The following is a 115,343-nucleotide window of genomic DNA, read 5'->3' as shown; positions in this document are numbered from 1 at the left end:
CTTCCGCGATGCCGGCATCCAGGTCGCCATCGACGATTTCGGGACGGGCTATTCGGCGCTGTCCTATCTCAAGCGCTTCGATATCGACTACCTGAAGATCGACCAATCGTTCATCAGCAACCTCGAAACCGAGCCCAACGATCTCGCCTTGTCGGAAGCCATCGTCATCATGGCGCACAAACTCGGGCTTGAGGTCATCGCCGAAGGCGTCGAAACGGAAGCGCAGTGCCGGCGGTTGAGGGAGATCGGCTGCGACTATGGCCAGGGTTATCTGTTTTCCAGGCCGCTGCCCCCCGAATCATTCGAACGTCTGCTGCGCCAGGGCTGATCTGCCCGAAGGCACGCACGGCCAGCGGTGCGCCACGGCTCCCCGCAGCACACCGCCGCCGCAAACTGGCACTCAAACGTAACCGAGGATCGCGCCGAGCAGCGGCATCGCACTGCCGATACCGCGCAACTCTCCCAGGTGCCGCGCCACGGGCATATCGATCACATTGGTCAGATAGCCGATAGCCGCAATGACGGCGACAAGGATCACGAAAACCTGCGTGTTGCCGGCACCGCGAACTTGTCTCGATGCCGTCGGGTGTTCCGTCTGGCCGTGGTTCGGGGCTGCAGTCATATTGTGACCTCCCGATAGGTGTGTGGTTGCCCCCTACAGGTGGCGCCGGATACATAGCCTGCCCGACATGCGTGGCGAATAACGGCGCCTGTCTACCATGCGACTCCAGCGCCAGCGCACGGTTCCCCGGCGGCCCCGCCCCGGCACACCCTCGATTGATGTCGATCAAGGTTGCGCGAAAACACAGGCGAAGTGGTGCCTCGGCATGCCGAATCAATCGCCGACGCTGAAGGCCTCGACCAAGGCGGCATGGTGTCCATCCAGATTCGCATCGATGAGAGGGTACAGGACGCCCTCTTCCTTGAAATTGTGTCGTTCGAGCTGGTCGCGCAATCCGGCCAGCGTTTCGACATCCGCAGGAGCGCCCGCCAGCCGCCCCAAGCGCTTCTCGATGTCGACATGCTCGTCCCGCATCACCCGCGTCGGCGCCGCTGTCCCGCCGCTTGCCACGAACAGCGGAAACAGGCGCTGTTCTTCGAAGGCCATATGCCGGCGCAGACCCCAGATCAGATCGCCGAGGGCGTCGCCGCCCCCCTCTCCCGACTCCGCACGCGCTGTGGCGGCATCGAGCAATGCGTCGAGACGGGCATGATCGGCCTGCAGCACCTCTCCGATGCGCGCCGCATGCCGGGCTTCGCGGCGACACACGCTGACCACCCTTCGCGCCGGTGAATCCGCCTGCATCAACCATAACAAAGCCAGCCGTCGCGGCGGCACGAAGCGCTCGAATAGTGCGCGCAGGTCACGGTCGTCGACGACGGTGAGCGCCTGCCCTGACAGCAGCACGTCGAACACGTCGGACAAGGCGCGATCGCGCAGACGCATCGGCAGCCGGCGCAGATCCAGGGTTTGACGCGGCGGATCGCGATCGGCTTGCGATGCGGGCGCGACGTCCTTGCGGTACAGCCGCAGATAAAAACGTGTGTCTTCGCTGGCCGGCGTCACGCGATGCGGCAGACCCGCCGGAATCACGCCGATCTCGCCGGCAACAAGCTGCCAGCATCTGCCCGAACCATCCAGCCAACGATATTCCAGCGCGCCGCGCTCGATCACGATCTCGACCCACACGCCATGCGTCGTATGATGTGATTCGCACAGCCCCGGCGGCATGTGTCCACCGTCAAAGACCGGCGTACGGCTGAACCGCACGTAACTTGCCGGCAACGGCATCGCCGGCTTGCGCACGACTGGCCTCTCCTCACGCAGCGTCTCCATGCTAGGGCCCGTCCCGAGAATCATGCTCGCGCCGTCTCGCCATGGCGCGTCCGAGCGCCGTCAGGTCTTGTGCCGTAAGCAGTGTTCGCGCCAGCGGCAATACCGTCTCGTCCTCGAAGCGGTAATGCGCCCGTGTCATGTCGACAAACATTCCGGCATCCGGCGCCTGCACGCCATCCCCGCGACTCAATGCCTGCAGCGCGGCACGCACACCGTGCCAGGCAGCCGACTGGGCGCGATGATCCTCATCGATGCGGACGCTCCATGCCGCCACCGCCGCCCGTGCCTTGGGGGCGCATGCGCGACGACACATCATCGGCAGCAAATCTGTCTCCTCGTCGGCATGGTGCAGGGGCGCGGCATGCTCGAAATAGGCCACGATACCGGCCGCCGCCCTGCGTGCCGTCTCATCGGAACCGTGTGTATCCAGGTGTGCCGGCATAAGCTCGAGCCGGCCACAGAATATTTCCATGCGCCGGTGGCAATCCGCGAGCAAACCCAAAGGATCCTCAAAACCGGCAGATGGTGTCGGTAACAACATGATGTTCGGCCCTCCTCCTCACGCACCTTGGCCACGCCAGCCATCAGTCCGCGATACGCGGCGGAGCCGGCTCTTCGGCGCTCTGGTCATCGCCTGGATGCAGAGCATGGCGCCAGACGCGGATCGACGGCCTTGATCCAGGTCAAGCCTGAGCGGCCGGATCCGAACGGGAGGATACGGGCATGCAACGTGCGATGCGTTAGACTGATCGCTCCTTGTCTGCACGCCTGTTCGCGCCCACTCGCTGAAGCGCCCGCCCATGATCGAAACCCTGCAGGACATCGGTCTTTTCGCCAGCCTGGACCAACACCAGCTCGACAGCCTGGCACGCCACATCGGACGTCGAAAACTCGCGCGCGGCGAGACCTTGTTCGATGCCGGCACGCCGGCGCGCACCTTCTTCCTGCTGCGCACGGGGCATATCAAACTGTTCATGCTCTCCCGGCAGGGAGGCGAAAAGGTGATGAATATCGTCGCACCGGGCGACACCTTCGCCGAAGGCGTCGCCTTCATGGAGCACCCCGTCTATCCGGTCGGCGCAGAGGCGCTCGAAGCCAGCGAGGTGTGGACCGTGGATGCCGCGGTTTTCCGCTCCTTACTGCTGGAATCCCCAGTCGCCTGTCTGGCGCTGCTCGGGCGGCAAACGCGTCGCATCCAGGGGCTGTTGGCGGAAATCGAGGCGCAGACGCTCGAAGGCGCACACTACCGGCTGATCGCCTACCTGCTGGCACAGGCGCAATCCGATCGGAGTCTCGAACTGCCCGCGTCGAAAACCGTGATCGCCGCCCATCTCGCGATCAAGCCGGAAACCTTGTCGCGCCTGCTCGGCGAACTGCAACGGCGTGGCCTGGTGCAGGTACACGCGCGCAGCGTGCACCTGCTCGACATTCCCGGCCTGCGCACGCTCGCGGCCGCCCCCACCCTGCACACCTGACAACCTCAGCCCAACCCGACATCCCGCACACGCATGGCCGGCTTGATCTGGGTCAACACGGACCGTCCTGGCCGATGCTAGAAATAGCGCAATTTCGTTGTTCATGCAGTGAGGGGGGAGCCTCGACGAGTCGCGTCGGGGACGGTTGCGAAGCCATCGGGACTCAATAATGCGGATTGATTTTCCGTTCGCGACGGATCGGATGACGGCGCCATCCGCATCCGGCAAGCACCCGGTCCTGTCATCGCAACCCCATGTCTCCGGCGCACTCCCCGCGGCCGATATGCCGCGCGGCATACGCATCCCCAACAGGCATCTGGCAGCGACGCGATTCGACTCCACGGTCCGAGGCTGAATCACTTCAGTCTAGAGAGCAAGCCATCGCGTCGCGTAGCCGAAAGTGACGCCGAACCCGACCCGAGATAACCGCCGCAAGAAACACGAATTCGGTGGCGAGAATCATGCAAGTGTAAACATACATTTCATCGCTCTGGTGCCCTGGGTATACAAAATCCATCTGTTCCTGGGCTGACGGCGTTCCTGCTATTCCCCTTTACGCGACTGGTGCATATCTGGAGTGCCCCGGTCGGCACCTCGGACGGCGCTATCAGATCGTTCGCAAACGTCAGGCCTGACGAATCCGCCGCTCATGGCCGACGGTAACCAAGCGCATCGGCAACCGTCGGCGCGGCATATGCTGGTCCGCCGTACCCAGGACACTGCATTGACCGGATTTCCACGAGGCGATGGCTGCCGGAGGCCGGTCACCCCCTCAGATCAAGTACACCGCATCACCGACGCGCAGGCAGCCTGTCTCCAGCCCTCTGCCATAGATGCCCAGGTTCTGCTCCGCTTCGCGGACGATGCTGCGCAAGATCGAGGCGTCCTCCGACAGTCCGCGCTGCTTGCGTGCGACCGCGCCGCAGCGCGGCGTCGTCTCGGTGCAAGCCACCCGGGCCGAACCCAGATGTAGCTTGCGCCCGATCCAATCCTGCTCGACGTACCCCTCGGCCTCGGGCGCTGTCTCGATCACGACGTTCGGCCGAAAACGGCGCACGTTCCAGTCCGCCGCGGGACTCGAGGCGCGCAACCGAGCCAGCGTGGCGGTGGTCACCAAATGGAACGGCGTGACCAGAAAGAACGTCCCGGGCTGACAGACATACTCCGAAAACTCAGGTGGCGCACCGCTGAAATCCGGCAATGGCTCGCCCGGCAGACGCGCGAAGGTCGCCTTGAGTTCCTCGAACCAGGTGTGGTCGTCTGCTTTGTGGCGCCGGTAGAAGCTGCCGTCCCCAAGCGGCCGCAGGGCTTCGAGGGTCGATGAGCGCCCGGTAAGCGCGGACAGGCTTGCATGGATGTCGCCATCGTCGCTGCCCATCACGTCGCCCTCGGGAAACCGCACGTCCACATGGCCGCTGCCGTCCGCACGCAGTCGCGCGTCGCAGCCCAGCAGCTCGGGCCGGAACTTGCAGCCTTGGATCTCGCCCCGCGCGGTATCGCGCAGTGCCCATAGACGGTCGCCCTCGATGCCGGCGCCAGCGACCAGCCGCCCCTCCTTCAGCGCTTCGCCCGCCATGCCCTTGACCGGGTAACGCCAAATCTCCCTGATGATGCCGATCTGCTCCACACCCTCTCCTTGCCGTGAGTGACGGGTGATTGCCAAGCAGATTGCGTGCCGGAGGGCGACGAGCCGTCAGCAGGCTATGGGGTCACCCTATAACGGGGCCATCCCGGCAATCACCAGCCTCGCAAAGCCCGCCCGGGCAAGGCGAGGCCCAACGAGTGCCGGCTTCATGACCGCCGATCACACTCACCAGCGGCTCGCGCGCTCAACAAAAAAAGCCCCTCCCGCCACCGACGGAAGGGGCGTCGCTTCAAACCTTGATCAATGTTCGCGCACGGCGCGCCAGATGGCCTGATAGGCCTGCATTTTTTCGCCCTTGAGACCCGGCATGTAATGCAGGCGCTTCCATTGCTCGGCCGTCGGCTGCACCAGCGGCGAGGTCAGCACCTTGTCGAGGTAGGGCTTGGCGGCCGCATTGGGGCTGGCGTAGACGTTGTAGTTAGACAGTTCGGCGCCGATCTTGGCGTCGAGGATGAAGTTGATGAACTTGTACGCCAGTTCGGGATTCGGCGCATGCGACGGGATGGCCATGTTGTCCACCCATACCTCGGCGCCGCCCTTCGGGATGATGTACTTGATGTACTTGGTCGCCTTCGGGCTGCTCTCGATTTCGTTAGCGAGGTCGCCGTTGTAGACGATGCCGGCGGCGATCACGCCCTTTTCGAGCTGGTGCAGCGCCGGGGTACCGTCGACGAAACCGACGAAGTTATGACGTTTCTTGGTTTCGATGACCAGCTTGGCTGCTTCCTTCCACTGCTCGACCTTGTCGCAGTTGAAGCCGTAACCGAGGTAGGCGCAGGCGGCGTGCAGGGTGTCCTGGCCGCTGCCGCCCATGAGCGCGAAGGGATAGCTGGGGTTGACCTTGGGGTCGAACAGAATGCCCCAGGTCTGCGGAGGATTCTTGAACTTGCGGGTGTCGTAGGCCAGCGCCGTGGTACCCCACTGATAGGGGATGGCGTACTCGTCGTTCGGGTCGTAGGCCGTGTTTTGGAATTCCGGCATCAGATTCTTGAAGTTCGGCAGTTTCGACTTGTCGAGTTTTCGGATCAGGCCTGCATGGGCCATACGTTCGATCATGTAGTTGGACGGCACGACGACGTCGTACTGCGAGGTGCCGCCGGCGTTGAGCTTGGCGAGCAGTTCGGAGTTCGAGGAGTAGTAGGTCTGCACCACCTTGACGTGATACTTGGCCTCGAACTGCTTGATGATCTTCGGATTCATGTACTCGGTCCAGTTGAACAGATACAGGGTCTGTTCGGCCGAGGCCAGCGCGGGCAAGGCCGCGATCGAAAGCAACAACAGGCTTTTCTTGAGTAGTTTCATTTTCGATATTCCCCTTGCTGAGATGGTCAGGCGGACGGTTGGCCGTGGGACGACAGGTACCCGTGTCGACGGGCTTGGAAAAAGGTTTGCGCCAGTGCGACCAGGAGCACCGCACCGATCATGAGGCTGGCGATCGCATTGGTCTGAGGCGTGACGCCATGACGTGCGATGCTGCCCCAGATATAGATCGGCAGGGTCACGCTGCCGGGGCCGCTGGTAAAGAAACTGATCACGAAATCGTCCAGCGACAACGTGAAGGCCAGCAGGAAACCGGCGATCAGCGCCGGCTTGAGTACCGGCAGCCAGAAGGCGTAGAGGCTCTTGAGCGGCGAGGCATAGAGATCCGCGGCAGCATGTACCAGGTTGCGATCGAGGCCGACCAGCCGGGCATAGACCACCAGTGCGACGTAGGGAATCTGGAAGCTGACGTGGGCGATGCCCATGGTCACCAGTCCGGCACTGGGCCAGCCGATGAACCGGTGCATGTAGTTGAAGAACACCATCTGTGAAATACCGTAGATCACGTCGGGCATGACGATCGGTAGATAGACGATCAAGGCCAGGATGGCGAAGCCACGGCCACGGTAGCGATGCAGTCCAACGGCGAGCAACGCACCGAGCACGGTGCCCGCAGCGGCCGACAGCAGACCGAGCTCGAGCGAGCGGAACAAGGCGTGCAGCATGCCGCCCTGCTGCCAGACGCGCTCGTACCAATCGAAGGTGAACCCCGTGAGATGTACCGCCGCGGCCTCCGGCTCGAACGAGAAGGCCACCACGACAAACAACGGCAGCCAAAGAAAGGCCAGGGTGGCGATGGCCATGCCCTGCATCGCGCGATCGATGGCGGAAGCGCGCCTCATAGCAGGTTCGCCTCGCCGGCATTGAGGCGCCGGGCCATGCGACGGAACACGACCAGCCCGCCGAAGGTGAACAGCAGCATCACCAGGGTGAGCGCGGCGCCGAAGGGCCAGTCGGGCATCGAGCTGAACTGCTGCGCGATCAGATTGCCGAGCAGCATCGCCCGGTCGCCGCCGAGCAGCTGCGGCACGATATAGGCGCCGAAGGCAGGTATGGCCACCAGGATGATGCCGGCCAGTAGACCCGGCACGGTCTGCGGGAACACACCATGGCGGAATACCCGCCAGCCGCTGGCGTAGAGATCGCGCACGGCGTCGACCAGGCGCCAGTCGAGTTTTTCCACTGAAGCGTAGATCGGCAACACCATGTACGGCAGGTAGTTGTAGACCAGCCCCATGGAGACCGCGAAACTGCTCGGATAAAGGCCCATATGCTGCGGCAGGAAACCGAGCGCGACGGCAACATGGGACAGCCAGGTGTCGGGCGCCAAAATCTGCATCCAGGCGTAGGTGCGCACCACCTGGTTGGTCCACGAGGGCACGATGACCAGCAGCAGCAGCACCGGGCGGTAGCGAACCGGCGCGCGGGCGATGAAGAAGGCCAGCGGGTACGCCAGCAACGCCGTGGCAACCGTGGTGTAGGCGGCCTGCAACAGCGAGCGCCAGACCACCTCGAGATTGCCCGGACTCCAGCCCAGGAAGCTGTAGCCGGCGACCTGTGTGAACGCGTGCACGGTCAGCGGCAGCGCCGGTTGACCGTAGGGGTCGTTGGTCATGAACGCGAGCAGAGCCATCAGCAGGCTGGGCAGAAACAGGAACAGCGTGATCCAGGCCACGCCCGGACCGACGGTGAGAGCGAAATGGAAACCGCGCCGCAACACCGCCTTCATCGATGGCGCCTCCGGAGCCGGTCCACGCGTCAGCGCTCCGCCAGAGGCACGATGTCGCGCGGATGCACCTGCACCTGCACGGTCTCGCCCTCTGCGGGCAAGTGCGTGTCATGAGACTGGTGCGTGACCATCGCCACCAATGCCGCGCCGCCGACGTCCAGTGCGTAACGAGTGCCGGCGCCGAGATAGATACGCTCGACCACGCGGGCCTCGAAACGGTTGCAGGCCTCATCGGCCGTCGCACCCAGCGAGAGTCGTTCGGGGCGCACCATCACCTGGTGCAGACCTGCGGCCGGTGGCTCGTGCAGGCGCAACCGGCCGATGGGCGTATCCACCTCGTCGCCGGTGATGCCGTTGACCTCCAGACTGTTGGCCTGCCCCAGAAATTCCGCGACATAAGCCGTGCGCGGGCGCTCGTAAAGTTCGGTGACGCCGCCGACCTGCTCCACCAGCCCGTCGCGCATTACCGCGATGCGGTCGGACAGGGTCAGCGCCTCCGCCTGGTCGTGGGTCACCAGGACGAAGGTCATGCCGAGCCTCCGCTGGGTACGCTTGAGCTCCAGTTGCAGTTCTGCGCGCAGTTTGGCATCGAGCGCCGACAGGGGTTCGTCGAGCAGCAGAATCTGCGGTTCGTTGACCAGCGCGCGGGCCAGCGCCACACGCTGCTGCTGCCCGCCGGAAAGCTGCTCCGGCCGCCTGCCCGCCAGTGCCTCGATGTGCATGAAGGCGAGCATCTCGGCCACCTTGCGCTGGCGCGCGGGCTTGTCCATGCCTTGCATGCGCAGGCCGAAGGCGACGTTGTCGGCCACGTTGAGATGGGGAAACAAGGCGTAGGATTGGAATACCGTATTGACCTTGCGCGCGTGGGCAGCCTGGGTTGTGACCTCGCGGCCGTCGATCAGCACGTCGCCGCCATCGGGGCGCTCCAGCCCCGCGATCAGACGCAGCAGCGTGGTTTTGCCGCAGCCGGAGGGGCCGAGCAGGGTGAAGAACTCGCCGGGACGCACCTTGAGATCGACGCCCGCCAGCGCGGGATGGCCGTCATACCGTTTGCTGAGATTGACCACCTCGAGACCAACGCCTGTCGAGGCACCGGTCTGGCCGGTCGGGGTCGTCCGTCGGTCCAATGCTGTCGCCACGTGTTTCTCCCCTTGATCGCTGCGGCCTATCATGGTGCCGAAGACCCATGGCCCAACAGCGGCACACCGGATTTCATTACCAAGATACGTGCCAATCACCTAATCAGACAGCCCCGACAAGCCCCGCGACTGATCAATATATTAGACGCGACACGCGCGGCCGCCCCCGAAGCAACGCTGGCGCACGTCACGCGGCTCCGCATCGAGAGCCGCACAGCCCCGGTCATTAATATGCGCGATGGATACATCGCGGTTCCATGTCCACCCTTGACTCCGCGCGGCGCCGCGTCAGCCCGTCGTTTATCCTAAACGCCGCCCTTCGCAAGTTCCGGGTCGGCCGCCGCGCACCAAAACAGGGCGCCACCCGTTATCGCATCACCTCGCCCAGCCGCGTCGCCGCCTGGTCCAGAGAGCGGGTTGCCTTCTCGATCAGCTCGTCCACCTGTTCGCGGCTCAGCACCAGCGGCGGCGAGATGATCATGGTATCGCGAACCGCGCGCATGACCAGCCCGTTTTCGACGCAGATGTCTCGGCACAGCGTGCCGACCTTGCCGGCCGGCGCGAAATCCTCGCGCGGCGACTTGGATTTGACCAGTTCGAGCGCCGCGACCATGCCCACGCCGCGCGCCTCGCCGACCAGAGGATGGTCGGCGAGCTCGCGCCAGCGCCGCTGCAGATAAGGCGAGACATCCTCCGCCGCACGCTCGATGATGCGCTCGTCGCGCAGGATGCGCAGATTGGTCGCGGCCACCGCGGCAGCCACCGGATGGCCGGAGTAGGTGAAGCCGTGGAAGAACTCGCCGCCCTCCCCGATCAGCACGTCGGCCACCTTGTCGCCGACCAGCACGCCGCCGATGGGCTGGTAGCCCGACGACAGCCCCTTGGCGATGGCCATGAGATCTGGCTCGATGCCGTAGTGTTGCGAGCCGAACCAGGTGCCGAGCCGGCCGAAGCCGGTGATGACCTCGTCGGCCACCAGCAGGATGTCGCGTTCGGCGCAGATGCGCTTGATCTCGGGCCAGTAGCTGTCGGGCGGCACGATCACCCCGCCCGCCCCCTGGATCGGCTCGGCGATGAAGGCGGCGACGTTGCACTCGCCGAGTTCGTCGATCTTGCGCTCCAGTGCGCGCGCCGCGCGCAGGCCGAACTCGTTCACGTCCATCTCCGGCGCCACGCCGAAGTGATACGGCTGCTCGATGTGCGCGATGCCGGGAATCGGCAGATCGCCCTGCGCGTGCATCGCCTTCATCCCGCTCAGGCTGGCGCCGGCCACGGTGCTGCCGTGGTAGGCGTTGTCGCGCGCGATGATGATCTTCTTGTAGGGCTTGCCCTTGAGCTTCCAGTAGTAGCGCACCATGCGCAGCACGGTGTCGTTGGACTCCGAGCCCGAGCCGGTGAAGAAGACGTGCTTGAACTGCGGCGGGGTCAGCTCAGCGAGCAGCGCGGACAGCTCCACCGCCGGCGGCGTCGAGCACTGGAAGAAGTTGTTGTAGTAAGGCAGCTCCTGCATCTGCGCGTACGCCGCATCGGCCAACTCCTTGCGCCCGTAGCCGATGTTCACGCACCACAACCCGGCCATGCCGTCGAGGATCTTGTTGCCCTCCGAATCCCAGATGTAGCAACCCTCGGCATGCGTGATGATGCGCGAGCCCTTGGCGTTGAGTGCCTTGTAGTCGGTGAAGGGGTGCAGGTGATGCGCGCTGTCCTGGCTCTGCCAGCCGGAGGTATGCGGTTGCCGGGGGGCGGTCTGGGCCATGGGACGGATCTCCGTGAGGTCGTGTTCGAGTGGGCGGCGTCAGACCGAGAGCAGCAGGAACTCGCGCTCCCAGGAGCTGATCACTCGAAAGAAGGTTTCGTATTCCTTGCGCTTGATCGCCCCGTAGACGCGCACGAAGCGCTCGCCGAGCAGATCCTGCAGCGGCGCGCATTCGTCGAGGTTGCGCAGGGATTCCTCCAGGCTGCGCGGCAGCCCGAACGGCAGCTCGTAGGCGCTCGCCTTCTGCTCCGCGCGCGGCTCGATGCGCTCGATGCAGCCGAGCAGGCCGCAGGCCAGGGTCGCGGCCAGCGCGAGATAGGGATTGGCGTCGGCGCCGGCCACACGGTTCTCCACGCGCATGGCATGGGCCGGCGCGAAGGGCACGCGCAGGCCGACGGTGCGGTTGTCCATGCCCCAGTCGGCGTTGATCGGCGCCGACTCGTGGCGGGCGATGCGGCGGTAGGAATTGACGTTCGGCGCGAAGAAGGACATCGCCGCCGGCAGGTAGCGCTGCAGGCCGCCGATAAAGTGGCGGAAATATTCGCTCATGGCGCCGTTCTCGTCGGCAAACAGGTTCTTGCCGGTGGCCGCGTCGACCACGCTCTGGTGAATATGCATGGCGCTGCCGGGTTCGTTCTCCAGCGGCTTGGCCATGAAGGTCGCATACATGTCGTGGCGCATCGCCGCCTCGCGCACGGTGCGCTTGAACAGGAACACCTGGTCGGCCAGCGACAGCGCCTCGCCGTGCAGGAAGTTGATCTCCATCTGCGCCGCGCCGGACTCGTGGATCAGGGTGTCGATGTCCAGTTCCTGCGATTCGCAGTAGTCGTAGATATCCTCGAACAGCGGATCGAACTCGTTGACCGCGTCGATGCCGTAGGACTGGCGCGCGCGTTCCGGGCGCCCGGATCGGCCGATCGGCGGCTCCAAGGGATAGTCCGGATCGGTGTTGCGCTTGACCAGAAAGAATTCCAGCTCGGGGGCGACCACCGGTCGCCAGCCGCGCTGCTCGTACTGCGCGAGCACGCGCTTGAGCACCTCGCGCGGCGCGATGTCCACCGGCGAGCCGTCGCGCAGGAAGCAGTCGTGGATGATCTGCGCCGTCGGATCGGCCGTCCAGGGCACCAGGCGCAGCGTGTTGGTGTCGGGCTTGAGGACCATGTCGATCTCGCGCGGGTCGACGATGTTCTCGTCGTCCGGCCAGTCGCCGGTCACGGTCTGGATGAACAGCTGCTCGGGCAGGCGCAGGCCCAGCTCCTTGCAGAACTTGCTGGCCGGGATGATCTTGCCGCGGGCGTTGCCGGTCATGTCCGGCACCAGGCATTCGACTTCGGTGATGCGCCGTTCCGCAAACCAGCCGTTGATGTAATCCATATCCTGCTGGTTCATCGCGTCACGCTCCCGAGCGCATGCGGGCACGGCATGCGTCGCCGAAGGTTTCGAACAGCTTCGTCGAAACCGGGTTGGCGGTCGCATTCCATTCGGGATGCCACTGTACCGCGAGATTGAAGCCGGGTGCACTCGGCACCGCGAAGGCCTCCACCAGACCGTCGTCGGCCACCGCCTCGGCGCGCGCGCCGGGCGCCAGACGGTTGATGCCCTGCCAATGCAGCGAATTGACCAGTATCCGCGGCTGGTCGAGCAGATCGGCCAGCAGGCCGCCGGGCGCGATTTCCACCTCGTGTGCCGGACCGTACTGGATGTCCAGCGGCTGCTCGGGATCCTCGCGGTGATCCTGCATGCCCGGCAGCTCATGCACCCGCTGGTGCAGACTCCCGCCCAGCGCCACGTTCATTTCCTGTAGGCCTCTGCAGATGGCAAACAGCGGAGTGCCGCGCGCCAGTGCGGCCTGGATCAGCGGCAGGCTGAGCGCATCGCGTGCCGGATCATGCAAGGTACCCTCCGCGCTGGGCGAACCGTTGTAATGATGGGGTTCGATGTTGGAGGGGCTGCCAGGCAGCAGAATGCCGTCCACGCGATCGAGCACGTCGTCGCAGGACAGCCATTGCGCCATCGCAGGAATGATGACGGGCACGCCCTGCACGACCTCGGTCACCGCCCGCAGATATTTCTCCGCCGCCGCATGGAACAGATGCGCCCCCAGCATGCGTGCATCGGCGGGAATGGCGATCAGGGGCTTGCGATCAGTCATTCGGGCTACCGTTGTTAAGTTTTTTAAACATATCACCGCCTCGAAGGCGAAACAAGCAGCCCTCGCAACGGCGCGAACGCTTGCATGACATGTGGTTCAACAACAGGGAATACCGTATTTCAACGACTCCTCGCCGGCCCTGCATGCAACCGACCACACCTTGCTTGACAAGCCCCACGGAGACCAAGACTATAAGGATATTAAACAATCAGGGCTCCTCAACCATGTCTGCGCACGACACCCCGCACAAGCACCCTGAGCTTGCCGCCTTCCTGCAGGCCCACCCGGATGTCGTGGCGGTCGACCTGATTGTCTCCGACGTCAACGGCATTCTGCGCGGCAAACGCGTTTCCGTGCAGTCCCTGCCCAAAATATATGCCGACGGCGTCAACCTGCCCGGTTCCGTATTCGCCGCCGACATCACCGGCGACACCGCCGAGGAAACCGGGCTGGGCTTCGAGATCGGCGATGCCGATCAGATCTGCCATCCCATCCCCGGCACGTTGCGTCGCACTCCCTGGCACGCGCGTCCCACGGCGCAGCTGCTGCTCACCATGTACGACGAGCATGGCGCTCCCTATTTCGCCGACCCTCGCCACCGGCTGGCAGACATGCTGGCGCGCTTCCGCAAGGACCTCGGCCTGACGCCCGTGGTAGCGGTGGAGCTCGAGTTTTACCTGATCGACCGCGCCCGCGCGCCGGACGGCGGCCCGCAGCCGCCGATTTCGCCGGTCAGCGGCGAACGCGAACACAAGACACAGGTCTACGGCATCGCCGAACTCGACGATTACGGCGCTTTCCTCGAAGAAGTCGACGCAGCCTGCCTGACGCAGGGCATCCCGGCCGACACGGCGGTCGCCGAATACGCTCCCGGGCAATACGAAATCAATCTGCGGCATCAGAGCGACCCGCTCGCGGCCTGCGATCACGCCGTTCTGCTCAAACGTGTGGTGCGCAGCGTGGCCCAGCGCCACGGCATGTATGCCACCTTCATGGCCAAGCCCTACGCCGACCTGCCGGGCAGCGGTACGCATATCCACGTCAGCCTGCTCGACGCCGACGGGCACAACGTCTTCGGCAACGGCGACGCGCTCGGCAGCCCGCTGCTACGCCACGCGCTCGGCGGCCTGATCGAAACCATGCCCGAATCAATGGCCCTGTGCGCGCCCAATGCCAATTCGTTCCGCCGTTTCCGCGAAGACACCTTCGTGCCGCTGTCGCCGGCCTGGGCCTACAACAATCGCACCACGGCACTGCGCATCCCCGCCGGCCCTGATCATGCGCGCCGGCTCGAACACCGGGTGGCCGGCGCCGACGCCAACCCCTACCTGCTCACGGCAATGGTACTTGCCGGCATCCACCACGGCCTCACGCACCGATGCGACCCCGGCGCCCCCATCGAAGGCAACGCCTACGCCCAGCTGGCACCGGCGCTGCCGATCACCTGGCTGGACGCGCTGCGCGCACTGGACGCGGCCGCGATCCTCCCCGGCTATCTCGGCAGCGATTTCCTGCGTGTCTACCTGGCCAACAAACACACCGAGCGCGCCAAATTCCGCCACCACATTTCCTCCCTGGAATACGCCTGGTACCTGCATACCGTCTAGAAGACCGGAGCCACGCATGAATCGGGCCGCACACGCCGACTCCTATTACGCCGCCACGAAACGCTACGCACTCGACTTCCCCGCGCTCGCGGAAAACCTCGACGTCGACGTCTGCGTGATCGGCGCCGGCATCACCGGCAGCTCGGCCGCGCTGCACCTTGCCGAGCGCGGCTACCGGGTCGCGCTGATCGATTCACAGCGCGTCGGCTGGGGCGCATCCGGACGCAGCGGTGGCCAGAAGATCGCCGGCTTCGCCTGCGACATGGGCAAGCTGCGCCGGCTCGTGGGGCCAGACGACGCCAAGCGGCTGTGGGACATGTCCGTGGAGGCCATGCAACTGCTCGACGAACGCGTCGCGCGCCACGCCATCCCCTGCGACGCCGCATCGGGGCATCTGCACGTCGGCCTCAAGCCGCGCCACGACCGCGAACTCGAGCAATGGCGCGAGGAACTCGAAGGCGTGTACGGCTACAGCGGGCTCGAAATCCTTCGCGGCGAGCCCCTGCTGGCCCAGGTCGGCAGCCCGGTCTACACCAGCGGGCTCTACGACCCGCACAGCGGCCATATCCATCCGCTCAACTACACCCTCGGCCTCGCCGACGCCGCGCACAAGGCCGGCGCGCAGCTATTCGAGGAAACCCCCGCCCTGCGCATCGACCACGGCAGCACCGTCACCGTGCACACGCCCGGGGGCGCCATCCATGCGCGCCACGTCATCGTCGCCGCCAATGCCTACATCGACCTGCTCGCACCTTCGCTGCGTCGGCGCATTATGCCGGTAGGCACCTATATCGTCGCCACCGAACCGCTCGGCGAAGCGCGCGCCCGCAGGCTGCTGCCTACCAACGCCGCGGTTGCCGACATGAACTTCGTGCTCGACTATTTCCGTCTCTCGGCCGACCATCGCCTGCTCTTCGGCGGCCGCGTGTCCTACTCGCGCATCGAACCGCTGAGCATTCGCCGCTCGATCCGCGCACGCATGGTCAAGGTATTTCCCGAGCTCGCAGACGTCGGCATCGACTACGCCTGGGGCGGCTACGTCGCCATCACCCACAACCGCGCACCGCACTTCGGCCGCCTTGCCGACAACGTGTATTTCGCCCAGGGCTTCTCCGGCCACGGCATCGCCCTCACCGGTCTGGCCGGCCAGCTCATGGCCGAGGTCGTCGCCGGTCGCGAGGAACGCTTCGACGTGTTCACCCGCATCCCGCACATGCCTTTCCCCGGCGGCGAATGGTTCCGCACCCCCGCCCTGGTCGCAGCCATGACCTGGGCTCGCATCAGGGATGCGTTACCCTGATAGCACCTTGATGCTTTGCGAATCCTGAATCCTGAATCCTGAATCCTGAAGTATCCAGCCGATGCAAATCGGCTTTCGGTTTCTAGCGCCATCACACCGATAGCGTCTCGCCCAGGTCGCTCTGCCATCCCAACCGGCAAAAACCCGTTCATGCAATAGCCGGACAGCATGCATACCCGGATTGTTTTTCACGCACACAACAATGACAGAGTGCGAGATTTATGATCCAAATCTAGCTTTATATACCGCAATCACATCAATAGCAGACATCATCAGCGCCTGGGAAAGCACCACAAAGACAACAGACAACAACCCATATCCCAATGGGTCGTGTCGATACGAAAAAAATATATTTATCAAAGAAATCTCAGATAACAACAAGAACGGAAACAACATAAGACCAACCACATCATACCCAACAAACTCGACCGAAGTTTGAAAAGGATTGACCCAGCCCACACTCATTTTCCCGCACGCAACCAGCAGAACCACCGCCCTACATACCAAGTCGGCAAAAGCGAGCCAAAATACCAACAAAACAAAATCCGCATAAAAACCATGCCCGATCAAACGAACAATACGGCTGGATATAACCATAGGAAACAGCAACGCCAGCGCCAAATACAAACCTGATAACTGCCCCCTGTAATGTGCATATGTTTTCTCGAAAACACCGACTTCACTACTCATGATCTTTGCGCGCAAGGGAACGACAATATTGTTACTGACCCACACGTAACCATCGTCACTTGCGGTCAAGATCACTCCGACATTAGGCTTCAAAGATTTTTCCATAACCAAGACCTCATTAAGACAAGATTAAAGCGGCATATTTCGCTAATAGAACCCTCAAATTTACATAACTCACGATTCTTTATTGAAGCGATACGCATACAAGACCAGGCGCCGTACTTCTCTAGGTGAAATGACACAGCATCCACAACCCACACACACGGAATAACATGCAAAAATCACACTAATAATTATTTATTATTAATATCACCAATCATCATAACAACGACCATCCACACCCCGTCACTTTAGAAACAAAAACAAAACAGACACTTGCCGAACCACGGACAAGACACAGAGAAGACAATTCAGCGCATCCGCTCGTGAATCACTGACTGAAATGACCTCGCCCCTCAGTCCGAACGGCATCCAAACAGTGCAACAACGCTCAGTCACCACGTCTAGGTTCTTAGGATCGTCTTATCAGAAAAGAAAGAGTGACGCACTGGACTGCCCGGGGAATCGAACAACTGGCAACTCAGGGCACGGCTTGGCTCCAACCTAGGTGCAGGCATGTTCCAATTAGGTTGTTGCCTGGTTAGCATCAGACCACCAGATCGAAGAGAAACCAGTAATCAGTAAGCCCTTCGCCCTTATTCGGACCAAACGGCCATGTACAACCATACGATTGGCGCAATATGGATCGCATTTATGATCTATTGGTCTATTTCCGCTGTAGGCGTCAAGCCGGCCATCCGCAAGGCCGGAAAAGACCGCTGGCAACGCCTGTCGACCCATGCGCTCCTCGCGCTCGGCATTCTGACCGCCACCCTGTTCATCCCAACGTCGCAGTGGTTTCAGGCTGAGCACATGTATGCCGAACATAGCCGGGCGATGGGGCTCGTCGGGCTGGCGATGGTTATGCCGGGGATCGGCTTTGCCGTCTGGGCACGCATTCATCTCGGGCGGAATTGGGGCATGCCCATGGCGCGCAAGGCCGAACCGGAACTTGTGACGAGCGGGCCGTATGCGTTGACCCGCCACCCGATATACACAGGCATCCTGCTTGCCATGTTGGGCACTGCCATCAGCGAAAGTGTCGTCTGGTTAATTCTTCTGATGGTTTTCGGCACCTATTTTTTCTTCAGCGCCCGCCGCGAAGAAGAATTCATGGTCCAGCAGTTCCCAGATCAATATCCGACTTATAAACAACGCACAAACATGTTCCTTCCCTACCTGCTTTGAGGATCAGGCTTGCCCGGGTGGCTCGCTGCCTATAAGCCACCATCGTAGGTACACAAGGCGCCATAAAGTTCCGGACGGCGGTCGCGGAACACGCCCCAGGCGCGGCGGGCCTCGCCGATGGCATCGAGATCGAAGCTGGCGGTGAGAATGGTCTGGTCGGAACGACCGGCCTCGGCGACCTTGGCGCCGAGGTGGTCGGCGATGAAGGACGAGCCGTAGAAGGTCAGCTCGCAGCTCTGCCCGCGCTCGACGCCGATGCGGTTGGAGGCGATCAGCGGCACGATGTTCGCGCCGGCGTGTCCCTGCATCACGCGTTGCCAGTGGTCGCGCGAGTCGAGTTCGGGTTCCTGGGGTTCGGAACCGATGGCAGTGGGATAGAGCAGGAGTTCGGCGCCCATCAGCGCCATGCTGCGCGCGGCCTCGGGGAACCACTGATCCCAGCAGATGCCGACGCCGAGCACCCCGTAGCGGGTCTGCCAGACCTTGAACCCGGTGTCGCCGGGCGAGAAATAGAACTTCTCCTGGTAGCCGGGTCCGTCCGGAATGTGCGACTTGCGATAGCGCCCGAGCACGCGCCCGTCCGCGTCGACCATGGCCAGCGAATTGAAGAATGCATTGCCCGCACGCTCGAAAAAGGACAGCGGGAGCACCACGCCCAGCTCGGCGGCCAGCGCGCTCATGCGCGCGATCATCGGGTTGTCCGCAACGGGCCGCGCCAAAGAGAAATGCTCCGGCAGCTGGTCCTTGCAGAAGTACGGCCCCTCGAACAGTTCCTGGATGAGCACGATCTGCGCGCCCCGGCCCGCGGCCTCGCGGATCAGGCCTTCGGCACGCTCGATGTTGGCCTCGCGGTCTTCGCTGCAGGCCATCTGGGTGGCCGCGACGGTCACGGTTCGCATGTCGTTTCCCCGGGAGTGATGGATGGGCGGCATTATCCGCCAGCCGCCCGCCGCACCCAAGCGCGGCGAGCGGCGGGGCGGCGCTCAGCGGCTCAGGTCGATCCAGGTCGCCTTGAGTTCGACGTATTTGTCGATCGCGTGCAGCGACTTGTCGCGGCCGTTGCCGGATTGCTTGTAACCGCCGAAGGGCACGGTCATGTCGCCTTCGTCGAAGCAGTTGACCCACACGCTGCCGGCGCGCAGGCGGCGGGCGACGCGGTGACCGCGGCTGAGGTTGGAGGTCCACACCGCGGCGGCCAGGCCGTAGGGCGAGTCGTTGGCGATGCGGATCGCCTCGGCCTCGTCGGTGAAGGCGATGGTCGACAGCACCGGCCCGAAGATCTCCTCGCGCGCGATCTTCATGTCGTTGGTCACGTTGTCGAAGATGGTCGGCGCGATAAAGTAGCCGCCGGTCTCGTTCATCACGCGCTCGCCGCCCAGGCGCAGGGTCGCGCCGCCGGCCCGGCCGGCCTCGATGTAGCCCATCACGCGGTCGAGCTGGATGTCGTCGACGATGGCGCCCATGCGCGTGGCGGGGTCCAGCGGGTCGCCCGGCTGCATGGCCTCGCCGGCCGCGATCACCTTCTCCAGGAAGGCGTCCTTGATCGAGGCCGCGACCAGCAGGCGCGAACCGGCGGTGCACATCTCACCCTGGTTGTAGAAGATGCCGAAGGCTGCGGCGCGCGCGGCGGCGTCGAGGTCCGGGCAATCGGCGAAGACGATGTTCGGCGTCTTGCCGCCGCACTCCATCCAGGCGCGCTTGAGGTTGGACTGGCCGGCGTACTGCATGATCTGCTTGCCGACCGCGGTCGATCCGGTGAAGGCCACGCAGTCGACATCCATGTGCAGGGCGAGCGCTTTGCCCACCGTACCGCCGAAGCCGGGCAGCACGTTGAACACGCCGTTGGGGATACCCGCCTGCTGCGCCAGCCTGGCGATGCGGATGGCGGTCAAGGGCGCCTTCTCGGAGGGCTTGAGGATCACCGAGTTGCCGGCCGCGAGCGCAGGGGCGAATTTCCAGGAGGCCATCAGGATGGGGAAGTTCCAGGGCACGATGGCGGCGACCACGCCGACCGGCTCGCGCGTGACCAGGCCGAGGGCATCGTCCGGGGTAGGCGCAACCTCGTCGTAGAGCTTGTCCACGGCCTCGCCGTTGAATCGCACGCAGCGCACTGCGGCGGGGATGTCGATCCGCGTGGTGTCGCCGATCGGCTTGCCGGCATCGAGCGATTCCAGCAGCGACAGCTCCTCGGTATGGTCCTCGATGAGCTGCGCGAAGCGGATCAGCACCGTCTTGCGCTCGCGCGGCGCCATGCGCGACCACACCCCTGCCTCGAACGCATGTCTCGCCGCCGCGACGGCGTACTCGGCATCCTCCGCGTCGCATTCGGCGATGCGCGCCAGCACCGCGCCGTTGGCCGGGTTGATGCAGTCGAAGGTCTTGCCCGAGACGGCGTCGACATAACCTCCGTCGATGAAGGCCCGCCCCTCGATCGACAGCGCCGCCGCCCGGGCGCGCCACTCTGCATATGTGTGCTTGCTGCTCATGATGTGCTCCTTCGAAACTACGCGATGACGTCGCGCCACAGGGCCTCGGCGTCCGGTTAGGGGATCAGAAGGTCGGCGGGCTGTTGGCGCTGACGATCTCGGCCTCGACCTCGCCCGGATTGCGAAAACGATGCGGAATCCGGCTCTCGAAATAATAGGCGTCGCCGGGGCGCAACAGACGCGTCTCGCTGCCGACGGTGATCTCCATGCAGCCGCGCACCACCACTCCGGCCTCCTCGCCTTCGTGCTGCAACATGTCCTCGCCGGTATCGGCGCCGGGGGCGTAGACCTCGCGCAGCATCGACATCTGGCGGTTCTTGCGGCCGGCCGCGACCAGAAACAGATTCACCGGGCCGCTGCCCAGGTCCGGCATCTCATCGCGATCGAAGAACGCCTGCACGGGGCTACCGATGTCCTGGGTGAAGAAATCGGCGATGGAGATGGACAGTCCGTCAAGAATCTTCTTGAGCGAACCGATGGACGGGCTGACGCGGTCCTGCTCGATCTGCGAGATCATGCCGTTGGTCACGCCCGCGCGTTTGGCCAGCTCGCGCTGCGACAGGCCATACAGCTCGCGCAACGCGCGCAGGCGCCCTCCTACCTCCATGCTGCCACCTCAGCCACACATGGCTAACAAAATAATAAACACGATGCTATCAGAAAATCCCGTATTCGAACCATATCGGGCGGCATTGTTTATTTTATTTAACATGCCCTAGAATCCAACGATACTTAACGCCAGCGAGGAAACACGGCATGAATTCGCCCGATCAACGTCCGACCGTCGCCCGGGACCGCCAGCAGCGCGAAGCCTTCTGGATGCCCTTTACCGCTAACCGCCAGTTCAAGGACAACCCGCGCCTGCTGGTCGCCGCCGAAGGCGTCCATTACACCACTGCCGACGGCCGCCGCATACTCGACGGCCAGGCCGGGCTGTGGTGCGTCAACGCGGGCCACGGGCGCACGCGTATCGCCGACGCCGTGCAGCGCCAGATGACCGAACTCGATTTCGCGCCATCATTCAACATGGGGCATCCGCTGCCCTTCGAACTGGCCAACCGGCTGGCCGAAATCACGCCCGGCGACCTCAACTACAGCTTCTTCACCAACTCCGGCTCGGAATCCGTCGACACCGCACTGAAGATCGCGATCGGCTACCACCGCGCACGCGGCGACGGCGGCCGGCAGCGCCTGATCGGTCGCGAGCGCGGCTACCACGGCGTCAACTTCGGCGGTTCCTCGGTCGGCGGCATCGTCGGCAACCGCAAGCAGTTCGGCACTCTGCTGCCTGGTATCGACCACCTGCCACATACCCTGAACATCAAGGCCAACGCCTTCACCCGCGGCCTGCCCGTCGAGGGCGGCGAGGAGCTGGCCGACGGTCTGGAACGCCTGATCGGCCTGCACGACGCCTCCACCATCGCCGCCGTGATCGTCGAGCCGGTGGCCGGCTCCGCCGGCGTGCTGCTGCCGCCCAAGGGCTATCTGCGCCGCCTGCGCGAGATCTGCGACCGTCACGGCATCCTGCTGATTTTCGACGAGGTGATCACCGGCTACGGCCGCCTCGGCACGCCCTTCGCGGCCCATTACTTCGACGTGCTGCCCGACATCATGACCACCGCCAAGGGCCTGACCAACGGCAATGTGCCGATGGGTGCGGTATTCGTCCGCCCGCACATCTACGAGGCCTTCATGCAGGGCCCAGAGTCGCTCATCGAATTCGCGCACGGCTACACTTACTCCGGCCACCCGGTCGCCTGCGCCGCAGCGCTTGCCACACTCGACATCTACACCGAGGAAGGGCTGCTCACCCGTGGCGCGGCGATGGCGCCGCACCTGGAAGACGCCGCGCACGGACTCCGGGAGCTGCCGCACGTGATCGATGTGCGCAATCTCGGCCTGGTGGCCGGCATCGAGCTGGAACCGCGCCCCGGCGCGCCGGGCGCCCGCGGCTTCGAGGTGCACCGCCGTTGCTTCGACAACGGCGCGCTGGTGCGCTACACCGGGGACATCATCGCGCTGTCGCCCCCGCTGATCATCAACCCGACGCAGATCGGGGAACTGGTCGACATCGTCGCCGCGGCCATCCGCGACACCGCCTGAACTTCGCAGGCGAAGCAGCAAGAGGAGAAGCGACATGATCATCGGTCTGCCCAGGGAAATCAAAAACCACGAATACCGCGTTGGCCTGACGCCCACCGGCGTGCGCGAACTGACCGCGCGCGGCCATCGGGTACTGGTCGAACGCGGTGCCGGCGCGGGCGTCGGCCTCGACGATGCCGCCTATGTGCAGGCCGGGTCGCAGATGGTCGAGGGCGCCGAGAGCGTGTTCGCCAAGGCCGAGATGATCGTCAAGGTCAAGGAGCCACAGCCAAACGAGTGCGCCATGCTGCGCCCCGGGCAGATCCTGTTCACCTATCTGCACCTCGCGCCCGATCCCGAGCAGGCCCGCCTGCTGGTGGATTCGGACGCCGTCGCCATCGCCTACGAAACCGTCACCGATGCGCAAGGCGGCCTGCCGCTGCTCGCGCCGATGAGTGAAGTGGCCGGGCGCATGGCCGTGCAGGCCGGCGCGCACGCACTGGAAAAGGCCCAGGGCGGACGCGGCATACTGCTCGGCGGAGTTCCGGGCGTCCTGCCGGGCAACGTAGCCGTGATCGGCGGCGGCGTGGTCGGCGTGAACGCGGCGCGCATGGCGCTCGGCCTCGGCGCCGACGTCACCGTACTGGACCGGGACCTGAACCGCCTCAAGCAGCTCGATGCCCAATACGGCCCGCGCCTCAAGACCCTGTACTCCACCACCGATGCATTGGAAAGCGCCGTGTTCCAGGCGGACCTCGTCATCGGCGCGGTCCTGATCCCCGGCGCCGCCGCACCCAAGCTGGTGACCCGCGACATGCTCTCGCGCATGCGCCCCGGCGCGGTCGTGGTCGACGTCGCCATCGACCAGGGCGGCTGTTTCGAGACCAGCCATCCGACCACCCACCAGGATCCCACGTACACGGTCGACGGCGTGGTGCACTACTGTGTGGCCAACATGCCCGGGGGCGTGGCGCGCACCGCCACCTTCGCGCTCACGCAGGCCACCCTGCCGCATGTGCTGGCGCTGGCCGACAAGGGCTATCGTCAGGCACTGCACGACGACCCGCACCTGCGCGCCGGACTCAACGTGCACCGCGGCGACATCACCCACCCCGCCGTGGCCCGCGACCTCGGCTACGCCTACCGTCCCGCGGCCGAGGCCCTCGTGGCCTGACGCCGGCACGGCAGACCTGGCGCCGCTCGCCCCTTCGCCCTACACCATGAGGCTGACATGAATCCAACCCCCGCCACCCACGCCGACAACACCGTGCTCGGCCATTTTATCGACGGCACCCACGTCGCCGGTACCAGCGGCCGCCTCGGCGACGTGTACAACCCGGCGACCGGACAGGTGCAGGCCCGCGTCGCGCTGGCCGACGCGGCGGAAACCGAGCGCGCCATCGCCAGCGCCGCCGCCGCGGCACCCGGCTGGGCCGCCACCACGCCGCTGCGCCGCGCGCGCGTGCTGTTCCGCTTCAAGGCCCTGCTGGAGGCGCATGCCGACGAACTCGCGCGACTGATCTCGCGCGAACACGGCAAGACCGTGCCCGACGCCCTCGGCGAGCTGACCCGCGGCATCGAGGTGGTCGAATTCGCCTGCGGCATCCCGCATCTGCTCAAGGGCGAGATGAGCGAGGACGTCGGCACCGGCGTCGACAGCTGGTCGCTGCGCCAACCCCTCGGCGTGGTCGCCGGCATCACCCCGTTCAACTTCCCGGCGATGGTGCCGATGTGGATGTTCCCGGTCGCCCTCGCCGCCGGCAACGCCTTCATCCTCAAGCCCTCCGAGAAGGACCCGAGCTGCCCGCTGCGCGTGGCCGAACTGCTCACCGAGGCCGGCCTGCCCGATGGTGTCTTTTCCGTCGTCAACGGCGACAAGGCGGCGGTCGACACCTTGCTCACCGACAGCCGCGTCGCGGCAGTGAGCTTCGTCGGCTCGACCCCGGTGGCACGCTACATCTACGAGACCGGCACCGCCCACGGCAAGCGCGTGCAGGCCCTCGGCGGGGCCAAGAACCACATGCTGGTGATGCCCGACGCGGACCTCGATCAGACCGTGGACGCGCTGATCGGCTCGGCCTACGGCTCCGCCGGCGAGCGTTGCATGGCGATCTCCGTGGCGGTCGCGGTCGGCGACATCGCCGACCCGCTGGTCGAGCGCCTGGCCGAACGCACCCGCGCGCTCAAGGTCGGCCCAGGCGACGCCGATGAGGTGGAGATGGGGCCGCTGGTCACCCGCGAGCACTGCGAGCGCGTGAAGTGGTATGTCGGCCTGGGCGTGGAGGAAGGCGCGGAACTCGTGGTCGACGGCCGCGACTGCCGCGTGCCCGGCCATGAGGACGGCCACTTTCTCGGCGGCTGCCTGTTCGACCGCGTCACTCCCGAGATGCGCATCTACCGCGAGGAGATCTTCGGCCCGGTGCTCGCGGTGGTGCGCGTGCCCGATTTCGACAGCGGCCTGCGCCTGATCGACGATCACGCCTTCGGCAACGGCACCGCGATCTTCACCCGCGACGGCGGCACCGCGCGACGCTTCAGCCACGCCGTGCAGGCCGGCATGGTCGGCATCAACGTGCCGATCCCCGTACCCATGGCCTTCCACAGCTTCGGCGGCTGGAAGCAATCGCTGTTCGGCGACATGCACATGCACGGCCCCGAGGGCGTGCGCTTCTACACCCACCTCAAGACGGTGACCTCGCGCTGGCCCTCGCGCGCCACGGGCAGCGAATTCCAGATGCCCGTGCACAAGTGATTCCAGCCCCACCCGGCGGCAATGCCGGGCGGGAAATGATCGACCCTTTACGGCCCCGCCCCGCGGGGCCGTATCATTAAGCTCCCCATGACCCACGGACCCCTGATGACCCTGTTCTCCGCCGCGCTGCTGTTCTTTCTGGTGATGGACCCCTTCGGCAACATCCCCCTGTTCCTGAGCGCGCTCAAGCAGACGCCGCGCGAGCGTCAGCCGGTGGTGATCGTGCGCGAAATGCTGATCGCGCTGGTCATCCTGCTGGCGTTCATGTTCTTCGGCCGGCAGCTGATGGACCTGCTGCAGGTCTCGCCCGCGGCGCTTGGCGTGGCCGGCGGCGTGGTGCTGTTCCTGATCGCGTTGAAGATGGTGTTTCCGGATGCCGGCGGGTTACACGAGAAGATCGAGGGCGAACCCCTGGTGGTGCCGCTTGCCGTACCGCTGATCGCCGGGCCCTCGGCGATCTCCGCGGCCATGCTGATGGCCAGCCGCGAACCCGGCGAATGGCCGCTGTGGACCGGCGCGCTGCTCATCGCCTGGGCCGCCAGCGGCCTCATCCTGCTGGCAGCCACGCGGCTTTCGCGTCACCTCGGCGCGCGCGGCCTGGCCGCCCTGGAGCGTTTGATGGGCCTGATCCTGACCGTCATCGCGGTGCAGATGCTGCTGAGCGGGATCGCCCAGTTTCTGCATTTGCCGGCCGGCGCTCAGCCGCCTCTCTGATCGGATACGCCCGGCTCGCCGCCGAGCAGCGTCGCGCGCGCCTCCTCGGGATCGAGCATCGCGCTGGCACGCGCCAGGAAGATGATGGCGAGGCTGAATACCGCGATGATCACCATGCCCCACGGGTAGACGATGTCGCCCAGCCCGCCGGTCAGCGACTTGGGACCGAGGTAGGTGATCAGCCACATGCCGACGAAGTACGGCAGCAGCCACCACGCACCGCGCCACTCCAGGTGCGCCAGACTGCGGCGCGTGGCCAGTTCGTACCCGAGATAGATCAGGAAGAACACCGCCAGCATGCCGAACAGGAAGTCGTCGGTGCCCGCTCCGCTCCAGTAGATGATGTAGTTGGAGACGATGAAGGCGATCGGCGCGATCAGCCACGGCCAGCGCAGCAGGAACGGGCGGCCGTGGTCGGCCACCGGCAGGGTCTTGCGCAGGCTGAGCAGCACCACCGGGCCGATGCCGTAGGAAAGCACGGTCACCGACGAGATGTAACCGACCAGCTTCTGCCAGGACGGGAAGGGGAAGAAGAAGAATACGCCGAAGGCATAGGTCACCAGCAGGCCCACCCAGGGCACGCCCTTGTCCGTTACCCGGCTCATCAACGCGCTCATCAGGCCTTCATTGCCGGTGGCGTAGACCACGCGCGAGGCCGTGGTGCTGTAGATGATGCCGGTGCCGCCGGGCGAGATCACCGCATCGATATAAAGCAGCAGGGCCAGCCAGCCGAGCCCTGCCAGTGCCGCCATGCCGGCGAAGGGTCCGGCGATGCCCGCGAAGTGCAGATTGGCCCAGCCGTGGGCGATGCTGCCCGGCGCGACGCCGTAGATCATCGCCAGCTGCAGTAGCAGGTAAAGCCCCAGCGCGAGCACCACCGAGCCGATCACCGCCTTGGGAATGGTGCGTTTCGGATCGCGCGATTCGCCGGCCAGCTCGACCGCCTGACGGAAACCGAGATAGCTGAACACGATGCCGGAGGTGGCCACCGCCGAGAGCACGCCCTGCGAACCGTAGGGCGCGAAGCCCTGCACGCTGCCGTTGCCCGCGTGGAAGGAAAACAGCAGCAGGGCGAGAATCGTGAGCGCCGGAACGGCCAGCTTCCACCACACCAGCGTGGTGTTGATGCGCAGCAGCCAGCGGATGCCGAAACCGTTGAGCAGCACGAAGCCGCCCAGCATGGCCGCCGCCACGAAGAAGCCGGCGGTGGTCAGCACGCCGGTATGCGGCGAGACAAGGCCATGGAGGTAATTGTTCGCATAGCTGAGCACCGCCATCACCTCCACCGGCGGCACCGAAACGTAGCCGAGGAACACCACCCAGCTCATCACCATCGCCATCAGGTTGCCGTGACTGAGCTTGGGGAAGGCCACCACCGCCCCGGCGCGCGGGAAGGCGGTCGCGAGCTCGGCGTAGACGAAAGCCAGCAGCAGGATCGCGGCGCCGCCGATCACCCATGACAACAGACTGGCGGGGCCAGCGGCCTTGGCGGCATTGAGCGGGCCGAACAGCCAGCCCGATCCGATCATGCCGCCGAGGCAGGCAAACAACAGGCTCAGGATGCCCGCCTCGCGCCGCAGCTTGCCGGCTCCGGTACTGACGCGCATCGCATCGTGTGTCACGGCCATAGCAGGTACCTCCACAATCGAGTGATGTCGCCGCACCAACGTGCGGCGACGGCCCCCCTTGTCGCCGTCTATCGACATGGACAATTGCAATAGCCATACCGTTTCATGGGTGTTGCGCGGCCCGGCCACCCCTGACATGCATCCATCCATAGAATACAAGCACTTGTTTTGATTAGAATTAGTGATAGATGCCGCCTGATCGAGGCGAATTAAACATGTTGCGGCGCCATCCTGGCGCGGATGCACTGCGATGGTTCCGTGCCCGCCCCGATTTCGGGCGTGCACGCGGCCGCGGAGGCCTACCGGGAAAGGCTGCGCAGACGGCGGATGAGCAGGCGCAGGCCGGCCGTACAGGCATGCGGATCGGCGGTGCCGTCGGCGCGCAGACGCAGGCCGAGGAGCTCGAGCGCCGGCAAATCGCCGAGCGCACGGCCGAGATCGAGCGTTTCGGCAAGACCGATGGCGTGTCCGGACAGCGGCGACGCGAAACGCGCGAAGGTATCCTCGGCATACCAGGCGGCTGGTTCGCAGCCGCCGGCGACGGCATCGACCAAGATCGCGCGCTCGACGCACTGCAGACGTTCGAGCAGGGCCGGGCCGGGGCGGTCCAGGGTCTCGACGATCACATCATGGGCGGGAGCAAAGCGACTGCGCCGCAGGCGCTCGACCAGAATCCAGGCGATGCGGTCGCCGCCGAAGGGCGAGCCGATACCGAGAATCGCGAGTCGCGTCATTCGCGGCGCACGTCCAGACGCAGGAAGTGCGTGGCGCAGGAGATGCAGGGGTCGTAGCTGCGGATGACCTGCTCGCCGCGCAGGCGCAGGGCCTCGTCCGGCTGGTCCAACCCGAGGAGTTCCAGCGACTGGCGCAGATCGGCCTCGATGCGCGCCTGATTCTGGCTGGTCGGCGGCACGATGCGCGCACGGCATACGTGACCGGCCTCGTTCATCTCGTAGCGATGCCAGAGCAGCCCGCGCGGCGCCTCGGTGGCACCGAAGCCCACCCCGGCACGCGGCGTCACCGCCGCGGCGGGCAGCGGCGGCTCGGCATAGTCCGCGAGCAGGCGCTCGGCCTCGCCGACGATGAAGGCGATTTCCGCCGCACGGGCGATCAGGCTGTGGAACGGGTTTCTGCTGGGCAGCCGCAGCCCCCCCGCGAGCAGCCGCTCGCGCAGCGCCTGCGGCAGGCGCTCGTGGTTGAGATTCAGGCGTGCCAGCGGGCCGACCATGTAGGGCTCGTCGTGCAGCAGCGCGTGCAGCGCGGTGGAATGCGGCACCTGCAGTTCGCGGAAATGCGCCTCGAAGGCCTCGGCGCCGATATCCAGGCCGCGATCGCTGACGATGCGCCCCTCGGCCATCGCATAGTCCTGCGGATGGCGAAGGGCGACGCTGACGAAGTCCTGGTCGGAGTCCGGCACGGGCAGGGCCAGCGCCCAGTCGAGCAGGGCCAGCGCGTCCTCCTGTGCATCGTTCAGGCGTGCGCGCATGACCGCCACCGCCGCCACGGTCGGGGCGTGATGGAAGCCGCCCACGCAGGCGCCCACGGGATGCACCGAGCGACCGCCGAACAGGGCGATCAGGTCGTTGCCCAACGCCTGCAGACGCAGCCCCCGGCGGACCAGCTCGGGATGCCCCTTGGCCATCTCGACGACGCTGTCGTAACCGAGGAAATCGGGCGCCGCGAGCAGGTGGATGTGCAATGCATGGCTCTGCAGCCATTCGCCGCAATAGAACACCCGGCGCATGCGACGCACCCAGTCGTCGACGGCGACGCCCATGGCCTGTTCCAGGGCCGCGACCGCGCTCATCTGGTAGGCCACCGGGCAGATGCCGCAGATGCGCGCCACCGCGTCCGGAATCTCCTCGTAGCCGCGTCCCTCCAGCAGCTTTTCGAACAGCCGCGGCGGCTCGTAGATGCGCAGTTGCAGGCGTTCGATGCGGCCCTCGCGCACTTCCAGCGAAAGCGCGCCCTCGCCCTCCACCCGCGCCAGCACGGGCACCTCAATGCGCACGTCGCGGCGTTCAGTCATCGGCATGTCCCCGCGCCCGCTGCCCGGCCTCGAGGAATGCGGGCGCCTGGCTGTTGATGAAATGGAAGCGTCGCACGATCGCCTCGTCGACCAGGCCGATCCCGGCGAAACGGCGGCCCAGCGCCTGCGTGTTGGGGCGCTCGGCCGGGCCGTAGCAGCCGTAGCAATCGCGCTCGAAGCGTGGGCACAGCGCGCCGCAGCCGGTGCGCGTGACCGGACCCATGCACGGCGCGCCGCGGGTGACCATCACGCACACCGCCTGCTGGCGCTTGCATTCGAGGCACACGCGCTCGTCCGGCACCGCAGGCGGTGCGCCGGCGAGCAGGCTGCCGACGGCGATCAACACCTGCCGGCCGCTGACCGGGCAGCCCCAGAGTTCCAGGTCGACGTGCACGTGTTCGCGGATCGGCGACACCTGCGCCAGGCTGGAGACGAACTCGGGGCTGGCGTAGACCGTGCCCAGCCAGCCGTCGCCGTCGGCCAAGTTGCGCAGCGCCTGAATACCGCCGGCGGTGGCGCAGGCGCCGAGGGTGACGAGAAAGCGGCTGTTGGCGCGGATACGTACGATGCGCGCGCGGTCCTCCGGCGTGGACACGCTGCCCTCGACGAAGGCGATGTCGACCTCCGCCTCCGGGTCCATGGGGCCGGCTTCCGCGAAGTGCACCAGATCGACCCGCTCGGCCAGCGCCAGCAGCGCCTCGCCGGCATTGAGCAGGGCGAGCTGACAGCCGTCGCAGGAGCTGAACTTGTGCACCGCCACGCGCGGCTTGCGCGGCGGCGCGGCGGCGTTGCTTGCGGATACCTCGCTCATCACAGACTCCGGTGCCGCAGCCACGGCGCCAACACGGGATAGGGAAACACCGGGCCGTCGCGGCATACGAACAGCGGCCCGAGCTGGCAGTGGCCGCAGTGGCCCACCGCGCAGTGCATGTTGCGTTCCATGCTCAGCCACACCCGCTCGGGCGGCATGCCGTCGGCCAGCAGCCGCTCGGCGACCGCTTTCATCATCGGCTCGGGCCCGCACATCAGCGCGTGCGCCTTGGAATGATCGAATTCGGCGTGATCGAGCAGCACCGTGACCGGGCCCACGTCCCAGGCCCAGTGCGGCCCGCCGACGTCCGCCGCCAGCCACACCTGGGTGTCCGGCGCGCAGGCCCAGGCCTCGTAGCGCTGGCGCCAGATCAGGTCCTCGGCATGCTTGACGCCCTGGATGATGACCAGCCGCCCGAAGCGCGCGCGCCGGCGCATGATGTAATCGATCACCGACACCACCGGGGCGCAACCCAGACCGCCGGTCACCAGCACCACGTCGCCGCCCTCGGCCTCCTGCAGCGGCCAGCCGCGCCCGTAGGGACCGCGCAGCCCGACCCGATCGCCCGGGCGCAGGGTGGCGAGCGCGTGCGTCACCCGCCCCACCGCGCGGATCGTGTGACCGATTAAACCGGTCTCGTCCGGGTCGGAGGAAATTGAGATCGGCACCTCGCCGACCCCGTGCATGCCGAGCATGTTGAACTGGCCCGGGCTGCTGCGGAACGCGGCCTGACGCGCCGGATCGACGAAGCGCAGGTGCAGGGTGAAGATGCTGGCCGACTCCTCCGTGCGTTCGACGATCTCGGCCGGCGCGGGCAGTTCGTGCAGCGTCATGCCTTCCCCTCGCCAGCCAGCGCGACGACTTCCGCGGTCAGATCGATGCCCACCGGGCACCATGAGATGCAGCGCCCGCAACCCACGCAGCCGGAGCGCCCGTACTGGTCGTGCCAGTGCGCCAGCTTGTGGGTCAGCCACTGGCGGTAGCGCGCGCGGGTCTCCGCGCGGATCACGATACCGTGCAGATAGCTGTGCCCGGCGGTGAAGCAGGAATCCCACTGGCGGTAGTGTTCGCTGACGATTCCGTCGCTGGCCGGCTCGTCGAACTCGGCATGACAGAAGCAGGTCGGGCAGACGGCGGTGCAGTTACCGCAGGACAGGCAGCGCTCGGCCACCGCATCCCAGTGCGGCGACTCCAGGCGTTCCAGTAAAGTGGCGCGCAGGTCCTGCGACGGCAATGCTCGGCTCTGCGCCGCCGCGGCCGCCGCGACGCCCGCGCGCGCCGCGTCCATCCGGGCCTGATCCGCCGCCGGCAGATCGAGCCCGGCCAGCACCGCGGCGCCGACATCGCTGCCGGCGGCGACGATGAAACCGTCGTCGATCTCGTGCAGCGCGAGGTCGAAACCCGACTCGGCCTCGGGCCCGTCGCCGGTGGAGGCGCAGAAGCAGGTGTCGGCCGGATGCGTACAGTGCACCGCCACCAGAAACAGCGCATCGCGCCGCGCGCGGTAGGCGGGATCGGGAAACGGCTCGCGCAGGAAGTGACGGTCCTGAAGCTCGAGCGCGGCCAAGTCGCAGGCACGCACGCCGATCACCGCGGTCGGCTCGATCGCTTCGGCGGCGGCGCCGAAATGCAGTTCGCCCGTGGGCGTGCGCCAGCTTGCCCACAGACGCTCGCGCGGCCTGAATACCAGCGGCTTGAGCGCCTGCGGTCCATTCGCCCAGGCGAACTGACGGGCCAGCGGCGACGGCTCCAGCGCGTAGCGCCCCGGCGACTGCGCGTCGCGCACGCCCGTTGGCAGGTCGGCGGCGGCACCGATTGAGCCATAGACGATGGCCCCATCGCGCACGCGCGGGCCGATCACGGCGTAATCGCGCGCGCGCAACGCGTCGATCAGACGATCCAGACCGGCGCGCGCCAGAAATCCCTGCTCGGTCGTCACGATACTCACTCCCCGAGATTCCGCCTGGCCGGCGCTCCACGCGGGGCCGACCCGTGAAGGTATAGCACGCGATGGGCTGGCTCGGTTTGATGTCGCTCAACCCGAACGGCGCTATTCTGGTCCATGCTTATGCCTGTACGCCGGACGAGGAAACGTCATCATGTGCCTGGGCATACCGATGCGCATTCTGGAGATCGACGGGGATACGGCCGTGTGCGAGGCCGGGGGCATCCGCCGCAATGTCAGCTTGTTCCTGCTGCAGCACGCGCCGCCGTCCGTGGGCGAGCACGTCATCGTGCACGTCGGCTACGCGCTGCAGACGCTCACGCACGAGGATGCGGCCGCCCGTCAGGCGCTGTTCGCCGCCTTGCAGGCCGGGGCGACGCGCTAAGCCATGCACGAACTGTCCGTCTGCCGCGCACTGCTCGACCGGGCGTTGGCCGTGGCCGCAACGCATGAGGCGGCATCGATCGGCCGTCTGGTCGTCCGCATCGGCCCGCTGTCAGGCGTTGAGCCCGGACTGCTGCGAGAGGCCTTCGCCATCGCCCGCACAGGCACGGCGGCCGCACGGGCCGAACTGGTCGTGCAGCGTAGCGCTGTCCGCGTACGCTGCGAACGATGCGGCGCGGAAAGCGAATGTCCGCCCAATCGGCTGATCTGCAGCCATTGCGGCGATGCCAGCACGCAATTGACCGGCGGCGACGAACTGTTGCTGGTGAGCGTGGAATTGCTCGCGCCGGCCGGCGACGAAGCCATCGCCCGCTGAATCTGGAGGCTCCCTCATCATGTGCGACACCTGCGGCTGCAACGTCACCTCCGGCAACCGGCATCTTCTCGACCGCCCACCCGCCGAGGGCGCCGGCGCGATCGAAATATTGGAGGGCCTGCTCTCGGCCAACGACCGCGAGGCCGCCCACAACCGCGCGCATTTCGATCGCCACGGGGTACTGGCGGTCAACCTGATGTCCGCCCCCGGCGCCGGCAAGACCGCGCTGCTCGAACGCACCCTCGACACATTGACGGGAACGCTGCGGGTCGGCGTCATCGAAGGTGACCTGGAAACCGAAAACGACGCCCGCCGCATCCGCGCCCATGGCGTGCCTGCGGTGCAGATCACCACCGGCAGCGCCTGCCACCTCGATGCCCACATGATCCACGATGCCCTGCACGCGCTGCCGCTGACGGCGCTCGACATCGTGTTCATCGAGAATGTCGGCAACCTCGTCTGTCCGGCGAGTTTCGACCTCGGCCAGCACGCCAACGTCGTGCTGTTGTCCGTCACCGAAGGCGACGACAAGCCGGCCAAATATCCGGTGATGTTTCGTGCCGCCGACCTGTTGCTGCTGAGCAAGATCGACCTGCTGCCCCTGATGGACGATTTCGCCCCGGCGCGCGCCGAGACGGCACTGCGCGCGCTGGCCAACACCGCACCGGTGATGCCGCTGTCCGCGAAACACGATATCGGCATGGCACCCTGGCTGGACTGGCTGAGGACCCGCCGCGCGGCCTGCCTGCCGAGCCAGGCGGACTGACCGTGCCCGCCCAGACCATCGCGCAGACCTGGCTGGCCCGCATCCGCGAACTGGCGCTGCCGCGCCCCATCAGGCTGATGAACGTCTGCGGCGGCCACGAGCGCAGCATCAGCTTCTCCGGCATCCGCGGCGCGCTGCCGCCCGGCATCGAGATCATTCCCGGCCCCGGCTGCCCGGTCTGCGTCTGCCCCGAGGAGGACCTGTACGAGGCCATCCGCCTGAGCCTCGAGGAGGACGTGGTGCTGGTCGCCTTCGGCGACATGCTGCGCGTGCCGGCCAACGTGCCCAAGGGCGAACCCCGCTCGCTGGAACAGGCCCGCGCCGCGGGTGCGGACGTGCGCCCGGTCGCCTCGCCGCAGGAGGCCGCCTCCATCGCCCGCGCCGAACCCGACAAACCGGTGGTGTTCTTCGTCGCCGGCTTCGAGACGACCACCGCGCCGGTCGCTGCGATGCTGGCCGAGGGCGTGCCCGACAACCTGCTGATCCTGCTCGCCGCGCGGCTGACCTGGCCGGCCGTGGCCATGCTGCTGGATTCGGGCGAGGCGGCCTTCGACGCGCTGATCGCCCCCGGCCACGTCGCCACCGTGATGGGTCCCGAGGAATGGTCCTTCGTGGTCGAGCGTCACCGCATGCCCGCGGCGATCGCCGGCTTCACCCCGGAGAGCCTGCTCGCCGCCACCTACTCGGTGCTGCGCCAGACCATCGAAGACAGGCCCTTCCTCGACAACTGCTACCCCGAGCTGGTGCGCCCCGGCGGCAACCCCACGGCCCGACGCTGGCTGAGCGAGGTGATGCAGGTCGAGGACGCCAACTGGCGCGGCATCGGCATCATCCCCGATTCCGGCTTCGCCCTGCGTCCGGCCTGGCAGCACCTCGACGCACGGCGCGTGTTCCCCGCGCCGGAGGACACGCGGCGCCGCGCCGGCGAGATGCCGCCCGGCTGCGACTGCGCCTCGGTGGTGCTGGGCCGGATCTTTCCGGACCAGTGCCGCCTTTACGGCCGCGCCTGCACCCCGCGCAACCCCATCGGCCCCTGCATGGTCTCCGACGAGGGCGCCTGCCGCATCTGGTGGTCGTCGGGGCTGCGCGAGGCGCGCAGCGCCTGAGCTCAGCGATGGCGGCCGTCAGATGGGTGGTGGGTGGTCGCGTGCAGGGCGTCGGCTATCGCCCCTTCGTCTACCGCCTCGCGCACCGCCTCGGCGTCGCCGGCACGGTGCGCAACGGCGCCGGCGTGGTGGAGATCGAGGCCCACGGCGACGACGACGCGCTGGCGGCCTTCGCCGAGGCGCTGATCGCCGAGGCCCCCGCCATCGCCCGCCCGCAACTGCTCGAACGCGGCGCGCCGACCGCGGCTGACGACATCGACGAGGGCTTTCGCATCCTGCCCAGCCGCGCCGGCGAAGCCCCACGCAACCACGTGCCGCCGGACTATTTCACCTGCCCCGACTGCCTCGCCGAGCTCGCCGACCCGGGCAACCGGCGCTACCGCTACCCCTTCATCAACTGCGCCCAGTGCGGACCCCGCTACACCCTGATCCGCGCCCTGCCCTACGACCGCGCGGCCACCACCATGGCGGGCTTCACGCTGTGCCCCGAGTGTCGTCGCGAATACGAGGACCCGCTCGACCGCCGCTTCCACGCCGAACCGGTGGCCTGCCCCACCTGCGGGCCGCAACTGGCGTTTGTCGGCGGCGACGAACGCGTCGCGGGCAACGAGGCCGCATTGACCGCCGCCGTCGGCATGCTGCGCGCCGGGGCCACCGTCGCGGTCAAGGGCATCGGCGGCTACCACCTGCTGTGCGACGCACGCAACGAAACCGCCGTCGCCCGGCTGCGCGCGCGCAAGCCGCGCCCGCACAAACCGCTGGCCGTGCTGTTCGCCGAGGACCTGCGCGACCTGCACCGCGTCGCCGATCTCTCGCCCGCGCACGAGGCGGCGCTGCGCGCGCCGGAACGCCCCATCGTGCTCGTGCCGCTACGCGATGGGCACGGCCTCGCGCCCTCCGTCTGCCCCGGCCTGAACGAACTCGGCGTCCTGCTGCCCTACAGCCCGCTGCACCATCTGCTCGCGGCCGATTTCGACGGGCCGCTGGTCGCCACCTCGGCCAATCCCAGCGGCGAACCGGTGCTCACCGACGAGGCCGAAGCCGAAAACCGGCTCGCGGACGTGGCCGACGCCTTTGTGCACCACAACCGCCCCATCGAGCGGCCGGCCGACGATTCGGTGCTGCGCGTCGTCGCAGGGCGCGCGCGTCCGCTGCGCCTCGGCCGCGGGCTGACGCCGCTCGAACTCGAACTGCCGCAGCCGCTGTCCCGCCCGCTGCTCGCCGTCGGCGGCCACCTGAAGAACACCGTCGCGCTGGCCTGGGAAAACCGCGTCGTCATCTCGCCGCACCTCGGCGACCTGGACGGCCCGCGCGCCCGCGACCTCTTTGCGCGCACCATCGCCGACCTGCAGCGGCTCTACGGCGTGCGCGCCGAGGCCGTGGCCTGCGACGCGCACCCGGATTACGCCAGCACCCGCTGGGCCGCCGCTCAGGCGCTGCCGGTGCACCGCGTCTGGCATCACCACGCACACGCCTCCGCCGTCGCCGGCGAACATCCCGCGCACCGCCGCTGGCTGGCCTTCGCCTGGGACGGCATCGGCCTCGGCCCCGACGGTGCGCTGTGGGGCGGCGAGGCGCTGTACGGCGCGCCGGGCCATTGGAGACGCGTCGGCAGCCTGCGCCCGTTTCGCCTGCCGGGTGCAGGGCGCGCCGGGCGCGAACCCTGGCGCAGCGCCGCCGCCCTGCGCTGGGAGGCGGGCATGCCGTGGCCGCTCGACAGCGAAATGGCGGAAGGCGATGCCGCGCTCCTGCGCAGCGCCTGGGAGCGCGATCTCAACTGCCATCGCAGCAGCGCCGCCGGCCGCGTCTTCGACGCCGTCGCCGCGCTGCTCGATCTGGTCCGCGAGGTGAGCTTCGAGGGTCAGGGCCCGATGTACCTCGAAGCCCTGGCGGCCCATGCCGGAACGACCGAGGCCGTCGCGCTGCCGCTGGCGCAGGACGACGCAGGCCTATGGATCACCGACTGGGCGCCGCTGCTAGCCCTGCTCGACGACCCTGCGCGCGCGCCTGTCGAGAAGGCTGCATCCGCGCATGAAAGCCTGGCCCGGGCCATCCTCGCCCAGGCGGTGACCCTGCGCGAACGCGAGCCGGTCGATGCCGTCGCCCTGAGCGGCGGCGTGTTCCAGAACCGCCTGCTCGCCGAGCGCACGCTGGCCCTGCTCGATGCCGAGGGCTTCGCCGCGCACCTCGGCGAACGCATTCCCTGCAACGACGCGGGACTGAGCTTCGGACAGGTCGTCGAATACGCGGCCGCGACCTCGAATCCGTCTTAACTCGCGAAACTTTGATCCCTTAAAACATTGCGTTAGGAAACTTTTGCGAAACAGAACGAAAGGACACACCGTCATGCAGGACACCCACGTCTCCCTCGCCCACGGCAACGGCGGACGCTACATGCGCGAACTGATCGAGGAACTGTTCGCGCGGCACCTCGCCAACCCACGCCTCGACGTGGACGCCGACGCGGTGGCGATTCCGCTGCCGCCCGGCGATGTGCTGGTGACCACCGACGGCTTCACCGTACAGCCGCTGGAGTTCCCGGGCGGGGACATCGGCGCGCTGGCGGTGCACGGCACGGTCAACGACCTCGCCGTGGCCGGCGCGCGGCCGCACTACCTCACGCTCAACGTGTTCGTCGAGGAGGGTTTCGAGATCGCCGCCCTCGAACGCATCGTGGCCAGCCTGGCGCGCGCCACGCGCGAGGCCGGCGTGGCGGTGGCGGCGGGCGACACCAAGGTGCTGCGCCGCGGCGAGGGCGGCGGCCTGTATCTCGCCACCACCGGCGTCGGCATCCGCGAACCGGGACGGCGTCTCGGCCTGCGCGAGGTCCGCGCCGGCGACCGCGTGCTGGTCAGCGGCCCGGTAGGCGACCACGGCGTGGCGGTGATGCTCGCGCGCGAGCAGTTCGGCCTGCGCGGCGACCTGCGCTCCGACGCCGCCACCGTGCTGCCGCTGACCGAGGCCCTGCTCGGCATCGACGGCCTGCGCTTCATGCGCGACCCCACCCGCGGCGGTCTCGCCACCGTGGCCAATGAAATCGTCCGCGCCACGGGTCTCGACCTGCACCTCGACGAAGCGCTGATCCCGGTGCGCGAGCCTGTGCGCGCGGTCTGCGAAATGCTCGGCTACGACCCGCTCTACCTCGCCTGCGAAGGCCGCGTGGTCGCGGTCGTCGCCCCCGAAGCGACCGAGGGCGCCCTCGCCGCCTGGCGCGAACTGCCCGGCGGCACCGAAGCCGCACTGATCGGCACGCTCAGCGAAACCCGGAACCGCGCCCGCGCCATCCTGCGCACTCCGCTCGGCGGCGAACGCGTGCTGGAAGAACTGGAAGACGACCCGCTGCCACGGATCTGCTGAGGACTGCTTTGGGATGGCAACCAGAAGTATGGGATGGATAGCCAATTTCGCATTGGAGAAGAACTGCATCCGCTTCGACTGGACGATCGACGCCGCCAACGCATTTGAATTTCATCGAAAGCCTGGGGCACATGTGTTGCAGACAAGCTGTATTTTCGCCTCTCTGGTCCCGACCTCGAAGCCCATGCAAAGGAAACAACACAGCGAGTTCGAGGTAACTGAATGTCGATACCGCCGGTTAATGCCTGGGCATTGCCTGGACTCACGCGCCCATCAGCAGCCAGGCTCCCACCATAAAAAAGATAATTTAGATACATTAAATGGGTTAAAATAAAAACAAATTATAAGCGCGTTACCGTGGAACGCATCACCTCCCGCACCACCCCTCCATACACCAATATTCGCTTAGCACATCTACGATATCTAGTGACAACATACACTAGCATTCGAATGCCAGCTAATAGTCAATATTCCCCCACGCATGTCAGCCCATGTATCGAGGCAACTCTGCTACAGCTTTACTCCTTCAAACATTCAATTATATCTCATCCCACGCCAAGTGCATTTCATCCCCCTAAAATATAAGCATAAATATCATCTATTTTAAAATAAACAGATATTAAGAAACTTTTTTACGTGGTCTTATTCACACATAACATCGAGCAACACTCCTCACTCAAAAAAATACCTTGTCATTAAGGTGTTTTTTCAAGCGCATCTTATTAATTAGATCTTATTATTTTCTGTTTTTTATAGACAGAAAATTCTGATTCACCCGCTTTCAGGAGGCCTGTCGACTATGAAATGGGCGAAACGGTACGTTTTATATTTTCGTTACCTAGCGTATTCACCCTTGCTGCTTCTGAGTGGCTGTAGCGACACCCATTTTTGGCTGTTCAATCCCAAAGGACTCATCGCTGACACCGAATTGCACTACATGATTATCGATGTGACCTTGATGGCAATCGTGATCGTACCAACGACTTTCCTGCTGATATGGGTAGTCTGGCGCTACCGAGAAAAGCGCAGATCGGCATTTGCACCAGAATGGTCGCACTCAAATGTGATAGAGGTTGTGGTATGGGGGATACCACTGCTGATCGTTGGCGTGCTGTCATATTACTCATGGCGCGGCATTCAAGCCGTCAACCCCTACAATCCACATGCACTTAATAGCCACGGCGCCAGCACAGCCCGTTCCCATAAACCACTCACGGTCGATGTCATAACCACAGATTGGCAGTGGCTCTTTGTTTACCCGAATAAACATATTGCAGTAGCCAACGAGCTCGTTGTGCCGACCGGGACGAAACTGCATTTGAAGTTGACCTCGACGTCTGTGGTCAACAGCTTCTATATCCCGCAGATCGTTGGGCAGATTTACGCAATGCCCGGTATGCGCACAAAACAATCTTTCGAAGTTGACCATCCAGGTCGCTATCATGGGTTTTCAGCGGCATTCAGCGGCCCCGGTTTCTCTTGGATGGATTTCAAGGTCAAAGCTGTTCCGCCGGCGAAATTCACAGCCTGGATAAAAAAAGCCGGGACCTCTAAAAACACCTTGAACTATGCAAGCTTCTCTAGGTTTGCCGAGCCGACTGTCAATATCGAAAGAAAAATACATTATTTTTCCGATGTAAAAACCGGCTTGTTCGCCAAAGTCATAAAAGCAGTACGTTCGCAACGCCTTCACTATGTCACCCCGATGGCCATGACGGAAAACATGCACGCCAAAATCTTCCGCACTCACTCCAACTGACTCAGGAGCCCACGCGATGCCTGTTCATCTACAAGGTCCATGGAATGAACTGTTCGGCCGCCTTGGCCTGCTGCTGATCCCGCACTACAACAACCCCGTCATATTTTTCGCCTTCATGCTGGTCACAGTCGGGGGCACAGCCGTCCTCACGACGCTAACGATTCTTGGCCGCTGGGGCTGGCTGTGGCGCGACTGGTTGACCACGGTAGACCACAAGAAAATCGGCATCATGTATGTGCTGATCGGCCTGATCATGCTGTTCCGTGGTTTTTTCGACGCGCTCATGATCCGTTCTCAACAAGCCTTAGCCGTTGGACCAAATTCCCCTGGCGTGCTCGGCGCCTTGCACGGATATCTCCCACCTTTCCACCTTGATCAGGTTTGGACCGCGCACGGAATGATCATGATCTTGTTGGCGGTCACACCGATTCTTATCGGCATGATGAACTTGATCGTGCCGCTGCAGATAGGCGCGCGCGACATGGCTTATCCGTATTTAAATGCTCTCGGACTTTGGTTGACCGCCGTGTCGGCCGCATTGGTCATGATCGCGCTGTTCGTCGGCGATTTCTCGCACGCCGGCTGGGTCGGCCTCGCACCTCTTACCGAACTTGCATACAGCCCAGGAGTGGGCGTGGATTACTGGCTATGGTCGATACAGATCGGCAGCATCGGCACGACGCTGGGCTCAATCAACATCATCGCCACGATCATCAAGATGCGCGCCCCAGGTATGAAATGGTTTCGACTGCCGATATTCACCTGGACTTCGATGGCCACCAGCATCATCGGGCTGACCTCGTTCCCGGTACTTGGCGTTGCACTCAGCCTTTTGACCTTCGATCGCTACCTTGGCACGCACTTCTTCACCGCTGGCCTTGGCGGTGATCTCATGATGTACACCAACCTGTTCTGGATCTGGGGTCACCCGGAAGTGTACTTCGTCGTACTGCCGGCTTTCGGATTTCTGTCTGAAATCATTCCAACCTTTTCTCGCAAACCGTTGTTTGGCTACACCACCATGGTACTGGCTTCATTCAGTATCGCCGGTGTGTCCTGGCTGGTCTGGCTGCACCATTTCTTCACCATGGGCGCCAGCCCAAAGGTACTGGCCTTCTACAGCATCACCACCATGCTGGTCGGCATTCCGACAGGCGTGAAGGTGTTCAACTGGGTATTCACGATGTATCGAGGCCGCATCCGGATGGAGGCACCGATGCTATGGGCGGTGACATCGGTCTTTCTGCTCATCATCGGCGGAATGACGGGCATGATGCTATCCATTCCGGCGATCAACTACATCGTGCACAACAGTGTTTTTGTGGTTGCCCACTTTCACAACATGTTCATGGTGATTACCTACGCCGCTTTCGGCGCGATCGTCTTTTGGTGGCCCAAGGTGTTCGGCTTCAAGCTCGATGAACGCCTTGGACGCATGTTCTTCTGGTTATTCTCGACCGGCACCGCCCTGGTTTTCCTGCCGATGTATACGCTCGGCCTCATGGGCATGACGCGTCGTCTCGACTACATCTCCCACCCTTCGTGGTGGCCCCTGCTGCTGATCGAACTGTGCGGCATCGGCTTCTATCTGGTTTCGGTATTCGTGTTTCTAGGCATGATCTACGTCAGTTACCGTGACCGCGCCAGCAATGCCGTCACGGCCGATGATGCCTGGGGTACTTCGCGGAGCCTTGAGTGGCTGACCCATACGCCGGTTCCGTTCTACAACTTCGCCGTGACTCCGATCGTGCATGCACTGGATGAGGTCGCCTGGCGACGCGAACAGGGTACTCTTGATCGGCAGCCCGAACGCTACACAGACATACACATGCCGAACAACACTGGCATGCCGATCATCATCAGCGGTTTCACCCTGATCTGCGGTTTCTCCATGGTATGGCGCATTTACTTGCTGGCCCTGGTCAGCTTCATTGCGATCATCGCACTGGTGCTGATTCGCTCCTTCACCAAGCACCCCGGGTATGTCATCACGGCCGAGGAAATCGGGGAACTGGAACGCACATCGCGGCCGCATCGCCAAACCGAAGAAATCGAGAACCCCGTTTCTATGGGAACCGGCGGCGGATCCATGCCCAACCATGGCGCTCCCGCGGCCAGACATCCGGATTATTGATTTCATGCGGGAACACCGCTTCAGCCAGAACGACTCAAGCCTGATTTCTGGAGTTCACGACTGATGAATACATACCAAGACACCAGCGACATGTGGCAATACGAGGATCACCCACACGATGCCATTGGCACGCGAACACTCGGCTTCTGGTTGTACATGATGAGCGACCTGATGATCTTTGCCGGATTGTTCGCCACCTTCGGCATCTACGCCGACGGGATGCACTATGCAGGAGCCTTTACTGCAGGTCAGGTCATCCATCCGGGCCCCGCCCTGTGGTCGACGGCATTCATCTTTGCCAGCGTTCTCGCCTATGGATATGCCATGGTCTCTCTCAAGAAGGCCAATCGCAGTGGCGTACTCCTCGGCATTGCCATGGCATTCGTCCTGGGCATCGCTTTCCTGGGCATGGAATGGCACGAATTCAGCGATCTATACGCGATGGGTGCAATTCCCGAAAAGAGCGGCTTCCTGTCCGATTACTGGGTCATCGTGCTGGTTCACGCCGTGCACGTTGCCTTTGGCCTGCTCTGGTTGGCAGCCATGTTCATTCAGGTGGCGCTTGAGGGATTCACTGAGGACGTGGTGTATCGCTTGCTCAACCTCAAAATATTCTGGCTGTTTCAGGCCGTGATCTGGGTCTGCGTATTCACCCTCGTCTACCTCATGGGTTCGACCTCATTGGCTGCCATCTGATCACTGCAAACCTACGGAGACATGTCGATGTCGCACTCACACTTCAATCCGATTGAACATCCCGAGGTCCAGGTCGCCAATGGCGCAGGATATCTGTTCGTGTTTATTCTCGAATACTTAGCAATGGCGGCCTGTGTCTGGCTGCTCAACACCCACTGGCTGAACGGTCCTGCATTGTTGATCCTGATCCTAGCCATCGCACTCATCGTAATCGCCGTACAGCTTTATGCCTTCTTCAAGCTCAACCTGTCCGAACACCGGATTTGGCATACCGTTTCGCTGGTGCTCACGCTGCCGCTACTGGTCATCACCATTGGGCTGACAACCATGATGTTTATCACATTGATGCACCGCACGATGATCGGGGGTACGTGAAATGATGAAATCCGCATCAGCTTAATGCCACGATGGCATTGCAAATTCGATCTGGCTGGAGCACTCCCTATTTGCCAATACCCGCACCAGCATTTCCGAGCATCCATATGGCCCGCATGGATGGTCTGTAGGTGGACGTGATGTGTGTGCATAGGCCAGCTCGAAATACTACGTGCTTGCCCCTATGCAAGGATCCACAATCTAGCCGGCACGTGGCCAGCGACCCGGCACTATCCGCTATAACGCCGCACGGCCCCTGCATCGCTGTCACGTAAGGAGCCCATCAAATGCAGCGAACCGAACGGCATATTCATTGCATACCAGCTGGTCTCGCCCCCCCTCATGCGGCTTCGCCTCTATGTCCCACCGCCACCCCGACTTCATCACCGACGTCGATCGCACGCGGCCAGGTCTTGCGCATGAAACACACCCAATCCGGGTGCATAGAAATACTCAAGTTGCTCGCCATGTTGTTCGTCCACAACATGGCAATAACGCTGCAAATTGGTGCGCTGAGCCTTCGAAACCCAAATTGAGCATGCCATATGGCAAAACCGGCTCTCGAACCCTCGCCCCTTCCTGTGACCCACCATCTGCGGCCAGGTATGTCACGCAGGATTTGGATCACCCTCTACCGTCAATGAATCAACAAGGAAAGTCCCGATGACCGACACGGATCAGACGAAAACGGAAAACCCGCATAAAGGCGCACTGCAACACCAGCGATTCGAACTGGCGGATGGCTCACTCGACGTGAACGTGGTCGCCGACTGGCTGGAGATTTACGATCAGGACGAGCCGAAGGCACGGATGTTCCATACCGCCTATCTGGCACAGAACGCCGACGCCGAACGGCCGGTCATCTTCTGCATGAACGGCGGCCCCGGCGCTTCCTCGCTGTTCCTGCATTTTGCCTGCGCCGGGCCCAAAAGCCTGTCACGCACGGACGAGGGCAAACTCGATCTCGCCAGCCGGACGCTGGCCGACAACCCCGAGTCCTGGCTTAATTTCGCCGATCTCGTGTTCATCGACCCGGTCGGCACCGGTTTCAGTCATCTGATCAAGCCCAAGAAAAAGGACGACGAAGACAAATCGGAAAAGAAGGCGGAAGACGATAAAAACCCCTACTGGGCGACGAAAAAGGACCTGGATTCCATCGGACAGTTCATGCGTCGCTTCCTGCGCCAGCACAAGCTCTGGCAGCGCCCCCTGTACTACGCCGGCGAGAGTTATGGCGGTTATCGCGCCTGTCGACTGGCAAAGCTGCTGAACAAGGAATACGGGCTGGGCATGGCCGGCATCATCAGCATTTCGCCGATCTGGCAATTCAGCGACGTTCTGGATTCCGACTACAGCGCCGGCCAGTGGGTCAATCAGCTGCCGACGTATGCCGCGATCGCGCATCGCCACGGCATCGGCCGCCATTTCGATCAGGAAGCCGCGATGGACGAGGTACTCGCGGAAAGCGAACGCTTCAGCGTCAGCGAATTCGCGCAAATGCTGGTCTCCGGAAGCCTCATGCCCGCCGAGCAGCGCGAAGCGGTGTTGGGCAAGACGGCGGACCTGATCGGCCTGGACGCCGATTTCGTCAAACGCTCGAGCGGCCGGATAAGAATCAGCGACTACGCCCGCTTGGCGCGCAAGAACCATGATGAAATCACCGATCTGTACGACGGCAGCCTCTACTCGCTCGACCCCTTCCCGCACCGGACCAATAACGAGCATGCCATCAGCGAGTCGCTGTTCATCGATAGCCACCTGTTCCAGAACGCACTCCATCAATGGTATTTCGAGGTGCTCGGGGTCGAAACGCCGCTGGAATACACGGTGCTCAGCGAAGAAGCATTCAAGCACTGGAAAAACGACGAGAAGAAATACGACCTGTTCGAGATGACTTCCGCGGTCGACGATTTTCGTGCCGGCATGGCCGCCAACACGCAGCAGCGTGCGCTGATCGTGCACGGCCGATTCGACACGGTCACGCCGTATTTCGCCAGCAAACGCCTGCTGCTCCAGTCGAACCTGGACGCGTCTGTCGCAGCGCGCATCAGCGAGAAACTCTACGACGGAGGCCACATGTTCTACTCCTGGCCCGAAGTCAAAAACCGTTTCTCGGATGACATCAAGGCGTTCGTATTGGGCGCTTAGACGCGATTTGGCGAACCTGCGTCGGTGCCATGGCTGACCCAGCCCGGAGTTGATCATCGCGATCCCGATGACTGAAATACGCCCCGGAAAACTGACCGATTACCCGCAGCTCGTCGCATACGACGAGTTCATCGGCGACCGCCGCCAGGATTTTCAGGCCGGCGGGATCACGGTCGCCGACCAGGACGGGCAAATAGCCGTGGCCTACATGCATATCGAGAGCGCTGCCTTTCTCGGTTGGCCGCTGCTGGCTCGGATCCGCGTGCATCCGGAGCATCGCCGATGCGGTCTCGGCCTTCGCCTGGTCGAGGCCGCAATGCACGATGCGCGGCACCCTCGGCTATACGCAACGAGCGAACAGTCCAACATCCCCATGCAGACATTACTCGGCCGTGCGGGCGCACGGCCATAGGACATGTCGACGAACTGAACCTCGATGGGGAGAGGGAACTACTGTACCGGCTCAAATGAGGGTATCCGCGGACTGACGAATCCCCCGCATCCGCCCGGCACACTCCCTGCATGGGGTACACTCCCATGCTGGACCAGGCCGAGCGACGATTGTCTCTGATGACTCACCGCCACACCGTAATCTTCACCGACCTCGACCACACCCTGCTCGACGCCCGCGGCGGGCTGGGCAAGGCCGCGCCGTTCATCCGCCGCCTGGCGGCCCGCGGCATCCCGGTCATCCCTGCCACCAGCAAGACGGCGGCCGAGGTGTTGAATCTCTGGCGGCGCTGGAGCCTGCACGGACCCGCCGTGGTCGAGAATGGCGCCGCGCTGTGCCTGCCGCGACGCGATCGCGGCGGCTGGCGCATTCACCGGCTCACGTCCTGGCGGTACGCCAGCATCCGCGCCCTGCTGCGCGGGTGGCGCGCACCCCTGGACCTGCCGCTGGAGGGCTTCGGTGACTGGTCGCTGGAAACCATCTGTCGCCTGACCGGGCTATCGCCGATCAATGCGCTGGCCGCGCGCACGCGCATGGCCTCGGAACCCCTGCGCTGGGAGGGCCCGGTCGACGAACGCCTGGACGAGCGCCTCCACGAAGCGGGCCTGACCGCGTTACAGGGTGGCCGTTTTCTCACCGTGCAGCCGGCCACGATCGACAAGGCCTGGGGCGCCGCCGTACTCTTGAATCACCTGCGCGCCGACGGCAACTGGCCGCGCGTGATTGCCTTGGGCGATGCGCCCAACGACCGCCGTCTGCTCGAAATGGCGGATCGAGCGGCCTGCCTGCCCGGCCCCAGGCCGCTGTCCGACGAGGTACCCTGTCTACGCGCCCGCAACGCCGGACCCGCCGGCTGGATCGAGGCGCTCACACGTTTGGGAGTGGCGTGAACCATGGCGGACTTTCACCAGGGCGGCACCATCGCCACACTGCACGATCTCGGGACGCGCAGCCTCGGGGATCTGGAGCGCACCTTGTGCCGCTTCAACGAAAAACGGCCGCTGGCCTTGCTGATTCCCGCGCTGTATTCGGAGCTTGAGGGTCCGGCGCTGTCGAACATCGTCGAGCATATCGCCAAGATCCCCTATCTCTCGGCGGTGGTCATCGGCCTGGACCAGGCCGACGAAGCCCAGTTCCACGCCGCCAAGGCGTTTTTTTCCCGCCTGCCGCAGCCCTTGCATCTGCTGTGGAACGACGGACCGCGCCTGCGCGCCATTCACGACCGTCTCGATGCCGACGACCTCGCGCCCAATCAGCCGGGCAAGGGCCGCAACGTGTGGTACTGCCTCGGCTATATCGCGGCCACCGGTCTCGCCGAGGTGGTCGCGCTGCACGATGCCGACATCCTGACCTACGACCGCATGCTGCCCGCGCGCCTGCTGTATCCGATCGCGGCGCCCGATTTCGGCTTCCGTTTCTGCAAGGGCTATTATCCGCGCGTGGCCGACGATCGCCTCGGCGGACGCGTATCGCGGCTGTTCTTCACGCCGCTGATCCGCAGCCTGGCGCAGATTCTCGGCCCGACCAGCTATCTCGAATTCCTCGACGCCTTCCGTTATCCGCTGTCGGGCGAGTTCGCGCTGCACACGGACGAAATCCCTCGCCTGCGCATTCCGCCGGACTGGGGGCTGGAAGTGGGTCTGCTGTCGGAAATCTACCGCAACCTCAACAGCCGCAGGGTCTGTCAGGTCGACATCGCCGCGCGCTACGACCACAAGCATCAGCCGATGTCGGAAAGCGACGCCAGCAGCGGGCTGGCGCGCATGAGCCGCGAGATCGCGGTGTCCGTGTTCCGCAAGCTGGCGACCGAGGGCGTGGTGCTCGCGCCGGAGACGTTCCGCACGCTCAAGGCAGCCTATCTGCGCAACGCGCTGGATCTGGTGCAGCGCTACCAGGCCGATGCGGCCCTCAACGGCCTCGACTTCAACATTCACGCCGAGGAGGCCGCGGTCGAGACCTTCACCCGCGCCGTGATAGAGGCTGGCGATACCTTCCTCGCCAGCCCCTTCGAACCGCCCTACATCCCGAGCTGGAGCCGGGTGAGCAGCGCCCACCCGGATATTCCTGCAGCGCTGGCCCAGGCCGTGGCCGAGGACAACGGGTTCGCCCTGCCCTAGTTCCTCCAGGCCATACGCCGCAAACAGGCGGCACTGCTATACCGCCTTGAGCCAAAGCGCCGCGTAGGCCGGCAGGCGCATGAGTCCACGCGGGCAGGCGATGCGGCGATTGCCGATCACGTCCACCAGGCTCTGCCTGCCATCCTCGTCGCACAGCGGCGTCACGTCGGCCTCGCGCGTCTCCGGCGTGAAATTGAACAGGCACAGCATCGGCACCGCCTGGCTGCCGGGCGAGGGCGGCGGCGTGCGCAACACCGCGAACACGCCGTCCTCGGTTTCCAGAATCTCCTGCGCAGCCTCGGGATGGAAGGCCGGGTGCGCGCGTCGCAACTTGAGCCGGCGCACGATTTCGCTCAGGCAGCGCATCTGCACCGAACCTTCGCGCGCCAGCAGCGCGCTGAGTTCGCCGTAGTCCCAGCGGCGGCGATTGATTGCGCGCGTCTGTCCGCTGCGTTCGACGCCAAGCAGATCGCTCTCGGTGGCGATCAGCGACTGTACGTAGAGCGCCGGCACGCCCTGCATCGACAGGGCCACGGTCTGCGCCAGCAGAAAACGCGACAATTGCGCAGCTTCGCCGTCGTCGCCGGCCAGCGCCGAGTAGTAGCTGATATTGAGCTCATAGGGCGCGTCGCGGCCATCCGGCAGGCGACGCATGGAAACATAGCCGCCACGCTCGCGCATGCGCCTGAGCAGGGCGTCGCGATCGGCCTCCGACACCAACCCCTCCAGCGGACGCAGCCCGACACCATCGTGCGAGGCGGTGAAATTTACGTAGCCGCCACCGGGCGGAGGCGGTGGCAGCGAAACCGCCCAGGCCTGCAGCGCGGCGGTGCGCCCGAGCGTCAGTGCGTACAGCAGCAGGGGCGCCAGGCTGAACTGGTAGATCAAATGGGCCTCGTCGCCGTCGCCGAAATAGCTCAGGTTCTCCGTCTGCGGCACATTGGTCTCGGTCAGCAGCAGCGTGCCGGGCGCGGCCTCGTCCACCAGCAGGCGCAGGCACTTCACCACCGCGTGCGTCTCGGGCAGATTGATGCAGGGCGTACCCAGGGTCTTCCACAGGTAGGCCACCGCGTCCAGGCGCACCACGCGCGCGCCGCGACGGATGTAGTCCATGAGAATAGCGGCGAATTCCAGCAACACCGCGGGATTTGCGAAGTTGAGGTCGACCTGATCGGCGCTGAAGGTGGTCCATACCCAGCGCGAGCCCTGGTCGCGCACCTCGACCGGCGTCATCAACGGGCTGTTACGCGGCCGCGTGACCAACGCCAGGCGCGGGTCGGCCGGGTCGGCCTCGACGAAATAGTCGCGGCCCGGCGTTTCGCCGCGGATGTAGTCCTGAAACCAGAGGTGGCTGCGCGAGCAGTGGTTGAGCACGAGATCGAGTGCCAGCCCGTAGTGCTCGGCGATTTGCTCCACATCCTGCCAGCCGCCCAGCTCGGCATTCACCTCGCGGTAGTTGACCACGGAAAATCCGTCGTCGGAGCTATACGGGAAAATCGGCAGCAGGTGCACCAGGCTGATCGCATCGCCGACATGCTGCTTCAGGAATCGCAGCAGGGTCGCAAGAGGCGCCTCGCCGGGCGCGCTGAAGGTGTTGCCGTAGGTGATCAGCAGGGCGTCGCGCTCCGACAGAGCGGGACGCGGACGTTTCATGGAGGGGCTGCCCAGCACCTCCGTCAGCAGGCGCTCCAGCCCGGCGAGCGTCTCCTTGGCGCCCTCGCACCCATATAGTGCGCCCAGCAACTCGGTTGCCCGCTCTTTGACATTGCTCGACAGCGCCATGTGACCCTCCGACTCGCGTTCACCCTGCCAGGTGTCTAGCAGGATGCTTGCCAGCACCCATGGCGCGGGCGTTCAGTCGGCGTCGAGCGGATTGCGCAGCACGATGTTCTGCTCGCGGTCGGGGCCGGTGGAAATCAGATCCACCGGAATGCCCGCCAGCGACTGGATGCGTTCGAGATAGATCTTGGCCGCCTGCGGCAGGTCGTCGTAACGCGTAATGCCAACGGTGGAGCTTTGCCAGCCGGGGAGTTCCTCGTAGATCGGCTGGCAGACGGCCAGCGATTCCGCACCGCTCGGCGGCAGTTCGTAACGTTCGCCGTCACAGTGGTAGCCGACGCAGACCCGCAGCGATTCCAGGCCATCGAGGACGTCGAGCTTGGTGATGCAAAGTCCGGAGATGCTGTTGATCTGGATGGCCCGGCGCAGCGCCACCGCGTCGAACCAGCCACAGCGGCGGGCACGACCGGTGGTGGCGCCAAATTCATGACCGCGACGAGCCAGATGTTCGCCCATTTCATCCATCAGCTCGGTCGGGAACGGGCCTGCACCGACGCGGGTAGTGTAGGCCTTGGTGATGCCGAGCACGTAGTCGAGCGCCAGCGGCCCGACACCCGTGCCGGTACTCGCGCCACCGGCGGTGGTATTGGACGAGGTCACGAAGGGATAGGTGCCGTGATCGATGTCCAGCAATGTGCCCTGCGCGCCCTCGAACAGCACGTTGCGCCCGGCATCACGCAACTCGAACAGCCGTTTGGAGACATCGATCACCAGCGGACGGATGATTTCGGCCTGCGCCAGGCAGTCGTCGAGGATGCGCTGGAAATCCAGCCCATCGGTCTTGAAATAGTGCTTGAGTACAAAGTTGTGATAGTCGAGCACTTCGCCCAGCTTGGCCGCCAACCGCTCGCGGTGGAACAGGTCGCTGACACGTAGTCCGCGTCGGGCGACCTTGTCTTCGTAGGCCGGCCCGATGCCACGGCCGGTGGTGCCGATGGCGGCACTGCCGCGCGCCTGCTCGCGCGCCAGATCGAGGGAAACGTGATATGGCAGAATCAGCTGCGCCGCATCGGAAATCCTCAGGCGCTCGGCCACTGGCACGTCGCGCGCGCCGAGCATGGCCATCTCCTCCAGCAGGGCGGTTGGCGACAGCACCACGCCATTGCCGATCAGGCATTCCACGCCTTCACGCAGGATACCGGAAGGAATCAGGTGGAGGACGGTCTTTTCGCCATCGATCACCAGGGTATGACCGGCGTTGTGCCCACCCTGGAAACGCGCGACGGCGGCCACCTCATCGGTCAGAAGATCGACGATCTTGCCCTTGCCTTCGTCGCCCCACTGACTGCCCAATACAACAACGAACTTGCCCATTAATACGCTTCCATCAGCAGCCATTGATCGCCATGTCGGACCAGCATCTGGTCGCAACCCATGGCACTCGCATCGTCTTCCTGCCCACTCAGCGCGCGCACCACGATGCGCCCTTCGTCGCGCAGCTGTCGAATTCGCCGGCTCAAGGCTTCATCGCCCTGTGCGGGCGCATAGATCCGCCCCGTCTGGGATGGCTCCTCGCGCGCACCGACCTCCAGCAGGCTTTCGAGGTCGGCGCTGAAACCGGTGGCCGGGCGCGCACGCCCGAAAGCCTTGCCGATACCGTCGTAACGCCCACCTCGCGCCAGCTCCTGTCCGCGCCCGGGCACGTAAGCGGCGTAAACCAGGCCGGAATGATAGTGATATCCGCGCAGTTCGCCCAGATCGAAGCAGAGTTCGACCTGCGGCGCCTCGCGCGCAATCACATCGGCGACTTGGTCGAGATAGTCGAGGGCCGCGTCGATTCGCGCATCCACGCCGGCATAACGGGAACGCGCCTCCGCCAACACCTCGAGGCCGCCATTGAGCCCGACGAGATCCAGGAAACGCTGGCGATGCAGGCCGTTCAGCCCGCCGGCCCGCAGACGCTCGGCCATTTCGGTCGCGGCCTTGCGCTGCAGCAGCTCGAACAGTTCGGCCTCAGCATCTGCGTCCATGCCCGCGGCCTCGATCAAGCAGCGGAAAATATCGATATGGCCCAGATCGAGGTGTATCTGCCCCACCCCGCAAACCTGCAGGGTGGCGAGCATCAGGCGGATGATTTCAATGTCGCTGTCGGGTCCGGCATGTCCGTAGAGTTCGGCGCCCACCTGCAGCGGACTGCGCGTACCGCCCTGGCCCTGGGGTCGCGTACGCAGGACGCGTGCCATATAACACAGGCGCGTCGGCCCCTCGCGGCGCAGGCGGTGCGCGTCGATGCGCGCCACCTGCGGCGTGATGTCTGCACGCACACCCATCAGGCGACCGTTGAGCTGGTCGGTCAACTTGAAGGTTTCGAGGTCGAGTTCGCGGCCGGCGCCCGTCAGCAGCGATTCGAGGTATTCGATCAGCGGCGGGATCACCAGCTCGTAACCCCACACGCGGTAAAGATCGAGCAGCTCGCGGCGCACGTTCTCCAACCGCGCCGCCGCCGGCGGCAGTGTTTCCTCGATGCCCTCCGGCAACAGCCAGTATGCGGGGTCCTTCATGCCATGTCCTCGTACGACCGATCCTGCGCCAAGTCAGCCACTCAGCGATGGAAGAGATAGATGATCAACAGGCCGGAAAGCATACTGGACAGACCGATAATACGCAGCACCCGATCGGGCAACTGGACCATTTGCAGGAGGGTGCGGCGCAATCCATTGGGATTGATGAAAGGCAAAATACCTTCCAGCACCAATACCAAGCCCAGGGCCACGAGCAGGTGAGTCCACATGTTCAGGCCTTAAACGATGGGGTTGTCCGCGGGCCGGCGCACGAATGTGCGCCGGCCCGCCCTGGCATGCATACCGGTCGTCACGTACCTACGCCTATCGCTTGCCGGTATCTTCGGCCTGATTGAAGAAGCGGAAGAACTGGGAATCCGGCTCGAGCACGAGCACGTTGTCCTTGCCATCGAAACTTTGCCGGTAAGCCTGCAGGCTACGATAGAAGGCGTAGAAATTCGGATTCTGATCGTAGGCCTTGGCATAAATTTCGGCCGCCGATGCATCACCCTGCCCACGCAGCATCTGCGCCTGACGATACGCATTGGCCAGGATCACCGAGCGCTCGCGGTCGGCGTTGGCGCGGATACGTTCCGCAGCCTCCTTGCCGCGCGCCCGGAAGTCGGCGGCAACGCGCGCGCGCTCGGCCTCCATGCGCTTGTAGACGGAGCTTGCCACTTCGGAGGGCAGATCGATGCTGACGATGCGCACATCCTTGACCTGGATGCCCAGCTGCTTGGCCGCCTTGTTGGCGTCGACGTTCAGCGTGTTCATGATTTCGCTGCGCTCGCCAGACACCGCCTCCTGAATGGTGCGCTTGCCGAATTCGCTGCGCAGGCCGTCCTTCATGATCTGCGAAAGCCGCGTCAGCGCGCGCTGCTCGTCGCCGCGCGTCGAACGGTAATACTGATCGAGATTCGCGATACGCCATTTGACGAAGAAGTCGACCATGACGTTTTTCTTCTCGCTGGTCAGGAAACGCTCGGGCTGGGAATTGAGCGTCAGCAGGCGCGCGTCGAACTTGCGTACCGTCTCGATCAACGGCCACTTGAAATGCAGGCCAGGCTTGATGTCGCTCTTTTTGATCTCACCAAGCTTGAACAGCATCGCGCGCTGATCCTGTTGCACGGTGTAGGCCGACATATAGGCGAGCAGGGCGGCGACGACGACGATGATACCGAAAATGCGTAGTTTCATGTCAGCGGGCCTCCCGGTTGCGCAGATCGCGTCTCATGCGTTCCGCCTGCATCGGATCGGCGTCCGCGGCAGCCGCACTGGAAGCTATCGCCGCCGGATTCTGCGCGTCGCCACCCTGGCTCGCGCCCTTGGTCAGATTGTCGATCGGCAGATACAGGATGTTCTTGCCCTTGCTGTCGATCAGCACCTTGGAGCTGTTCGACAATACCGACTGCATGGTATCGAGGTACAGACGTTCGCGGGTCACCTTGGGCGCCTTCTCGTACTCCTTGAGCAACTGATCGAAGCGCGATGCATCGCCCTGCGCACGGGCTACGACCTGCTGCTTGTAGCCTTCGGCCTCTTCCAACTCGCGTGCGGCCTTGCCGCGCGCCTGCGGAATCACGGTATTGGCGTAGGCCTCGGCCTCGTTGCGATAGCGGACCTCGTCCTCGCGCGCCTTGATGGCATCGGCGAAGGCGCTCTGCACCTGTTCGGGCGGCTGCGCATCCTGCAGGTTCACCTTGATCACCTCCAGCCCGATCTTGTAGCCGTCGAGGATGTGCTGCATCAGCGCCTGGGTCCGCAACGCGATGTCCGCACGCCCTTCGCCGACCACGTAGTCCATCTTGCTCTTGCCGACGATCTCGCGGATCGCGCTGATCAGCACGTCGCGCAAGGTCTGGTTCGGGTCGCGGACGTTGAACAGGTACTCCTCGGCGTTCTTCACGCGATACTGCGCGGAAACGTCGACATCGACGATGTTCTCGTCCTGGGTGAGCATCACCGCCTTGCTCTGGGCACTGCGATTCTGGTCGATATCGACCACATGGACCTGCTCGACGGGATAGGGCAGATGCCAGTGCGGTCCCGGCATGCTGGTTTCGGTGTAGGCGCCGAAACGCAACACCACGCCACGCTCGCCCGGCCCGACGATATAGAAACCGGAGGCCAGCCAGGCCACGATGGCGACCGCGGCCGCCAGCAGGATGGCCGGCGCGGGGCTGCCGCCGCCATCACCGCCGGTCCGCAGCCTGTCGATCAGGCGCCTCAGCCACTTCTCGAGATCCAGCGGATTGGAGGAGCCTCCCCCGCTCCGCCGGCCGCTTCCCCATGGATCCTGATTGCCCGAATTATTCTTACCTGGCTCGTTCCAGGGCATTGATCACTCCAGATTGGATGGTCGAATGTCTCTTGCGTAGCGACGGAACGGCGCCGGCCGGCACCCTGGCCGGAGCGACGCATTGTAGGTGGCCCTCACAGGGGTCGCAAGCGCAGCGCCTCCGGGTCTGCGGTCTCGCTGAGCCAGGCGTCGTAACGCCTGCGCGGCAATCGCACCTCCAGTTCGCTGCCCCCGCAGTCGTCCACGCGCTCGTCCAGCACCGCTCCCAGGCCGAACAGGCGCGCGCGCAGCCGCCCGGCCGATGCCGGCAGGTGCACCCAGCCATGCACCACGTCGGGCATGAAATATTCCTTCAGCGCCGTCAACAGCTCGTCGATACCAGCCCCGGTCTGCGCCGAGACCCAGGCCCTCACCGGCCGCCCCTCGGCGTCGCGGTCGATGCGCGGGGCTGCCTCGATGCAATCGATCTTATTGAAAATACGCAGCATCGGCACCTCGCTTGCACCGACCTCGGCCAACACCTGATCGACATCCGTCTCGGTACGGTCGTGCTCCGGATTGCTCGCGTCGATCACATGCAACAGCAGATCGGCCTCACGTGTTTCCTGGAGTGTGGCATGAAACGCGGCCACCAGCTCGTGCGGCAGCTCGCGCACGAAACCGACGGTGTCCGCCAGCACCACGGCGTTGGCGGCATCAAGCTCAAGCCGCCGCAGCGTGGGATCCAGTGTCGCGAACAGCTGATCAGCGGCATAGACCCCAGCCTGACTCAGGCGGTTGAACAGGGTCGATTTGCCGGCATTGGTGTAGCCGACCAGCGCCACGCTCGGCAACTCGGCCTTCATGCGCGCCTGGCGTCCCTGCTGGCGTTGACGTCGCACCTTGTCGAGCCGGCGCAGGATCTGCTTGATGCGGTCGCCGAGGAGACGGCGATCGGTTTCGAGCTGGGTTTCGCCCGGTCCACGCAGCCCGATGCCGCCCTTCTGACGCTCAAGGTGGGTCCAGCCCCGAACCAGTCGGGTCGACAAGTGGTTGAGTTGCGCCAGCTCGACCTGCAGCTTGCCCTCGTGGGAACGGGCGCGCTGGGCGAAGATATCGAGTATGAGCCCGGTACGATCGAGCACTCGCGCCTTGAATTTTGCTTCGAGATTGCGCTCCTGGCTCGGGCTGAGCACACGGCTGAATATGACGAGTTCGGCACCTTCGGCAATAACCGCCTCGGCGATTTCGTCCGCCTTGCCGGTACCGATGAAGTACTTCGGATCGGGGCTGTGGCGGCGCACGTCAATCACGCGGGCGATGGTTGCGCCGGCGGAACGGGCGAGCTCGATGAACTCATCGCGCTCGCCCGGTTCGGCGAGACCGGCGATATCGACCTGAACCAGGATCGCCGTCTCGCCACTACGTGGTCTTTCAAACAACGTGTTTATCGCTCCGCTTATTCGGCACCGCCTTCGTCCTCGTCGTCCTCGATGGGCAAACGCACCGGACGCGAGGGCACGATGGTCGAAATGGCATGCTTGTAGACCATCTGACTGACACTGTTCTTGAGCAAGACCACAAACTGGTCAAAGGACTCGATCTGTCCTTGCAGCCTGATACCGTTGACGAGGAAGATCGCGACCGGCACGCGCTCCTTGCGCAACAGATTCAAAAACGGTTCCTGCAGGGTATGCCCTTTAGACATTAAACTGGCTCCTTGTTGTTGGCTACCGATGGCGCAAGTCCACTCGGCCCTTCGGTGGATAATCTTAGCATGCGGCTTCGTCGCACATGGCGGCTTTGCTGCAGCTCAATCGTCTCCCTCGAGAAACTGCGCGACCCGCGCGCTGAGCTTCGACAGCTCGACGGCCTCGGCGTTCACGCGTATCAACGCGCGATCCCCGCGCAGCCAGGTCAGTTGTCGCTTGGCCAGTTGCCGCGTCGCCACGACGGCCTTTTCGATCATCGTCTGCCGATCCCACTCGCCTGCCAGATAGCGCCAGACCTGGCGGTAACCGACGGCGCGCATCGACGGCAGCGCCGGATTCAGATCGCCCCTCTGATATAGGTGCGCCACTTCGTTTATCAAGCCGTCCGCCAACATCTTTTCGAAACGTTGACATATCCGGCGATGCAGCTGCTCCCGATCCTGAGGCAGCAGGCCAAGGCGCAGCAGGCGGTATGGCAGGTTCGCGCGACCGCCCGCCTGCAGGACTGAAAGCGGGCGGCCGGTCAGCCGGATCACTTCGAGCGCGCGCTGCAGACGCTGCGGGTCGTTGGGATGTATGCGTAACGCTGCCGCGGGATCGAGACGGGCCAGATCGCCATGCAACGCCTCCCAGCCTCGCTCGGCGGCCTCCGCCTCGATGCGTGCGCGCACTGCCGGATCGGCAGGCGGCAGCTCCGACAGACCATACTCCAGCGCCCGGAAATACAGCAGCGTGCCGCCGGTAAGCAGCGGCACGCGGCACGCGGCGGTGATGTCCGCCATTTCGCGCAGGGCATCCTCCCGAAAGCGCGCGGCCGAATAGGTCTCGGCCGGATCAAGTATGTCGATCAGGCGGTGCGGCGCCTCGGCCAACTGCTCGGCCGTGGGCTTCGCGGTGCCGATATCCATCTCGCGATAAACAAGGGCCGAATCGACGCTCACGATCTCGAACGGAAAACGACGCACCAGCGACATCGCAAGCGCGGTCTTGCCACTCGCGGTGGGCCCCATCAGCAGCACCGCCGGTGGCAGGCGATGTGCATGCGGCTTCGGCTGTTTCACGGCTCAGCGCCCGCGCAGGAACAGGCGGTCGAGTTCGCCCAGGCTCATCTGCACCCAGGTGGGCCGCCCGTGATTGCACTGGTCGCTGCGTTCGGTTCGCTCCATATCGCGCAGCAGGCTGTTCATCTCGTCCAACGTCAGGCGACGATTGGCTCGCACCGATCCGTGACAGGCCATGGTCGACAGCACCTCGTTGACCTCGGCCTCGACGCGCAGACTGTCGCCGTATTCGACAACGTCGCCCAAAACGTCGCGCAGCAGCTGGGTGACGTCGGCACCGGCCAGCAACGCAGGCACAGCGCGCACACGCAACGACTCCGGGCCGACCCGGTCCACCTCCAGGCCAAGCCTGATCAACAGATCGCCGGCCGATTCCGCCGCGTCCGCCTCGCGACGACTGACGGCGACGGTGGCCGGCAGCAGCAACGGCTGCCGACGCACGCCCTCAATGCCGTAGGCCGTCTTGAGACGTTCGTAGGTGATGCGCTCATGGGCGGCATGCATATCGACCAGCACCAGGCCGTTGGCGTTTTCCGCCAGCACGTACACCCCGCCGAGCTGGGCGAGCGCGAACCCCAGCGGCGGCACATCACCGCCAGCCCTCTCGGTGGTATTCGGCGCCGCGTAGAGACGGCTGAATGCGGCCAGTTGCTCGCGTACGCCAGCGGCGGGTACCGTGCCTGCGGGGCGGTAGACCGTGGTCGTCGGCGTGCCCAGATCGAAACCGGGACCTGGACGCAGGCCGGCGGATGCTTGAACGTGCAGCCCTGTCACGGTTGTCGGCGGCTGCACCCCGGCGCCAGCGCCGGCATCCGCCCCTGCCCGTGCGCCGGCGATCGCCTCCTTGAGGGTTCGGTGCAGGTAATCGTGCACCAGTCTCGAATCGCGGAAACGCACTTCGGCCTTGGCGGGATGCGCGTTGACGTCGACTCCGGCCGGGTCCATTTCCAGGAACAGTACGAAGGCCGGGTGGCGGCCATGGTACAGCACGTCCTGATAGGCCAGCCGCACGGCATGCGAGACCAGCTTGTCGCGCACCATGCGGCCGTTGACATAGAAATACTGCTGATCGGCCTGTGCGCGCGAGAACGTCGGAGCGCCCAGCCAGCCCCATAGCCGCAGGCCGGCCCCTTCGTGCTCCATCAGGCTCGACTGGTTCAAAAACGCTTCGCTGCAGACAGCCGCCACCCGCTGCCCCTGGGCCTCGGCCGAGTCGGCCCTGCGCAGATCGAACTGCGCCTTGCCGTTGTGATTCATGCGCACGGCCACGTCGAAACGGCTCAGCGCCAATCGCCGCACGACCTCTTCGATATGCTGGTACTCGGTACGCTCGGTACGCAGGAATTTGCGACGCGCCGGCACATTGAAGAACAGGTCGCGCACTTCCACCGTGGTGCCCTGCGGGTGTGCCGCCGGCTCGGGCGTGGTGAATTGCTCGCGTCCATCCCCGCGCAGACGCCAGCCGGCGGCTTCGCCCGCGGTGCAGGAAGTGATCGTCAGACGCGATACCGAGGCGATGCTCGGCAGCGCCTCGCCCCGAAAACCGAGGCTACGCACCTGTTCGAGATCATCGAGGGAAGCGATCTTGCTGGTGGCGTGACGCGATAGCGCGAGCGCCAGTTCTTCGCGCGGGATGCCGCTGCCGTTGTCGCGGATGCGCATCAGGCGCTGTCCACCCTGCTCGATATCGAGCTCTATGCGGTCCGCGCCGGCGTCCAGGCTGTTTTCCAGCAGTTCCTTGATCACCGAAGCCGGGCGATCGACCACCTCGCCGGCAGCGATCTGGTTGATGAGTTGCGGCGGAAGTCTGCGGATCGGCATCGGCGTCTGCGGCGGGGCGTGCGAATACGCCGCGCATTATGCCATGCCGCTCCGGCGCCTGCCTGGCGCCGTCCACGGCAATCGGATCAGCCGAATTCGCGCAGCACCCGGCCGCGTTCGGCGAGGATCGTGCCGGGCGGCGCATGGTGCTCAAAATAGTCCTTGATTCCACCCAGCAACGCGCCGGCCATGCTGGCGCGGAATCGCGGGGTACGCAAGCGACGTTCCTCGGCCGGATTGGAGATGAAGGCCGTCTCGATCAGCGCGGAGGGGATGTCGGGCGACTTGAGCACCACGAAGGCCGCGCGCTCCACGGTATTGGAGTGCATGCGGATCACGCGGTCGATGCTGCCCTTGAGCTTGTCGCCCAGCTTGAAGCTGGCTTCACGCGTAGCCGACTGCGCCAGATCGACCAGCACCGAAGCCACCAGATTGTCCTTGTTGGACAGATTCACGCCGGCCACGCGGTCGACATCGTTCTGGCGCTCGGCCAGCAGCCGAGCCGCCTCCGAGGAGGCGCCGTGTTCGGACAGCACGTAGACGGTCGAACCCTTGGGATAGCGGTACGGCGAGGCATCGGCGTGAATCGACACGAACAGGTCGGCGCGCCGCTTGCGGGCCTTGGCCAGGCGTCCGCGCAGGGTCACGAAATAATCGCTGTCGCGGGTCATGAAGGCCTGCATGCCCGGCTCGCGGTTGATCAGCTTTTCGAGCCGGCGCGCGATATCCAGCACCACGGTCTTCTCATAGGTGCCGCGCTTGCCGATCGCGCCCGGATCCTTGCCGCCGTGCCCAGGATCGATGCACACGACCACGTCGCGCAGCGGACGATGCGGCTGCGCCTGCGCCGCGGTGATCACCGGCTGCGGCTTGCCCACCGAAACCGACGACAGATCCACCACCAGCTGGTAATGGCGGGCACCGCCGGCCTTGATCAACGTGCTGCTGGCATCCGCGTCCGACTTGAGATCAAGCACCACGCGCAGATCGGAATGACCGCGCGGCGCATGACGGATATCTCTGAGCAGCGGAGTCGGCGAGAGATGCAGCGCACGGGTTGCGCGGGCATTGTCGAAATCGATCACCACCCGATCAGGGTGACTCAACGTGAACAACGAATGATGCACCGGCCCGCTGAGATCGAAAATCACGCGGGTCTTGCCGCCGGATTCGCTCAGGCGCACGCCCTTGACCGCGACGGCGGTGCTCGCGAAGGCGCTGGGGCTGATCACGGTCATGGCGGCCATCCCGGACAGGCCCAGCATCCGACGAAGGAAATCGCGGCGATCGGCGTCTTCGGTCGAGTGGCTCATGATTGCTCTCCTACATTCCGCATGGCGACTGGACGGACAACGGCACGGAGCCGATAGGTGCCTATCATTTGCCATCGAAACGCAGATTGCAAGAGCAAAAGTTATATTTTTTATGTAGATAGGCGATATATCTACATTCTTACATTAATCAATCGCCGCCACCGCCGTCTCGCCCCGCTCGCTGTTGGCCCACAAGCGCGCCCTGCGGCCTGCGCCCGCCGCCCGCAGGGCGATCTCCAGGTCCGCGGACGGCAGCATTCCCGTACCCCGCTCCGGCCATTCGATCAGGCATAGGGCATCGCCATCGAGATAGTCGCGCAGGCCGATCGCCTCCAGTTCCTCCGGGTCAGCCAGCCGGTAAAGATCGAAGTGGAACACCCGCCGATCGCCGATCTCATAGGGTTCGACCAGTGTGTAGGTCGGACTCTTGACCGCACCCTCATGCCCGAGGGCGCGCAGCAGCGCGCGCGCCAGCGTGGTCTTGCCTGCCCCCAGATCGCCGTGCAGGAAAACCAGCGCACTATGCGGCAAGGCTCGCGCCAACGCACTGCCAAGACGCTGGGTCGCGGCTTCGTCGGATAATTCAAGCGTCCGCACGTGTGTCGATGCCGGTCTTCCGTTCATGCGCCGATTCCGTTCGCAAGGCGGCGCAGCCAGGGCAGCAAATCGGTCGCCAGGAGGCCACGCTCACCGTCTCGCGCAGCGCGATCGCCCGCCGCGGCATGCAGGCAGACGCCGGCACGGGCCGCTTCCTCGACCGCAAGCCCCTGCGCGATCAGGCCTGCGATCACGCCCGTCAGGATATCGCCCATGCCGGCGGAGGCCATGCCGGGATTGCCGGCGCCACACAACTCGACGTCGTCGCCCACCCGTACCAGCGTACCGGCACCCTTGAGTACGGTCGCGCCGCCGTAGCGATCGGCAAGCCGCCCGGCGGCGGCGAAACGATCGGCCTGCACGGCCTGAGTGGGCAGGCCGAGCAGGCGCCCCGCCTCGCCCGGATGTGGCGTCAGCACCCAGGCATCGCGACGATAGGGGCTGGCCGCGAGCAGATTCAGCGCATCGGCATCGACCACCAGGGGGCAGGTCGCCGCCAGCGCAGCCTGCCACAGCTCTCGCCCCCAGGCCTGCGTCGACAGGCCCGGCCCGATGGCGATCACGTCCGCAGCCGCGACCGCCTCGCGCAACGCGCCGCCCGACTCCACGCCCCGCACCATCAACTCCCAGCGGCCCACGTTGAGCATGGCGGCGTGCGTCGGATGCGTGGCCACGGTCACCAGGCCCGCGCCCGTGCGCAGGGCCGCCTCGCCCGCCATGCGTGCGGCACCCGCGAATCCTGGAGCGCCGCCGATCACCAGCACCCGGCCGTGATCGCCTTTGTGGCTGTCCGGTCGGCGCGGCGGCAGGGCGACCGCCTCGCCGCGCAACCAGGCGGACGGCTTCTCGCTGGCCAGCAAGGCTGCGGGCAGGTCGAGATCTTCGAGATACAGTTCGCCGACGTGATCGCGCGCGCGCCCGGTGTACAGTCCGCGCTTGCGCACGATGAAACTGACCGTTTCGACCGCGCGCACGGCAACGCCCGGACATGCGCCGGTGTCGGCGTCCACACCGGAAGGCACATCCAAAGCGAGTACCGGCGCAACGTCCGCCAGCCGCGCCACGGCTTCGGCGGCGGCGCCTTCCGGCGCGCGCTTGAGGCCGATGCCGAAAACGGCATCGACATACACATCCGCCGCCGGCAGCCTGGACGGCAGCGGTTCGACGCGGCCATCCGCGGCCTGCCAGTCGGCCAGGGCCGCGGCGGCTTCGCTGCCCGCGCGCGGGCCGTGGCCCACAAGATGGACGGATACCGCCAATCCAGCCGCCTTGGCCAGTCGCGCGAGCACCAGCCCGTCGCCCCCATTGTTGCCACTGCCGCAGACCACGCACAATCGCTGTGCCTGGGGCCAGCGGCGTCGCAGATGCCTGAAGGCCGCCGTCCCCGCACGCGCCATCAGCGCCGGCCCCGACAGGCCGAATTCCTCAGCGGCACGCCGGTCGATCCGGCGCGCCTGTTCGGCGGTATGGAGGGGGAGACGCTGCGCACACATGCGTGTCAGTATACCGCCGGAGTCCACGCGCGCCGACTACCCTCAGCATGAATGCAGCCCTACCCGATCCCGCCGCCCTCGCGACCCGCATCAAGGCCTGGGGTCGCACGCTCGGCTTCGGCGCAGTGGGCATCGCCGGCATCGAACTGGAGCGCGCGGAAGCTCATCTGCTCGACTGGCTGGCACGCGGCTTTCACGGCGACATGGACTACATGGCCCGCCACGGCCGCAAGCGCAGCCGGCCGGCGGAGCTGGTGCCGGGGACGGTGCGGGTCATCTCGGTACGCATGGATTATCTGCCGCCGGCGGGGGCGGACCCCGAAACGGTGCTCAATGTACCGACGGCGGCCTACATCTCGCGCTACGCGCTGGGCCGCGATTATCACAAGGTGATGCGCCGCCGCCTGCAGCGCCTCGCCGACCGCATCGAAGCCGAGATCGGCGCCTTCGGCTACCGCGCCTTCGTCGACAGCGCCCCCGTTCTGGAAAAACCCTTGGCGCAGCAGGCCGGACTCGGCTGGATCGGCAAGCACACCAACCTGCTCGCGCGCGAGGCCGGCTCCTGGTTTTTTCTCGGCGAGCTCTATACCGACCTGCCGCTGCCCGTGGATGGACCGGTCGCCGCCCATTGCGGCAGTTGCAGCGCCTGCATCGACATCTGCCCGACGCAGGCCATCGTCGCGCCCTATCGGCTTGACGCCCGCCGCTGCATCTCGTACCTGACCATCGAACTCAAGGGCTCGATTCCCGAACCGCTGCGCCCGTTGATCGGTAACCGCATCTACGGCTGCGACGACTGCCAGCTCGTGTGTCCATGGAATCGCTTTGCCCACCCTGCCGAAGCACCCGATTTCGCCCCCCGGCACGGTCTGGACGCCGTTCGACTAGTCGAACTGTTTGCCTGGAGCGAAGCGGATTTCCTGGCGCGTACCGAAGGTTCCGCCATTCGCCGCATCGGCCATGTGCGATGGCTTCGCAACATCGCCGTCGCACTGGGCAACGCACCGGGCAGCACCGCCATCGTCGCGGCCCTGCAGGCACGCACGGATCATGCTTCCGCCCTGGTGCGCGAGCATGTGCACTGGGCATTGGAGCGGCATGCGAAGCACGCGGCCACGGGTTGCACTTGAGGGAAGTCAAGTCGTCCGCCATCGGCGCATGACATTGCTGATATTTCTTCTACACTCAACGGAGCACCCATCCCACCGGAGCGCCACGATGCCTGCCAATCTGCAACGCCCGCATGCACGGACTGAATATCCCACCGAACTGCCGCTGCTCCCGGAAGGCGACGAGGTCGCGCTGTATTCCCCCAACCAGATTCACCGCATCCAGCTCGCACGCGGCGAAGCCGCGTGCTTCCGCACCGACGCACGTTACGCCTGCCGCAAGCTGGATTGCCCCCTCGGGGCCGAATGCCGACGCCGAATCGCCGTCTGGCGGCGCTGACCCCCCGCCATTTCTGCCGCACCCGCGGCGGTCGCTTCGCGCCGGCCGCCGCGCCGGATATCAATCGCCGTCGTCACTCGCCATGAAGTGGCTGAGCGGCGCATGCTGCTCGTGGGCCATGGCCTTGAGGTAGCGCAGGGTTTTCTCGTAACTCGCCTGGCCCTTGCTGGCGATCCATTCCTGACGCATCTGCTCGGGACCGGGAATCTTGAGCAAGCTGGTCGGCGTATAGCGGTTGTCGGCCTTCGGAGACACTGTGGCGCCATCCGGGTGGAGATGAGCGCGAATCCAGGATGCGGTCACGGTCTGGCCGCTAGCGCCCGCGATGCGACGCAGCAACTTGCCGTCGGGACAGCTGCCAGTGTTGTAGGCCACCGGCGTGCGCAGCGGCTGCACCGGCACCTCGGCGGCGTCCGGACGGTCGCGCCAGATGCCGCGGATCACCGCGGCATTGGCATCCCACTGCGACATCGGTGGCAAACCGAGAATGGCCTCGATGGTGCGCACGAGATTGACCTGGGAATAACGCGTGGTGACCTGCGTGTGGCGCACCCACGGCCCCAGGGCGATCGCGAAGGTGCGATGGGCGTCGATGTGATCGGCGCCTGATTGCGCATCGTCCTCGGTCACGATCACCAGGGTGTGCTTCCACTGCGGCGTGGTGCTCAGATAGTGCACGATCTGCGCGGTTGCGCGGTCGTTATTGGCGACATAGTAATCAGGCGTGTAGTAGCAGGGACTGCGTCCGGCGGTGTGATCATCGGGCAGCCAGATGTAGGTGAACCGGGGCAGGTCGGCGGCATGACGACGCATCCAGTCGATGGCCACGTGCGCGCGGTGGGTGTCGAGGATCATGCGGTCCCAGCCGGGGAAGTCGACGGCCAGATGCGCCCGCATGGCCGGGGCGATGACGCCGGCCTCGTTGCGCGATACGAACTCGCCGAAATCCTCGAAGCTGACCCGATGCGCCAGCAGGTCGTTGAACAGGTACAGCCGCTGCGGGTAGGCGATCCAGGGATTGGACCAGCGCCCGAGCTTGGGCAGATCGGTGTAGATGGCGTAGGGGTTGGCGGCCCCGCCGGGGATGCCGCCGGTGCCGTCGGCGAGCTTGGCGGGCACCAGCGACTGGGTCCAGCCGGGGTTGGGCACGAGGCCGCGGCCGGAGTAGTACTGCGGCCAGGTGCGCTGCACGAAGTCGGAGTCGGAGGCGCCGGTGACCCACTGGTGGCCCTGGGCGGTGACCTCGCCGTCGGCGTAGAAGTTGTCGAACAGGGCGTAGCGGTCGGCCCAGGCGTAGAGGTTGGGCAGCTGGCGCGGGCCGTAGAGGGCGAGCTTGGGGTCGGCCCAGCGACCGGCGGGCCGGTAGTCGCCGAGTTCCTCGTCGAAGGTCTTGTTCTCGCGCAGGATGAAGACCACGTGGCGAATATGCCGGCGCAGCCAGGTCGCCGTCTCCCGATTGGCATGCGCCAGCGCATCGCGCCGCGCCTGATCGAAACCATTGTCGCGCAGCGCGAGCGAGGTCAGGCGCGGCAACTCGGCGTTCAGGTGCGTGTAGTCGATGCGCTGGAGCACGCCATGCATCATCGTGCCGACCCACTGGTGCTTGAGGTTCGGCCCGCTGCCCATACCCTTGGCGGCCACCACGTAGAGCGCATCGGGACCGGCGGCGAGCCCGGTGGGATACCAGGCGGTGGGGACCAGGCCCAACCGCCGCCCGCTGGCGAGATCGAATATGGCGACGTCGTTGTTGCCGGCATTGGCGACGAACAGCCGTCCGCCGTGAACGGCGACGGCATCCGGATAACTCCCCGGGGGCGCGCCGGGATAGGGTGCGTCGTCGAAGGTACGCACGACCTTGAGGCTGCGCGCGTCGATTTCCACGGCCTCGTCCAGATTCGCCGCCGCGAATACCACCTTGGCCGTGCCGGGCACGGCGACGAGGCCGGTGGGGTGGATGCCAGGGTCGGCGTTGTCCGGCCCCGTCCTGGGACCCACGCAAACCTGCCCCAGGGGCTTGAGGCTGCGAGCGTCGAGTACGCTCACGCCGCATCCGCCCCAGTCGCTGACGACCAGTAGCTGGCCGTGGTCGGCGAGCACGGGAGCAAAAGGATACGGTCCCGCGTTGGCGTATTGGGTGGCGCCGGTTGCGAGATCGATACGCGCCACCGCATTGCTGAGCAAGCCGGTGACGTAAGCATGGCGCCCCTCGTGATCGAGCGTCACCCCGTCCGGATAGAAGTGGTACGCGCCGCCGCGCGAACCCTGATAGTGATACGGATACTGATCCCGCGGGAAAGGGTGGAAGGCGAGGCGATAGCGCCGCAGTTCATGGAAGCCCTGCCGGTCGTGGCGCAGCGCCAGCAGCACGTCGCTGACACCGCCCGCGGCATAGACGTGCCCGCCGGGGCCGGCGGCGAGCCCCTGGAAGAAGTCCTGACGGGCGATGCGCAGCACGCCGGCATCCGGCGCCCCGGCCGCGATTTCGCGCCTGTATCCCTGCACCTGCCCCGATGCCCGCAAATCGTGGGCCTGATAGGCCGCAACCGTCTGCGCATGCGTGGCGCCGCTGGACAACACGTAGGCGCGGCCGTCGTCGACAACCACAGCGGTCACGAAATTGGACGTCCCGAGCAACGTACCGACCGGGCTGATACGCCTGCCCGTGGCAATCTCGTGCGTGACCGCCGCCAGATCGCCGAGACGTCCGACCATCGGCACGGCCGGCGCGTCATCTTCCGCCCCCGCCTCATCGTCGGCCCATGCGGCATGCGACAGCAGCACCGTCACGATCAGTGGAATCAGCCATCGACGGCGGGAAGAAAACCGTTGGCACATGGACGACATGGCGGTCTCCTTACCGCTTAATTACCGGAATTGATCTGCACGACGACCTCGAAGGTACGGTGTGCTTTGCCGAAGGCCTTGGGGAACGGTGGGTAGCTGAGCTGTCCGACGGTCTTGAGCGCGTCGTGGCGGATGAGGGGATTGGCGCCGCCGGAGATGATGTGCACGTCCTGCGCGGCGCCGCCCTGGGGGCCGAGCACGAAGCGCACCCGCACGCTGCCGGACAGGCCGAGCTGGCGCACCATCTCGCCGACCTGCACGTTGTTCTGGATCAGCACGTGCAGGGCCTGGCTGTAGGCGGCGATCGCCGACGGGCTGGGCCCGGACACGGGCGCCACCTTCGGTGCCGGCAGCGGCGACTTGACCGCCTGCGGCGCCGGGTGCGGCACCACGTGCGGATGCGGCGCGGGCTTGGGCTTGGGCACCGGCTTGGGTTTGTGATGCACGATCGGCTTGGGCCTGTGATGCACCGGCCGCGGCTTGTGGATCACGTGATGCACGGGCTTGGGCTTGTGGTGCACCACCGGCTTGGGCTTGGGCTTCTTCGGGATCACGATCTGCGGCTTGGGGATCGGCGGCGGCGGCACGATCCTGGGCTGCACCACCGGCTGCGGCGGCGGAGGCGGCGGCAGCTTGACGAACTGCACCGTGGTCACCTGCTGCGGCTTCGCCGGCGGCGGCGGCGCCGGCGCGTGGTGCCACGGCCACAGCAGCAGCACCGCGATCAGCACCTCGAACGCGAGCGCCAGCACGAACGCCCGCGGCAGGCCCAGCCGCGGCGGCGACCACGGCCCGAGCGACGGCGCCAGCGCGCTCATGGCGCCGCGCTACCCGTCGGCGGCGCGGCGGCCGGGGCGGTCTTGCCGGCGCCCGCCGGAGATCCCGCGCGCGTGGCCAGGCCGATCTTGCTGATCCCGAGCTCGCGCACCGCGTTCATCACCCCGGTCAGCTCCTTCACCGTGGCCTTGCCGTCGCTGGCGATGATCACGCTCACCGTGGCCTTGTCCTTGAGCGCCGACAGCGCCTGCTTGAGCGCGTCCAGGGTCACCGTGTGGTCCTGGTAGCGCACCGCGCCCTTGTCGGTCACGCCGACGATCACGCTCTTGTGCGGCAGCTTGGTCGCCGTGCTCGCGCTCGGCAGGTGCAGCTTCACCCCGGTGTTGGGGATCATGTGCAGCACCATCAGCACGAAGAACACCAGCAGGAACATCATGATGTCGATCATCGGGATGATGTTCAGCCGCGGTTCCTGATGCTCGAAGTAGCGGGAGCGATCCATCTCACACGCCCTCGGCCTTGCGCGTGTCGCCCAGCCCCAGGTGCGCGCCCAGCGCGCTGCGCGTCTCGAAGTGTTCCGCGCCGGCCTCGCCGTGCGCCTTGACGCCCTCGCCGTGCAGGCGGTTGATCAGCAGCAGGCGGATCAGGTCGAGCTGGTGCATCGCAAGACGCAGGCGCTTGTTCAGCAGGTTCAGGAACAGCACCGAGATGATCGCGATGAAAAGACCCATCCCGGTCGACACCAGCGCGTCGGCGATGCCCCCGGTGGCCTTGACCGCAGCCCCGGAGCTGCCCAGCACGTTGAAGGTGTCGATCATGCCGATGATGGTGCCGAACAGGCCCAGCAGCGGACCTAAGGTCGCCGCCGTGTCCAGCAGCCACAGGTACTGGTCCAGCCGCGGCATCGACCACAGCACTTCCTCGTCGAGGTGCTGCGACAGTGCGTCCGGCGTCTCGGCCTTGGACGCCACCGCCTGCAGGATCAGGCGCCCCTGCAGGGTGTGCGAATAATCCTCGCCCAGCGCCTTGAGACCGCGCACGTCGCGGTAGCCCAGCGCCTTGAGCGATTCCTCCACCCGACCGCCCGCACCCAGCACCCGGTAGTAAAACCACAGCCGGTCAAAAATCACCGCCACCGCCACCAGCAACAGCAGCGCCATGATGATCGGCAAACCGCCCGACAGCTTGATCAGATGAACGATCAGTTCCATTTCCAGATTACCCTCATAAATTTTGACCACAAGCCGACAGGCATATACAAGCGATTTTCAACGCCCACCGCCTGCGTCATATCGACGCAGGCGGTGGGAAATGCTCGAAGCTAAGACCCAGGCAGCCTGGATTTGTTCTGTGAATATATTGTTAAAACGACGCATTGAGGGCCACGCCCATGAATCGCGGCGCCCCCTCCTGCACCAGCTCGTAATTTCCGCCGGAAGTCTGGCTGCCGTGCACGTAGGCGTATGCGATGTACTGGGTATCGGCAACGTTATCCAGATAGGCGGACAGCTTGATCTTCTTGAAATAGCTGCCATGCGGCTGCCAGGTATAGGACGCCGTCAGATCGATCACGGAATATGACGGAATCGTGACATTACTGGTCGCGCCGCTCTGATAGGCAATGTATTGCCGACCGACGAAATGCGAGCTCAGATTCGCATACCAGCCGGCACGGCGATAGCTGACACCGAGATTGGCCGTATAAACGGGAACGTCCGGGCGCCACATACCCGCCTTCACCGTGCCGTTGTTGCCCTTGAAGTCCTTGGTGTACTTGGCGTCGGTATAGCCATAGTTGCCATCGATGGAGAAATGATCGAACAACGGCTTTTCAGCCGCCAGGGTAAAGCCCTTGTAGTCAGCCGTTCCAGAATTATACTCGGTGGTCACACCGGTCACGTTGCTGTACGAATAGCTGAACACCTTGTTGAAAATACGATCGAAGACGGCGATCGAGGCCTTACCGAAAGAGCTGCTGTAGCGGATGCCCGCATCGACGCTGTCGACATACTCCGGCTCGACCGTAACCGGCGATGGAATCGGCGAGCTGCCAATCACGCTATACAACGCACTGATATTCGGCGCTTTGTAGGTACGTCCGTAATTGGCGTAGATCTCAACCGGCTTGATCGGGCTGAAAGTCGCGCCCAGCGACGGTTCGGCCCAAGTGAAGGTCTTGCCGACGGCGCCGCTGTAGCTGTAGTAATAACCCTGCGCATCCTCCGAAAACATCGATACGTGGACATACTTGACGCCGGGATAGATGTGCAGGCGCCCGCCCATCAGGGAAATATCGTCCTGCGCGTAGCCGTCCCAGTAATCCTTGCCGTCGTGTTCCAGCCAGGCATCGTTGTAGCCCATGATCATCGGCACCGGGGAGCTGCCGTACCAGCCTTCGGTCGAGTAGTCCTTGGCGTGCAGGATCATGCTGCCGAGCGTCACGGTATTGGACGGCAACAACAGGGTGATGTGCGCTTTGCTGCCCACATTGTTGTAGTTGTCGATATAACGCTGATATTGCGTCCCGGCATGCGCCGACCCGAACATCTGGGTTGCGAGGGCGTTGTTGTAAACATTGAAATTGGAACCGTAGCCGTCGAGCGCCGAGGAGCTCTTCAGCGTGGTCGGCAGCGCATAACCCATATAACTGTTGTTGTATACCGCGTTGGCATAGGCGGTACGATCGTTCTGAGTGTCGTTGTAGAAAAACTTCAGACTGCCCACGGCAATCGGATTGAGCAGCGACTTGACGCCCAGAATCATGTGTGTGGCATGGGACTGCACCCAATTGTCAACCACACCCCTCGGATACTGATAGTTCCTGCCGTATTGCTCGATCAGCGCCAGCGGAATAGTGTCGGGCATGCGCGCCTTTTCGTCGTTGTGTATCAAGATCAGGCTCAGCTTCGACAAGCCGTCGTTGAACGGCTGCAGGGCGGCTAGATAATACGAGTCGAGATGCGCATAAACATGCTGCTGGAACCCCGCCTCGTTGGTATGGCCGTATCGCGCAAGCACACGGAAACCGTCCAGCGACTTGATCGAGCCGCTATTGGCCTCCACATGCACCGAGTTGGTCCCCCCATGCCGGGCATAGGCGCCGCCACTGACGCCGATATCCAACCCGGACGCCTTCGCAGGCAGCTTCGGCGAGAAATTGATTGTGCCACCCAGAGAATTCATCGAATTCTGCTGCGGCGTATTCGCGCCGCTGTACACCTGCACGCCGGCAATCTGGCCGGTGGTCATCGGCGTGACCGCATGATCGTCGCCCTGGCCATATACGCCGCCCAGGAAGGTATTGATGATCGGCACGCCGTCGAAGGTCGCGCCCACCTGGGAGCTGCTGAAGCCATTCAAGGTAAACGCGGTGTCGCTCGACAGCAGATTGCCGGGGCCTGAACTCAAAACATTGAAGCCCGGTATATTTTTCAGGATCGACAGCAAATTACTCGATGGGCTGGCATGCTCTACCTTGGTTTTGTTCACCGTGGCGACCGCCTTTTCCGGCGGCACGGTCTCGACGACTTTCTTGACCTGCGTAACCGCTCCCGAATCTGAATCTTGCGCATAGGCCGTGGAAATGGCCGCCCCCATCACCACGCAACCGATCGCCACCCTGATGGCATCACGTAAAATCCCCTTGCCCTTGATATCCACCTCGAACCTCCATCGCCATGAGTCGTGACGGCAAGCGAAAGCCGTCGCAAAGTAGGCGGCGATGGTATTCGAACGATCGTTAAATATTCGTTAAAAACTGATTAACCAAAAACTAAATCCAGTGGATAGCGAAAAATAAAAAAATGTTCACGAACCATCTCGATATTTTACTGTCAACAACAGGTTTTATTGCGCGTCGGCACTTACGTAACAGTTACAATTCTCATTCAGCCGACCATTCAAACCCGCCCTTCGGCATCGCCCCATCAGGCATCGCCTTTCAAACGCCGAGCATCCGGCACTTGCGGATCGGTTTCCATTTCCGGTTGTTTGACCGATTCGTCCTTGAGTGCGATACCGCTCAAGGCCCGTCGCTTCGCGGCCGACATCAGATAAACCAGCTTGTGCGCGGCTGTGCTGCAGGGCAGCCCTTCGGGGCGGACGTTGCTGATGCAGTTGCGTTCGGAGTTCAGACGCCCCGGTCGCGGAGCGTAGGTGAGATAGATGCCCAGGCTGTCGGGCGAACTCAGGCCGGGGCGTTCGCCGATGAGCACGACCACGAGCGATGCGTTGAGCGCCTGCCCGGCCTCGTCGCCCAGCGCGACGCGCGCCTGCTCGGCGACGACCAGCGGACCGATGCGCCAGCCCTGCGCCCGCAACGGCGTCAGCACGGCCTCCAGCAAGGACGGCGCGTGGCGTTCGACCGCGAGGGCCGAGAGTCCGTCGCCCAACACGAAGACGACGTCGTAACCGGCGGAAGGTTCGCCGGCCAGGCGCGCGGCGGCTTCCGGCGCGAGCGCACGGCCGAGATCGGGACGCTGCAGGTAGGTCGCGCGATCGGGCGCACGGCTGGCCGCGCGCAGCACCGGCAGCCCCAGCGGCGCCAGACGCGCGCACAGCGCGTCGGCGTCCAGCGGCCGGTGCACGGCATCGCGCGCCTTGGCGTGCGCCAGACGAAAATCGAGCACCGCCTCGGTCGGCTGGCTGCCGCCGACGCGGCCCAGCGCGATGCGCGCATCGGTAAATCGCCGCAGACCGCGCCACGGATCGGCCTGCCCCGGCAGTCTGCGCCCTTCGCCGCTCATTCGCCGACCGCCAGCGGATGGGTCAGCAGGGGATGCGCCGGCTCGGCAGGACGCAGCCGGCGGCCGTCCTCGACGATGCCCATGGCCTCCAGCCAGGCCTCGAACTCCGGCGCCGGACGCAGGCCGAGCACCTGGCGCAGATACAGCGCATCGTGGAACGAGGTGCTCTGGTAGTTGAGCATGACGTCGTCGGCGCCGGGGATGCCCATGATGTAGGTGCAGCCGGCCGCGCCGAGCAGGGTGAGCAGCGCGTCCATGTCGTCCTGGTCGGCCTCGGCGTGATTGGTGTAGCACACGTCGCAGCCCATCGGCAGGCCGAGCAGCTTGCCGCAGAAGTGATCCTCCAGCCCGGCGCGTACGATCTGCTTGCCGTCGTAGAGGTATTCCGGGCCGATGAAGCCGACCACCGTGTTGACCAGCAGCGGCGAGAACGCCCGCGCCACGGCATAGGCGCGCGCCTCGCAGGTCTGCTGGTCGACGCCGTGGTGCGCGTTCGCCGACAGCGCGCTGCCCTGCCCTGTCTCGAAGTACATCACGTTGTCGCCGAGCGTGCCGCGTCCCAGCGACAGCGCGGCCTCGCGCGCCTCGCCCAACAGCGCGAGGTTGATGCCGAAGCCGGCGTTGGCGGCCTCGGTGCCGGCGATCGACTGGAACACGAGGTCCACAGGCGCGCCGCGCGCAATCACCTCGATCTGGCTGGTGACGTGGGCCAGCACGCAGGACTGCGTGGGGATGCGGTAGGTTTCGCGCACCTCGTCGATGAGTTCGAGCAGCGTGGTCAGCGCGCCCAGGTGGTCGCTGGCCGGATTGATGCCGATGACCGCGTCGCCGCTGCCGTAAAGGAGGCCGTCGAGCACGCTCGCCGCCACCCCGCGCGGGTCGTCGGTCGGATGGTTCGGCTGCAGCCGCGTGGCCAGCCGCCCCTTGAGGCCGATGGTGTTACGAAAGCGCGTGATCACCTCGCACTTGCCCGCCACCAGCACCAGGTCCTGCAGACTCATCAACTTGGACACCGCGGCGACCATTTCCGGGGTCAGCCCCGGTGCGAGCCGCGCCAGCACCGCTGCGTCGGTTTCGTAGGCCAGCAGCCAGTCGCGGAAACCGCCGACGGTGAGATGCGCGACCGGGGCAAAGGCGGCCGCGTCGTGCGTGTCGAGGATCAGCCGCGTGACCTCGTCGTCCTCGTAGGGAATCAGCGTCTCGTCGAGAAACGCCCTGAGCGGCACGTCGGCCAGTGCGCGCTGCGCCGCCACCCGTTCCACCGCCGATTCGGCCGCCAGTCCGGCGAGCTGATCGCCGGAACGCAGCGGCGAGGCCTTGGCGAGCAGCGTCCGAAGGTCCGCGAAGGCGTAGCGCGTGTCGCCTACCGTGTGTCGATACATGGAGTGAGCCTCCTTGATCAGGTCCAGGGTTTTATCAGGGCGACCAGCAGCCCGAAGGCCACCGCGATCGCCGTCCAGGCGGTCACCTGCCAGAACAGTAGCGGATTGCGCTCGTACAGGCTGCGTCGCCGCGCCACCCCGGCCGGCGCGCCCGTGCGGCCTGCGTATTCGAGTTCGTAAAGCAGTTCGAGCACGTCCTGATAGCGCTCGTCAGGATCGCGCGCCATACCCTTCTCCAACACCCGGCTCAGATACGCCGGCAGCTCGGGCCGGTGGCGGTGCAGCGGGACGGACTGACGCAGCCCGTAGGGCGACTTGCCGCCGCTGAACATGCGGTACAGCGTGACGCCGAAGGCGAACACGTCGGAACGGGCGTCGCCGCTGCCGCCGGCGAACAGCTCCGGGGCCATGTAGGCCGGCGTGCCCGGCACCTCCGCGGGCGCCGGATCGAGCACGCCCGGCATGGCCGAGAAACCGAGATCGAGCAGCCGCAGACCGCCGTCGCGCAGCAACATCACGTTCTCCGGCTTGATGTCGCGGTGGAATATCTCGCGCCGATTCAAGGTGTCGATCGCCTTCGCCAGGCGGCCGGCGATCTCGATCCCCTCATGCAGACCGACCGGACTGCGCTGCAGCCGCGTCTCCAGCGTCTCGCCGTCGTAATACGGGCTGACCGCGTACAGCCGCGTCTGCCGGCCGGGCTCGGGCGGCAGGTAATCGATGAGGTACTGACTCTTCACCCGCCCGGAAATCCAGGTCTCGCGCAGGAACGAGCGGCGGATGTTCTCGTCGTGCTCCGCCCGCGGCAGCGGAAACTTGACGATCACCGGGTCGCCCTGAGGCTGGTCCGCGGACCGGGCCACGAACAGGCGGCTGTAATGTCCCGAATAGAGCACCGATTCGAGTAGGTAGCCGTCGACCTTGTCGCCGCTGCGCGGCAGGTCGCCGATCGGCAGCGGGCCGATGACCCGTTCGAGATAATGCAGATCGAGCACGGGCAGCGCCATCACGTCGAGCACCACGGCGCTGGCGTTATCCCGCCCGAAGGCGACCGCGGCCTCGATCAGGCGCTGCGCGGCGGTCTGCGCATCCGCCTCGGCCAGCAGCGGCGCGAGGCGTGCATCGGACAGAGTGCGGTGCAGGCCGTCGCTGCACAGCAGATAACGATCCCCTTCGGCCAGGTCGAGTACGTCCCAGTCGGCGGCGATGGCCCGCTCCAGACCGACCGCGCGGAGTACCACGCCGCCGATCACCGCGGGCTCGTAATGGTCCGCACCGATGCGCCGCAGGCGGCCTTCGCGCAGGCGGTAGAGCCGAATGTCGCCGGCGCGCAGGAAATACGCCTGGCGCCCGCGAAGAATGAGTGCCGCGAAGGTCGCGGCCATGGCGGTAAGCCGGGGGTCCACCCGTCCCTGGGCATGCACCCAGGCATTGGCCGCATCCAGCGCGCGGGCGGCCGCCCGTTCCGGACCCAGGGTTTCCGGCAACTGATAGTAACCTTCGAGAAAGCTGCGCACGGCCAGTTCGGCGGCCACCGCACCGGCAGCCGCGCCGCCCATGCCGTCGGCCAGCGCGACGACCACGCCGCGGGTTGCGGCACCGGCGGCCTCGCCGAGCGCTATGCCGGCGTAATCCTCGTTGACCGCCCGCCGGCCGGCCACCGAGACGAATCCGATTTCCAGTCCCGGTCCGACGCCGTTCGGCTCGATCACGATCATGGCGTTCCCGTCCTCGCCGAAATCGCCGCGGGCGCCGGTGAACTCCGGCGCCCGCGGATCATTGCCTCGCATCTTAGCCCGCGTCGGCATGCGGTGCTCAGGCCGCGTCGCCCTCGCGCCGCGCCGGCTGCCTTTCGCGCAACAGCGCGATCAGATAGTCGGTGCTGGCGCAGGCCGTGCAGCAGTAGCGCCGCTCGGCGCCGTCCACCAGCCGCACGACCGGCCGGCGACCCAGGTGCAGCCGGCACACGGCGCACGTGTCCTGTGCCGGCTCGGGCGCGCCCACCCTCAAACCTCGCTGCTCGCCCGCAACTCGGGCGGGGCCACGTCCATGCTCGGGTTCATGTCGAAGAACCCGACCGGCTTGAGGTGGAAGCCCACGTAGGCCACGGGCATCACCGGCCAGTCCTCCGGACGCGGGATGTGGTTGTGTCCGCAGGTGTACCAGACCACCAGTTCCTGATCCTCCAGGGAACGGTTGGCGGCGGTATAGACCGGCAGCCCGGTATCGCCGTGGCTCTGGTTGACGTACATGCCCGCCGCGAACATCTCCTCCGGCGCATAGGGCGTCACCCACAGGTGGTTGCGCATGAAGCCTGCGCGGTTGACCACGCTGGCGCCCGTGGTGGCGAAGGACAGCACGTTTTCGCCGTGGACCAGCTTGTAGCCGACCGGTTGACCCAGCCGATTGAGCTTCTTGCGGTTGACGATCTTCCAGTAGCGCGCGAACATCGGCGCGATCGGACGCTGCGCGTCGGCCTCGCTCTTGAGCAGCGTGGAAACGGGATAGCAACCGTTGCCCAGCGGATTGGCCGGCCCAGCCTCTTCCGACACCGTGTTGACCTCGTAGATGGCGTTCTCGTCGCCGTCCACGTTGAAGTGCAGCCGGAAGTTGAAGAAGTGCTGGTGGATCGGCGCATACAACTGCTCCGATACCAGGCTCCCGTACTTGGGCATCTCGCCGGGCGGGAAGGCGCCGACGGACAGACAGCCGGTGAGCTTGACCTCGAGCTGGATGTCGCCGGTCTGGTAGAAGTACCAGAAGAAGCCGTAGTCGTAGTTGCCCACCGTGGCGATGAACGACACCACCAGGCGCCGCGAACGCCGCACCTCGGTATGGTTGGTGCGCCAGTCGCTGTGCTTCCACAGGGTGCCGTAGTCCTCCTCGTGCAGGCACACCGCCTTCGGGATCTTGACCGGCTCGCCACGGCTGTTGGTCATCACCGCGTCGAAGTACTTGATCGTGCCCAGGCAGTCGCAGCCCAGTTCCAGGCTGTTGGCCAGAAGACCGATGCCGTATTCGCCCACGTCGAAGGCGTTCTTGCGGTTGTGGTTCGGGCCGGGATCGCCGTAGGGCACCACCATTTCGGACAGCGAGGCGCGGTAGATGATCGGGCGCTCGCTGCCGTCCTCGCCGTAGCCGATCTGGTACAGCACCAGACCCTCGCGCGGCGTGAAGCCGATGCGGAACTTCCAGCGCTGCCACGAGATCTCGTGACCGTCGACCGAGAAGCTCGGACCGTCGAGCTGGACGATGTCCAGCGACTTCAGGTCGTCGCGCAGCGGACCGACCGAGTTCACGGTGTAGTTGCCCGAGGGGGGCGGCAGCGGCACGATGCCGTTGTCTTCCACCTTGAGCACGCGCATCTCGTTGAGATCGACGATGGCGATCACGCCTTCGACCGGCCGTCCGTAGCCGACGTCGTCGTGGCTCTCGCGAATCCAGGTCAGCGCGCGCGAGAGGCGATGCCCGCTGTACTCCTCCTCGCCGTAGTAACCCGCCGACCACGGGTCGACGATGGCGTCTTCGAAGTTGGTGATGCCGCGACGGCGCAAGGCTTCCTGCCACTCCGGCGAGGCCTTGACCGCGTTCTCGCACTCCATGAACTCGTCGAGGTGGATCGGCGGCTGCACCCCGGGCACGTGGGCCCAGGACTTGACCGCCGATTCGCTCAGCGAGACGACGGCCTCGTAGGTCTGGCCGTCGCGGTTGTCGAGCATGATGAAGTGCACCTCGCGCGGCTGGGACTCGCCCGCCTCGTACGCGGTGACCGCGTACTTGCTCGGTTCCTTGAGCGTCACCGACATGAAACGCATCGACTCGGCTTCGGCCTTGCCCTGCTTCAGGACAGCGACCGCCTGCCGGACTTCCTCGACCGACAGCGGTTCCAGAGGGTGGAGTGCGGCGGTCACAGCACCCTCCTCGGCAATTCTTTCATCAATGCCAGGCATTTCAATTTCCCTCTTTCCAGAAACTGGTACGCATGCCGGCGATCACTTCTTGCCGACGATGATTTCGGATTCGGAAACCTCAAGATCCTTCTCGATGTTCAGCAGGATCTGCGGAGATTTCTTCTTCAGCATCAGCAGCCAGACCAGGCCCACCGCGAGATAGCCGATGAACAGGTAGGGCAGGATGTTGTACGGGTAGTCCGGCACCGGGTAGACGCTGCCGACGAACGCGCCGAGCATGGCCAGCGCGGCCACCACGCCGACGATGACGTCGACGGGCTTGAGTTCGCCCATTTTCTTGATGTAGATGGGCGCGGCCACGGAGATCATGAAATAGCCGAGCACGAAGCCGAAGGTCGCGATGGTGCCGAGAATGCCGAACGCGGTCAGGTAATCCATCTTCAGCATCAGCGTGGGCACGATGAAGGTCAGCACCGCGCTGATGGTCACCGCGATGTGCGGCGTGCGGTGCTTGGCATGCACGAAGCCCATCGAGCTATGCACGAACTGATAGCGACCCATGGAGAAGAGCAGACGCGAAGCGGCGTTGACCGAGGCCAGGGCGCAGGCGAAGGCGCTGATCGCGGCACCGATGTAGATGAAGGTGCCGAGCCAGGGCACGCCGGCGGCCGCGGCCAGGGTGTCGAGCGGGGCGCCGTCCTTGGCCAGCGCGCCGACGTTGTCGCCGAAACCGATCAGGATGATGTAGGTCACGATCACGAAGAAGGTGCCGACCATCAGGGTGCTGCTGAGGATCGCGCGCGGCACGGTCTTGAGCGGATTGCGCGTTTCCTGGCCCAGGCTGGCCGCGCTCTCGAAGCCGACGAAGGAGAAGATCGCGAACACCGCGGCCTGTGCCACGCTGCCGGCGCTCGAACCCTTCAGCGCGAGCTGATTGACGTCGACCAGGCTGCCGGTGTGCTTCATGACGATGGCGCCCAGCAGGAACAGGATGACGCAGATCGACAGGCCTTCCAGGGTCAGGCCCACGCGCGACGAGATCTTGATGTCGCGATAGGCCAGCAGCCATACCAGTGCGACCGTGACCGCGTAGACCAAAAGAGCCGGCAACTTGATGCCGACCGGTTGCAGCACGCTGTCGAGGAACACCTTGACGCCGACGGTGACCGCCATGGCCGTGCCCAGATAGGCCACGATGAGTCCCCAGCCGACGATGCCGCCGGTGATCGGCCCCAGGCTGCGCGAGATATAGACGAAGAAGGAACCGGCGGTGGCGTAACGACTGGCCAGTCGACTCAGGTTCCAGCCCACCAGCATCAGGCTGACCGTCGCCAGCGCGTACACCAGCCACGTCGCGTGGCCGGCCATGCCCACCACCACCGCGACGGCCAGTGCCGGCATGAAGGTCGGCGACACGTTGGCGATCGACTGACCGATGGTTTCCACGAAGGTCAGGTTGTCGGACTTCAGGCCGACGCCGGAACTTTGCCCGGCGCCACCCAGGCCGATATCACTTTGTACCTTGCTCATGCAATTACCCTCTGATAATGAGAAAAGCGAATAGACGAAAACCCCCACAGACCTGCAGGGCCAATACGTCGGAACGTCGTACCCCGCGCAGAACACAACCCCAGGATCCGTTGTAATTCCGGTTGTTACCCACTCGAACGACTCCTCATCGCTCCGCGGCCTCATGGACCGCCGTAATAAACACCCGCAAGTGGACGATGGTTGATGTGGACAGGTGTTTTCTCATTTGAGGTACCACCCCCATGCCCGGCCGCTTTCGTAGCGTGTTATTTGTTTGACTTCGAGATAGTTCTGCAGCCCCCAGCGGCCGAGCTCGCGGCCGATGCCGCTCAGCTTGAAGCCGCCCCACGGCGCCTGGGTGAAGGTCGGCTGAGAACAGTTGATCCACACGATGCCCGCGCGCAGCGCACGGCTGACGCGCTCGCAGCGCTCCAGGTCGGCGGACATCACCGCGGCGGCGAGGCCGAAGTCGCTGTCGTTGGCGAGCGCCAGCGCCTCGGCCTCGTCGCCGAAGGTCATCACCGCCAGCACCGGGCCGAAGATCTCCTCGCGCCAGATGCGCATCTCGCGATGCACGTCCACGAAGACCGTGGGCTCCAGAAAGTAGCCCTGATCCAGCCCCGTGGGTCGGCGGCCGCCGGTAAGCAGGGTCGCGCCCTCGGCCAGACCGATGTCGATGTAGCCGAGCACGCGCTGATACTGCGTCTCACTGACCAGCGGACCGAGCAGCGTGCCCGCTTCCTGGCCGTCGCCGACCTTGATCTCGCGTGCGGCCTCGCGCAGGCGCTCGAGCACCCGCGGCGCGATGTCCTCGTGCACCAGCAGGCGCGAAGTGGCGCTGCACACCTCGCCCTGGTTCCAGAAGATGCCGAACATGATCCATTCCACGGCCTTCTCGACGTCCGCGTCCTCGAACACGATGAAGGGTGACTTGCCGCCGAGTTCCAGGCTGACCGCCTTCACGTGCTGGGCCGCGGCGTGCATCACCTTGATGCCGGTGGGCACGCTGCCGGTGAACGCGAGCTTGTCGACGCCGGGGTGATCGGCGAGCGGCGCGCCGGCCTCGGGTCCCGTGCCGGTAAGCACGTTGAGCACCCCGGGCGGCAACCCGGCAGCCTCGGCCACGGCACCGTATTCCAGCGCGGTCAACGGGGTGTATTCGGAAGGCTTGAGCACGCAGGTGGCGCCCGCGGCAAGCGCCGGCGCGACCTTCCATGCCGCCATCAGCATGGGGTAGTTCCAGGGCACGATCAGCCCGGCCACGCCCACCGGCTCGTAGCACACGCTGCCGCGGAAACCGTCGGCGCCGAGTTCGAGCCGCTCGTTCTGGCGCTCGTCGAGTTCCTCGGCCAGGTCGGCGTAATAGTCGAAACAGCCGGCGACGTCGTCGATGTCCCACTGCGCCTCCGGCAGCGGCTTGCCGTTGTCCAGCACCTCCATGTACGCCAGCTCGTCGCGCCGCGCACGCACCTCGGCAGCCATCGCGCGCAGGTAGACGGCACGCTCGGCGCCCGTGGTGGTTCCCCAGGTCGCGAATGCGGCCCGGGCGGCGGCGACGGCGCGGTCCACGTCCTCCGCGGTGGCCGCGGCCACCTCATGGAACACACGCTCGGTGGCCGGATTGACCACCGGCAGGCGGCCGCCCGCCGCCGGCTCGACCCATTCGCCGTCGATGAACAAGCGGTCGCGGTAGCGGGGTTCGGGTTTCGATTCGGGTAGCGTGTTCATGGGTCTCCAGGAATGTGCTGGCGCTAGGGCCTGTTTACACGACTGAGCGACTGCTGCCGGAGCCGCGAGCGCGGTGTAGCCGGGCTACATAAGCGAGCGGCAACACCGCGAGACGCGAAAACTGGCCCGACCCTACGGGTTGCGGCTGAAAGGCCGCCACTCGGCGTTGCCCGTCGTTTATTTGGAATAACCAAACGGCACTCCTCGCGCCTTGATTGGCGCCTTTTCAGACACAACGGCATGCCGATCAATCATGTAAACAGGCCCTAGGCAAACAGCCGGCCTTGCAGATAGCGGTCGATCATGTCGCAGGTCTGCGGGGTGTATTCACGCCCGATCACGCGGGCAAGATCGGTTTCGCGATGCGAGCCCAGCCAGCCGGTCAGCAGCAGCCGGCGCATCATCACGAAGGTCGGAATCATGGCGATGTCCGCCTCGTCCAGCGGCGCCTGCCGTTCATAGCCGCGCACCCAGGCGTCGACCAGCGCGGGCACGTAGTCGCGGTGCTCGATGAAGCTGAGCGCGCTGCCGAGGTCGTACAGAAACCAGCCGTAGCCGCAGTCGTCGAAATCGATCACGCTCACCCTGCCCTCGTGCACCAGCAGGTTGGCCAGGCGCAGGTCGGCATGGATCAGGCCGAAGCGCTGCGCGTCGGCGCCGTAGGCTTCCAGGCGCGCGCGCACCTCGCGGATGCCGCGCTCAAGTTGCGCCGCGACCACCGCGGTCACGCCGATGCCCTGACGCGGCTCGCCCCAGATCGGGCGGCTGCCCAGGGTATGCTCGAAGTCCCACACCGGGCGTGCGAGCCGCGGCCGGCCGGCAGTCCAGCGCCGGCTGTGCGCATGCAGTTCCGCGGTGATGCCGCCGAGTTGCTCGAACGCGGCGGCGAGGTCGCCCGATTCGTCCGGTTCCTCGCCGTCGAGGAATTCGAACAGCACGCTGTGACGCGCCTCCGGCTGCCGGGTCGCAAACGGCTGCACCAGCGCGCCGTCCGCACCCGCGACCGGTGCCGCGGTGCGGATCGCGGTGTCGCGGCTGACCGCGGCCAGCCAGTCGAGCTCGATGGCGATGGCCTCCGCGCTGTGGTAGCCGAGGCGATGTACGCGCAGCACGTAGCGGCGACCGCCGGCCTGCAGCGCGTAGGTAGTGTTCTCGGAATGATTGAGCAGGGAAACCTGCGTGTCGTCGGGCAGCCCCCAGCGCCACAGGTTGCCGGCCACGGCCTCGCCGATCGCGCCCAGATCGCTATCGGATACGGTCGCGGCGTAGGCCATCGCCTCAGATCCCCGCCACCGCGCGCGCCTGGCGCAGGCTCAGACGCAGCGCCTCCAGCACCTCGTCGGCCAGCCCCTGGTCGATCAGCATGCCCGGCTTGAACTGCAGCACGCTGGGATCGAGGCCGGAGAAGATCGCCCACACGCCGTGCGCATAGAGCGCATTGCTGACGAATACCGCGCCCTGCGGATGGGCGAAGCGCAGCCCCATCACCAGACCCTGCTGGCGCACCTCGGCCAGGAAACCGTCGCTTTCCTCGTGCAGGATCGCGAGTTTCGCGGCGAAGTACGCGCTCATCGCCCGCACGTTCTCGACCACGGCCGGACGCGTGCTGATCTCGAGCACCTTGGAGGCGACCCGGCAACCCAGTTCCGAGCCGCCGAAGGTGGAGATGTGACCGAAACCGTCCTGTTCCATCCAGCCCGCGGCCGCATCGTTGACCAGTACCGCGCCGATCGGATACAGCCCGCCGCCCAGGCCCTTGGCGGTCACCAGGATGTCCGGCGTCACGCCGTAGGTGTCCACGCACCACAGTTCGCCGGTGCGGCCGAGCCCGGTCTGCACCTCGTCGGCCACGTACATCGCGCCGTGGCGGGCACACAGCTCGCGCACGCCCTGCAGATAGCCCGGCTCCGGCAGCGGGAAGCCGTAGGTCGCGGGAATGGTTTCGATGATCACCGCGGCCACGTCGTCGCCGGCCAGCGCACGCGCCATCGCATCGAGATCGTTGAACGGTATCTTGACGAATTCGCCGGCGGCGCCGTTGGACAGAAACAGCTCGGAAAAACGCGGATCGCCAGTCGCCACCGCGAGGCCGGTGTGCCCGTGGTAGCACTTCTCCAGCGATACGATCTTGCGTCGCCCGGTGGCGTAACGCGCCGACTTCAGCGCGATGTCGATCGCCTCGCCGCCGCCGCTCGCATAGATCGCGTGATCGATGCCTTCAGGCGCCAGCGCCGCCAGCTGTTCGGCCAGTTCGGCGCGCGCGATCGACGGGAAATGATGGTTGCCGATGTCGTATTCCTGCAGGGAATCGATCAGCGTCTGCACCAGTTCGGGATTGCGGTGACCCAGGTTGTAGGTCCCCCCGTTGAGATGCATGTCGATCAGGCGCTTGCCGTCCATGTCGTAGAGGCAATAGCCCTCGCGCTTGCCGATCACGAGATCGATGCCGACGGACTGCCAGAAGCGCGTCTTGCCGGGATTCCAGAAGCGGATCGACTTGTCGAGCGTGTCCTGCTTGCGCGTGCTGCGCTCGGTCGCCTGACCGAGCTGGGCCACGCTGGCGGCGAGTCCGGTCTCAAGCATGGGCCGGCCCCTTCATCCCGCGATGACCGGTCGCGAACTTACGCATCGACCGCCCCCAGGGTTTCCGGCAGGATCTGACCGCCGTCGACCACCAGCGACTGCCCGGTGACGTAGCCGGCGTTCTCCTGTGCGAAGAACAGCGCCGCGTGACCGATGTCCTCGACGTCGCCGAGACGCTTCATGGGAATCGAGGCACGCATGCTTTCGAGGTATTCCTCGCCCATGCCTGCCAGTCCCTCGGTGTAGATGTTGCCCGGGAGCACCGCGTTGACCGTGATGCCGTCGCGTGCCAGCTCGATGGCGGCGGTGCGCATGAAACCGAGCTGCGCCGCTTTGGTCCCACCGTAGTGCGACCAGCCGGGATAGCCCGTGATCGGTCCGGTGATCGACGAGGTGATGACGATGCGGCCGGCCGGGCTACGGCGCAGCGGTTCGAGTGCGGCCTGGATGCTGAACAGCATGCCCTTGACGTTGACGTCGAAGATCGCGTCCCAGTCGTCCTCGCTCATCGCGTCGAGCTTGGCCGATGGGAACATGCCGGCGTTGGCGCAGAGCACGTCGAGACCGCCGAAATGCTCCACCGTGGCGGCGACGACCTCCTGCATGGACGATTTCAGGGTCACGTCGCCGGGCACGAACAGCACCTTGCCGCCGCCCAGGGCGCGCAACTCGCCCTCCGCCTTGGCGCCCTGCTCGGCGTCGCGGGCGCTGATCGCCACGTTGTACCCGTTTTTCGCGAACACGCTCGCGATGCCCTTGCCGATGCCGAGGCTGCCCCCCGTCACCAGTACCGTGCGACTGCGCATGCCGTTCTCCCAGAGGATCGTGGATTCACAAGCCGGCCGTCACGCATTGCCACGCGACCCGCCGCCCCTTCCAGAACGCCGCTCTTCGGGCCGGCTTTCTGGTCTATACCAGACCATCTAGGAAAAAACGTGCCACCCTCGGTATTGAAGATTTTTTTAATTAGATATCATCTAGTTAATTGAAATAATATCCATGGACCAAACACGGATAGCAGACAGCCGAGCGCACATTTTGTGTGCGCGACATCGCAAATGCGCACACAAATGCACCGCTGGCAGTGGGATCAGGCTGTGGAGGTGAGGCGGATTTCGATGGCGCCCGGCAGCCAGCACTCCACGTCGAACTCGATCAAGGCTTCGCCGGAGTAGCGGGCGCGTTCGATGGACAGGCAGTGGGTCGCCGGAGCGACGCCGAGGGCGGCCGCCTGGGTCGCGTCGAGCAGGGTCGAACGGACCTGGGTTTCCTCGCGGTCGATGTCGATGCCGTAGCCGTCCTTGAGCAGCGCGGTGACCGAATCGGCGAGGTTGCGGCCCAGCACGCCGGGCAGCACTTCGGCGGCGAGGTAGATGGTTTCTGACATCACCGCACGCCCGTCCAGGAAACGCACGCGGCGCAATCGGCAGACCGATGACCCCAGCCTATCGCGTGCCGCTGTGGGCACTTCGCGCAGGCGTACGCGGCCGCTTTCGAGCAGACGGATTTCGGGCCGCCGGCCCTGGGCCTCGGCCATCGCCTTGTAGTTGGCGCGGCGTTCGAGGTCGTAGACGAAGCGCGGCGGGCTGACGAACCAGCCGCGCCGGCTGACCCCGTAGATCAGGCCGTCGGCCTCCAGCTTGAGCAGCGCCGCGCGCAGGGTCTGGCGCGAAACCTTCACCGTTTCGCTCAGCTGGCGCTCCGAAATGAGTTGCTCGCCGGGTTTGAGCTGCCCGTCGCCGATCTGTGCGGCGATGTAGTCTGCAGCCTCCTGATAGCCTGACATCCTTCTGCTCCCCAAGGACACGCCGATTAAATGGCTGCGCGCGCGATCTGCTGCGTTGCGCGCTGCTCGCTCCCTCGCCTATCCATTCGATATGTCTCGATCGCTGGGCCGCGTGCGCCTTGCATCTCATCCCGCTCGCTCATTTAATCGGCGTGTCTCTACGCTCGACGATGGAATCGGCGAGGTCGGCGCTGCCCGGACGGATGTGCGATCAGGCGCTCGCGGCGCATCATCGCACACCCCCGCATGGCTGCGGCAGCTCAGCGTGCCGCACGCGCGAACCTCAGAAACAGTTGCGTCAGGCGCTCCGGCAAGGCCTCCATCCGGTCCAGCACCAGAAAATGGGCAGCTCCGAAGATGCGTTCGACATAGGCGTCGGCGCGCGGATCGAGGCTCACGCAGAAGGTCTGCACCCCTCGCGCACGCGCCTCCAGTACGGCCCGGCGCGCGTCATGCACCAAATGCGCCTCGTCGAACACATCGATGTCCGAGGGTTCGCCGTCGGTCACCACCATTAGCACCCGGCGGTGCGCCGCCTCCCGCGCCAGCTCGTCGGCGGCATGGCGGATCGCCGCACCCATGCGTGTCGAGCCGCCGCCTTCGAGCGCGCACAGCCGGCCGCGCACGCGCTCGCCGAAGCCCTCGGCGAAACCCTTGACCCGCACGTAGTCGATCTCGTGACGCCCGTTGGAGCGGAAGCCGGCGATCGCCAGCGCGTGGCCCAGACCGCTCATCACCTGACCCAGCAGCAGCGCTGCCTCGCGCGCGAGTTCGAGCACGCTGCGGCCGCTCGCCGGGTCCGCGGCATTGACCGATTCCGACAGATCCAGCAACAGGGTCGCGGTGAAGGCCGGATCGTGCAGCGTCTGCCGGCGTTCGTACACGAAGGCGTCCGGCACCTCGCCGTTGCGGATATCGGCAAGAATGCGGATGGCGGCATCGAGATCGAGATCGTCGCCGCTTTCCTGCGCGCGCAGGCGTACCACCCGGCGCGCGCGCAGCGCACCGACCACGCCGCGCAGGCGGCGCAGCAGCGGTGCGCGCGCCGCGAGCAGCCGTTCGGCCGCCTCGGCGTCCCCCACCGCGGCCGCACGCTCGCGCAGGGTGCACCAGTCCGGGCGCGCAAGGCCCAGATGTTCGAACCACTCGGGATAGCGCACGGCCGCGGATTCGGCTTCCGCCTCCGCACTGACCTTGAAGGACAGCCGGGCTCGCTCCGGATCGACCTCGACGCGGTAGCCAGCGCCCGCGTCGCCGCCCGTCTCACCGTTCTCGGCAAAGGCGAAGCGCCTGCCCTGTTCGGACTCTTCCAGAAACGCCTCGGGGTGCGTCGCCTGCGGCTCCTGCGGCGCCGCCTCCTCGGTCTCGCCGGACAGCATCTCGCGCACCTCGCGCCAGAGATGGCGGTTGTCGTCGCGGTAGCTCGCCAGCGGCGGCGGTGCACCGCTCTCGTCCATGGACAGGCGCATCTGGCCGAGATCGTGCGCGAGCCGAAGCCCGATCTCGCGCGAGACCGCCGGTTCGTGCAGGCGGGGCAGACGTTCCAGGAACAGGGACACCCCCTTGTCCACCCAGTAATCGTCGCGGTAGGCCGCGTGCGGCGCCGCCAGCGCCCGCGCCAGCTGACCGATCAGACGCGCGAAGGGCATGCCGTCGTCGGTGAACGGCGGATGCAGCGCCAGCCAATAGGCACGCAGGCGCGGGAAGCGCGCCGCAGCCAGCCACTCCACCCGCGCATCCTCGATCAGCTCGACCAGCAGACGTTGGCGCGGCTTGAGCGCTTCGGGATCGAATGGGGTCGAATAGAGCGCATGGGCGGCGGCATGCACCGCCGCAGCGCGATAGTGGGTGATGGCCGGCAACCCGCCGGCCGGACGCATGCGCGCCGGCAGCAGGATGGTCCGCTCGCGCAGGATCGGCCGCGTCGCGTCCTGGTCGTCGGGCAAGGCCTCGACCTCGAAACCCTGCCCCCACAATGCGGTGAGATAAAGCGTCAGTCGGCGACGCACGTCGGCGAGGGCGACGGCGTCCCCGTTTTCTCCCGCCGCCACGGCGGGCACCTCGTCATGTCTACGGGCCAACATGCGCACTCCCTGCCCGTGCGGCGGGGCGCGTTCGCGCACCCCGCCGCCGGAGCCCAAGCGGAACGGCCCGCAGGCCGCTCATGGCACGCCTACTTGTGACCGCCCGGGGTGGCCTCGTTGGGAATGCCCGGAATCGGGCACTCGGCGGTGCCGGGGGTCGCGCGGGTGATCTTCTCCACGTTCTCGCGAGCCTGGGCCGGATCGGTGATCCAGGTCTTGTAGAACTCGTAGGGGCATTCCAGGGCGCCGTTGACGTCGTCGCCGGAGTTGATCATGCCGGTGTAGCCGCGGTGCAGCAGCTTGTACAGGTGGTTCTCGGACTGGCCGTGCTTGCGCGCATCGCGGATCTGCGAGACGGACAGCTCGGCGTACTGGATGCCATATTCCTCCTCGCCGCATTCGCCGAGGGTGCGGCCGTCGAAGCCGACGATGGCCGAGTGGCCGAAGTAGGAGTACACGCCGTCGAAGCCGGTGGCATTGGCCACGGCGACGTAGCTGTTGTTCATCCAGGCCATCGCCTTGGCGACCACCACCTGCTGGTCCTTGGACGGATACATGTAGCCCTGACAGCGCACGATCAGCTCGGCGCCCTTCATCGCGCAGTCGCGCCAGATTTCGGGGTAGTTGCCGTCGTCACAGATGATCAGGCTCACCATCAGACCCTTCGGCCCTTCGGTGACATAGGTCTTGCCGCCCGGATACCAGCCCTCGATGGGGCACCAGGGCATGATCTTGCGATACTTCTGCACGATCTCGCCCTGATCGTTGATCAGGATCAGGGTGTTGTACGGCGCCTTGTTGGGATGCTCCTCGTGGCGCTCGCCGGTCAGCGAGAACACGCCCCAGGTCTTGGCCTTGCGGCAGGCCGCGGAGAAGATCTCCGTCTCGGCGCCCGGCACTTCGGAGGCGGTCTCGTACATCTCCTTGGCGTCGTACATGATCCCGTGGGTGCTGTACTCGGGGAAGATGACGAGGTCCATGCCGGGCAGGCCCTGCTTCATGCCCACCACCATGTCGGCGATCTTGCGGGCGTTCTCCAGCACCTCGGCCTTGGTGTGCAGGCGCGGCATCTTGTAGTTCACGACGGCGACGCCGACGGTATCCGCGCTGGACGAAATGTCTCCATGTCTCATGGGTGAAAACTCTCCGGATCAGTGTTGAATCCCCGTTCGGGGGACTGGCCGGCGACCGCGGGAAGCGGCCGCCGGGTCAGCAATGCCGCCGCTAGTGCCCGAGCATCCACGGGCGGGCGGCGGAGGCAGCTGCGGTCTTGAGCGCGGGCTTGGCCGCGCCGGTACCGCAGGTATGCGAGCCGTGGCAGCCGCAGCTGCGCTTCGATGCCCGCCGCGGCTCGTGCGCGCTCTTCTCGCTGCGCGCATGGGCCTGACGCAGCGCGGACGGCATCAGCGCCAGCGCGGGCGCGGTAATCACCCGCGGGGCATCCTCGCCGCACGCCGGACAGGCCGCGGGCGCCGACGCGTGCGCGATGGGCGCGAACGCCGAGAAATCCCCGCAGCCGGGGCACGCGTAGTCGTACAGAGGCATCGTCGCGACCTCCCTCAGCTGGTGGAGGCCAGGCTGACGCCCGGATCGACCAGCAGCTTCGGTCCTTCGGCGTCGGGGTTGATGTCGAAGTCGAAGATCCCGGTCGGCAGCCACAGCGTGGCGCAGGCGTTGGGAATGTCGACGATGCCGCTGATGTGGCCCTGCACCGGCGCGGTGCCCAGGATCGCGTAAGCCTGCTCGCCGGAGTAGCCGAACTTCTTCATGTATTCGATGGCGTTGAGGCAGGCCTGCTTGTAGGACACGTGCGCGTCGAGGTAGTACTGCTTGCCCTTCTCGTCGACGGAAATGCCCTCGAAGATCAGGTAGTCCTCGTACTTGGGCGACAGCGGGCTCGGCTTGAACACCGGGTTCTTGATGCCGTACTTGGCCACGCCGCCCTTGATCAGGCTGACGCGCAAATCGAGGTAGCCGGCCATCTCGATGGCGCCGCAGAAGGAGATCTCGCCGTCACCCTGGGAGAAGTGGATGTCGCCCATGGACAGCCCGGCCCCGTCCACGTAGACGGGGAAATAGACCTTGGAGCCCTTGGTCAGATCCTTGATGTCGCAGTTGCCGCCGTGCTCGCGGGGCGGCACGGTGCGCGCGCCCTCCTTGGCCGCCTTGGCCGCCGCGTCGCCGGTCAGGCGTCCCATCAGCGCGGTGTCCTCGTAGGGCAGTGCGGCCAGCGGCGGCACGCGCTCGGGGTCGGTGGCGACCAGTTCGGCCTCGCGCTTATTCCACTCGGCGAGCAGCTCGTGCGAGGGCAGGCAGCCGATCAGGCCGGGATGCATCACGCCGGCGAACTGCACGTTCGGGATGTGGCGCGAGGAGGTGTAGATGCCGTGGAAGTCCCAACAGGACTTCTTCGCCTCGGGGAAGTGGTCGGTCAGGAAGCCGCCGCCGTTCTCGAAGGCGAACAGGCCGTTGAAGCCCCAGGCCGAGTCGGGCAGCACGCCGACGTCGAGAATGTCGACCACCAGCAGGTCGCCGGGCTCGGCGCCCTCGACCCCGACCGGGCCGCTGAGGTAGTGAACCTTGGTGAGATCGACGTCGCGCACGTCGTTGGCACTGTCGTTGTTGCCGATCTGGCCGCCGGTCCAGTCGATGCATTCGATGCGGAATTCGGCGCCGGGCTTGACCATGGCCACCATCGGGATGTCCGGGTGCCAGCGGTTGTGCAGGACGTCGGCCTGCTCCTCGGGGGATTTGTTTATATCTACCTTGATCAGGGTTTCCATCTCAGATACTCCCTAGATGCAGCGGATTTCAGAGGAGATGCGGCGCTCCGGCCGCGCGTGCCGCCCCAGGGCGGGACGGCGCGCGTTCTCGTCGCAGAGCGGGCGCTAGCCGCAGCGCTCGGGCATGGTCACGACCTTGACGCCATTGATCGAAGTGCCCGTCTTGCACATGTCGTGACAGGAGGACTCCAGCGAGCAGCACAGCGAGCAGATCGGTCCCTCATGGTGCGGGCAGCAGGCCATGTCGTCCTTCTCGTACTCGAAGCCGCAGGAGCTGCAGTTGAGGACGTCATGATGCGTGCCGGCGTGGTAGTGCGGATCGCGGGCGATGTAGTACTTGCCCTTGGTGATGATCGCGATGATCGGCGACAGCACGAAGGCCACGCCCAGGGCGATGAAGGTCGAGAAGGCGTGCGCATACGGGCCGAAGAAGTTGAAGAAGGCCAGGATCGAGATGATCGAGGCGATCACCATGGCGCCGAAGCCGACCGGATTGAAGTTGTAAAGGTGCGCACGCTTGAACTCGAGGTACGACGGGCTCAGCTTGAGCAGCGGCTTGTTGATCACGAGATCCGCCACCACCGCGCCGATCCAGGCCACCGCGACGTTCGAATAGAAACCGAGGATCTGCCCCAGCACGTGGAACATGTTGGCTTCCATCAACGTCAGCGAGATGCCGACGTTGAAGAATATCCACACCACGCGACCGGGATGGGTGTGCAGCGTGCGCGAGAAGAAATTGGACCAGGACAGCGAGCCCGAATAGGCATTGGTCACGTTGATCTTGATCTGCGACAGGATCACGAAGAAGGTCGCGATGGTCAGCGCGACGAAGGCGCTGGGGAAAATATAGTGGAAACCGCTGACATACATCTGGATCGGCTCGTTGGCCTGATCGAGCGGCGTACCGTGCGAAGCGGCCACCGAGGCGAACAGCGAACCCATCAGCTGCTTGCTCGCACCGAGGATGACCCAACCCGGGCCGGCCAGCATCACCGCCAGCCACCATTTCCAGGCATTGCTCTTGGTCTTCGCCGGCATGAAGCGCAGGTAGTCGGCCTGCTCGCCGATCTGCGCGATCAGCGACAGAGCGATACCGGCTGCGCCGCCGAACAGCAAGGGATTGAAGCCCGCCGAAGGCGATTTTCCGGCGAACGAAGTCCAGTCGGACAGCGCTTGGTGGTCGCCGATCAGCACCGCGATCAGCGGCGCGAACAACAGGGTCAGCCAGATCGGCTGGGTCCACACCTGCAGCTTGGACAGCAAGGTCATGCCGAACACCACCAGAGGAATGATGATCAGCGAGGCAAGCGCATAGCCGATCCACAGGGGTATGTGGAAATACAGTTCGAAGGCCTGCGCCATGATCGAGCCTTCGAGCGCGAAGAATATGAAGGTGAAGGAGGCGTAGATGATCGAGGTGATGGTCGACCCCAGATAACCGAAACCCGCGCCGCGGGTCAGCAGGTCGACGTCGACGTTGTATTTCGCCGAATAATAGGCGATCGGGATACCGGTCAGGAAAATGATCAGCGCGGCGGCGAGAATTCCCCACAGCGCGTTGGCGAAACCGAACTCGATGGCCAGCGAGCCGCCGATGGCTTGGTCCGCGAGATAGGCGATGCCGCCCAGGGCCGTGGAGGCCACGGCGAATTCGGACCATTTGCGGAACGAACTCGGCGCATAGCGCAGCGAATAATCCTCCAGAACAGGATTGCTGACGAGCTTGTTGAACGAGCGCCCACCTGCTCGTCCCTTGGGTATTGCCGTTGACGGTGTACTCATGATTAGCTTCCTCGACTGTGTGCTGATTCCCGCAAACTCGGCTGCGAGGCCGATGACGACGCTGAATTGACTGCCCGTGTGTCGGCGCTGCGCCCTGCAGGCGCGTGCCGCGAAATCGCCCCCGCGCCTGCCGCTCGATCCTTGGCAAGGGTCTTCTCGCCGACGCCTTGCAGCTTACAAACCCCCGAAATTCCCCGGAATACGTCATTCCCCCCAGCGGGGAAACGCAGCGCCCGATAACGTAAAAATCTGTTTTAATTGGCATTAATTAATCTGACTTCCCACCAGATACGTCATCCGACGTATAGTGAGCTACGTATATCCGCTCCATGCTGGTTCCATGGCGACACCCGCCCAGAGCGGGCATATCGCTGTGTGGGCGGGGCTTCCGGGGCATACCGGTCAACAGCGTCCTGGACGGAATCGCATTCGGGAAAAGGGCAATATGAAGGGTCCACGCAGCACCGCTGCGCCGGGGATTGCACCGCAGAGACGGGTCATCAAGATCCGCCGCGACTACAAATCCTGGGTCGCCGACGAAACGCTCGAAGACTATGCACTGCGCTATACCGCGCGCACCTTCCGAAAATGGTCGATTTTCCGCGTCGCCAACACGGCCTTCGGCGCGGTTTCGTTCCTGGCGCTGGAAGCGATCGGCGGCACCCTCGCCGTGCAGTACGGCTTCGTCAACACCTTCTGGGCCGCACTGGCGGTCGCCGCGATGGTTTTCCTGACCAGCCTGCCCATCGCCTATTACGCCGCCAAGTACAACCTCGACATGGACCTGCTGACCCGCGGCGCGGGCTTCGGCTATATCGGCTCGACCATCACCTCTCTGATCTACGCCTCCTTCACCTTCATTTTTTTCGCCATCGAGGCGGCGATCATGGCGCAGGCGCTGCATCTATACCTGGGCATCGGCATCACGCCTTCATACCTGTTCAGCGCGCTGGTGGTGCTGCCGCTGGTCGGTTACGGCATCACCGTAATCAACCGTCTGCAGATCTGGACCCAACCGCTGTGGCTGGTACTGCTGGCGCTGCCCTATGTCTGCGTGCTCTGGCAGGATCCCGGCGTCGTGCGGCGGCTCATCGCCTTCGGCGGCGAGGACGGCGGCGGCCATTTCAGCCTGCTTGCCTTCGGTGCGGCCACCAGCGTCACCCTCGCCCTGATCGCGCAGATCGGCGAACAGGTGGATTACCTGCGCTTCATGCCTCCGCTGGAGCAGCGCAACCGTAAACGCTGGTTCGCCGGAGTGCTGTTCGCCGGGCCTGGCTGGATCGTATTCGGCGTGTTCAAGCTGATGGCCGGGGCGCTGCTCGCCTATCTGGCCTTGCAGGCCGGCGCCAGCGTGGCCGACGCCAAGCAGCCGGCCGTAATGTACGAGATTGGCTTTCGCTACGTGTTCGACTCGCCCGCCTGGGCGCTGGCCGTCGCCGCGCTGTTCGTGGTGGTCTCGCAGATCAAGATCAACGTGACCAACGCCTACGCCGGCTCGCTCGCCTGGTCCAATTTCTTCGCGCGCATCACCCACAGCCACCCCGGGCGCATCGTGTGGCTGGTGTTCAACGTGCTGATCGCCCTGCTGCTGATGGAAATGGGCGTGTTCGACGCCCTGGAGCACGTGCTGGGGCTGTATTCCAACATTGCCATCAGCTGGGTCGGCGCACTGGTCGCGGACCTCGTGATCAACAAGCCGCTGGGCCTGAGTCCACCGGGGATCGAGTTCAAGCGCGCCTACCTCTACGACATCAACCCCGTGGGACTGGGCGCGCTGCTGGTCGCCTCGACGCTGTCCATCGTCGCCTTCACCGGCTGGCTCGGCCCGCTGGCGCAGGCCTTTTCGGCCTTCATCGCCCTCGGCACCGCGTTCGTGGTGGCGCCGGTCATCGCCTGGATGACGCATGGGCGCTACTACCTCGCGCGCGAGCCTGAGCCGGTATCCGCATCGCAGGCGCGGCGCTGCGTCATCTGCGAGAAGGAATACGAAGGCGAGGATATGGCCCACTGCCCGGCCTACCGCGGCCCGATCTGCTCGCTGTGCTGCACGCTGGATGCGCGCTGCCACGATCTCTGCCGTCCTGGGGCCGGGTTGCCGGAGCAGTTCGTCAACGCCCTGCACTGGCTGCTGCCCCGCCCGCTGTCGGCGCGCGTGAACACCCGCCTCGGCTATTACCTCATGCTGATGGTGACCACCGCGGTGATCCTGGGCATCGTGCTCTCGCTGCTCTACCTGCAGCAGGCCACCGGCACGGCGAGCGAGGAAACCCTCGCCTCACTGCGCACGCTGCTGTTCCGTTTCTATGTAATCCTGCTGTTTTTCGCCGCCGCCGGCTGCTGGTGGCTGGTGTTGACGGTGGAAAGCCGCTACGTCGCCCAGGACGAATCCAATCGCCAGACGCACCTGTTGATGAACGAGATCGAGGCCCATCGCCAGACCGATGCCCAGCTGCAGGCCGCGATTCAGGTCGCCGAACGCGCCAACCAGGCCAAGAGCCGTTACCTCGCCGGCATCAGTCACGAGCTGCGCACGCCGCTCAACAGCATTCTCGGCTACGCGCAGATCGTCGAGCACGACCCCGAAGTGCCCGCCAATCGACGCGAGGCGATGCGCGTGATTCGACGCAGCGGCGAGCATCTGGTCTCGCTGATCGACGGCCTGCTCGATATTTCAAAGATCGAGGCCGGCAAGCTGGCGATCGAGCAGGAACAGATCCATTTCCCACAATACGTGGCCCAGCTCGCCGACATGTTCCGGCTGCAGGCGAGCGAAAAGGGTATCGAATTCGTGTTCGACGTACGCGACGAACTGCCCAAGGTCGTGCGCGTCGACAAGAAACGCCTGGGCCAGATACTGATCAACATCCTCGGCAACGCGGTCAAATTCACGGATCAGGGACAGGTCATCTTCCGCCTGTTCTACCGCGGCGAAATGGCGCGCTTCGAAATCGAGGACTCCGGCATCGGCATCTCCGAGGCCGACCGCGAACGCATCTTCCTGCCCTTCGAACGCGGCGGCAACGCCGCCGGCCACGCTGGCGGCAGCGCCGGTCTCGGCCTGACCATCGCCAGCATGCTGGCGACGGTGATGGGCGGCGAACTGACGGTGCACAGTCCGAAACGTGGCGGCAGCCTGTTCCGTCTGCGGCTGTTTCTGCCCGAGGTGCGCAACCCCGGCCCCATGGCCAGCCTGCCGCCGCCCGACATCACCGGCTATGCCGGTCCGCGCCGGCGAATCCTCGTGATCGACGACGAACTGGTCGATCGCGGTCTGCTGCTCAGCGTGCTCAAGCCGCTCGGTTTCGAGGTGACCGAGGCCGAATCGGGTATCGAGGCGCTGCGCGCCGCCGCCGCTTTCCGCCCGGACATGATTCTGATGGACCTGAACATGCCCGGACTCGACGGCTGGGAAACCGCCCGCCTGCTGCGCGAGAACGGTCTTTCCCAGGCGCCCATCCTGGTCATTTCCGCCAACGTCCAGGATCGGGGGCGAGACAATGACGCCGGCATCGCGCACGAGGACTTTCTGAGCAAGCCGGTGGATATCGATGCGCTCCTGGGTTGTCTGCAAATGCGGCTAGGCCTCGAATGGATCACGCGCGCGGACAAGGCTGCGTCACCGGCCGCAGCGGCGGCAAAGACCGCTCTGGTCGAAGACCGCCCCGACGCCGCCACCCTGCAGGTGCTGCACGAACTCGGCAGCGTCGGCCATATCCGGGGCATACTGGACCGTCTCGACGTCATCGAGCGCCAGGCACCGCGCTATGCTGCGTTCGCGCAGCGTCTGCGCGAACCGGCACGCGATTTCCGACTGAACGATTACATGCGGCTGCTGGAACGGATGACCCAGGATGAATGAGCGGACGCCTGGAGCGGGCACGGTACTGCTGGTGGACGATACGCCGGAAACCTTGCGCATGATCCACGACAGCCTGCAGACGCACGGCTACGAGGTGCGTGTCGCCACGGACGGCTTCGCCGCGATCGAGAGCGTGCGGCGGCTGGCGCCGGAAGTGATCGTGCTCGACGCGATGATGCCCGGTATCGACGGCTTCGAGACCTGTCGCCGCCTCAAGCAGGGACTGGACACGCGCGACATCCCCGTGATCTTCATGACCGGCCTGAGCGATACCGAACATATCGTGCAGGGCTTCCAGGCCGGCGGAGCCGATTACGTCGCCAAACCCGTGGTCATCGACGAATTGCTCGCCCGCATCGCCACGCACATGCAGCGCGCCCGGCTGATGAGCCACACGCGCGCGGCGATCGATTCGGCTGGACGCGCCATCGTCGCCTTCGACGCGCAACACGCGATCGTCTGGGCAACCCCGCTCGCCCAGCGCTGGCTGCAGACGTTGGTGGACGACGATCGCCTGCCGCTGCCGCTGCGCCACTGGCTGCTGGGTTCGGACGCCATGGAAACGCCCTATGCCCTGTGGCACGAAGGCGAGCGCCTGCTGTTCAGCCTGATCGAACCGGGGCTGCTGTCCATCCAGCGTCACGCCTCGCTGCCCGAACCGGAAGTGCTGGCGCGCTGGTTCCCTCTCACCTCGCGAGAGGCCGAGGTGCTCTACTGGGTCGCGCTGGGCAAAACCAACCGCGAAATCGGCGAGATCCTCGACATCAGTCCGCGCACCGTGAACAAGCACCTGGAACACGTGTTCGAGAAACTCGGCGTGGAAACGCGCACGGCGGCGGCGACCCTGGTGCTCAGCCGCGGCCAGGGCTGAGCACCGCTTCAACGCACCGCGCGCAGGTATTCGGTGCGCGTTTCGGGGATCGGGTAGAGCTCGTCCAGGCTGAGGCTGCGGCCGTCCTCGCCGACGACGCGGCAATGCATGCGCCCGAGCTGGCGCGGCTGCCGCACCCCGCAGGAGTGCGCGATGATACCGACCTCGCGCACGATCTCGCGGGCATAATGGGCGACACGCTCGGCCTTGAGCGTGGGATCGAGTCCCTTCTGCAGCCGCGGATCGTGGGTGGTGATTCCGGTGGGACAATGATTGGTGTGGCAGCGCAGCGACTGGATGCAACCGAGTGCGAACATGAAACCGCGCGCCGAGGTGACGAAATCGGCGCCCACGCACAAGGCCCAGGCGACGTCTGCGGGATTGACCAGCTTGCCCGAGGCGATCACCCGGATGCGTTCGTGCAGACCGTATTCGTGCAACTTGTCGATCAGCCGAGGCAGGCTCTCGCGCAGCGGCAGGCCCATGTAATCCATCAGGCTGACCGGTGCCGAACCGGTACCGCCCTCTGCGCTGTCCAGGGTGATGAAATCGGGCGCGCTGGCCGCGCCACGGCGACAGATCAGGGCGAACAGATCGTCCAGCCATCCGTAAGCGCCGAGCACGCACTTGAAGCCGACCGGCTTGCCGGTGACTTCGCGCACGTGGGCGATCAGATCGAGCAGATCTTCCTCGCTGTCGATCTCGGGGAAGCGATTGGGGCTGATGGAATCGAGTCCCACCGGGATACCGCGGATGCGCGCCACCTCGGGCGTCACCTTGCTCCCCGGCAGGATGCCGCCCTTGCCCGGCTTCGCGCCCTGGCTGAGCTTGAGCTCGAACATGCGCACCTGCGGATGAGCGGCCACGGCACGCAAGCGCTCATCGCTGAGGCTGCCGTCCGCCTCCCGCACGCCGTATTTCGCGGTACCGATCTGGAACACCAGATCGCAGCCACCGGCAAGATGCTCGGGCGCCAGTCCGCCCTCGCCGGTATTCAACCAGCAACCGGCCTCGCGCGCACCCGCCGCAAGCGCCTGGATCGCCGGCCGCGAAATGGCGCCATAGCTCATCCCGGAAATATTGAACAACGAGGCCGTCACATAGGGCTCGGCGCAGCCGGGGCCGATGGTCACCGGCCCCGGCACGGCGATATCGCGCTCCAGCATCGGGAACGGGCAGTTGACGAACAGCAGCGTACCGCTCGGCCGCAGATCGCGCGTGGACCCGAAGGACTGGTTGGTGTTGAGCGCCTTGGCAGCGCGGTATACCCAGGCGCGCTGGGCGCGGTTGAAGGGCATCTCCTCGCGGTCCATGGCGAAGAAGTACTGGCGGAAAAACGTGCCCAGGGTTTCGAACAGGCCGCGAAAGCGGCCGATCAACGGGTAGTTGCGACGAATCGCATGGGTGGTCTGGGTCACGTCGAGCACGTAGAGCACGACCGCGGTGACCATCAGCAGGCCCAGCGCGAAAATGAAGATCACCGCCAGGCCCCAAACCAGCTCCATCAGAATGCGAGACGCCTCAGTCGCCACAATGCCCCCGTGTCCGTACCGTGCCCGTGCCCGTCAGACGGGCTGATCCGAGGAGCATAGCGCAGCGTTCGCGCTCAGGTACGCTCGCGCCCGGCGCGCAGGCGTCTGTAGTGTTCGATCAGCCCGTTGGTCGAGCTGTCGTGGCGGTCCGCCGGCGCTTGCGCGCTCAGTTCCGGCAGGATGGCCTTGGCCAGCTGTTTGCCCAGTTCGACACCCCATTGATCGAAGGAATCGATGCCCCAGATAACGCCCTGCACGAAAATCTTGTGCTCGTAGAGGGCGATCAGCATGCCGAGGGCATGCGGCGTGATCTTGTACAGCAACAACGAATTGCTGGGCCGATTGCCCTGCATGACCTTGTGTGGCGCCAGGCGTTCGATATCCTCCTCGGCCAGCCCCTGTCCGCGCAGCTCGGCGCGCACCTCGTCCAGCGTGCGCCCGCGCATCAGCGCTTCGCTTTGCGCGAAGAAATTCGACATCAGGATGTCGTGGTGCGCGCCGACCGGATTGTGGGAGGTTGCCGGGGCGATGAAGTCGCATGGGATCAGCCGCGTACCCTGGTGGATGAGCTGGTAGAAGGCGTGCTGGCCGTTGGTACCCGGCTCGCCCCAGACCACCGGCCCGGTCTGCCAGCCGACGCTGCGCCCCTCGCGGTCGACGTGCTTGCCGTTGCTCTCCATGTCGCCCTGCTGAAAATAGGCGGGGAAGCGGTGCAGATACTGGTCGTAGGGCAGGATGGCATGGGTTTCCGCGCCGAAGAAATTGATGTACCACACGCCCAACAGCGCCAGCACCACCGGCATGTTGTCTTCCAGGGGGGCGCCGCGGAAATGCTCGTCCATGCGGTGCGCGCCGGCCAGCAGATCCTCGAACGCGTCCATGCCGAGGTACAGGGCGATCGGCAGGCCGATGGCCGACCACAGGGAATAGCGCCCGCCCACCCAGTCCCAGAAGGCGAACATGTTGGCGGTGTCGATGCCGAAGGCATGTACCGCCTCGGCGTTGGTGGAGACGGCGACGAAGTGCCGCGCCACCGCCTTCTCGTCGCCGAAGTAATCGAGCAGCCATTCGCGCGCGGTGTGCGCGTTGGTCAGGGTTTCCTGGGTGGTGAAGGTCTTGGAAGCGACCACGAACAACACGCTTTCCGGCTGCACCGCGCGCAACGCCTCGCGGATGTCGGTGCCGTCGACATTGGACACGAAATGCACCCGGATGCGCGGATGACCATAGGGCTTCAGGGCCTCGCAGACCATCTCCGGCCCGAGGTGCGACCCGCCAATGCCGATATTGATCACATCCGTGATCTCGTCACCGGCGAAACCACGCCAGGCGCCGCTATGCACGGCTTCGACGAACGCGCGCATTTGCGCCAGCACGGCCAGCACCGGCGGCATCACGTCCTCGCCATCGGCATGCATCGGCCGACCGCTGCGGTTGCGCAGCGCCACATGCAGTACCGCGCGACCTTCGCTGACGTTGATCGCCTCGCCCGCGAACATGCGATCGCGCCATTCGGGCACGCCGCGGGCGCGCGCCAGCCCGAACAGCAACGCCAGCGTTTCGTCGGTGACGCGGTTCTTCGAGTAATCCAGCAGCAATTCGTCGAGCTGCAGCGAAAAGCGCTCGAAGCGTATCGGATCCTCGGCAAACAGTTCGCGCATGTGCAGCGCACGCGCCTGCTCGTAATGGCGCAGCAAATCCTGCCATATCGGCAATTCGTCCAATCGTGCGGCTTGATTCATCGGCGCGGGTCTCCATCGTCGCTCGGCAGCGAAACCTCGTTGCGCCAGCGCTGGTCGTCGCGGTCGAACAGCCGGTTCGACTCGCGTGGGCCCCAGGTGCCGGCCGGATAGGCATGGATGAAATCGCGCTCGGTGGCCCAGACCCGCAGGATCGGATCGACCACGCGCCAGGCCCAGGCCACCTCGTCGTAACGCAGAAACAGCGAGTGGTCGCCGGCGATGACATCGAGCAGCAAGGCCTCGTAGGCGTCCATGGGCACGCCATCGGCATCGTAGCTGGCGTCGAGCTGCACGGTGCGGGTACGCATCTCCAGTCCGGTCTCCTTGACCTGCAGCTCCATGCGCAGACACTCCTCGGGCTGGATGCCGAGCAGCACCCAGTTGGGCGAGAGCTGTTCGATCGCGGTTTCGCGGAACAACTGCTGCGGCGGATGCTTGAAACGCACGCTGACCATCGAGCGGTTGGCTGCCATGCGCTTGCCGGTACGCAGGTAGAAGGGCACGTTGCGCCAGCGCCAGTTGTCGATATAGAGCTTGAGCGCCGCGAAGGTCTCCGTGGTGCTCCCCGGCGCCACGCCTTCCTCGTCGACATAACCCGCCACGCGCTCGCCCGCGACCGTGCCTGCGGCATACTGGGCGCGGAAGGCGTGCGCATGCACCGCCGCCGGCGGTATCGGGCGGATCGAGCGCAGGACTTTGACCTTTTCGTCGCGCAGCGCCTCGGCCTCCATCACCGCCGGCGGCTCCATCGCCACCAGGGTGAGCATCTGTATCAGGTGGCTCTGGATCATGTCGCGCAGCGCGCCGGCATGATCGTAGTACTCGGCGCGGCCCGCGGTGCCCTGGGACTCGGCATGCACGATCTGCACGTGGTCGATGTAGTTGCGGTTCCACAGCGGCTCCAGCAACAGATTGGCGAAACGGAACACGAGGATGTTCTGGATGGTGCCCTTGCCGAGATAGTGGTCGATGCGGAAAACCTGCTCCTCGGCGAAGCAGCGATGCAGCCGCTGATCGAGCATCTGGGCGCTTTCAAGATCGTAGCCGAAGGGTTTTTCCACCACCAACCGACGCCAACCCGCGTCTTCCCTGCTGAGCCCGGTTTCGGAAAGATGCTGGCTGACCACGCCGAAGTCGGCCGGCGGAATGGCCATGTAGAAAATCACATTGGGCGAAAAGGCCGGCTCCGAGGCGATACGCGCAGTCAACGCCTCGTAACACGCCCGCTCGCCCAGGTCGCCCTTCACGAAATGCAATCGGGCGGCGAAGCGTGTGAGGGCATCCTCGTCCGGCGCCTGTCCGCGCACCTGCCGTCGCAATCCGGTCACGACCTCCTCGCGCCAACGCGCGTCGTCCCAATCCCGCCGACCGATGCCGACCACATTGAGCGCGCCGGGCAGACGGCCTGCGCCGTCCAGATGATAGAGCGCCGGCAACAGCTTGTTCTCCGCCAGATTGCCGGTCGCGCCGAAGATGACGAACGTGCAGGGGTCGACCATCGGAAAAGCCTCCAGGGGCTGAGGGGATGGTTACGGTCCGGGCATGGTCGCGCGGCACTCGCCACGGCTCCCGCGATCCGGCACACTTTCATGCAAGCGCTGGACAAATGGTCGCAGCCCCGCCCCGGGAACACAACCGGGCAAGCCGCGTCCGCCGCGGACATGTCCAGTAAGACAACAGCAAGGGCAATGCGATCCGTGGATGTTTCTCGAATGCACGCCCGGCGTGCATCGCCCCGACACAATCGCGGCACGACCCCATACAGGCAGCGACATATGCGAATTCTGTTTGCGAGCAGCGAAGCCCACCCCCTGATCAAGACCGGCGGCCTGGCCGACGTCAGCGGCAGTCTGCCGGCAGCGCTGGCGGCCCTCGGCCACGACGTGCGCCTGATCCTGCCCGCCTATCCGGCCGTGCGGCGACAGGGACGCTGGCAGCCATTGAACACGCCGGCGATCGACGGCGCGCCTACCGGGACGAAACTGCTCTCCGGCACACTGCCCGGCACGCGGCTGCGCGTCTATCTGGTTGACGCCCCGCCCTATTTTGAGCGCGCCGGCGATCCCTACCGCGCACCCGACGGCCGCGACTGGCAGGACAATCACCTCCGTTTCGGCCTTTTCGGGCGCGTGATCGCCGCTCTCGGCCTCAACCAGGCCGGACTGCGCTGGCGGCCCGACGTGGTGCACTGCAACGACTGGCAGACGGGCCTCGTGCCCGCTCTGTTGCAGGGCCATCCCGAACGCCCGGCGACGGTGTTCACGATTCACAATCTCGCCTATCAGGGACTGTTCCCCGCGGAGACCCTGCAGGCGCTCGACCTGCCCGAAGCGCTTTGGCGCCCCGAAGCCCTGGAATTCTACGGGCAACTGTCCTTCATCAAGGGCGGCCTGGTTTTCGCCGACCGCATCACCACCGTCAGCCCGACCTATGCGCGCGAAATCCGCACGCCGCGCTTCGGCTACGGGCTCGATGGGCTGCTCGAACACCGCGCGGCGGTGCTCAGCGGCATCCTCAACGGCATCGACGACGACATCTGGAATCCGCACGGCGACCGCCATCTGCCTGCGTCCTGCGATCCGACCGAGGTCGCCGCCCGACGACGGTGCCGCGCGCAGCTATGCGCAACGGTCGGTCTCGACGACGCGCCCGATGCTCCGCCGCTGCTAGGACATATCGGCCGCCTGGTCGAACAAAAAGGCACCGATCTGATACTCGCCGCGCTCGAACCGCTGCTCGCACAGGGCCGGGTGCGCGCCGTGATACTCGGCAGCGGCGAACGGCGCTTCGAACAGGCGCTGACGGCCATGGCCGGCCGTCATCCCGAACGGCTGGCCGTGCGCGTCGGCTACGACGAAACGCTGGCCCACCACATCGAAGCCGGCGCCGACGCCTTCCTGATGCCCTCTCGCTTCGAGCCCTGCGGGTTGAATCAGATGTACAGCCTGCGCTACGGCACCCCGCCGCTCGCACACCGTACCGGCGGCCTCGCGGATACCGTGGTCGACGCCTCGCCGGACAATCTCGCGGCCGGCATCGCCAACGGCTTCCTCTTCGACACGCCAAGCGTGAAGGCCTTCGAACATGGACTCGGGCGCTTGCTCGAACTCTGGGGCACCCCGGCCTGGGAGACGCTGATACGCGTCGGCACACAGACGGATTTCAGCTGGACGCACAGCGCACAGCAATATTCAAATCTATACAAATCAATAAGCTATCAGGGCCACGCTTAACAAAGGCAATAAAATCCGTATAATTCGTGCCTCCGCGCCCACACCCGGATCGCCCTGCGCATGGCAATCCCGCCCTGCCAGACGATGCCGGACGCCATGAGCCATCCGACATGCCAGACACAGGAGTGAACCCCTCGGGGTCCTACGACAAGATACTGCGTGCCCGTGTGAAACTGCTGGGCGCGCTGCTCGGCGAGGTTCTGCGTACCCATGCCGGCCCTCGCGTCTATGCCGCGGTCGAAACCCTGCGCAAGGGATACATCAGCTTGCGTCACGAGGAGGACCCGCTCCGCCGCGCACGCCTGATGTCCTTCATCGGCCGCCTCGACGGCGACACGCTGGAAGAGGTGATACGCGCCTTCAGTACCTATTTCAGCCTGGTCAACATCGCCGAAGAGGATTTCGCCCATCGCTGGCGCCGTCAGCAGATCGACCGCGGCCTGCGTCTCTGGCAGGGGTCGTTCGCGCAGACGGTCGAGGAAATGCGCGAACATGGCGCCTCCGCCGAGCAGATGCAGGCCTTGCTGGACCGGCTCTGCTACAATCCGGTCATCACCGCACATCCGACCGAAGCCCGCCGGCGCACCATCATGGAAGCCCTGCGACGGGTCTTCCTCGCCAACGACCGGCTCAGTCTGCGGCGCTGGGGCAAGACCGAGCGTGACCGCATCATGGACCGCCTGCGCACCGAAATCCTCACGCTGTGGCGCACCGACGAAGTCCGCACGCGCCGCCCGGAGGTCCGTGACGAGATCGGCAACGGTCTCTACTACTTCCGCGAAAGTCTCTTCGAAGCCCTGCCCCTCACCTACCGCTACCTCGAGCAGGCGGTAAACCGCTGCTACGGCACCGGCGCGGTCCGCGTGCCGAGCTTCATTCGCTTCGGCTCCTGGATCGGCGGCGACCGCGACGGCAACCCCAACGTCAAGCCGGAAACCACCGCGCTGGCCGTGCGCCTGCAAATGCGAGAGATTCTGGAGGAATACCATCGCCGGCTGGTCGACCTCAGCAAACGCCTGACCCATTCCAGCCGCCTGTGCCAGCCATCGGCGGCCTTTCTCGCCAGCCTGGAACGGGACCGTGCGCACGGCGGCGAGGATTATGAAAACGAGACCCGGCGCCGCTTCGCCCACGAACCCTACCGGCGCAAGCTCTATACCATGCGCTACCGCCTGCGGCTGAACCTGGAGGCCGTGCGCAAACGGCTCGCCAACGAGACGCACACGGTCGCCGCCGGCGCCTACGGCGGCCCCGAAGAACTGCTCGCCGACCTGCATCTGATCCGCGAATCCCTGATCAGCCACGGCGACCATCTGATCGCCAACGCCGAACTGCAGGATCTGATCCGACTGGTCGAAACCTTCGGCTTTCACCTGCTGGGCCTGGACGTTCGCCAGGAATCCAGCGTGCACAGTCATACCGTGAATGCGATCGCCGCCCAGCTGTTCCCCGGCTGCGTCTACGCCTCGCTGGATGAATCGGCTCGCCAGCAGCGGCTGGCCGAGTGGCTCGCCGTGCCCGAACTGCCGCCGTTGCACGCGGCATCGCTCGACGAGCGCAGCCTGGAAACCCTGGAAACGATGCACACGATTGCGCGGCTTCGACAAGAAGCCGGCAACGAGGCCTTCGGCAGCTACGTCATTTCGATGACGCATGCCGCGAGCCATGTCCTCGAAGTGCTGTTCCTCGCACGGCTGGCCGGACTGTGTGGCCCCGCGGGGGGGCAGGAACGCTTCTGCCACTTGCGCATCGCACCGCTGTTCGAAACCATCGAGGATCTGGAGCACACCGAGACGGTGCTGGCGCAACTCTTCGACATCGCCGTATACCGCGACATGTTGAGGGCTTCCGGCAACATCCAGGAAGTGATGTTGGGCTATTCCGATTCGTGCAAGGACGGCGGCATCCTCGCCTCCACCTGGGGCCTGTACGCGGCGCAGAAGAAGATTCTCGGCATCACCCAGCGCCACCAAGTGCGCTGCCGCCTGTTCCACGGCCGTGGAGGCACCGTCGGCCGCGGCGGCGGCCCGACCCACGAATCGATCATGGCGCAACCGCCCGGCACGGTACAGGGACAGATCAAGTTCACCGAGCAGGGCGAAGTGCTTTACTACCGCTACGGCAACCCCGAAACGGCCATCTACGAACTGACCATGGGCTGCACCGGCCTGATGAAGGCCAGCCTCAGCCTGATCCAGGAAGTCGCCCAGGACCGCCCGCCTTACCTGGAAGTGGCCGCCGCGCTCGGCGAATACGGCGAAAACGCCTATCGCGATCTGGTCGATCGCACCCCCGGTCTGCTCGACTATTTCTACGAGGTCACGCCGGTCAGCGAAATCGGCCAGCTCAACATCGGCTCGCGCCCCTCCCACCGCAGCAAGGGCGACCGCAGCAAGCGTTCGATCCGCGCCATTCCCTGGGTCTTCGGCTGGGCACAGTCCCGCCACACCATTCCGGCGTGGTTCGGCATCGGGTCGGCACTGGCGCGCTGGCGCGGCGACGACCCCGAACGTCTCGCCTGTCTGCGCCGGATGTACGCCGAATGGCCCTTCTTCCGCTCGCTGCTGTCCAACACCCAGATGTCGCTGTACAAGGCCGACATGCGCATCGCGCGCGAATACACCGCCCTGAGCCGGCACTCCGAGCAGGCGCAGCTGATCCACGATCGCATACGCGAGGAATACGAGCGCACGGTGAGCGAAACCCTGCTGGTCATCGAGAGCGACACCCTGCTGGCGGAAAATCCGACGCTGGCCCTGTCGCTCACGCGGCGCGATCCCTATCTGGACCCGCTCAACCACATCCAGATCACCCTGCTCAAGCGTGTACGCGACGAAACCCAGGCCGATGAAACCCGCAACCATTGGCTCAGCCCGCTGCTGCGTACCATCAACGCGATCGCCACCGGCCAGCGCAACACCGGCTAGCCGGGCAGGCGGCCGCGCGTCCGCCGGTCGGGTCCGACGGACGCTACCAGACGAGGTCGTCCGGGATCGGGTGGTCCCGGTAGGCCGGATCCTCCTCGTCGCTGCGCGCATCCGCGCGGATCACTTCCGCCTTCGGATCGAGCGCCAGCAACGCGTCCACCTGTGCGGCATCGATCACGTAATAACGCTCGTTGCGCGGCACGATCACGAGCACCCCGCCGGTCAGCCCGGTACGCTGCTCCGGCGTCACCCATATCTTGCGCACGGCCGTTCCTTCCTGGAAGTGATAGGGCGTCTCGCCGCCAGCGGCGTTGACCCGTTGTTCGCGCAGGAAACGCCTGACCGCCTCGCGCTGGGATTTGTCCAGATGGGCATGCGGACTCGGCGTCTGCGCGGGGTTGGCCTTCTTCGCGGCGCGCCCGCCGCCTGCGGAGCTGGCCGCGGGCCTCGATGCCGCCACGGCGGCGGGCGGCTTGCGGCGCCGCGTCCCGCCTTCGGCGCGGCGATCGCCTTGCGGTGAGCGTTTGCGTTCGCCTCCGGCACGCTTGGCGTTGCGCCCCGTCGGCTCGCCTTTCGGCTTGTCGTCGGCCGCCTTGACCTGATCTTCCGTCACCAGCCCAGCCTTGAGCAACTGGTCGCGCAGCGCGTTGTTCATGCAAACATCCTCACCATGATCCTTCAAGATTCGCTTCGAAGGGTGCGTAGACACCGCCCGTAACCCTGCCGAGGCGCAGATAATACAATGCCCCCGATCGACTGGAAGGCGCATGCGGCGTTTCCGGCGGCAGCCTCAGCCAGCCACCTGGCACCAGTTCCGCATCCGTCACGTGCAATGAACCATCAAGCACGAAATATTCCACCTCCGCAGGGAAACACAGCTCGGACAGGACCGAGCCCGGTGCCAAACGTGCCAAGGCCACGTATTCGGGGAACCCGGCCTCGCGATACAACGGCTGCAACTTCAAACCCGCCGCGCTTGCCGCCCGCCAAGGCGCAGTGCGCGTCTGCACCTGCAGACGCGCACGCCCGCCGCCCGGATATTGACGCAGGCGCACCAGAATGTCGCAACCAGGCTCGGAGCTTGGCGCATGCGTATAGCCTTCCGGATTGAGTAGCCAGGTGCCCGCCGGATAATCCCCGTGCTCGTCCGAAAACACGCCGTCAAGCACCAGGATTTCCTCCCCGGCCGGATGCGCGTGCGAACGAAAACGCCCGCCCGGCGCATAGCGCACCACGCCGGTCACCGGCCCGAATTCGCCGCCTTCTCGGTAAAAAGGCTTACGCCAGACCGTACCGCTGGGGCTCGGCTGCCACACCATGCTGGCGCTGTCGACCCGGGCGCGCCGCGCCGGATCCGCGTTGATGTCGTGCTGCGGCGGCGATGCGCTCATGCCTGGCCGTCTCCGGGGCTGACGGGCGGCAGCAGCGTGTCCGCCAGAGACAGAGCGTTGTTGATGCAATCGCCGACGGCGACGCCGCCGCGCCAGTTGGCCGCGACCTGAAGCCCCGGCAGCCCGTTCAGGCCCTGCGCGATGTTTGCCATGCGATCGAGATGTCCAACCGTGTACTGCGGTATCGCCCTCGGCCATCGGCTTACCTCGCTGAACACCGGCGCACCGGTCAAGCCGAGCAATGGACCGAGATCGTCGACCGCGGTCGCGATCAACGCCGCGTCGTCACGCGCCGTGGCGGCCGGATTGCGGGCGCCGCCGATGAAGGCGGTCAACAGCACGCGTCCCGGGGGGGCCCGATCCGGAAAGAGCGTGGACGAAAACAGCACGCCCAGCGTTTCGCATCCTTCGCGACTCGGAATCAGCAGACCGAAACCATCCAGCGGGTGGCGGACCTGTTCGCGCGCAAACCCAAGCGCCAGACTGACCACGCCCGGATATTCGATTTCACGCAGCTGGGCGGCAAGCCTGCCATCGAATGGATCGAGCAGATCGGCAGCCGCGAAGCTGGGCACGGCCAGCACCAGCGTCTCGCCCGTTTCGGCCCCTTGCGACGTCTCGGCAACCCAGTGGCGATCCGTGCGCCGCAGGGCATGCACCGGCCGCGAAACGAGCAGGTCATCGCCCATGGCCTCGGCCAGCGCATCGGTCAACTCGCCGATGCCCTCACGGAAACTGATCATCCGCCCTTTCGGCACGGGGCCGCTGGCCCGCCCTTGGCGCGCGCGTCTGAGTGCGCCGCGAAACAGCGACCCGGCTTCCGCCTCGAGGGCATGGATACGGCCGGTGGCCGCGCGCACCGACAGGCGTTCGGGATCTCCGGCATAGACGCCGGACACGAAGGGATCGACCGCCCAATCGAGAAATTCCGGGCCCAGTCTCCGCCTGACGAAACGGGCAACGCTCTCGTCATGCTCGGCGCGCGCACGCCAGGGTTCGCTCAACAGGCGCAGCTTGGCCCCCAGGCTGAACAGCGGCGTGCGCACGAAGGCCATCAGGCTTGTGGGCAAAGCAATGACACGCCCGGCGCGCACCACATAGCGACGCTGCGCGAGGGTATTGGCCTCGACCACACGCTCGCCCAGGCCAAGCGCATCGATCAGGCGTCCCAGGCCTTCGCCGCGGTCGAGCAGCGAATTGGGGCCGGCATCCAGCAGGAAACCGTCGCGACGTCGGCTGCGGATCTTGCCGCCCGCCAACGCATCCGCCTCCAGCAGCCGAACGCGTGCGCCGCGCCGACGCAGTGTCCAGGCCACCGTCAGCCCGGAAATACCTGCGCCGACGATAAGAAAATCGTTCATGCAGCGATCATCAGGGGTATCCGCGAAGCCCCCTTGTACCCGATTCCGGACCGACTTGCCAAGCCGCTAGCGGCTGGCATCTTTCGCCGCCCTCGTTCTACACTGCTCAGCCAGCGCCCAAGCGCCAGCGACCGCCACACGACCGCCACACGACCGCGCCGAACATGACTGCAACGCCCCCCCTAGGCTGGCTGGAACACTGGGAATTTCGCCGCTCGCAACGTGCGCGGCGGCTGCGTATCAGCGTATCGCCCCGGCGCGGCGTGGTGGTCACCGTGCCGCACGGCATCAGCCAGGCCCATGCGCTGCATTTCGTCGAATCGCAACGCCAGTGGATCGAGCGGCAACTCGCGCGTCTGCCGCTGCCGGCACGACCCGGACCGCCCGAACGCCTGCTACTGCCGGCCGCCGGACTCGACCTGCAGGTGCATGCGGAACCCGTCGACCGGAACGCGCGCACCCCGCCGCGGCTACTGGAAACGACCGATGGCCTGCGACTTCGCGGCGACTGGCGCACGCAAGATGCCTGGCACGACCTACTCAGCGCCTGGCTACGCAAGCGTGCGCGCACCGTTCTGCATCCGCTCCTGTCCGCGCAGGCCAAGTCGATGGGACTGCGGCATGGGCGCCTGAGCGTGCGTCTGCAACGCAGCCGCTGGGGCAGTTGCAACCGCCACGGCGATATCAGCCTCAATGCCAAGCTTCTGCTGCTGAGTCCCGCCCTGATGCGGCACGTCGTCATTCACGAACTGGCGCATATCCGCCACCTGGATCATTCACCCGCCTTCTGGGCGGTCGTCGCGGAAGCCGACCCGGCATGGCGCGAACACCGGCGCGCCCTGTATCGTGCCGCGGCGATGTTGCCGGGCTGGCTGGAGCGCGCCCCCACTCATCCCCCATCGGGAGTCAAAGCATGACAAAAACCCTCTTCGTCACCGGCGCGACCTCAGGCTTCGGTGAGGCCATTGCCCGTCGTTTCGCGGAAGCCGGATGGCGCGTGGTCGCCAGCGGGCGGCGACGCGAGCGACTGCAGGCACTGGCCGCCTCCCTACCCCCGGATCGCGTGCTGCCACTCGTACTTGATGTCCGCGACCGCGACGCGGTGGCAGACGCCGTGGCCGGACTGCCGGGCGCCTACGCCGAGATCGACGTACTGGTCAACAATGCGGGCCTCGCGCTCGGGCTGGGGCCGGCTCAACGGGCCGACCTGGACGAATGGGAACAAATGGTCGACACCAACGTCAAAGGACTGATGAGCGTCACCCGCATGCTCCTGCCCGGCATGGTCGAGCGCGGATGCGGACACGTCGTGAACCTCGGTTCGGTCGCGGCCAGCTGGCCCTATCCCGGCGGCAACTGCTATGGCGCCACCAAGGCCTTCGTACAGCAGTTCTCGCGCAACCTGAGATCGGACCTGCTAGGTACGGGCGTACGCGTGACCAATATCGAACCCGGCATGGCCGAGACCGAATTCTCATTGGTGCGTTTCAAGGGCGATGCCGAGCAGGCCGGCTCGGTCTATTCGGGCACGCGACCGCTGCTCGCCGAGGACATTGCCGAGGCCGTGCACTGGGTCACGACCCAGCCGTCACATGTAAACATCAATGTTCTGGAAATCATGCCCACGGATCAGGCATGGGGACCCTTCGCGGTCCATCGCGAGGGGCGTTGACCGAGAACGCTATTCGGTCACGTTTTCGGCCTTGCCGTCGCCTTCGTCACCCTCTTCCCGGCGGCGGCGGCTCTTGCTGCGATACACCACATTGACCGGCTTGCGCGCGCCCGGCGCCACGGAGAATCCGTAGTCCGCGGAATACTGTACCGGTTCGTTCGGCTGCGGGCCTCGCGGTTCCACCGGCGCGGCCTTGGCCGCGCCGCCCGGCCCTGAAGCGTAATCGCTCGGGAAACGGACATCGGAAGGTCTCCGGCCTCGGCCGCCCTGCCCCTGGGCGCCGCCGGCCACCCGGCGCCCCGGACCGCGCAGACCGCCCTTGGCGGCTTTGCCGTTGCTGCCTTTGCCGCCCTGAGCCTGCCCGGACGATCCCTGCCCGCCGGACTTCTGCCCGCCGCCCTGCCGGGGCGTTCTCGGCCCTCTCGGCGGTTTGGCCGAGGCACCCGGCTTGCCGTTGCCGCCCTGGGCGCCATTGCCGACCGTCCCTGAGCGCCGCGCACCGCGCGACGAGGACTTGGCTCTCGGCGTACGTCCGCGGGGGCGCTCGCCATCCGCGGCCAGACTGGCCGGCTGCCGGTCGTCTTCCTCGAATGCATCCTCGTCTTCTTGCGTCACCCTGCCCGCGGATGCCGTATCGGCGATTGGCTGGGGAAGCGGGTCGCCTTGCCCCACAGATTCGGCATCCTGCGTCAAGCGGGCGGCCAGCAGTCCGACTGCGTCGTTGGGTGCATCGGACAGGATCATCGTCTGATCGAGTTGCTCCCCGCCGGCGTCGACGATGCTATACACTTCGCTGCCCAGTCCCATATCGAGCATCTGGTCGGCCTTGTCGAGCAGCAGCAGGCGCAGTCGTTCGAAAGGGACACGGCCACGACGGATATGATCCATGAGTCGCCCCGGCGTCGCCACGAGAATATCCAGTGGGCGCCGCAGCAGCTGATGCTGGGTCGGATACGGGCGCCCCCCGACCACCGTGCCGAAACGCAGACGGGTATCGTGCCCGAGCTGCTTGATCATGCGTCCGATCTGCATGGCCTGGTCGCGCGTCGGCGCGAGGATCAGTGCGCGTGGGCCGCGTCCCTCGGGAGGCTGCTGCGTCAGGAGAAGCTGCATCAACCCGAGGAGATAGCCCGTGGTCCCGCCGCTACCGGCCGGCGTCACGGCCAGCACGTCGCGGCCGCCGGTGACGGCGGCAATCAGCCGGGACTGCATCTCGTTAGGGGCGACCAGGCCGATTTCCTCGGCCGCGGCCAGCAAGGGAGCCGCCAGTGTCAGGTCTGCAAATGATTCTGCCAAGATAGCTTTCCTCTTTCCTAGCGATCACCCGCGGGGACAGGTCATCCCCGGGCCGCCGCTTTCGACGGCGCGCCGGACAGGCTTACGCCATGGGCGGTTTGGCTCGCGATACGACGGGAACACGCATTCACCCGGCCGGCGACCGCCGACATCCGGTGGATGGATTGCCCGAACAGGTTTCGAAGTCTTTCATTCGCCTTAAAATTCAAAAGACGCTTCGGTTCCACGGACGCGGAGGTTGCGAACGGCCCAGGCTGCAACCATGATCGGCGGGTCTCGTGGATCAATCACCCGACACGGCGTCGATGGACGCCGGACTGGGACGGGTATGGCGGACAAATCTAGTCAACGCGAAAAACGCACTGTTTGAGCCGCGCACTATACGCCCCCACTGCGACGATCACCAGCCATACGCCATTGGCCAATGATCGATTGGACTTGGCGTCCTCTGGATGGGTGCCTGTCGGCCTGCGATCAAGCGTTTGCCGCCGATTCCAGGGTCTCCCAGCGTTCGAAGGCGACTTCGAGTTCGCCTTCGATGCGCTCCAGGCGCAGGCGTCTTTCGCGCACGGCCTCCGCATCGCGGTAAATATCGGGGTCGGCCAGCGAAGTTTCAAGGCTGGCCTTTTCCGACTCAAGCGCGGCGATCTTCTCGGGCAGACTGTCGAGCTCCTTCTGATCCTTATAGCTCAATTTGCGCGAAGGCTTCGCCGGCGCCGATCGGGCGGCCGTGCCGCCGCTTCGGATGACCGTCGCCGGCTCGACCGTCGTCTGCGGACGTTGGCGCAGCCAATCCTGATAGCCGCCCACATACTCGACGAAACGCCCGTCGCCCTCGAAGGCCAGGGTGCTGGTCACCACGTTGTCGAGAAACACGCGGTCGTGACTGACGAGGATCAGGGTGCCTGCGTATTCGACGAGCAGTCCTTCGAGCAGCTCCAGGGTTTCGACGTCGAGATCGTTGGTCGGTTCGTCCATGATCAGCAGGTTGGCCGGGCGAGTGAACAGCTTGGCCAGCAACAGGCGGTTGCGCTCGCCGCCCGAAAGCGCGCGGATCGGCGTGCGCGCACGCGCCGGACTGAACAGGAAATCCTGCAGATAGCCCATGATGTGCTTGGACTGGCCGTTCACGGTGACCTGGGTGCTGCCCTCGCCCACCGCGTCCACCACCGTGCTTTCCGGATCGAGCTGTTCGCGCTGCTGGTCGAAATAGGCCACGGACAACTGCGTGCCGAGACGCACATGGCCGGCATCCGGCTGCAGGGCGCCGGTGAGCAGCCGCAGCAACGTGGTCTTGCCGGCGCCGTTGGGACCGATGATGCCGAGCTTGTCGCCGCGCAGCAGCGTCAGGTTCAGATCGCGCACGATGGTGCGTCCGCCCAGCGCGATGCTCGCGCCTTCGGCCTCGGCCACCAGTTTGCCGGAAGTACCACCGGCATCCACCGCCAAGCGAGCCTGCCCGGTACGCACCCGGCGCTCCCGATGCTCCTCGCGCATCGCCTTGAGCGCCCGCACCCGGCCTTCGTTGCGGGTGCGCCGGGCCTTGATGCCCTGGCGTATCCAGGCCTCCTCGATACCGAGGCGGCGGTCGAATTCGGCGGCCTGGGCGGCCTCGACCTCAAGGTCCTCGGCCTTGCGCCGCACGTATTCCCGATAGCCGCAGGCGTAACGGGTCAGCTTGCCGCGGTCGAGATCGAGCACGGCGGTCGCCAGGGCGTCGGCGAAGGCGCGGTCGTGCGTGACCAACATGACCGCACCGGGGAAATTGCGCAGGAAATCCTCCAGCCACTCGATGGCCTCGATATCGAGGTGGTTGGTCGGCTCGTCGAGCAGCAGCAACTCGGGATCCGTCACCAGCGCGCGACCGAGCAGGACGCGCCGCTTGAGGCCGCCGGAGAGGGCCTCGAAGGCGGCCTCGCCGGGCAGATCCAGGCGCGACACGACCGCATCCACGCGCGCCCCGAGGTTCCAGCCGTCCTGCGCCTCCAGGGCGTGCTGCACGCGTTCCAGGCGAGTCAGGTCGTCTTCCCCTGCGCCGTTGCCCAGGGACTCGCTCAGGCGATGGTATTCGGCCAGCAGCGCGCCCAGTTCGCCCAGGCCGTCGGCGATCACCTCGTACACGCTGCCGCGAACGTCGCGCGGGATTTCCTGTCCAAGATAGGCGACGCGCAGACTGCCTAGACGCACGATCTCGCCGTCGTCGGCCTGCAGTTCGCCGGCGATCAGGCGCATCAGCGTCGACTTGCCCGCGCCGTTGCGCCCGACCAGGCACAGGCGTTCCTGCGGATCGATGCCCAGATCGACGCGATCGAGCAACGGCGCGCCACCCAGGGTCAGGGTGACGGCTCGCAAAGTCAGCAAAGGCATAGGGAAGAATCTCGGAAATAGCGCGTAAGGTGGCACATCTTAGCAGACCGCGCGTCTGCTGCCGCCCACCCCGAAAACCGCAACCCGGACGCCAGTCCGAAGGGAGCCATCCGATGTCCGCACAGCGTTTGCATCCTCACCCGCTGCATCCCGGCACAACCGTGGTGCCCTGGGACAGCGGCCAACCCGAGCGGGTAGCCGTCGACGGCCCGGCGCGCGAGGTCATGACCGACCTCCGGCGCGTCAAGGCCGTGACCACGGTCGCCGGCGCGACGCTCGACAGTGCTCATCAGCGCATGATCCACACCAGCGTACGTCTGCTGCTGGTGCTCGACCGCAACGACACCGTCGCCGGACTGATCACCGCCACCGACCTGCTCGGCGAAAAACCCATGGCGGTTGCAGCTCGCGAGCACATCTCCCATGACCAGCTGAGGGTGGAACACATCATGACGCCGGCCAGCGAAATCCAGGTCATGGATCTGCGCGAGGTCGAACAGGCACGCGTGGCGGATGTGGTCGCCGCGCTGCGCGAGTCGGGTCGCCAGCATGCGCTGGTTTCGGAGCAGGATGCGCGCGGCCGACATGCCGTATGCGGCGTGTTCTCGCTCAAACAGATCGGCAGACAACTCGGCGCCCGCCTCGAACCCACCGGCATCGCGCAGAGCGTGGCCGAACTGGAGCATCTGATCCACCACTAAGGCCGCTCCCGATCTGCAGGAAGCGCTCGCTCAGTCCCAGACGAAGCTGCTCATCGACAGGGTGCCGAACACGAAGGAACGGTGGAGCACGCGCCCCCGTGGCGCATGAGCCGCACCGAGCGCCACCGGCAGCGGCAGATAGTGCTCCGGCGTGGGGTGGTTGTGCCGCGCCTCGGGCGCCTGCGTCAGATAAGCGGTCAGTGCATCCGCATCTCCCGCCTCGACGGCAGTGGCCAGCCAGTCGTCGAAACCCGCGGCGTAGGCCGCGGGGGGATCGTCGTCCGGCGGCATGCGCAGGTCGCGCAGGTTGTGCGTGGCGCCACCGCTCGCCAGCAT

At 65.4% G+C, this 115,343-nt stretch carries 97 protein-coding genes (2 of these 97 only partly in view); 33 read left to right on the top strand and 64 right to left on the bottom strand.

The genetic code is table 11. The annotated features are described in order from the left end of the window. A protein-coding gene (locus THPRO_RS15565) for a bifunctional diguanylate cyclase/phosphodiesterase (RefSeq protein WP_082954695.1) crosses the window boundary here: on the top strand, positions 1 to 328 show its 3' end. Its footprint begins 2,813 nt before the window's first position; 328 of the gene's 3,141 nt are visible here — the last part of the coding sequence; the start codon falls outside the window, past its left edge; the stop codon is at positions 326 to 328. Between the two features lie 72 nt (positions 329 to 400). Here the strand turns inward: THPRO_RS15565 and THPRO_RS15560 are convergent, their stop codons facing one another. The 3 genes from THPRO_RS15560 to THPRO_RS15550 form a co-directional block, all read right to left on the bottom strand. Continuing rightward, positions 401 to 622: a hypothetical protein gene (locus THPRO_RS15560; protein ID WP_038091389.1), complete on the bottom strand. Its 222-nt coding sequence runs from the start codon at positions 620 to 622 to the stop codon at positions 401 to 403. Between the two features lie 213 nt (positions 623 to 835). Next, positions 836 to 1,837, bottom strand: coding sequence for a hemerythrin domain-containing protein (locus THPRO_RS15555; protein WP_052064512.1), 1,002 nt, complete (start codon positions 1,835 to 1,837; stop codon positions 836 to 838). A 1-nt stretch (position 1,838) separates the two neighbouring features. After that, on the bottom strand, positions 1,839 to 2,378 hold the full coding sequence (locus THPRO_RS15550; protein ID WP_038091385.1) for a hemerythrin domain-containing protein: 540 nt from the start codon (positions 2,376 to 2,378) through the stop codon (positions 1,839 to 1,841). 259 nt (positions 2,379 to 2,637) lie between these two features. On the opposite strand from THPRO_RS15550, the gene THPRO_RS15545 reads away from it, so the two are divergent. Both THPRO_RS15545 and THPRO_RS17530 read left to right on the top strand, forming a co-directional pair. Next, positions 2,638 to 3,312, top strand: a complete 675-nt coding sequence (locus tag THPRO_RS15545) for a Crp/Fnr family transcriptional regulator (RefSeq protein ID WP_038091382.1) — start codon at positions 2,638 to 2,640, stop codon at positions 3,310 to 3,312. A gap of 444 nt (positions 3,313 to 3,756) precedes the next feature. Continuing rightward, complete coding sequence (locus THPRO_RS17530) at positions 3,757 to 3,975, top strand: respiratory nitrate reductase subunit gamma (protein ID WP_407922458.1); 219 nt, start codon at positions 3,757 to 3,759, stop codon at positions 3,973 to 3,975. 109 nt (positions 3,976 to 4,084) lie between these two features. On the opposite strand, the gene THPRO_RS15540 is transcribed toward THPRO_RS17530, so the two are convergent. From THPRO_RS15540 to THPRO_RS15505, 8 genes are all read right to left on the bottom strand, one after another. Next, a complete protein-coding gene (locus THPRO_RS15540; RefSeq protein WP_038091379.1) occupies positions 4,085 to 4,939 on the bottom strand; it encodes an MOSC domain-containing protein in 855 nt (284 codons plus the stop codon). Positions 4,940 to 5,197: 258 nt separating this feature from the next. Continuing rightward, a complete protein-coding gene (locus THPRO_RS15535; protein ID WP_065089843.1) occupies positions 5,198 to 6,259 on the bottom strand; it encodes a polyamine ABC transporter substrate-binding protein in 1,062 nt (353 codons plus the stop codon). A 26-nt stretch (positions 6,260 to 6,285) separates the two neighbouring features. Next, a complete protein-coding gene (locus THPRO_RS15530; RefSeq protein ID WP_082954693.1) occupies positions 6,286 to 7,119 on the bottom strand; it encodes an ABC transporter permease in 834 nt (277 codons plus the stop codon). Continuing rightward, complete coding sequence (locus tag THPRO_RS15525) at positions 7,116 to 8,006, bottom strand: ABC transporter permease (protein WP_052064510.1); 891 nt, start codon at positions 8,004 to 8,006, stop codon at positions 7,116 to 7,118. Before THPRO_RS15525 ends, THPRO_RS15530 begins: the two co-directional genes overlap by 4 nt. 29 nt (positions 8,007 to 8,035) lie before the next feature. Beyond that, on the bottom strand, positions 8,036 to 9,145 hold the full coding sequence (locus THPRO_RS15520) for an ABC transporter ATP-binding protein (protein ID WP_161490006.1): 1,110 nt from the start codon (positions 9,143 to 9,145) through the stop codon (positions 8,036 to 8,038). Between the two features lie 367 nt (positions 9,146 to 9,512). Next, on the bottom strand, positions 9,513 to 10,901 hold the full coding sequence (locus THPRO_RS15515) for an aspartate aminotransferase family protein (RefSeq protein ID WP_038091373.1): 1,389 nt from the start codon (positions 10,899 to 10,901) through the stop codon (positions 9,513 to 9,515). 39 nt (positions 10,902 to 10,940) lie between these two features. Next, a complete protein-coding gene (locus THPRO_RS15510) occupies positions 10,941 to 12,290 on the bottom strand; it encodes a glutamine synthetase family protein (protein WP_201787011.1) in 1,350 nt (449 codons plus the stop codon). A 4-nt stretch (positions 12,291 to 12,294) separates the two neighbouring features. Next, a complete protein-coding gene (locus tag THPRO_RS15505; protein WP_038091371.1) occupies positions 12,295 to 13,053 on the bottom strand; it encodes a gamma-glutamyl-gamma-aminobutyrate hydrolase family protein in 759 nt (252 codons plus the stop codon). Positions 13,054 to 13,277: 224 nt separating this feature from the next. Between THPRO_RS15505 and THPRO_RS15500 the strand changes: the two genes are divergently transcribed. After that, complete coding sequence (locus THPRO_RS15500; protein ID WP_038091367.1) at positions 13,278 to 14,660, top strand: glutamine synthetase family protein; 1,383 nt, start codon at positions 13,278 to 13,280, stop codon at positions 14,658 to 14,660. Between the two features lie 16 nt (positions 14,661 to 14,676). Further along, complete coding sequence (locus THPRO_RS15495; RefSeq protein ID WP_038091363.1) at positions 14,677 to 15,960, top strand: NAD(P)/FAD-dependent oxidoreductase; 1,284 nt, start codon at positions 14,677 to 14,679, stop codon at positions 15,958 to 15,960. 219 nt (positions 15,961 to 16,179) lie between these two features. On the opposite strand, the gene THPRO_RS15490 is transcribed toward THPRO_RS15495, so the two are convergent. Next, entirely contained in the window at positions 16,180 to 16,755 is a 576-nt protein-coding gene (locus THPRO_RS15490) for a hypothetical protein (protein ID WP_038091360.1), read from the bottom strand. 609 nt (positions 16,756 to 17,364) lie between these two features. On the opposite strand from THPRO_RS15490, the gene THPRO_RS15485 reads away from it, so the two are divergent. Next, entirely contained in the window at positions 17,365 to 17,937 is a 573-nt protein-coding gene (locus THPRO_RS15485; protein ID WP_052064509.1) for a methyltransferase family protein, read from the top strand. Positions 17,938 to 17,966: 29 nt separating this feature from the next. On the opposite strand, the gene aguB is transcribed toward THPRO_RS15485, so the two are convergent. The 3 genes from aguB to THPRO_RS15470 form a co-directional block, all read right to left on the bottom strand. Next, the gene (aguB, locus tag THPRO_RS15480) at positions 17,967 to 18,836 is read right to left on the bottom strand and encodes an N-carbamoylputrescine amidase (protein ID WP_038091358.1); all 870 of its coding nucleotides are present in this window, start codon (positions 18,834 to 18,836) and stop codon (positions 17,967 to 17,969) included. Positions 18,837 to 18,920: 84 nt separating this feature from the next. After that, on the bottom strand, positions 18,921 to 20,423 hold the full coding sequence (locus THPRO_RS15475) for an aldehyde dehydrogenase (protein ID WP_038091356.1): 1,503 nt from the start codon (positions 20,421 to 20,423) through the stop codon (positions 18,921 to 18,923). Between the two features lie 64 nt (positions 20,424 to 20,487). Further along, on the bottom strand, positions 20,488 to 21,030 hold the full coding sequence (locus THPRO_RS15470) for a cupin domain-containing protein (RefSeq protein WP_038091354.1): 543 nt from the start codon (positions 21,028 to 21,030) through the stop codon (positions 20,488 to 20,490). Between the two features lie 149 nt (positions 21,031 to 21,179). Here THPRO_RS15470 and THPRO_RS15465 point away from each other — a divergent pair, with 149 nt between their 5' ends. From THPRO_RS15465 to THPRO_RS15450, 4 genes are all read left to right on the top strand, one after another. Beyond that, positions 21,180 to 22,526 carry an aspartate aminotransferase family protein gene (locus THPRO_RS15465; RefSeq protein WP_052064508.1) on the top strand — a complete coding sequence of 449 codons (1,347 nt, stop codon included), beginning with the start codon at positions 21,180 to 21,182 and terminating at the stop codon, positions 22,524 to 22,526. A 34-nt stretch (positions 22,527 to 22,560) separates the two neighbouring features. Next, positions 22,561 to 23,679 (top strand): alanine dehydrogenase, encoded by a 1,119-nt coding sequence (ald, locus tag THPRO_RS15460; protein ID WP_065089842.1) that lies wholly within the window; start codon positions 22,561 to 22,563, stop codon positions 23,677 to 23,679. Between the two features lie 57 nt (positions 23,680 to 23,736). After that, a complete protein-coding gene (locus tag THPRO_RS15455; protein WP_065089841.1) occupies positions 23,737 to 25,257 on the top strand; it encodes a CoA-acylating methylmalonate-semialdehyde dehydrogenase in 1,521 nt (506 codons plus the stop codon). An 87-nt stretch (positions 25,258 to 25,344) separates the two neighbouring features. Next, complete coding sequence (locus THPRO_RS15450; protein ID WP_201787010.1) at positions 25,345 to 25,971, top strand: MarC family protein; 627 nt, start codon at positions 25,345 to 25,347, stop codon at positions 25,969 to 25,971. Here the strand turns inward: THPRO_RS15450 and THPRO_RS15445 are convergent. The 6 genes from THPRO_RS15445 to THPRO_RS15420 all read right to left on the bottom strand — a co-directional run bounded on the left by THPRO_RS15445 (position 25,956) and on the right by THPRO_RS15420 (position 32,387). Next, positions 25,956 to 27,599: an APC family permease gene (locus THPRO_RS15445; RefSeq protein WP_201787009.1), complete on the bottom strand. Its 1,644-nt coding sequence runs from the start codon at positions 27,597 to 27,599 to the stop codon at positions 25,956 to 25,958. The two genes, THPRO_RS15450 and THPRO_RS15445, sit on opposite strands and share 16 nt — an antisense overlap. Positions 27,600 to 27,898: 299 nt before the next feature. After that, on the bottom strand, positions 27,899 to 28,333 hold the full coding sequence (locus THPRO_RS15440; RefSeq protein WP_052064507.1) for a hydrogenase maturation protease: 435 nt from the start codon (positions 28,331 to 28,333) through the stop codon (positions 27,899 to 27,901). After that, positions 28,330 to 29,628, bottom strand: coding sequence for a Ni/Fe hydrogenase subunit alpha (locus THPRO_RS15435; RefSeq protein WP_065089840.1), 1,299 nt, complete (start codon positions 29,626 to 29,628; stop codon positions 28,330 to 28,332). Before THPRO_RS15435 ends, THPRO_RS15440 begins: the two co-directional genes overlap by 4 nt. Next, positions 29,621 to 30,439 (bottom strand): NADH-quinone oxidoreductase subunit B family protein, encoded by an 819-nt coding sequence (locus THPRO_RS15430; RefSeq protein WP_038091521.1) that lies wholly within the window; start codon positions 30,437 to 30,439, stop codon positions 29,621 to 29,623. The genes THPRO_RS15435 and THPRO_RS15430 overlap by 8 nt, the downstream gene beginning before the upstream one ends. Next, on the bottom strand, positions 30,439 to 31,272 hold the full coding sequence (locus THPRO_RS15425; protein WP_038091345.1) for an FAD/NAD(P)-binding protein: 834 nt from the start codon (positions 31,270 to 31,272) through the stop codon (positions 30,439 to 30,441). The genes THPRO_RS15430 and THPRO_RS15425 overlap by 1 nt, the downstream gene beginning before the upstream one ends. Continuing rightward, positions 31,269 to 32,387: a 4Fe-4S dicluster domain-containing protein gene (locus THPRO_RS15420; protein ID WP_236717331.1), complete on the bottom strand. Its 1,119-nt coding sequence runs from the start codon at positions 32,385 to 32,387 to the stop codon at positions 31,269 to 31,271. The genes THPRO_RS15425 and THPRO_RS15420 overlap by 4 nt, the downstream gene beginning before the upstream one ends. Positions 32,388 to 32,538: 151 nt before the next feature. Between THPRO_RS15420 and THPRO_RS15415 the strand changes: the two genes are divergently transcribed. The 14 genes from THPRO_RS15415 (at position 32,539) to THPRO_RS15350 (ending at position 48,053) form a co-directional block, all read left to right on the top strand. Next, positions 32,539 to 32,769, top strand: coding sequence for a HypC/HybG/HupF family hydrogenase formation chaperone (locus tag THPRO_RS15415; protein ID WP_038091343.1), 231 nt, complete (start codon positions 32,539 to 32,541; stop codon positions 32,767 to 32,769). Between the two features lie 3 nt (positions 32,770 to 32,772). After that, positions 32,773 to 33,144, top strand: a complete 372-nt coding sequence (locus THPRO_RS15410; RefSeq protein WP_038091340.1) for a hydrogenase maturation nickel metallochaperone HypA/HybF — start codon at positions 32,773 to 32,775, stop codon at positions 33,142 to 33,144. Between the two features lie 19 nt (positions 33,145 to 33,163). Then, entirely contained in the window at positions 33,164 to 33,910 is a 747-nt protein-coding gene (hypB, locus tag THPRO_RS15405; RefSeq protein ID WP_065089839.1) for a hydrogenase nickel incorporation protein HypB, read from the top strand. A gap of 2 nt (positions 33,911 to 33,912) precedes the next feature. Next, positions 33,913 to 35,016 carry a hydrogenase formation protein HypD gene (gene hypD, locus THPRO_RS15400; RefSeq protein WP_038091338.1) on the top strand — a complete coding sequence of 368 codons (1,104 nt, stop codon included), beginning with the start codon at positions 33,913 to 33,915 and terminating at the stop codon, positions 35,014 to 35,016. Between the two features lie 8 nt (positions 35,017 to 35,024). Beyond that, a complete protein-coding gene (gene hypF, locus THPRO_RS15395) occupies positions 35,025 to 37,289 on the top strand; it encodes a carbamoyltransferase HypF (RefSeq protein ID WP_065089899.1) in 2,265 nt (754 codons plus the stop codon). A gap of 73 nt (positions 37,290 to 37,362) precedes the next feature. Next, the gene (gene hypE / locus THPRO_RS15390; RefSeq protein WP_038091336.1) at positions 37,363 to 38,373 is read left to right on the top strand and encodes a hydrogenase expression/formation protein HypE; all 1,011 of its coding nucleotides are present in this window, start codon (positions 37,363 to 37,365) and stop codon (positions 38,371 to 38,373) included. 799 nt (positions 38,374 to 39,172) lie between these two features. Beyond that, the gene (locus tag THPRO_RS15385) at positions 39,173 to 40,132 is read left to right on the top strand and encodes a ubiquinol oxidase subunit II (protein WP_038091328.1); all 960 of its coding nucleotides are present in this window, start codon (positions 39,173 to 39,175) and stop codon (positions 40,130 to 40,132) included. Positions 40,133 to 40,148: 16 nt separating this feature from the next. Next, a complete protein-coding gene (locus THPRO_RS15380; RefSeq protein ID WP_038091325.1) occupies positions 40,149 to 42,266 on the top strand; it encodes a cbb3-type cytochrome c oxidase subunit I in 2,118 nt (705 codons plus the stop codon). 63 nt (positions 42,267 to 42,329) lie between these two features. After that, positions 42,330 to 42,962 (top strand): cytochrome c oxidase subunit 3, encoded by a 633-nt coding sequence (locus THPRO_RS15375; protein ID WP_038091323.1) that lies wholly within the window; start codon positions 42,330 to 42,332, stop codon positions 42,960 to 42,962. Positions 42,963 to 42,989: 27 nt separating this feature from the next. Then, a complete protein-coding gene (locus tag THPRO_RS15370; RefSeq protein WP_038091516.1) occupies positions 42,990 to 43,337 on the top strand; it encodes a hypothetical protein in 348 nt (115 codons plus the stop codon). A 663-nt stretch (positions 43,338 to 44,000) separates the two neighbouring features. Continuing rightward, complete coding sequence (locus tag THPRO_RS15365; protein ID WP_052064506.1) at positions 44,001 to 45,485, top strand: S10 family serine carboxypeptidase-like protein; 1,485 nt, start codon at positions 44,001 to 44,003, stop codon at positions 45,483 to 45,485. Positions 45,486 to 45,552: 67 nt separating this feature from the next. Then, a complete protein-coding gene (locus tag THPRO_RS15360; protein ID WP_145930888.1) occupies positions 45,553 to 45,897 on the top strand; it encodes a GNAT family N-acetyltransferase in 345 nt (114 codons plus the stop codon). A gap of 125 nt (positions 45,898 to 46,022) precedes the next feature. Continuing rightward, the gene (locus THPRO_RS15355; protein ID WP_052064505.1) at positions 46,023 to 46,826 is read left to right on the top strand and encodes an HAD-IIB family hydrolase; all 804 of its coding nucleotides are present in this window, start codon (positions 46,023 to 46,025) and stop codon (positions 46,824 to 46,826) included. A 3-nt stretch (positions 46,827 to 46,829) separates the two neighbouring features. Beyond that, positions 46,830 to 48,053 carry a glycosyltransferase family protein gene (locus tag THPRO_RS15350; RefSeq protein WP_038091314.1) on the top strand — a complete coding sequence of 408 codons (1,224 nt, stop codon included), beginning with the start codon at positions 46,830 to 46,832 and terminating at the stop codon, positions 48,051 to 48,053. Between the two features lie 36 nt (positions 48,054 to 48,089). Here THPRO_RS15350 and THPRO_RS15345 read toward each other — a convergent pair whose 3' ends face one another. From THPRO_RS15345 to THPRO_RS15285, 13 genes are all read right to left on the bottom strand, one after another. Next, entirely contained in the window at positions 48,090 to 49,835 is a 1,746-nt protein-coding gene (locus THPRO_RS15345; RefSeq protein WP_145930887.1) for a sugar phosphorylase, read from the bottom strand. A 72-nt stretch (positions 49,836 to 49,907) separates the two neighbouring features. Then, positions 49,908 to 51,206, bottom strand: coding sequence for an adenylosuccinate synthase (locus THPRO_RS15340; RefSeq protein ID WP_038091312.1), 1,299 nt, complete (start codon positions 51,204 to 51,206; stop codon positions 49,908 to 49,910). Continuing rightward, positions 51,206 to 52,393, bottom strand: coding sequence for an ATP phosphoribosyltransferase regulatory subunit (locus tag THPRO_RS15335; RefSeq protein ID WP_038091310.1), 1,188 nt, complete (start codon positions 52,391 to 52,393; stop codon positions 51,206 to 51,208). Before THPRO_RS15335 ends, THPRO_RS15340 begins: the two co-directional genes overlap by 1 nt. A 41-nt stretch (positions 52,394 to 52,434) precedes the next feature. Further along, positions 52,435 to 52,623 carry a DUF2065 domain-containing protein gene (locus THPRO_RS15330; RefSeq protein ID WP_038091308.1) on the bottom strand — a complete coding sequence of 63 codons (189 nt, stop codon included), beginning with the start codon at positions 52,621 to 52,623 and terminating at the stop codon, positions 52,435 to 52,437. Between the two features lie 94 nt (positions 52,624 to 52,717). Continuing rightward, positions 52,718 to 53,590, bottom strand: coding sequence for a protease modulator HflC (gene hflC / locus THPRO_RS15325; RefSeq protein WP_065089838.1), 873 nt, complete (start codon positions 53,588 to 53,590; stop codon positions 52,718 to 52,720). 1 nt (position 53,591) lies between these two features. Continuing rightward, positions 53,592 to 54,731 carry an FtsH protease activity modulator HflK gene (hflK, locus tag THPRO_RS15320; RefSeq protein ID WP_038091306.1) on the bottom strand — a complete coding sequence of 380 codons (1,140 nt, stop codon included), beginning with the start codon at positions 54,729 to 54,731 and terminating at the stop codon, positions 53,592 to 53,594. Positions 54,732 to 54,826: 95 nt separating this feature from the next. After that, positions 54,827 to 56,113 carry a ribosome rescue GTPase HflX gene (hflX, locus tag THPRO_RS15315; protein ID WP_052064503.1) on the bottom strand — a complete coding sequence of 429 codons (1,287 nt, stop codon included), beginning with the start codon at positions 56,111 to 56,113 and terminating at the stop codon, positions 54,827 to 54,829. 17 nt (positions 56,114 to 56,130) lie between these two features. Then, on the bottom strand, positions 56,131 to 56,379 hold the full coding sequence (gene hfq / locus THPRO_RS15310; protein WP_038091304.1) for an RNA chaperone Hfq: 249 nt from the start codon (positions 56,377 to 56,379) through the stop codon (positions 56,131 to 56,133). 105 nt (positions 56,380 to 56,484) lie between these two features. Continuing rightward, the gene (gene miaA, locus THPRO_RS15305) at positions 56,485 to 57,393 is read right to left on the bottom strand and encodes a tRNA (adenosine(37)-N6)-dimethylallyltransferase MiaA (protein WP_065089898.1); all 909 of its coding nucleotides are present in this window, start codon (positions 57,391 to 57,393) and stop codon (positions 56,485 to 56,487) included. A gap of 54 nt (positions 57,394 to 57,447) precedes the next feature. Continuing rightward, entirely contained in the window at positions 57,448 to 59,265 is a 1,818-nt protein-coding gene (gene mutL, locus THPRO_RS15300) for a DNA mismatch repair endonuclease MutL (protein WP_038091302.1), read from the bottom strand. An 86-nt stretch (positions 59,266 to 59,351) separates the two neighbouring features. After that, on the bottom strand, positions 59,352 to 60,578 hold the full coding sequence (locus THPRO_RS15295; protein ID WP_052064502.1) for an N-acetylmuramoyl-L-alanine amidase: 1,227 nt from the start codon (positions 60,576 to 60,578) through the stop codon (positions 59,352 to 59,354). 144 nt (positions 60,579 to 60,722) lie between these two features. Further along, a complete protein-coding gene (gene tsaE, locus THPRO_RS15290; RefSeq protein WP_038091300.1) occupies positions 60,723 to 61,202 on the bottom strand; it encodes a tRNA (adenosine(37)-N6)-threonylcarbamoyltransferase complex ATPase subunit type 1 TsaE in 480 nt (159 codons plus the stop codon). Beyond that, on the bottom strand, positions 61,199 to 62,668 hold the full coding sequence (locus tag THPRO_RS15285) for a bifunctional ADP-dependent NAD(P)H-hydrate dehydratase/NAD(P)H-hydrate epimerase (protein ID WP_065089896.1): 1,470 nt from the start codon (positions 62,666 to 62,668) through the stop codon (positions 61,199 to 61,201). The genes tsaE and THPRO_RS15285 overlap by 4 nt, the downstream gene beginning before the upstream one ends. Before the next feature lie 47 nt (positions 62,669 to 62,715). On the opposite strand from THPRO_RS15285, the gene queG reads away from it, so the two are divergent. Continuing rightward, complete coding sequence (gene queG, locus THPRO_RS15280; protein WP_065089836.1) at positions 62,716 to 63,798, top strand: tRNA epoxyqueuosine(34) reductase QueG; 1,083 nt, start codon at positions 62,716 to 62,718, stop codon at positions 63,796 to 63,798. An 88-nt stretch (positions 63,799 to 63,886) separates the two neighbouring features. Beyond that, positions 63,887 to 64,117 (top strand): hypothetical protein, encoded by a 231-nt coding sequence (locus tag THPRO_RS15275; RefSeq protein ID WP_038091298.1) that lies wholly within the window; start codon positions 63,887 to 63,889, stop codon positions 64,115 to 64,117. A gap of 60 nt (positions 64,118 to 64,177) precedes the next feature. Here the strand turns inward: THPRO_RS15275 and THPRO_RS15270 are convergent, their stop codons facing one another. The 21 genes from THPRO_RS15270 to THPRO_RS15170 all read right to left on the bottom strand — a co-directional run bounded on the left by THPRO_RS15270 (position 64,178) and on the right by THPRO_RS15170 (position 92,055). Next, positions 64,178 to 66,961 (bottom strand): bifunctional YncE family protein/alkaline phosphatase family protein, encoded by a 2,784-nt coding sequence (locus THPRO_RS15270; RefSeq protein ID WP_201787008.1) that lies wholly within the window; start codon positions 66,959 to 66,961, stop codon positions 64,178 to 64,180. 17 nt (positions 66,962 to 66,978) lie between these two features. Then, positions 66,979 to 67,713, bottom strand: a complete 735-nt coding sequence (locus tag THPRO_RS17080) for an energy transducer TonB (RefSeq protein WP_161490005.1) — start codon at positions 67,711 to 67,713, stop codon at positions 66,979 to 66,981. 62 nt (positions 67,714 to 67,775) lie between these two features. Beyond that, positions 67,776 to 68,240: an ExbD/TolR family protein gene (locus THPRO_RS15260; RefSeq protein ID WP_052064746.1), complete on the bottom strand. Its 465-nt coding sequence runs from the start codon at positions 68,238 to 68,240 to the stop codon at positions 67,776 to 67,778. Position 68,241: 1 nt separating this feature from the next. Further along, a complete protein-coding gene (locus THPRO_RS15255; RefSeq protein WP_065089894.1) occupies positions 68,242 to 68,949 on the bottom strand; it encodes a MotA/TolQ/ExbB proton channel family protein in 708 nt (235 codons plus the stop codon). Between the two features lie 151 nt (positions 68,950 to 69,100). Continuing rightward, positions 69,101 to 71,398 carry a TonB-dependent receptor gene (locus THPRO_RS15250; RefSeq protein ID WP_038091221.1) on the bottom strand — a complete coding sequence of 766 codons (2,298 nt, stop codon included), beginning with the start codon at positions 71,396 to 71,398 and terminating at the stop codon, positions 69,101 to 69,103. Positions 71,399 to 71,664: 266 nt separating this feature from the next. Then, positions 71,665 to 72,483 carry an ethanolamine ammonia-lyase subunit EutC gene (gene eutC / locus THPRO_RS15245; protein ID WP_052064501.1) on the bottom strand — a complete coding sequence of 273 codons (819 nt, stop codon included), beginning with the start codon at positions 72,481 to 72,483 and terminating at the stop codon, positions 71,665 to 71,667. Next, complete coding sequence (locus THPRO_RS15240; protein ID WP_038091220.1) at positions 72,480 to 73,865, bottom strand: ethanolamine ammonia-lyase subunit EutB; 1,386 nt, start codon at positions 73,863 to 73,865, stop codon at positions 72,480 to 72,482. Before THPRO_RS15240 ends, eutC begins: the two co-directional genes overlap by 4 nt. A gap of 17 nt (positions 73,866 to 73,882) precedes the next feature. Beyond that, positions 73,883 to 75,655 (bottom strand): bifunctional protein-serine/threonine kinase/phosphatase, encoded by a 1,773-nt coding sequence (locus THPRO_RS15235; protein WP_161490004.1) that lies wholly within the window; start codon positions 75,653 to 75,655, stop codon positions 73,883 to 73,885. Between the two features lie 25 nt (positions 75,656 to 75,680). Continuing rightward, positions 75,681 to 75,833 carry a hypothetical protein gene (locus tag THPRO_RS17075; RefSeq protein ID WP_161490003.1) on the bottom strand — a complete coding sequence of 51 codons (153 nt, stop codon included), beginning with the start codon at positions 75,831 to 75,833 and terminating at the stop codon, positions 75,681 to 75,683. A 38-nt stretch (positions 75,834 to 75,871) separates the two neighbouring features. After that, entirely contained in the window at positions 75,872 to 77,815 is a 1,944-nt protein-coding gene (locus THPRO_RS15225; protein ID WP_065089834.1) for a primary-amine oxidase, read from the bottom strand. A gap of 42 nt (positions 77,816 to 77,857) precedes the next feature. Beyond that, positions 77,858 to 79,306 (bottom strand): APC family permease, encoded by a 1,449-nt coding sequence (locus THPRO_RS15220; protein WP_052064498.1) that lies wholly within the window; start codon positions 79,304 to 79,306, stop codon positions 77,858 to 77,860. A gap of 222 nt (positions 79,307 to 79,528) precedes the next feature. Further along, entirely contained in the window at positions 79,529 to 81,034 is a 1,506-nt protein-coding gene (locus THPRO_RS15215) for an aldehyde dehydrogenase family protein (protein ID WP_065089833.1), read from the bottom strand. A gap of 266 nt (positions 81,035 to 81,300) precedes the next feature. Continuing rightward, positions 81,301 to 82,308 carry a phosphotransferase enzyme family protein gene (locus THPRO_RS15210; protein ID WP_038091218.1) on the bottom strand — a complete coding sequence of 336 codons (1,008 nt, stop codon included), beginning with the start codon at positions 82,306 to 82,308 and terminating at the stop codon, positions 81,301 to 81,303. A 4-nt stretch (positions 82,309 to 82,312) separates the two neighbouring features. Next, complete coding sequence (locus tag THPRO_RS15205; protein WP_082954688.1) at positions 82,313 to 83,617, bottom strand: class-III pyridoxal-phosphate-dependent aminotransferase; 1,305 nt, start codon at positions 83,615 to 83,617, stop codon at positions 82,313 to 82,315. A 38-nt stretch (positions 83,618 to 83,655) separates the two neighbouring features. After that, positions 83,656 to 84,423, bottom strand: coding sequence for a 3-oxoacyl-ACP reductase FabG (gene fabG, locus THPRO_RS15200; protein WP_038091217.1), 768 nt, complete (start codon positions 84,421 to 84,423; stop codon positions 83,656 to 83,658). 284 nt (positions 84,424 to 84,707) lie between these two features. Beyond that, positions 84,708 to 85,403, bottom strand: coding sequence for a GntR family transcriptional regulator (locus tag THPRO_RS15195; RefSeq protein WP_052064497.1), 696 nt, complete (start codon positions 85,401 to 85,403; stop codon positions 84,708 to 84,710). Positions 85,404 to 85,663: 260 nt separating this feature from the next. Beyond that, positions 85,664 to 87,487, bottom strand: a complete 1,824-nt coding sequence (locus THPRO_RS15190; protein WP_145930885.1) for a nitric oxide reductase activation protein NorD — start codon at positions 87,485 to 87,487, stop codon at positions 85,664 to 85,666. 89 nt (positions 87,488 to 87,576) lie between these two features. Further along, entirely contained in the window at positions 87,577 to 88,620 is a 1,044-nt protein-coding gene (locus THPRO_RS15185) for an aliphatic amidase (RefSeq protein ID WP_065089831.1), read from the bottom strand. A gap of 91 nt (positions 88,621 to 88,711) precedes the next feature. Further along, on the bottom strand, positions 88,712 to 89,032 hold the full coding sequence (locus THPRO_RS15180; RefSeq protein WP_038091214.1) for an FmdB family zinc ribbon protein: 321 nt from the start codon (positions 89,030 to 89,032) through the stop codon (positions 88,712 to 88,714). A 14-nt stretch (positions 89,033 to 89,046) separates the two neighbouring features. After that, a complete protein-coding gene (fmdA, locus tag THPRO_RS15175) occupies positions 89,047 to 90,270 on the bottom strand; it encodes a formamidase (protein ID WP_038091213.1) in 1,224 nt (407 codons plus the stop codon). 105 nt (positions 90,271 to 90,375) lie between these two features. Next, the gene (locus THPRO_RS15170; RefSeq protein ID WP_038091212.1) at positions 90,376 to 92,055 is read right to left on the bottom strand and encodes a purine-cytosine permease family protein; all 1,680 of its coding nucleotides are present in this window, start codon (positions 92,053 to 92,055) and stop codon (positions 90,376 to 90,378) included. A 445-nt stretch (positions 92,056 to 92,500) separates the two neighbouring features. Between THPRO_RS15170 and THPRO_RS15165 the strand changes: the two genes are divergently transcribed. Continuing rightward, entirely contained in the window at positions 92,501 to 95,914 is a 3,414-nt protein-coding gene (locus tag THPRO_RS15165) for an ATP-binding protein (protein WP_052064496.1), read from the top strand. Then, positions 95,907 to 96,785: a response regulator transcription factor gene (locus THPRO_RS15160; protein WP_038091211.1), complete on the top strand. Its 879-nt coding sequence runs from the start codon at positions 95,907 to 95,909 to the stop codon at positions 96,783 to 96,785. The genes THPRO_RS15165 and THPRO_RS15160 overlap by 8 nt, the downstream gene beginning before the upstream one ends. An 8-nt stretch (positions 96,786 to 96,793) precedes the next feature. On the opposite strand, the gene THPRO_RS15155 is transcribed toward THPRO_RS15160, so the two are convergent. The 3 genes from THPRO_RS15155 to zwf form a co-directional block, all read right to left on the bottom strand. After that, the gene (locus THPRO_RS15155) at positions 96,794 to 98,290 is read right to left on the bottom strand and encodes an FMN-binding glutamate synthase family protein (RefSeq protein ID WP_038091210.1); all 1,497 of its coding nucleotides are present in this window, start codon (positions 98,288 to 98,290) and stop codon (positions 96,794 to 96,796) included. Between the two features lie 101 nt (positions 98,291 to 98,391). Then, positions 98,392 to 100,059, bottom strand: a complete 1,668-nt coding sequence (pgi, locus tag THPRO_RS15150; RefSeq protein ID WP_065089830.1) for a glucose-6-phosphate isomerase — start codon at positions 100,057 to 100,059, stop codon at positions 98,392 to 98,394. Beyond that, positions 100,056 to 101,558: a glucose-6-phosphate dehydrogenase gene (gene zwf, locus THPRO_RS15145; RefSeq protein ID WP_065089829.1), complete on the bottom strand. Its 1,503-nt coding sequence runs from the start codon at positions 101,556 to 101,558 to the stop codon at positions 100,056 to 100,058. The genes pgi and zwf overlap by 4 nt, the downstream gene beginning before the upstream one ends. A gap of 276 nt (positions 101,559 to 101,834) precedes the next feature. On the opposite strand from zwf, the gene glgA reads away from it, so the two are divergent. Continuing rightward, positions 101,835 to 103,292: a glycogen synthase GlgA gene (gene glgA / locus THPRO_RS15140; protein ID WP_038091209.1), complete on the top strand. Its 1,458-nt coding sequence runs from the start codon at positions 101,835 to 101,837 to the stop codon at positions 103,290 to 103,292. A 110-nt stretch (positions 103,293 to 103,402) separates the two neighbouring features. After that, positions 103,403 to 106,219, top strand: coding sequence for a phosphoenolpyruvate carboxylase (gene ppc / locus THPRO_RS15135; RefSeq protein WP_065089828.1), 2,817 nt, complete (start codon positions 103,403 to 103,405; stop codon positions 106,217 to 106,219). A 43-nt stretch (positions 106,220 to 106,262) separates the two neighbouring features. Here the strand turns inward: ppc and THPRO_RS15130 are convergent, their stop codons facing one another. From THPRO_RS15130 to hemG, 3 genes are read right to left on the bottom strand one after another with little or no spacing between them, the layout of a single operon-like run. Then, on the bottom strand, positions 106,263 to 106,874 hold the full coding sequence (locus tag THPRO_RS15130) for a DUF2058 family protein (protein ID WP_038091208.1): 612 nt from the start codon (positions 106,872 to 106,874) through the stop codon (positions 106,263 to 106,265). Positions 106,875 to 106,884: 10 nt separating this feature from the next. Further along, the gene (locus THPRO_RS15125) at positions 106,885 to 107,610 is read right to left on the bottom strand and encodes a cupin domain-containing protein (protein WP_038091207.1); all 726 of its coding nucleotides are present in this window, start codon (positions 107,608 to 107,610) and stop codon (positions 106,885 to 106,887) included. Next, the gene (gene hemG, locus THPRO_RS15120; RefSeq protein ID WP_038091206.1) at positions 107,607 to 108,971 is read right to left on the bottom strand and encodes a protoporphyrinogen oxidase; all 1,365 of its coding nucleotides are present in this window, start codon (positions 108,969 to 108,971) and stop codon (positions 107,607 to 107,609) included. The genes THPRO_RS15125 and hemG overlap by 4 nt, the downstream gene beginning before the upstream one ends. 164 nt (positions 108,972 to 109,135) lie before the next feature. Between hemG and THPRO_RS15115 the strand changes: the two genes are divergently transcribed. Beyond that, a complete protein-coding gene (locus tag THPRO_RS15115; protein WP_065089827.1) occupies positions 109,136 to 109,888 on the top strand; it encodes a M48 family metallopeptidase in 753 nt (250 codons plus the stop codon). Continuing rightward, positions 109,885 to 110,643: an SDR family oxidoreductase gene (locus THPRO_RS15110; RefSeq protein ID WP_065089826.1), complete on the top strand. Its 759-nt coding sequence runs from the start codon at positions 109,885 to 109,887 to the stop codon at positions 110,641 to 110,643. The genes THPRO_RS15115 and THPRO_RS15110 overlap by 4 nt, the downstream gene beginning before the upstream one ends. Before the next feature lie 9 nt (positions 110,644 to 110,652). On the opposite strand, the gene THPRO_RS15105 is transcribed toward THPRO_RS15110, so the two are convergent. After that, the gene (locus tag THPRO_RS15105) at positions 110,653 to 111,939 is read right to left on the bottom strand and encodes a DEAD/DEAH box helicase family protein (RefSeq protein ID WP_145930883.1); all 1,287 of its coding nucleotides are present in this window, start codon (positions 111,937 to 111,939) and stop codon (positions 110,653 to 110,655) included. Between the two features lie 474 nt (positions 111,940 to 112,413). After that, positions 112,414 to 114,306, bottom strand: a complete 1,893-nt coding sequence (locus tag THPRO_RS15100; protein WP_038091204.1) for an ATP-binding cassette domain-containing protein — start codon at positions 114,304 to 114,306, stop codon at positions 112,414 to 112,416. Between the two features lie 113 nt (positions 114,307 to 114,419). On the opposite strand from THPRO_RS15100, the gene THPRO_RS15095 reads away from it, so the two are divergent. Continuing rightward, a complete protein-coding gene (locus tag THPRO_RS15095; RefSeq protein WP_038091200.1) occupies positions 114,420 to 115,007 on the top strand; it encodes a CBS domain-containing protein in 588 nt (195 codons plus the stop codon). 30 nt (positions 115,008 to 115,037) lie between these two features. Here THPRO_RS15095 and THPRO_RS15090 read toward each other — a convergent pair whose 3' ends face one another. Then, positions 115,038 to 115,343, bottom strand: the final stretch of a protein-coding gene (locus tag THPRO_RS15090) for a DODA-type extradiol aromatic ring-opening family dioxygenase (protein WP_038091191.1). It continues 474 nt past the right edge of the window; 306 of the gene's 780 nt are visible here — the last part of the coding sequence; its start codon lies beyond the right edge, outside the window; its stop codon occupies positions 115,038 to 115,040.

It is taken from the genome of Acidihalobacter prosperus (assembly GCF_000754095.2).
In the GTDB taxonomy this organism is placed as follows: Bacteria; Pseudomonadota; Gammaproteobacteria; order DSM-5130; family Acidihalobacteraceae; genus Acidihalobacter; species Acidihalobacter prosperus.
The sequence above is the reverse complement of the archived record's forward strand: the minus strand, read 5'-3'. Positions and strand labels throughout refer to the sequence as shown.

Coding starts and splice junctions, on each gene's coding strand:
- hypE (WP_038091336.1), top strand. CDS start 37,363: ATGCAGGACACCCACGTCTCCCTCGCCCACGGCAACGGCGGACGCTAC.
- THPRO_RS15415 (WP_038091343.1), top strand. CDS start 32,539: ATGTGCCTGGGCATACCGATGCGCATTCTGGAGATCGACGGGGATACG.
- THPRO_RS15130 (WP_038091208.1), bottom strand. CDS start 106,874: ATGAACAACGCGCTGCGCGACCAGTTGCTCAAGGCTGGGCTGGTGACG.
- THPRO_RS15125 (WP_038091207.1), bottom strand. CDS start 107,610: ATGAGCGCATCGCCGCCGCAGCACGACATCAACGCGGATCCGGCGCGG.
- THPRO_RS15360 (WP_145930888.1), top strand. CDS start 45,553: ATGACTGAAATACGCCCCGGAAAACTGACCGATTACCCGCAGCTCGTC.
- hfq (WP_038091304.1), bottom strand. CDS start 56,379: ATGTCTAAAGGGCATACCCTGCAGGAACCGTTTTTGAATCTGTTGCGC.
- pgi (WP_065089830.1), bottom strand. CDS start 100,059: ATGAATCAAGCCGCACGATTGGACGAATTGCCGATATGGCAGGATTTG.
- THPRO_RS15225 (WP_065089834.1), bottom strand. CDS start 77,815: ATGCCTGGCATTGATGAAAGAATTGCCGAGGAGGGTGCTGTGACCGCC.
- THPRO_RS15555 (WP_052064512.1), bottom strand. CDS start 1,837: ATGGAGACGCTGCGTGAGGAGAGGCCAGTCGTGCGCAAGCCGGCGATG.
- THPRO_RS15275 (WP_038091298.1), top strand. CDS start 63,887: ATGCCTGCCAATCTGCAACGCCCGCATGCACGGACTGAATATCCCACC.
- THPRO_RS15155 (WP_038091210.1), bottom strand. CDS start 98,290: ATGGAGCTGGTTTGGGGCCTGGCGGTGATCTTCATTTTCGCGCTGGGC.
- THPRO_RS15380 (WP_038091325.1), top strand. CDS start 40,149: ATGCCTGTTCATCTACAAGGTCCATGGAATGAACTGTTCGGCCGCCTT.
- eutC (WP_052064501.1), bottom strand. CDS start 72,483: ATGAGCGGCGAAGGGCGCAGACTGCCGGGGCAGGCCGATCCGTGGCGC.
- zwf (WP_065089829.1), bottom strand. CDS start 101,558: ATGGTCGACCCCTGCACGTTCGTCATCTTCGGCGCGACCGGCAATCTG.
- THPRO_RS15365 (WP_052064506.1), top strand. CDS start 44,001: ATGACCGACACGGATCAGACGAAAACGGAAAACCCGCATAAAGGCGCA.
- THPRO_RS15180 (WP_038091214.1), bottom strand. CDS start 89,032: ATGCCTCTGTACGACTACGCGTGCCCCGGCTGCGGGGATTTCTCGGCG.
- THPRO_RS15255 (WP_065089894.1), bottom strand. CDS start 68,949: ATGGAACTGATCGTTCATCTGATCAAGCTGTCGGGCGGTTTGCCGATC.
- THPRO_RS15355 (WP_052064505.1), top strand. CDS start 46,023: ATGCTGGACCAGGCCGAGCGACGATTGTCTCTGATGACTCACCGCCAC.
- THPRO_RS15505 (WP_038091371.1), bottom strand. CDS start 13,053: ATGACTGATCGCAAGCCCCTGATCGCCATTCCCGCCGATGCACGCATG.
- THPRO_RS15350 (WP_038091314.1), top strand. CDS start 46,830: ATGGCGGACTTTCACCAGGGCGGCACCATCGCCACACTGCACGATCTC.
- THPRO_RS15475 (WP_038091356.1), bottom strand. CDS start 20,423: ATGAGCAGCAAGCACACATATGCAGAGTGGCGCGCCCGGGCGGCGGCG.
- THPRO_RS15385 (WP_038091328.1), top strand. CDS start 39,173: ATGAAATGGGCGAAACGGTACGTTTTATATTTTCGTTACCTAGCGTAT.
- fabG (WP_038091217.1), bottom strand. CDS start 84,423: ATGCGCAGTCGCACGGTACTGGTGACGGGGGGCAGCCTCGGCATCGGC.
- THPRO_RS15435 (WP_065089840.1), bottom strand. CDS start 29,628: ATGACTGAACGCCGCGACGTGCGCATTGAGGTGCCCGTGCTGGCGCGG.
- THPRO_RS15110 (WP_065089826.1), top strand. CDS start 109,885: ATGACAAAAACCCTCTTCGTCACCGGCGCGACCTCAGGCTTCGGTGAG.
- THPRO_RS15530 (WP_082954693.1), bottom strand. CDS start 7,119: ATGAGGCGCGCTTCCGCCATCGATCGCGCGATGCAGGGCATGGCCATC.
- THPRO_RS15285 (WP_065089896.1), bottom strand. CDS start 62,668: ATGTGTGCGCAGCGTCTCCCCCTCCATACCGCCGAACAGGCGCGCCGG.
- THPRO_RS15330 (WP_038091308.1), bottom strand. CDS start 52,623: ATGTGGACTCACCTGCTCGTGGCCCTGGGCTTGGTATTGGTGCTGGAA.
- THPRO_RS15495 (WP_038091363.1), top strand. CDS start 14,677: ATGAATCGGGCCGCACACGCCGACTCCTATTACGCCGCCACGAAACGC.
- hflK (WP_038091306.1), bottom strand. CDS start 54,731: ATGCCCTGGAACGAGCCAGGTAAGAATAATTCGGGCAATCAGGATCCA.
- THPRO_RS15525 (WP_052064510.1), bottom strand. CDS start 8,006: ATGAAGGCGGTGTTGCGGCGCGGTTTCCATTTCGCTCTCACCGTCGGT.
- THPRO_RS15485 (WP_052064509.1), top strand. CDS start 17,365: ATGTACAACCATACGATTGGCGCAATATGGATCGCATTTATGATCTAT.
- THPRO_RS15210 (WP_038091218.1), bottom strand. CDS start 82,308: ATGGCCTACGCCGCGACCGTATCCGATAGCGATCTGGGCGCGATCGGC.
- THPRO_RS15440 (WP_052064507.1), bottom strand. CDS start 28,333: ATGACGCGACTCGCGATTCTCGGTATCGGCTCGCCCTTCGGCGGCGAC.
- THPRO_RS15170 (WP_038091212.1), bottom strand. CDS start 92,055: ATGAGTACACCGTCAACGGCAATACCCAAGGGACGAGCAGGTGGGCGC.
- THPRO_RS15220 (WP_052064498.1), bottom strand. CDS start 79,306: ATGAGCAAGGTACAAAGTGATATCGGCCTGGGTGGCGCCGGGCAAAGT.
- THPRO_RS15445 (WP_201787009.1), bottom strand. CDS start 27,599: ATGGCCGTGACACACGATGCGATGCGCGTCAGTACCGGAGCCGGCAAG.
- THPRO_RS15490 (WP_038091360.1), bottom strand. CDS start 16,755: ATGGAAAAATCTTTGAAGCCTAATGTCGGAGTGATCTTGACCGCAAGT.
- THPRO_RS15295 (WP_052064502.1), bottom strand. CDS start 60,578: ATGAGCCACTCGACCGAAGACGCCGATCGCCGCGATTTCCTTCGTCGG.
- THPRO_RS15375 (WP_038091323.1), top strand. CDS start 42,330: ATGAATACATACCAAGACACCAGCGACATGTGGCAATACGAGGATCAC.
- THPRO_RS15165 (WP_052064496.1), top strand. CDS start 92,501: ATGAAGGGTCCACGCAGCACCGCTGCGCCGGGGATTGCACCGCAGAGA.
- THPRO_RS15115 (WP_065089827.1), top strand. CDS start 109,136: ATGACTGCAACGCCCCCCCTAGGCTGGCTGGAACACTGGGAATTTCGC.
- tsaE (WP_038091300.1), bottom strand. CDS start 61,202: ATGAACGGAAGACCGGCATCGACACACGTGCGGACGCTTGAATTATCC.
- THPRO_RS15545 (WP_038091382.1), top strand. CDS start 2,638: ATGATCGAAACCCTGCAGGACATCGGTCTTTTCGCCAGCCTGGACCAA.
- ppc (WP_065089828.1), top strand. CDS start 103,403: ATGCCAGACACAGGAGTGAACCCCTCGGGGTCCTACGACAAGATACTG.
- THPRO_RS15450 (WP_201787010.1), top strand. CDS start 25,345: ATGACCCACGGACCCCTGATGACCCTGTTCTCCGCCGCGCTGCTGTTC.
- THPRO_RS15410 (WP_038091340.1), top strand. CDS start 32,773: ATGCACGAACTGTCCGTCTGCCGCGCACTGCTCGACCGGGCGTTGGCC.
- mutL (WP_038091302.1), bottom strand. CDS start 59,265: ATGCCGATCCGCAGACTTCCGCCGCAACTCATCAACCAGATCGCTGCC.
- hemG (WP_038091206.1), bottom strand. CDS start 108,971: ATGAACGATTTTCTTATCGTCGGCGCAGGTATTTCCGGGCTGACGGTG.
- queG (WP_065089836.1), top strand. CDS start 62,716: ATGAATGCAGCCCTACCCGATCCCGCCGCCCTCGCGACCCGCATCAAG.
- THPRO_RS15560 (WP_038091389.1), bottom strand. CDS start 622: ATGACTGCAGCCCCGAACCACGGCCAGACGGAACACCCGACGGCATCG.
- THPRO_RS15190 (WP_145930885.1), bottom strand. CDS start 87,487: ATGTTGGCCCGTAGACATGACGAGGTGCCCGCCGTGGCGGCGGGAGAA.
- ald (WP_065089842.1), top strand. CDS start 22,561: ATGATCATCGGTCTGCCCAGGGAAATCAAAAACCACGAATACCGCGTT.
- hflC (WP_065089838.1), bottom strand. CDS start 53,590: ATGAAACTACGCATTTTCGGTATCATCGTCGTCGTCGCCGCCCTGCTC.
- THPRO_RS15235 (WP_161490004.1), bottom strand. CDS start 75,655: ATGCGAGGCAATGATCCGCGGGCGCCGGAGTTCACCGGCGCCCGCGGC.
- THPRO_RS15160 (WP_038091211.1), top strand. CDS start 95,907: ATGAATGAGCGGACGCCTGGAGCGGGCACGGTACTGCTGGTGGACGAT.
- THPRO_RS15185 (WP_065089831.1), bottom strand. CDS start 88,620: ATGAGACATGGAGACATTTCGTCCAGCGCGGATACCGTCGGCGTCGCC.
- THPRO_RS15535 (WP_065089843.1), bottom strand. CDS start 6,259: ATGAAACTACTCAAGAAAAGCCTGTTGTTGCTTTCGATCGCGGCCTTG.
- hypB (WP_065089839.1), top strand. CDS start 33,164: ATGTGCGACACCTGCGGCTGCAACGTCACCTCCGGCAACCGGCATCTT.
- glgA (WP_038091209.1), top strand. CDS start 101,835: ATGCGAATTCTGTTTGCGAGCAGCGAAGCCCACCCCCTGATCAAGACC.
- THPRO_RS15240 (WP_038091220.1), bottom strand. CDS start 73,865: ATGTATCGACACACGGTAGGCGACACGCGCTACGCCTTCGCGGACCTT.
- THPRO_RS15345 (WP_145930887.1), bottom strand. CDS start 49,835: ATGGCGCTGTCGAGCAATGTCAAAGAGCGGGCAACCGAGTTGCTGGGC.
- miaA (WP_065089898.1), bottom strand. CDS start 57,393: ATGGGGCCCACCGCGAGTGGCAAGACCGCGCTTGCGATGTCGCTGGTG.
- THPRO_RS15465 (WP_052064508.1), top strand. CDS start 21,180: ATGAATTCGCCCGATCAACGTCCGACCGTCGCCCGGGACCGCCAGCAG.
- hypF (WP_065089899.1), top strand. CDS start 35,025: ATGGCGGCCGTCAGATGGGTGGTGGGTGGTCGCGTGCAGGGCGTCGGC.
- THPRO_RS15550 (WP_038091385.1), bottom strand. CDS start 2,378: ATGTTGTTACCGACACCATCTGCCGGTTTTGAGGATCCTTTGGGTTTG.
- THPRO_RS15340 (WP_038091312.1), bottom strand. CDS start 51,206: ATGGGCAAGTTCGTTGTTGTATTGGGCAGTCAGTGGGGCGACGAAGGC.
- THPRO_RS15270 (WP_201787008.1), bottom strand. CDS start 66,961: ATGTCGTCCATGTGCCAACGGTTTTCTTCCCGCCGTCGATGGCTGATT.
- THPRO_RS15500 (WP_038091367.1), top strand. CDS start 13,278: ATGTCTGCGCACGACACCCCGCACAAGCACCCTGAGCTTGCCGCCTTC.
- THPRO_RS15205 (WP_082954688.1), bottom strand. CDS start 83,617: ATGCTTGAGACCGGACTCGCCGCCAGCGTGGCCCAGCTCGGTCAGGCG.
- THPRO_RS15195 (WP_052064497.1), bottom strand. CDS start 85,403: ATGTCAGGCTATCAGGAGGCTGCAGACTACATCGCCGCACAGATCGGC.
- THPRO_RS15095 (WP_038091200.1), top strand. CDS start 114,420: ATGTCCGCACAGCGTTTGCATCCTCACCCGCTGCATCCCGGCACAACC.
- THPRO_RS15510 (WP_201787011.1), bottom strand. CDS start 12,290: ATGAACCAGCAGGATATGGATTACATCAACGGCTGGTTTGCGGAACGG.
- THPRO_RS15370 (WP_038091516.1), top strand. CDS start 42,990: ATGTCGCACTCACACTTCAATCCGATTGAACATCCCGAGGTCCAGGTC.
- THPRO_RS15430 (WP_038091521.1), bottom strand. CDS start 30,439: ATGAGCGAGGTATCCGCAAGCAACGCCGCCGCGCCGCCGCGCAAGCCG.
- fmdA (WP_038091213.1), bottom strand. CDS start 90,270: ATGGAAACCCTGATCAAGGTAGATATAAACAAATCCCCCGAGGAGCAG.
- THPRO_RS15100 (WP_038091204.1), bottom strand. CDS start 114,306: ATGCCTTTGCTGACTTTGCGAGCCGTCACCCTGACCCTGGGTGGCGCG.
- THPRO_RS15455 (WP_065089841.1), top strand. CDS start 23,737: ATGAATCCAACCCCCGCCACCCACGCCGACAACACCGTGCTCGGCCAT.
- THPRO_RS15215 (WP_065089833.1), bottom strand. CDS start 81,034: ATGAACACGCTACCCGAATCGAAACCCGAACCCCGCTACCGCGACCGC.
- THPRO_RS15515 (WP_038091373.1), bottom strand. CDS start 10,901: ATGGCCCAGACCGCCCCCCGGCAACCGCATACCTCCGGCTGGCAGAGC.
- THPRO_RS15335 (WP_038091310.1), bottom strand. CDS start 52,393: ATGAAGGACCCCGCATACTGGCTGTTGCCGGAGGGCATCGAGGAAACA.
- THPRO_RS15470 (WP_038091354.1), bottom strand. CDS start 21,030: ATGGAGGTAGGAGGGCGCCTGCGCGCGTTGCGCGAGCTGTATGGCCTG.
- THPRO_RS15425 (WP_038091345.1), bottom strand. CDS start 31,272: ATGACGCTGCACGAACTGCCCGCGCCGGCCGAGATCGTCGAACGCACG.
- THPRO_RS15260 (WP_052064746.1), bottom strand. CDS start 68,240: ATGGATCGCTCCCGCTACTTCGAGCATCAGGAACCGCGGCTGAACATC.
- aguB (WP_038091358.1), bottom strand. CDS start 18,836: ATGCGAACCGTGACCGTCGCGGCCACCCAGATGGCCTGCAGCGAAGAC.